This is a genomic window from Pseudomonas sp. GL_103 (genome assembly GCF_057835175.1).
The window spans coordinates 2,504,208-2,618,026 of sequence record NZ_CM174420.1 but is presented as its reverse complement, the minus strand read 5'-3'; the positions used below and the strand labels follow the sequence as shown (position 1 = coordinate 2,618,026).

The window sequence follows — 113,819 nt, the reverse complement described above, 5'->3', positions numbered from 1 at the left end:
CGAGCGCGCCGAAGCCATCGCCCGCCACACCGGGCAGATCGACGCCGTCCTCACCCGTGGCCCGTTGGGGCTGTATGCCGATGAAATCGCCGCCCTGCCCAACCTCAAGATCATCTGCGTGATCGGTGCCGGCTATGAACACGTCGACCTGCAGGCCGCAGCGAACCGGGGCATCACCGTCACCAATGGCGCCGGGGTCAACGCCTCGTCCGTCGCCGACCATGCCATGGCGCTGCTGCTGTCGCTGGTGCGCGACATACCCCGCTGTGATGCCGCTGTACGGCGCGGCGAGTGGCCGAAGATCATGCGCCCGTCCCTGGCCGGCAAACGCCTGGGCATCCTCGGCCTCGGCGCGGTCGGCATGGCCATCGCCAAACGCGCCAGCGCCGGTTTCGACATGAACATTTGCTACCACAATCGCCAGCATCGCAGCGATGTGTCCTACACTTTCTGCTCGACCCCGACCGACCTGGCGCGCGCCTCGGACTTCTTGATCGTCGCCACGCCCGGCGGCATGGACACCCGGCAACTGATCAATCGCCAGGTGCTCGACGCGTTAGGCCCCAACGGGTTTATCGTCAACATCGCCCGGGCCAGCGTGATTGCCACCGCCGACCTGATCGCCGCCCTGGAGCAACGCCGGATCGCCGGTGCCGCGCTGGATGTGTTCGACGCCGAACCGAAGGTGCCGGATGCACTCAAGACCCTGAACAACGTGATCCTCACCCCCCATGTCGCCGGGCTGTCCCCGGAAGCCACCCAGGGCACCGTCGAACTGGTGGGCAAGAACCTCGTGGCATTTTTCTCCGGCCAACCGGTGCTTACGCCGATTGCCTTGCCCGAGCCGATCACGCCGTACCCGGTCACCGACTAAAGGACGCCCAACAGCGTCCACAGACGACGGGATTCGGCATCGGCCGAGATCAGTTCACCCAACAGTTCACTCAGCGGTTTGTTGCCCCACTCCACCCCCCTGCGAATCAAGTAAGGGACGGGGCTGTGGGGTTCGGTGCGTGTCAGGTACTCGGCAATCAACAGTAATTGCCGATAGGCCTCGTCGCGACTCGCCGGCTCGCGAAACACCTGAGGCGTGGAAGGCACCGGCGCCAGCCCGGCCGATTCTGGCGCCGCCTGGGTTGGCGGCTCGACCGGCACCTCGGTCAACGGTCGTGGCTGCATGTCGATGAACTCCTGTACCAGTGTCAACAACGCTTCGATCACATCCTGCAAACCCCTGAAGCCCGGTGCCTGGGCGCCGAGGTAAGCATCGCTCCAGGCTTGCAGCCGTTGCAGATGCTGCAGGCTCGCCAGCAGGTTGTCCTGGTGACGTAGCCATTGGGACAGAGGTGTGGAGCGGATCAGCTCGGTGAGTTTTTGCTGTTCGCCCCGTGCTGTTTCCGCCGCTGTTTTTGCCGCCTTGCTGTCATTGACCAGTACCTGTTGCAGCTGTAATCGCCGCCACGCGTCCAGACAGTAACCTTCGAATTCACCGTGACGCGGATCGATCAGCGCCACCCGTGTCAGCAACACTTCGCTGTAGCGCCGCACCAGCCACTCCAGGGGAATGACTCGCCAGGACTGGTCGCCGTCTTCAGCCCGGGGATGAAGCTGCTCGGGGTAGCGCTCGCACAGGCCCGCGACCAGTGCGAGGCTGCCTGGCAACCCGTCCAGGCCGTCCCGATGCAACCAGGCCTCACCGAGCCAGGCGCACACCATCAAATCCTTGCTCCGTTCGAGCAGCAAGGTGGTGGTCAGCTTTTCCAGTTCGGGCCATTGCGCCCGTTTGATCGACGACTGCCAGACCCCCGTTGGCAGGCTGGTGTCGTCCTCTCGACGCAGCTCACGGGCCTGGTCGAACTCACGCTCGTAACGCAAATCCTCGCCGCAGGGTGCCTGTTCGCTGATCGGTTCGAGCAGCCGGGCAATCAGCTCCGGCAACGGTGGTGAAGTCAGGTTCACAAGCCCTCCTCCTCAGTCATGACCGTCGCAGACACAGTCGCCCTGGTTTGCATGAACGGTGAACGCGGGGCCCGGGTGGGCAACGGTGGAATGGACAGCGGCAATTTCGAGCCCTGGCTCATTAACGACACACGCACAAACATCAGCGTCTGCTCGGCCGTGCTGGTCTGTGCGGTGACCGGCAGGCGCAATGTCAGCGGAAAATCGGTGAAGTCCATGTTCGGCTGGCGCTGCACCGACTGGTGCGAACGCATCAAGCGCAGCAACGACCACGGGCCGCCGTACTCCCAACCGGCTTCGAAATCACGCACCATCAGGTTGGGCTGCAACGGATCATTGGCCGGGCGTTGCGAACCGTTCCTGGCCCAGCGCAAGGTCAACCGGACCGGCTGGCCGACCATCCAGCGCAGGTTCGGCTGAGGCTCGCCGGGGTAACTGATTTGTTGATTGCCGGCATTCAAGCCCCAGGCAATCACCTGATCGGCGCCACGCTCCTCCTCGCGATCGGTGCGCCAGCGCACGTCCATTTCAACGCCGAGGATGCCGCTCTTGTCCCGCACGAACAGCGGACCCAGCCAGGTGCTGGCCAGCTTCAAGCGGTTGAGGAAATCCTCGGCAGCCAGACGCTCAGGCGTCTGGCTCAGCTGCAACCCGGCCTGCGCCACGGGCAGTCGTTTGTCGATCAAGTCGAGGAAGTGCTGAACCCGGGCCGGGTCGGCGTCGGTGGCCTGCACGCCATTGGCGAACGGGAAGCGCTCGGCCAGGTATTGATTGAAATAGTTGGCCAGGTCGTTCCAGGCCGCCGCTGCTTGTTGCTGCTGCAAGAACTGACAGCGTTGCATCGCGCTCTGTTGCAGATCCAGGGCCCGCAGGGCCAGGGTCCCGCGCCCGCCGGACAAGCTGGCTGTCTGCAGAATTTGGGCACAGGACGTGGCGTCCATTTCAATGAAGTCGCGGCTCACCAACTGCTCGATCTGGGCCGGCGAACTGGCGGGGTTCTGGTCCTTGTACTTGAGCAGTTCATCGTTGAGCGCGCTGAATTGCATGACGCGCTCGTAATCCAGCGCCGAGAGATTCTGTTGCTGGGTCTTCAGCCACTCCAGCGCCGAGGTGCGCCGTTCGGTGATGCCGAGCATGGTATTGAATTGCTGCTTGAGGCTCAGCTTCAAATCCTGCACATCAAGGGCGCCGTACAGTTGCAGGCCGAGGTTTTTCGAGCCGTCCCACTGGCTGATCTCACTGCGCCCGCTGAACAACGGCTGCGCGGTAATCTCCTCCAGACCGCTGACCACCTGGGCCATGGCGCGACGGTTCAGCGCGTTTTGCACACGCATGGCCAGATCGTTGCGATGGACCTCGGCGAAGGCTTTTTGCAAGGCCACGGCCTGTGGCGCCAGCACGTTGAAGACATCGTCGCCACGGGGTCGGTCATTCTGGTCCTTGAGACTCAACCACATGGCCTTGGCCGCCGCCCCCTCTGCCGCCTGAAGCACCGCATCGCGATACGCCGGGGGAATGCGTGGCAGTTCTTCGGCGGCATAACTCTTGTAGCTGGCAAAATAATTCAGCGCCGTACCGAGATCGTCACCATCGACGTTCTGCCCCTGAACGGCAGCGGCGGCCTGATCCGCGCGCAAGGCGATCGCCACGAAATCCCGTTTGAACAGGGCCTGTACCGCGTTGTTCAACTGGTTGACGTGCACTTGCAAGCTCAGTTGCCCGCTGCCTTGCTGAACCAGCAAGTTGCCCCGGGCCCCGGCCTGGGCGATCCACTGATCACGAAAGCTTTGCTGCAACCTGGACGCTTGCTGATCCAGCTGTTGCTCGACCTGCGGGCCGAGCAGGCTGCTCTGGCGCACCTTGTCCATCATCTCGCGGTAACCCGGCACCAGGTCCTGGCCCTTGCCGCGACTCCAGGCCGAATTGGTCAGCCCGATCAGCGCTTGCAGGTCGTCGATCAGCGCGCGCAAGTCTTCGAGTTCCGCCAGGGAGTTGCCGCTGCCGGCCTCCAGCCGCTCAAGATGCAACTTGAGATAGCCGGCCTGACGGACGAAGTTGTCGGCCAGAAAATACTGGTCAAGCCAACGCTCCATGAGCCCGGAAAAGTTCTCCTCGATGACCGCACGTTCCATGGCCAGGTCCAGGGGCTTCAATTCACCGCCATTGGCATCGAGCAACACCCGGTTGTAAAAACCCGCACGGTGCAACGTACCGGCATTGAGGTTCAGGGACAGCGCGTTGTTGCTCAGCAACGCCAGGTCTTCGAGGGGCGCCTTGGGGTTGTTCAGCGCCTGGTTGAACCATTGATTCTGTTGCTCAAGACGTACCGCGCGCTCCACCAGGTCCTTGGCCTTGACGTAATTCTGCCATTGGGCCGGGTCTTCGCTTTCGACGTTGCCACGTCGCTCGGTGTTGCGAATGGCCTTGAGTTGCACCAGTTCGGCCTTCAGCAAGTCATGCAGCGGTTCCAGCATATGGCTCTGGGCCGTCAGGCGCAGTTGATCCTCCAGTTGCCTGTCCAGCGACGAGAACCAGGAGGTGGGAAACACCACCGAGGTGAAGCTCCAGCGCGGAGCCTTTTCCAGGACTCGCCAGAACCCCTGGACGTTGCGCCGGGTCGACTCCAGCCGATGGGACTCATCGGTGACTGCAACGTAATTCTTCTGTGCGCCTTGCAGCAGACGCGACAGTTCATGCGCATCCTTGACCGAGTCCTGCCAGACCCAGAGCATGCTGGCGGCCCAGACCACGCCGACCGCCAGCGCCACCACAGCGGTCAGTCGCTGCCAGCGCTGACGCAGGCGCAGCAAGCGGGGCACCACCTGAGCCAGACCGCGTTCGGCAACCACCCGGCTTTGCCACAATTGCCGGGCAAACGCACTCTGCTGCAACCCGTTGTCATAGGCCGAGAGCCCGTCGCAAGCGTCTTGCGAAGGCTGGTTGGCGGTGAAGTACACCCCACGAAAACGTGGCGCCTCGCCTTGAGCATTGCCCTGAAATACCGGTTCGAGCACGGTTTGCAGGTGGTGCCTCAAGGCCTCGAATTGTTCCGGCAACCCAAACAGCTCACCCTTGAGATGGCCGGACAACGCACCGATTTCAATGATCGATTCCGACAGGGCCCGATTCACCTGGTCCAGCGCCTGATCGCTCCATTGCGCCTGCCAGGCTGCTTCGGGGCCAAAGGGTGAAGACCAGCCCAACGTGCGTTCGCGGGCTTCGGCGGGGAGCGCCGAGATCAGCTCCTGAAAACCCGGCAAATCTTCCATGCCGGTAATCACCACGTACACCGGCAGGCTCAGGCCAAACCGCTGCAACAGATCGATGAAGCGCCGGCGCGCCACCAGGCCGAGGTTCGCGGCTTGCTCGGCATTGCCCAGGCGGCTGACCGGCACGGTCCAGATCACCCCGTCCAGTGGCCGTTTGCTGCGCAGGCGCAGGATCAATCCCAACAAGCGCCACCAGCCGCCGCGCTGAAGACTCATGCCCTCATCAGGCAAAAACAGCGCCTGTGGCACCACCAACACCGCGCCTTCGGGGTCCGACCACCAGCGTCCGAACCAGGCCGGTTTATCCGTCGGTTGCAAGCGCCACTGGCTGCACAACTGGGTGCCCTGGGTTTCGTCGCCGAGCATCAGCAGCCATGGAATCTGGTAACGGTCCTGAGCGCCCTGCTCCTGTTCCATATGGCGCACCGCGTTATAAAAACTGCGGATCGCCGCCCCGCTCTGGGTGCGCAACCACCAGACCGCCACCGCGATGACCACCAGCAGCACCAACAGGACGAAGACCAGCCCCACGATCCCCAGTGTGCTCATGCGTCTTGCTCCGAGGTGGCCACCGGGTCGGTGCTCTGTAAAACCGGGTCGAGCTCCTGGCGAATGTCACGCCAGAAGAACTGCCCCAGCCCGGTCAGAATCATGACCATGGCGAGAATGACCAGGCCAAGGCGAAAACCATCGGGCAACGACTGCCGCACCGGCAACTGCACCGGGGGCACTGCCGAAGGCTGCGCGAGCCGGGCGCTGACATCGGCATACTCCGCGTCGTGCTGCCAGGCAAACGTGAACAGCGCCAGGCGCAGTTTTTCATGCTGGACCTGACTCTGTTCGCCGCGCAGCCGTCCTTCAAACCCCAACACCAGGCATTGCAGATAGACATTGGCCAAATCGCGGGTGGCGGGAATCTGCTCGTCCAGCAATGTCTTGATCGCCGCCGGTAGTTTTTCACCGGCCTGACGGCTGGCGTACATCCGCGACTCCAGCGGTTTTTCTTGCCAGGCGGTCTGCCCCGGCCACGGCGTGAACAACAGCGTTTCATCGATCAAGGCGACAAAGGCATAGACCAGCGCCTTGACCTGATCGGTCGCCGCTTCGCCAACCCGGGCGAAAGCCGTGCGCCACAGACGCTGGGAAATTTGCGTCGACAGGTCGACCACCGCCTCCACCAGTGCATCGTCATCGCTGTCCCCGGGCAGCTGATTCCACTCCCGGGACCATTGCAACCAGGCTTCGCGAAATGCGCTGCTCAACGGTGCTTCGCGCAAGCCCCGTGTACCCGCCCCGGCATGCCCCTCGAACATACGACGCCCCTTCCGTGATCAGGCACTTTCACCGGCCTGTGCCACAAACAACACCACTTGCCATGGGCTGCTCGCCGGCTTGGCGGCCGGCGCGACAATCAGCAACGGCAATTGCCCGTCGAACCATTGACCCTCGGCCGTCACCACAAACAACCGCGTGTCGTCGCCAACGCTGTAGGCCACTTGCTCGTTTCGGCTCATCGCCTCATGGGGCAAACCGCTCATGCGCTGGCGACTGAGCAAGGGCACATGCGGCGCCGAGGCGATGATCGCGCCGCTCAGCCATTCGCCGGCCGCCTGTTCGCTGCTGCCGTTGGGCATGCGCAAACCGATGACCAGGCGCTGGCTCGGCTGATCGTCCGGCAGTTGAATCGAGAAGCTCTGTTTGCTGCGTTCGAACGGCAGGCTGCGATAGCCGGCGCGGATCAACTCGAGGGTTCTTTCGAGCCAGTCCAGGACCGGTTCATAGCCACGCTGCAGTTCCAGAAAATCCAGTGGGGCGAACGGTGGAACCCCGGCCAAAGGGTCCAGCGCGGACCAGGCACCAGTCAGCCCGAGCAACAAACCGTGCAATGCCTGCGGGGTGGCCAGTCGACTGTTCAGCGTACCCTCGACCTCCGGCAGGCGCGCCCAGAGCGCCGTCAGTTGTCGACGGATTTCCAGCGCATCGTCTTGATTGCCGGCCTGTTGCGCCTGGCGCAGGCGGCCGGCCAGGAACATGCATTTCTCCCGCGTCCTGGCACACAGCCCGGCCACCCGCCGACCCAACGGCGACTCGGGCAGCAGGCAAGGCGTGGGCGGTGTGTAGGGCAACGAAAGGAAACCACCGCCCTCCTTGCGGACTTTCAGCAGTGGCAAACAGATGGAGTCGGCCTTGTTCAGTTGCGTGCACAACCGCGGATTCGGACGCCACACCGTGATCGACTCGGGGTACTCACCGCTGGTCAAATCCGGCAGCGCATCGCCGATCACCGATTGCAGCCGGCCCTTGAGCGGCAGCAATTGCCCGGCTCGCCATAAGGGGCTGACGGCCAGGTACACCGTGACCGTGGCGTTTTCCGAAGTGTTGACCGCTTCGCTGACATCGAGCTCCAGCGCCGGTCCGACGCCCACTTGCAGATTGATCGGCAAACCGTCCGGCAGCGTCGCTTGCAGATCGAGCAACCGCACCAGCCCGGCACTCAATGCGCCAGGGTCGAACTCGACCCGGCTCACGCCCCAGAACCATGGATTGCAGGCCTGGGCAAAATGCGCCACCAACGCCTCGGCTCGCAGCCCTTGCAACTGAAAATGCTGGGGCAGCAATTGCATGCCCTCGTGCCAGCAAACCGCGTCAGGTAACAGGCTCATACGACTCCCTTCGACGTCTACGTCGCCGCGCAAACCAGCGGCCTGGCAATGTCTTCACTGCGGAGTATTGCTGACCAGCGTCATCTCGCGACTGTCGAACTTGAGCCAGGCATCGCTCTGGTCATCGAGCCGTAACCGGTGTGCTCCGGGAGTGTTATAGCTGGCGAAGACCAAAAGTCCAGTTGCCCGCTTGCCCCCCAGCGGGAAGGGTTGTTTGTCGATGAACTGGCCGGGGACCAGCTCCAGCCCCCAAACGGTCATCAGTTGCCGGTAGTCGCGCTGGTATTGATCGCGCTCGGCGAACCACTGCCGCGCCGTGATGCCCGACAACTGCTTGAGCAGATCCGGATCATTGACGGCGATGAAATCCACGGCAATCGGAGTGTCGTCGTTGGCCTTCGGCGCGACGTCCAGGGTCAGGTTATCGAGGTCCACCCGAGGCCCGAAAAACGAGCACCCGGCGAGGGTCAGGAACAGGGCGAATGCAAAAAAACGTGCACACAAAATGAATTTTCCTTTTCTCGGGTCGGTCCAAAATTGTTTTCGCTTGCATTTTTATAGACCTGTTCTAGCGTCTTGGATAGTTCGGTACCCCATGCCGAATGTGCAAGGTTTGTCAAAGGAACGACAGGTCCATCTGCCACCCTTTCTAACCTACGGTCCAGCAAGGGAAAGCGATGAGCGGGCCTCCCGATGCATTGCGCCCGCTCATGCATCGGAGTCAGCCAACATGGCCGAAAGTACTCAGCACAAGCTCGACAGGGTCCGCCCACCCCGGGTGCAAATCACCTACGATGTCGAAATCGGCAACGCCATCGAGAAAAAAGAACTGCCGTTGGTCGTCGGTATTCTGGCCGACCTTTCCGGCAAGCCGCTCAACCCCCTTCCCAAGCTCAATGAACGACGCTTCACCGAGATCGACCGCGACAACTTCAACGAAGTGCTCGCCTCGATTGCCCCCCGCGCCACCTTGCAAGTCACCAACACCCTCACTGGCGACGACAGCAAGCTCAACATCGAACTCAACTTCAAACACATCGACGACTTCGACCCGGTGAAGGTCGTCGAACAAGTGACCCCGCTGCGGCGCCTGTTCGAAGCGCGTCAGCGTCTGCGCGACCTGCTGACCAAGCTCGACGGTAACGATGACCTGGACAAACTGCTGCGCGACGTCATCGCCAATACCGAAGGCCTGCAAGAGATCAAGTCTGCCCGTCCGGATACCGCCGCCCCCGCAGGCGACAGCGAAGCACCGGCCGAACCGCAAGCCTGATCACTCATTCACTTAGGGAGACGTCGCCATGCCCGCTTCAGCCAGCGCCAACACCAGTGAAAGCACCACGCAAAGCCTGTCCTTGCTTGACCGCATCATCGCCGAAGGCCGCATGGCCCACGACGATAGCCAGCAGGACTATGCCCGCGACATGCTCGCGGAGTTCGCCACCCAGGTTCTCGACGAAGGCATGGCCATCGACAAGGACACCGTGGCGATGATCAACGATCGCATCAGTCAGATCGACCAGTTGATCAGCGCACAACTCAACGAGGTGCTGCACCACCCCGAGCTACAGAAAATCGAAGCCTCCTGGCGCGGCCTGCACCTGTTGGTGCAAAACACCGAAACCAGTTCCCGGTTGAAATTGCGCCTGCTCAACGTCACCCAGAAAGAACTGCAGAACGATCTGGAAAAAGCCGTCGAGTTCGACCAGAGCGCGCTGTTCAAGAAGATCTACGAAGAGGAATACGGCACTTTCGGTGGCCACCCGTTCAGCCTGCTCGTCGGCGACTACACCTTCGGCCGGCACCCGCAGGACATCGGCCTGCTGGAAAAACTGTCGAACGTCGCCGCCGCCGCCCATGCCCCGTTCATTGCCGCCGCCAGCCCCCGGTTGTTCGACATGAACAGCTTCACCGAACTGGCCGTGCCCCGTGACCTGTCGAAAGTGTTCGAGAGCCAGGAACTGATCAAGTGGCGCTCCTTCCGCGAAAGCGAAGACTCGCGCTACGTATCGCTGGTGCTGCCGCATTTCCTGCTGCGCTTGCCATACGGCCCGGACACCTCGCCGGTGGAAGGCATCAACTACGTCGAAGACGTCAACGGCAGCGACCACGGCAAATACCTGTGGGGCAACGCCGCCTGGGCCTTGTCGCAACGCATCACCGAAGCCTTCGCCAAATACGGCTGGTGCGCGGCGATTCGCGGGGCGGAAGGCGGCGGGGCGGTCGAAGGCTTGCCGGCCCACACCTTCCGCACCACCTCCGGCGACCTGTCGCTCAAGTGCCCGACCGAAGTGGCCATCACCGACCGCCGGGAAAAAGAGCTCAACGACCTGGGGTTCATCGCCCTGTGTCACAAGAAAAACAGCGACGTGGCAGTGTTCTTCGGCGGCCAGACCACCAACAAGTCCAAGCTCTATAACACCAACGAGGCCAACGCCAACGCGCGGATTTCGGCGATGTTGCCGTACGTACTCGCGGCCTCGCGTTTCGCGCATTACCTGAAAGTGATCATGCGCGACAAGGTCGGCAGTTTCATGACCCGCGACAACGTGCAGACCTACCTCAACAACTGGATCGCCGACTATGTGCTGATCAACGACAACGCGCCGCAGGAGATCAAGGCGCAGTACCCGTTGCGTGAAGCCCGGGTCGATGTGACGGAAGTCGCGGGCAAGCCGGGCGCCTACAAGGCCACGGTATTCCTGCGGCCACACTTCCAGCTTGAAGAGCTGACCGCCTCGATCCGCCTGGTGGCCACACTGCCGCCACCGGTCGCCGCCTGACCTGCCCCCGCTCCCGTCGGCCAGCCCGGCGGGAGTTCCCTGCTTATCTAGCGCGATAACCTTCAGGAGTTTCATGCGATGGATGCAATTATTCTCGACCTCGGCGGCGACATCAAAGGCGACAGTCTGCTCGAGGGCTACAAGGACAAGATCGAAGTCATGTCCTACAGCCACAACGTGGCCATGCAGGTGACCAACGACGTCAGCAACTCGGAACGGACCTCCGGCAAGCCGCACATCGGCGAATTCACGCTGACCAAATTCGTCGACAGCTCCACACCCTCCCTCAACGAATACTGCTGTGCCGGCAAGCCGATCCCGGAAGCCAAAGTCATCATCGGCCGCAACGCCGCTGAAGGCAGTGGTCAACTGATGCCGTTCATCATCTACACCCTGACCAACGTGGTGCTGTCCAACGTCAGCGTCAGCGGCGGTACGGGTGGCAAGCCCGTGGAAACCCTGTCGCTGAACTTCACCAAAATCAAATGGGAGCTGACCGCGCAGAAAGACGACGGCACCAAGGAAGGCACGGCCGCTTCGACCTGGGACATGGCCGCCAACAAGCTCGTCAAGTAACCGGGCGCATCGGCCATGGCAGGCTCCCTCCTCCCGCCGCTGTTCGAGCGACTGGCCGCAAGCGAGATCGACACGCAACACGTGTTCGACCTCCAGGACCTGCTCGACTCGGTCCGCACGGAATTGCTGCGCCTGTTCAACACCCGGCGCGGCCCTCGTGCCCTGACCTCGCCACCGAGCATTCTCGACTACGGCCTCGCTGACTGGACCGCTCTGCAACAGCAGCGTAGCGATGACCGACGGCAGTTGGCGCGGGAAGTGCGCGAGGCCATCAACCATTTCGAACCACGCCTGAAACTGGGCGAGGTTCAGGTCAATCCAGTCCCCGACCATCCGCAGCAACTGAGCATCCGTCTGCTCGGCGAACTGCGCAGCGGCCAACAGCACTGGCCCGTGGCATTTGTCATCGAGAAGGCAAGCGATGGCCTTGAGGTGCGTCATGAGCGACTCGATTGACCCGCAACTGCTTGACTACTACCAGCGGGAACTGACCTGGCTGCGCCATGCCGGCGGCATTTTCGCCGAGCGCTACCCCAAGGTGGCCAGGCGGCTGGAGTTGTCCCCCGACGAATGCCCCGACCCCCACGTCGAACGGCTGCTTGAGGGGTTCGCACTGCTGGCCGCCCGCCTGCAACGCCGGCTCGATGACGACTACGCCGAGTTCAGCGATGCCCTGCTCGAACAACTCTATCCATTGGCCATGCGCCCGCTGCCGTCCTGCGCCATCGTGCAGTTCCAGCCGGACCCGAGCAAAGGCAATCTCGACGGCGGCTACCCATTGCCTCGCGACACGCCGCTGTTCGTCACCACCGACAAAGGCGAAAGCATCCACTTTCGCACCAGTGCCCCCGTGCGTCTGTGGCCAGTGGAAATCACTGAGGCGTTGCTGCTGGGCAGCGATGAAGCCCAGGCCCTGACCGGCGTTGTCCAGGCGCGTTCGGCGTTGCGCCTGGGCTTGCGCTGCCTTGGTGACAGCCAGTGGTCAACGCTGGGCATCGAACAGTTGCGCGTCCACCTGTGTGCGTCCCCGGTGGTCAACGCCTGCCTCTACGACCTGCTCGGCGCCCATGCCGTGAAGGTCCTGGCCGGCCCCGTCGGCAGCGTGCCGAAAGCCCTTGCCGGACTGCCGCAAATCGTCGGTTTTGCCGACGATGAAGGTTTGCTGCCGGACGAGGACGGCGTGCACCCCGGCATGCGCCTGCTCGCCGAGTACTTTGCCTTCGCGGACAAATTCAACTTCTTCGACCTGCCCCTGGCGGGCGCCACCAGTGACAGTCAGGCGCTGTATCTGTACATCGTCTTCGACCGCGCCCCAAGCAACCGCCTGCATCTTCAGGCCAGCGATCTTGCACTGGGCTGCGCGCCGGTGATCAACCTGTTTCCGCGAACCTCGGAGCCACTGCGCCCGGACGGAACACGCAGCGAATACCGCCTGGTCGCCGACAGCCACCGGGAAAACAGCGTCGAGATCCATAGCATCCGGGCGATGCGTGCCACTTCCAGTCGCGGGGTTCAGCGAGTGCCGGCCTATTACGGCAGCCAACATGGCGGTGCCGATAAACAGTGCTACTGGCATGCCCGCCGTGTCAGCGGCATGACCCCCAACCGCCTTGGCACCGACCTGCTGGTGAGCCTGGTCGACACCCGATTCGACCCTTTGTCCGAGGCCGTCGACTACAGCCTCACCGCGGAACTGCTGTGCACCAATCGGCACCTGGCGCAAAGCCTGCCGGCCGGCACACCCTTAGGCTTTGAGCGTCCGGGCCCGGTGGCCTGGGCACGCCTGCGCAACCCGCCCAGCCCGCAAAGTGTGCCTCGACTGGACGGCGAGTCGCGCTGGCGGCTGGTATCGCAACTGACCCTCAATCATTTGTCGCTGGTCGAAGGGCCACAGGCGCTGGATGCACTCAAGGAAATCCTCCAGTTGCACAACCTGCGTGACGAGGCCAGCGCCTGGCGGCAAATCGAAGGTTTGCTCAGCCTCGCTTGTGAACGCGTCATCGCCCATGTCGGCGAAGACGCCTGGCGTGGCTGGCGCAATGGGCTGGAGGTGCGCCTGCAACTCGACCCGCAGCATTTCGTCGGCAGCAGCGCGGTGTTGTTTTCAGCGGTGCTTGCGCAGTTCTTTTCGCTCTATGCCACCGCTAACCGTTTCGTGCGCACGGCGCTGGTTCAATCAGACAGGGAGGTGAAGACATGGCAACCCCAAGCCGGCATGCCACTGTCCCTCTGAGCCTGAGCCAACGACTGCGTCGGGATCCCCAGGGCTTCCAGCTGTTGCAGGCGCTGTTGCTGCTCGAGCGCGAACATCCGCAAGCCGAATCCCTGGGCAGTGGCACCGCCCCGCAAGCGGAAGCACTGCGCCTGCGCGGCCCGTTGACGCCGCTGTTTGCCGCCAGCGAAATCGAAAGCCTGACCCAGGAGCCCGGCCAGCAACCGGTCCTCAGTACCCCGGTGTTTGGTCTCGGCGGTCCTGACGGCCCGCTGCCCTACGCCTATCAGGAATGGTTGCAGCAACGCGCGCGGGCCAAGGATTACGCGCCCGCTGAGTTTCTCGACCTGTTCCAGCACCGGCTGCTGAGCCTGCTGTACAAAGTGATGCGCAAGCACCGGATTGCCGTGGGGTTCACCGTACCCGGTGCGTCTGCGGTGCAGTCGCAGTTGCGGGCCCTGACCGGGTTACTGCCCAAAGCCTTGCGGGAGCGTCAGGCCGTACCCGATTGTGCCGTGCTGGCGTGCAGCGCGCTATTCGCCGACGGGCGCCGCTCCCTCGCCGGCTTTGCAGCCATCGTGCGCGAGCAATTCGAACTGCCGGTAGAACTCGGTGCCTATGAAGGTGCCTGGCGCGAGATCCCGCCCGCCAGTCGCAGCCGCATGATCCCCGGCGGCCGCAATCTGCAACTGGGGCGTACGGCAGTGGCCGGTACCCGGGTCTGGGATGAACATGCCGGCATCCGCTTGACCCTTGGCCCGCTGACCTCTGCCCAAGCGGCGCGGTTCCTGCCCGATGGCGAGTCCCACCCGGCACTGGCCAGCCTCAGCGCACTGTATTTTGGCCCGGACCTGGATTGTACCCTGGTGCTGTTGGTACGCGGCGCCGGCCCAATCAAACTCGGTCGCCAGGCACCACCACTGCTCAGCTGGAACGGCGGCCTGCAACGCCAGACCAGCCTGGCGGTGCAACGCATCGAAACCCGTCTTCGTCAGCTGGAGATCACCTGAACATGGAACTGGCCAGCCTGATCGGACGCCTCAATCCGGACAACCGCCGCGCCCTGGAGCGGGCCGCGCAACGCTGTCTGCAGCGAGGTCACCACTACGTTGAAATCGAACACCTGCTGCTGGAATTGCTGGACATCGAGGGCGGAGACTTCGCCTATCTGCTGCCGCGCTTCGGCCTGGAACGCGACGCCTTGACGGCAGAAATCAACAAAGCGCTGGAGCTCTTCAAGTCCGGCAGCACGCGCACCCCGGCATTGTCGTCGCACACCACCGGGTTGCTCGAAGACGCGGTGGTACAGGCCAGTGTGCTGGGGCTGGAGAGCATTCGCTCAGGGTTACTGCTACTTGCCTTGATCGACCGCGACGAGCGCCGCAGCCTGTTGCTCAATAGTGCTTCATCACTGTTGAAGATCCCCCGGGAGGCTTTGCGCAGCAATCTGCTGGAATGGACCGAAAACTCTCGCGAGCACGTCGGCGGTAAACGTGCGGTGAGTGCCGGCAACCCGGTGCCGAAACAGGACTCAGTGCTGGACCAATTCACCCAGGACCTGACCGCCGACGCCCACGCCGGACGCATCGACCCCATCGTCGGCCGCGACGGCGAGATTCGCCAATGCATCGACATCCTGCTGCGCCGTCGGCAGAACAATCCGATCCTGGTCGGTGCGCCGGGCGTGGGCAAAACCGCGGTGGTCGAGGGCCTGGCCCTGCGCATCGCTGCCGGCGATGTGCCGCCGTCCTTGCAGGAAGTCAGCTTGCGTGTGCTCGATCTCGGCCTGTTGCAGGCCGGCGCCGGGGTCAAGGGCGAGTTCGAACAACGCCTCAAAGGGGTGATCGACGCCGTGCGCAGCGCGGAAAAACCGATCATCTTGTTCATCGACGAAGCCCATACCCTGATCGGTGCCGGTGGCGCGGAAGGCGGCAGCGATGCGGCCAACCTTTTGAAACCGGCACTGGCCCGTGGCGAGTTACGAACCCTGGCGGCCACTACGTGGCTGGAGTACAAAAAATACTTCGAGAAAGACCCCGCTTTGGCGAGGCGTTTCCAATTGGTGCAAGTCGAGGAACCGGACGAAACCACCGCGGTGGAAATGCTCCGTGGGGTTGCCGCCAAACTCGAGCAACACCACGGCGTGCAAGTGCTCGACGCGGCGATTCACGAAGCGGTGAAACTGTCCCATCGCTACATCTCCGGACGCCAGTTGCCGGATAAAGCCATAAGCGTGCTCGACACTGCCTGCGCCCGGGTCGCCCTCGGCCAGCACGACGTGCCGCCACCGCTCGAAAGCCTGCGTCACCGCCAGAACAGCCTCAGGGATGAGGTCGAACGACTGCGCCGCGAACAGGCCACCGGGCTCGATCACCGCGAGCGCATCACCCTGCTTGAAACCGAATCCGTGGCGAATGTGCAGGCGATTCGCGAACTGGAAGTGCGCTGGAATGAAGAACGGGTTGCGGTACGCGAACTGCTGGAAACCCGCAGCGAATTGCTGACCTTGAGCGAGCGCGCCGACAGCGACAAACCGGACGAAGCCATCGACAGCCGCATCGACCATCTGGCCGCCGAACTGGTGCGCCTGGAAGCCGGGCTCGACGCCATTCGCCAGGACGATCCGCTGGTGCCGGAACAGGTCGATGCAAAAACCGTGGCAGCCGTGATCGCTGGCTGGACCGGCATCCCGGTCGGCAAAATGCTCGCCGACGAAGCCCACGCCGTGCGCACCCTCGGCCAGCGCATGGGGTTGCGCGTCATGGGCCAGAGCATCGCGCTGGGCACCATCGCCCAACGCCTGCAAGCCTACCGCGCCGGCCTCACCGACCCGCAAAAACCGGTCGGCGTGTTCCTGCTGGTCGGCCCAACCGGGGTGGGCAAAACCGAAACCGCTTACGCATTGGCCGACGCGCTATACGGCGGCGAGCGTAACCTGATCAGCATCAACCTTTCCGAATACCAGGAAGCCCACACCGTCAGCCAACTCAAAGGCGCCCCGCCCGGTTACGTCGGTTATGGCAGCGGCGGCGTACTGACTGAAGCGGTACGGCGCAAACCCTATTCGGTGGTGTTGCTCGATGAAATCGAAAAGGCGCACCCGGATGTGCTCGAAGCCTTCTACAACGTGTTCGATAAAGGCGTGATGGAAGACGGCACCGGGTTGGTGGTGGATTTCAAGAACACCGTGATGCTCGCCACCAGCAACGTGGGCGCCGAACTGTTGCTCGACACACCGGCGGCACAACTTGGAACCGATACCTTTAACGAAGCCTTGCACAAGGTACTACTGCAAGCCTTTCGCCCGGCGTTTCTCGCGCGCATGACGGTGGTGGCGTATCGACCGCTGGATGAGGCGACGCTGGAGGGGATTGTGTTGGCGAAGCTGGAGAAATTGCGCGGGCGCTACAAGGCGGCGACTGGAAAACAGTTCGAGTTCGATGCCGGGATTGTGCAGGCGGTGTTGGCTAAGTGCAGTGCTGCCGGGGCCCGGGATATCGAGAATGTTTTGATGACGCAGGTGACGGGGAAGTTGGCGGAGTGGGTGTTGGAGTGAGACATCGGCAGTGCCGCGCTTGGCCTCATTCGGTGAAAGTAGATAGTCAGGAGAAAAACCATGAATTGGGATGACTTGTGCGGGATCAACACTGAAGACGGAAAGGCGATCGACATGAACACCATATTGCACGTCGATCACAACAAGCGAGGTAAAACCGGCATGCCCGTCGGTGATGTTCTGGTCGACATGATGACCAAAGCCGACAACCTTGGCCTGGAAGCCACGCCCAAAACGACACGCTACGGGTTGGCCGATGGTATTGCGTTCCACATCGCGCAATACGTACCGGGCGGCAAGGCGCTGACCATCAAGAGCAAGTTCGTCGGCGAGAAGCGCGGCTCGGCGGTGTGTTTTGAAAACGCGCTGTACGACGACACGCTGATCGCGCAAATCAATGGTATCCAGGGCAACATCATCATTCATCAAGGCATGGCCCCCTGCAAACGCTGTCGGGCGGGTTACAAGAAACTCGCCCAGAACGGCATGCGGACCATCGTCATCTCCAGCGATACGGGATACGACAACGCCCCCAAAGACACGGTGTTCCTGTTTTCGCCCACCGGTTTGGTGTTTTACCGGCAGAAGAAGTAGCTCATAGGTGAACGCATGAGAATCGGAAGCTTCAACGTTGAAAAAAACGGCAAGTCCTCAACACTGGACAAGCAGACGCAAGTCGATTTCTTCATCCACAACTGCTGTTCCAGCAACTATTGGAACGCAGACATTGTTTTCTTGTGCGAAATACATTCAGCGCAAATCGACAACTACCGTTCGAACCTCGCGGCCATCTATCAGAACTACAGCGTGTACTCCTTCACCGGTGGCTATTCGAACGCCTACATTGTCATGGTCAAAAGTTTTGAGGCCCTTCAAGTGTGCAGCCAGGGCAGCCTGCTTGGCTTGAACAGGGATCTGATTGCCGTGGAGGCCCACGGCGTGGGAGGTTACACCGGTTATGTTTTCCTCGCGCATTTCAAGTCCGGACAGAATGGACTGACCAGAAGCCAGCTCAAGTCTTGCACAGCCCTGGGTGGAAGATGGGTCGCGACGGGCGATCTGAACCTGGACTATCAGAACGTCGGACAACTCGACACAGCGGGGCTTGCCTATGAATGCTGGGGAGGCCAACAAACTCAAAGTAAAGGAGGCATTCTCGACTGGGTCCTGGCGTCGGTGGATGTGACAGTTACTGTCGTTGACCTCACTGGGCTTGGGCATGTGTTTGATATGTCCGGCCCCGATCATCGGCCTATTCTTTTCGATGTCACCGGTTGATGGCCAACGGCGGAAGTTTCAATTGCCGCTGTCACGCTGATCCCTAGTTCCACCGAGGCTACTTCATGCCCCGCACCACCGACAGCAACACCAGCCTCTCCCTGACCGCCGCCTCGCTGTCGGCGCTTTACCCTGAGTCGCTGTCCGGCGAAGAAGCGCTCAACGCGCTCGGCTCGCAAACCCTCAATGGCCTCAACGACGGTGCCGCACTCATCCTGTCCACCGCCGTCGCCACCCACGTCACGACCACCCTGCACAACGACGCGAAAACCCGGCCCTTCGACGCGCTGGTCGCCGAAATCCGCCAGCTCCCCGCCGACGCCACTGCCGAACGCTATCAACTCGTTTTACGGCCGTGGCTGTGGTGGCTGACCCTGGCCAGCAACAACCGGGTGTTCCAGAACCTCTCCACCTCAGACATCGTCACCACGATTTTCAAGGCCCACGGCTTCACGGATTTCACGCTGAAACTCACCGGCAGCTACACCCCGCGCGAGTACTGCGTGCAGTACAGCGAAACCGACTTCGCATTCGTGTCTCGGTTGCTGGAGGAAGAAGGGATTTTCTGGTTTTTCACCCACGAGGACGGCAAACACACGCTAGTGCTGGGTGACAGTAATGATGCGTTTGTGCAGATTCCCAACGGGCCGAAAGTCAGCTATCTCGGCCAGCAGTTAGGCGAACGTGAGTTGCACGGCATTCGCTCCGGCCAAGTGTGCATGCAAGCCGTAGCCGGCGTTTATCGGGCAACAGATTACGAATTCACCACGCCGACCACTTCGCTCTACAGTCAGGCCGAAGCAGTCGCGGGGCCTCGCTCGATCTACGAGCATCCGGGCAGCTACAACGCCAAGGCCCGCGGCGATGCGTTGACCAAGCAGCGGGTTGAAGGCTTGCGCAGTCAGGAGAAGCGTTTTGTCGGCGAAAGCGACTGCCGCTGGCTGGTGCCGGGGCACTGGTTCACCCTCGCCGGCCATGATGATACGAGCCTGAATATCGATTGGGTAGTGACGGCGGTGACTCACGAAGCCAGCCACGATAACTACCGCAACCGCTTCGAAGCGATCCCCAAAGCCACGCCTTTTCGCCCGGCGCGAACAACGCCCAAACCACGCATGCACACACAAACAGCCATAGTCGTGGGCAAATCCGGCGAAGAGATCTGGACCGACGAATACGGCCGCATCAAATTGCAGTTTCCCTGGGACCGCGACGGCAAGAACGATGAAACCAGTTCGTGTTGGGTGCGAGTGGTGTTGCCCTGGAGCGGCAAGGGTTTCGGGATGCAGTTCGTCCCGCGCATCGGCCAGGAAGTGATCGTGACCTTTATCGACGGCGACCCCGATCGGCCACTGGTGACCGGTTGCGTCTACAACGGTGACAACGCCCTGCCCTATGCACTTCCGGCCAATCAGACCCAGTCCGGGATCAAGACCCAGTCGTCCAAGGGCGGCGGCGGTTTCAACGAGTTGCGTTTTGAGGACAAGAAGGACGCCGAAGAGGTGTTCCTGCAGGCGCAGAAGGATCTGAAGATCAACGTACTCAACGACACCACTGCCACCGTTGGCCATGACGAAACCCTGACGGTGCAGAACGCGCGCACGCGCACGGTGAAGGAAGGCGACGAGACCGTGACCCTGGAGAAAGGTAAACGCAGCGTGACCATCCAGACCGGCAGCGACAGCCTTGACGTGAAGGACAGCCGCACAGTGAAAGTCGGTGCCGACCAGACCCACAGCACTGGCGGCAACTACGACCACACGGTCACCGGCAACTACAGCCTGACCGTGGACGGCAACCTGACCATCAAGGTGACCGGCACCCTGACCCTGCAAAGCGGTGGCAGTTTTGCGATCAAGAGCGGTGCGGACCTCGCCGCTGAGGCCAGCACCTCGATCAGTCAGAAGGCCGGCACTTCCTTGAGCAACCAGGCCGGCACCTCGCTGGAGAACAAGGCCGGCACGACAATGATCAACGATGCCGGGATCAGCCTCACCAACAAGGGTGCCGCTTCGCAGACCGTGGATGGCGGCGGCATGCTGACCATCAAGGGCGGCCTGGTGCAGGTCAACTGACAAGGAGAACCCATGGCCATCACACCGCTGGACTTGCAGCAGAACGATAAACAGCTCAAAGGTCGCCTGCTCGATGGTCAGCTCGACGGTGCGTTGCACATCAAGGATGACGGGCGCGCACAAGCCGATTTGCACTACAGCCAGGGCGAATTGCAAGGCACTACCCTGCTCTATCACCCCAATGGCAAGGTCTCGGCGCATCTGCCGTTTGTCCGTGACAAGCTGCAGGGGATCGCCAGTTTCCATGCGCCGCAAGGCTGGCTGCAACGCAAGGCTACTTACCGCCGAGGGCTGCTGCATGGCGAGGCGTTCAATTATTTTCCCGACGGGCAACTGGCCGAGGCCGAGTTCTACCGCGATGGCGTGCGCGAGGGGCGTTATCAGCGGTTTCACCCCAACGGAAAAACCGCCGTCGAGGCGCGGTATCTCAATGGTCAGTTGCTGGAACCGGAACAGGGTTTCGCCGCCGATGGACGTCCGCTGGACGCCGAGGGTAAGCCGATCTCGAGGGCACGCTGGTGGTTCAGGCGCTGGAGTGATCCTGTCGAGGCCTGAAGCCTGAAGCCTTGTATTGGCTCAGATGACCCCATCGCGGGCAAGCCCGCTCCCACAGTGATCACTGTTGTTCACAAATACTGCATTCACAGAAGATCCCTGTGGGAGTCAGGGAATGAGCATCTGCATCTGCCCGGGCATGACAATCTTGATCACCCCGGCCCAGTTGCACATCAGGGTGCTGTTGGCATCGATGGCCGGCATGCCGCCCAGCAGCAGGGTCGGCGCCCCGCCCGGTATCCACGGCGTGGCGGTCGCCGGGATGCAGGGCATCGGTGTCAGCACACCCAACGCCGCAGCGGTGGCGGCCGCGACCGTCGGGTTGGCCAGGCTCGTGCACACACCGAAGGGCATGATGTTGACCAGCGGGATGTGATCCATGATGTTCGCCGCCGGCAGGCCAGCGGTCAGTGTGCGATTGACCGGCAGCACGTTGAGCACCGCCGGCGCCGCGCCAAAGCTGCACTGCAGGGTGGCGCTGGCACAGACTTGCGGACAGCCCATTTCAAACCTCCTTCCTGGCAACACCGTGCCCCTGAACCATAGTCCGCCGGGCGTGTTCTCGCACATCAGGAACGATGATTATCCTGCAACACGCTAACCTATAAGACCGTGCCACGCTTGTGGCACTCCTGCCTCAGCATTAGATTAGCCAATAGTTTAAGGCCTCCAGAATAAGCAGAAGGGATAAGCATGGCGCTTAACGACCAGTCCACCCGTATCCGCACCGGCGAAGAGCTCGATGCCAGCCTGATCGATCCGTACCTCAAGGCCCATATTCCGGGGCTCAGCGGTTTGCCACGGATCAGCCAGTTTCCGGGCGGTGCTTCAAACCTCACCTACTTGCTGGAATACCCCGAACAGGAATTTGTCCTGCGTCGCCCGCCCTTCGGCCACAAGGCCAAGTCGGCCCACGACATGGGCCGTGAATTCCGCATCCTCAATCAACTGCGCGACGGCTTTCCGTACTGCCCGAAAGCCTACGTGCACTGCACCGACGAATCGGTGATCGGGGCCGAGTTCTATGTCATGGAACGGGTCAACGGCATCATCCTGCGCTCGGACCTGCCGCCGGAGCTGGGCCTGGATTCGGCGAAAACCGAAGCCCTGTGCAAGAGTTTCATCGACAAGTTCGTGGAACTGCATCGCGTCGACTACAACGCCTACGGCCTGGGTGACCTGGGCAAGCCCGAAGGTTACGTGGCGCGGCAAATCAAAGGCTGGAGCGATCGCTACGAAAAGGCCCTGACCCCCGATGCGCCACAATGGGAAACGGTGAAAGCCTGGCTCAACGACAAGATGCCGGCGGACCATCCGACCTCCAGCATCGTGCACAACGACTACCGCTTCGACAACGTGATCCTCGACCCGAACAACCCGATGCAGATCATCGGCGTGCTCGACTGGGAACTGACCACCCTCGGCGACCCGCTGATGGACCTGGGCAACACCCTCGCCTACTGGATCGAAGCCGATGATCCGGCGCCGGTGCAGATGATGCGCCGCCAGCCGAGCCACGCGCCGGGCATGCTGACCCGCCGCGAGTTCGTCGACTACTACGCCGAACGCTCGGGCATCCGCATCGACAATTTCGACTTCTACTACACCTACGGCCTGTTCCGCCTGGCCGGCATCGTGCAGCAGATCTACTACCGCTTCTACCACGGCCAGACCCAGGACAAACGCTTCGCGCAGTTCATTCACATGAACAAGCTGCTGGAGCAGATGAGCTTGCAGGTCATTTCGAAATCCAGCCTCTGATCAGCGTCATCACAAGGCTTCATAACAAGGGAATCCCATGTCCAAGACTCAGTTGTTCGACCTCGACGGCAAGATCGCTTTCGTTTCCGGCGCCAGCCGTGGCATCGGTGAAGCCATTGCCAAACTGCTGGCCCAGCAAGGCGCCCACGTGATCGTGTCGAGCCGCAAGCTTGAAGGCTGCCAGCACGTCGCCGACGCCATCATCGCCGCGGGCGGCAAGGCCACCGCCGTTGCCTGCCACATCGGCGAAATGGAGCAGATCAGCCAGGTCTTCGCCGGCATCAAGGAACAGTTCGGCCGCCTGGACATCCTGGTCAACAACGCCGCGACCAACCCGCAGTTCTGCAACGTGCTGGACACCGACCTCAGCGCCTTCCAGAAAACCGTCGACGTGAACATCCGCGGCTACTTCTTCATGTCGGTCGAAGCCGGCAAGCTGATGCGCGAAAACGGCGGCGGCAGCATCATCAACGTGGCCTCGATCAACGGCGTTTCGCCGGGGATCTTCCAGGGCATCTACTCGGTGACCAAGGCGGCCGTGATCAACATGACCAAGGTGTTTGCCAAGGAATGTGCGCAGTTCGGGATTCGTTGCAATGCCTTGTTGCCGGGCCTGACCGACACCAAGTTCGCCTCGGCACTGGTGAAAAACGAAGCCATCCTGAACACCGCGTTGCAACAGATTCCGCTCAAGCGCGTGGCTGACCCAAGCGAAATGGCTGGCGCGGTGTTGTACCTGGCCAGCGATGCTTCCAGCTACACCACCGGCGTTTCGCTGAATGTGGATGGCGGGTTCCTGTCCTGATCGTCTGAACAGCACAAATCCCTGTGGGAGCGAGCTTGCTCGCGATGGCGATATCAGATTCAACATCGATGTCGACTGATACTCCGCTATCGCGAGCAAGCTCGCTCCCACAGAGTGATGCCCCCGATTTACTGCGTGACGCAACGAGTCGTGGTGGTGACTCGGGTCACCTGCCCGTCTTCAGCCCGTACATCGCCCAAAACATCGGTTTTATCCATGGCCTGGCAGGTGCGTTCAGGAGGGGGTGGAGTGACCGCTGGCGGGGGTGGCGGGCTGGCGCAGCCGCCGAGGATCGCCACGCACAATGCCAGCGACAAGGGTGAGATAACGCGTTTCCCAAGAGTTTTCATAGGTTGACCCGCGATAAGTGATAGACACATTTTTTGTGACAACAAAACTGGCGCGCAAAGTCCATGCACCTGTCAAAAAAATAAATATCTGCGAATCATTTATAGCCCAGTCCGTGACCAACACCCCTAAAAGCTGACAGTTCTTACATCACCGGATCAGGGCGTTGCAAGGAATTGCTGCCCAGTTCGTAACGCCGGTTTTCGATCAATGCGGTGATCGATAGTGCGTTTGTACCTTAACCCTGCCTCTTCGACCGGGATTCACCAAAGAACAGTCCCCGCTCCCGCGCCCAGACAATCGCCTCGCTGCGACTGTGCACATCGAGCTTGGAATACACCATCGCCACATGGTTGCGTACCGTGTTCGGCGCGACTTTCAGGCGCGCGGCGATTTCCTTGTCGGCCAGACCTTCGCAGATCAGGCCCAGCACATCGCGCTCACGGGCGGTCAGTTGCCCGGCGCTGGCCCAGTCGGTGACATCCTCCATGATCAGCACCAGCGATTCCGGCTCGCCATGGCTGTCGGCCAACACCAGACTGCGCACGCGATGGATCCAGGTACGCTCTTCGTCCGCCGTCGACGTCACTTCCACCAGCACATCGCTGAACGTCTCGCCGCGCGCCACCCGATTGATCGGGTAGCTGTCGGCCGGCACGAGGTGATTATTGCGATAACGCAGGGCAAAGCGTTTGGCATACGCCTTGGCGTTGGCGCCCAGGTCGCTGATCTGCGAGGCACCGTGCATGGCCAGCGCCGCCTCGTTGGCCCACAGGATGCTCTGGTCTGGATCGAGCAGAATCACCCCGTCGGACAAGCTGGCGATGATTTGCTGCAACTGGCGGCGATTGGTATCGGTGCTCAGGACGTCCTGGCTCATGGGCTCACCACACACGCGACGGGCCATTTTGGCCCCTGTGAAGAGTACGACCGCAGCGGTTGATGATCGTGCAGTCTGGCCAGACAACCGACGTAGGAGCTGCCGCAGGCTGCGATCTTTTCTGCATCGCCGAAACAAAACGAAAAAGCTCAGACCAACGCAACGAAAACCCTCCGCTACCGTTCAATGCTCCGCACTTTTCAAGGAGGAAAAAGGAATGCCCGTTGCCGCAAAAGGATCTCGTCTGCGCAAGGCTCGATACTCTGAATCCGGACGTATCTACCTGCTCACCGCAGTCACTCATCAACGCCAACCTGTTTTCTCGGATTTTCGTTTTGGACGCCTGCTTGTCAATCAGCTGCGCGGTGCACAGGAAAGCTCGACAGTTGCTTCCATGGCCTGGGTGGTGATGCCGGATCACCTGCATTGGTTAGTCGAGCTGAAACAAGGCACATTGGCCGAGCTGATGTGTCGCATCAAATCCAGAAGCAGCCGCTCGATCAATCTTGTGCGTGGTGATATGGGCCGTCTGTGGCAGCGTGGTTACTACGACCGTGCTTTGCGCCGGGAAGAAGACATAAAGGACGCTACCCGCTACATCGTCATGAATCCGTTGCGTGCGGGGTTGGTGAAGCGCATTGGCGATTACTCGCTGTGGGATGCCATTTGGGTTTGAAGATCGAAGATCGCAGCCTTCGGCAGCTCCTACGGGGTACACAACTCTCTGTAGGAGCTGCCGAAGGCTGCGATCTTTTTAGGCTCAGACCGCCAACTCGCCCTTCGCCACCGCCGCCGAAGCCGCCAGCATCGCCCGCAACAGCACCGCACAGCCGGCCGCCAGGTCATCCGGCGCGGCGTTTTCGATTTCGTTGTGGCTGATGCCGCCTTCGCAGGGCACGAAGATCATCCCGGCCGGGCCGAGCTCGGCGAGGAAGATCGCGTCGTGGCCTGCGCCGCTCACGATGTCCATGTGCGACAGGCCCAGGCTTTGGGCGGCGCCGCGCACTGCTTCGACGCAGCCTTTGTCGAAGTACAGCGGCGGGAAGTCGGCCGTTGGCGTGAGCTCGAAGGTCAGGCCGTGTTCGTCGCAGGTGGTTTCGATGACTTCGCGCACTTCGGCGATCATCGAGTCCAGGCGCGCCGGTTCCAGGTGCCGGAAGTCCAGGGTCATGCGCACTTCGCCGGGGATGACGTTGCGCGAGCCGGGATAGGCTTGCAGGCAACCGACGGTGCCGCAGGCATGGGGTTGATGGCTGAGGGCCGCGCGGTTGAGCGCACCGACGATCACCGCGGCACCGACCAGGGCGTCCTTGCGCAAGTGCATCGGGGTCGGGCCGGCGTGGGCTTCGACGCCGCGCAGTTTGAGGTCAAACCATTTCTGCCCGAGGGCGCCCATGACCACGCCTATGGTCTTGCGTTCGTCTTCCAGGATCGGGCCTTGCTCGATGTGAGCTTCAAAGTAGGCACCGACTTTGTGGCCGCTGACTTTGCGGGGGCCAGCGTAGCCAATTGCATTCAGTGCTTCACCCACAGTCACGCCATCGGCATCGACCTTGGCCAGGGTTTCCTCGAGGGTGAATTTTTCCGCGAACACGCCGGAACCCATCATGCACGGGGCGAAGCGCGAGCCTTCTTCGTTGGTCCAGACCACCACTTCCAGTGGCGCTTCGGTTTCGATGTTGAGGTCATTGAGGGTGCGCAACACTTCGACGCCGGCCAGCACACCGAAGCAGCCATCGAACTTGCCGCCGGTGGGCTGGGTGTCGATGTGGCTGCCGGTCATCACCGGTGGCAGGTCGGGATTTTGCCCGGGGCGACGGGCGAAGATGTTGCCGACAGCGTCGATGCTGACGGTGCAGCCGGCATCGATACACCACTTGACGAAGATGTCCCGGGCCTGGCGGTCGAGATCGGTCAGGGCCAGGCGACACACGCCGCCCTTGACCGTGGCGCCGAGCCTGGCCAGTTCCATGAGCGATTGCCACAGGCGGTCGCGGTTGATGTGCTGATGGCTGGACTGCAGAACGTCTACGGCCGCGTTCATGATGATCTCCTCAGGCTGTTCTTGTGTGTTTCTTCAGGTGTTTCGTTGGTGGATTCAAAGCCCTCATCGCGAGCAAGCTCGCTCCCACAGGTTTTGTGAACACCCGAGAACCCTGTGGGAGCGAGCCTGCTCGCGAAGAGGCCAGTCGTCACACCGGAGATTTCGCTACCGACGGATCGACTCGCATCACACTCAACCCGTAATAAATAACCCCACCCAGCGCCGAGCCGGTGAACCAGCCATAGCTGTAGAACCAGCTGAACGCATCGCTGCCCAGGGACAGTAGGGTCAACACCACCGGCACACCAAACGCGATGAACCCGCTCCAGTTCCACGCCGGATACACGTCGTCCCTGTACAAACCCGCGAGGTCCAGTTGCTGTTTCTTGATCAGGAAATAGTCCACCACCATGATCCCGGCAATTGGCCCCAGCAGGCTGGAATAGCCAAGCAACCAGTTGGAATAGACGGTTTCGAGACTGACGTCCGAGACAATCAGGCCCAGTTTTTTTAGCAGTTCATGGGCCATCAATGCCAACCCGACAAACCCGGTGAGCAATACTGCCTTGGTACGGTTGATCGCCTTGGGCGCGATGTTCTGGAAGTCATTGGTCGGCGACACGATGTTGGCTGCCGTATTGGTCGACAGGGTGGCAATGATGATCAGCGCCATGGCCAATGCGACCCACACCGGGCTCTGGATATGGCCAATCAGGGTCACCGGATCAGACACCGTCACCCCCACCAGTTTCACCGACGCGGCAGTCATTACCACACCGAGGGACGCGAACAGGAACATGGTCAGCGGCAGGCCGATGATCTGCCCGACAATCTGGTCCTTCTGGCTTTTTGCGTAGCGACTGAAGTCCGGAATGTTCAGTGACAACGTGGCCCAAAAGCCGACCATCGCCGTCAGCCCGGCGGCGAAGTAGCTGGCCACGCCGGCGCCTTCGGGACGCTTGGCCGGGATTGCCAGCAATTCGCTCATCGACACGTTGGGCATGGCCCAGACCAGCAGGCCTACGCCCACCAGCACCAGCAGCGGGGCCGACAGGGTTTCCAGCCATTTGATCGACTCGGCGCCGCGAATCACCACCCACAGGTTCAGTGCCCAGAACACCATGAAGCCGATGACCTCGCCGGTGCCGCCCAGGGATTTCCAGCCCTCGAACACCGAGCCGAGGAACAGGTGTATCGCCAGCCCGCCGAACATGGTCTGGATGCCGAACCAGCCACACGCCACCAGGGCGCGGATCAGGCACGGAATGTTGGAACCGAGCACGCCGAAGGACGAGCGCAGCAACACCGGAAAGGGAATGCCGTACTTGGTGCCGGGAAAGGCGTTAAGCGTCAGGGGAATCAGCACGATGATGTTGGCGAACAGAATCGCCAGCAGCGCTTCACCGACGCTCAGGCCGAAGTACGCGGTCAGCACGCCACCGAGGGTGTAGGTCGGCACGCAGATCGCCATGCCCACCCACAGCGCGGTGATGTGCCATTTGTTCCAGGTGCGTTCGCGCACCTTGGTCGGTGCAATGTCGTGGTTGTAACGGGGACTGTCGAGGACATCGCTGCCGGCTTCGAGCTCGAACAAGCCGTCGCGCTCGGTCACTTGCGATCTGATCTGTTGCATGGCCGCTCCACTGTTCTTTTGATTATTGTTGCTCATCAGGGGCTGGCGACATCAATAAACGTGCCGTTTACCCCGATTACGCATCGGGCAGTTCCATAAACACATTGCAACCAACTGATGTTTATCAGTTTTATTCGCTGACTCGACTATTTGTCAGGCCACTCAGGCCGAATGCCAGGCAAGTTGTCCGGACAGTCAGGACTCAAACTGGTGCGTTGATCTTTTTTCAATGGCTGCGCATCAACCATAGACCATACTCAAACAGCTGATTTCACATAGGAAATCTTGACTATTTTTCGATCCTGTCAAGTGCGTCAAAATGGTGAGCAACCTCACCATTTTGGTGATTCTTGTATTTAATCGTTAAATATCAATTAGTTAATATCAGCATAAGCTTATAAAAAATATTCTTGCCGATTCGGATAACTGCAGCTAGCGTTTAATCCTGACAGCACTGACAGGAATCAATCTGTCCGGGCTGTTTTTAAATAGAACATCTAGAACCGGCATAAACCGGTCATTGCCTGCGAGGAACTCGGAATGTCTCTGTTGATCCGTGGCGCCACCGTTGTTACCCATGATGAAAGTTATCGCGCCGATGTGTATTGCACAGACGGCGTGATCAAGGCCATCGGCGAAAATCTCGATGTACCTGCAGGCGCCGAAGTGCTCGACGGCAGCGGCCAATACCTGATGCCCGGCGGCATCGATCCGCACACCCACATGCAACTGCCCTTCATGGGCACGGTGGCCAGCGAAGATTTCTACAGCGGCACGGCGGCGGGACTGGCCGGCGGTACCACCTCGATCATCGACTTCGTGATTCCCAACCCGCAGCAATCCTTGCTCGAAGCCTTCCATCAGTGGCGCGGCTGGGCCGAGAAGTCGGCGTCGGACTACGGTTTTCATGTCGCCATCACCTGGTGGAGCGAACAGGTCCGCGAGGAAATGGCCGAGCTGGTCAGTCAGCACGGCGTCAACAGCTTCAAGCATTTCATGGCCTACAAGAACGCGATCATGGCCGCCGACGACACCCTGGTGGCGAGTTTCGAACGCTGCCTGGAACTGGGCGCGGTGCCGACCGTTCACGCGGAAAATGGTGAACTGGTGTATCACCTGCAACGCAAGCTGATGGCCCAGGGTATCACCGGGCCGGAGGCGCATCCCCTGTCGCGCCCTTCACAGGTTGAAGGCGAAGCCGCGAGCCGGGCGATCCGCATCGCCGAAACCCTCGGCACGCCGCTGTACCTGGTCCACGTCTCGACCAAGGAAGCGCTGGACGAAATCACCTACGCCCGGGGCAAGGGCCAGCCGGTCTACGGCGAAGTGCTGGCCGGGCACCTGCTGCTGGACGACAGCGTCTACCGCGATCCGGACTGGCAGACCGCCGCCGGTTACGTGATGAGCCCGCCGTTCCGCCCCCGCGGCCATCAAGAGGCACTCTGGCATGGCCTGCAATCGGGCAACCTGCACACCACCGCCACTGACCACTGCTGTTTCTGCGCCGAGCAAAAAGCCGCTGGCCGCGACGACTTCAGCAAAATCCCCAACGGCACCGCCGGCATTGAAGACCGCATGGCCGTGTTGTGGGATGAAGGGGTGAACAGCGGACGCTTTTCGATGCAGCAATTCGTCGCCCTGACGTCCACCAACACGGCGAAGATCTTCAACCTCTACCCTCGCAAAGGCGCGATTCGTGTGGGTGCCGATGCCGACCTGGTGCTGTGGGACCCGCAAGGCACACGGACCATTTCCGCCAAGACCCACCATCAGCAGGTGGACTTCAACATCTTCGAAGGCAAGACCGTGCGCGGCGTGCCCAGCCACACCATCAGCCAGGGCCGCGTGGTCTGGGCCGACGGCGACCTGCGGGCCGAGCGTGGGGCCGGGCGCTACATCGAACGGCCGGCGTATCCGGCGGTGTTTGATTTGCTGAGCAAGCGGGCTGAGTTGCACAAGCCGGTTGCTGTGAAACGCTGAAAGCGGCCTTCGGCCTATCGCGAGCAAGCTCGCTCCCACAGGTTTAATGAACACCCGAGTTCCCTGTGGGAGCGAGCTTGCTCGCGATGACGTCAGCACAGACAACACAAAAACAATGCCCATTCAGAGGCAGCACCTCAAATAACCGTGAGGCCAAAACCGTGATCAAGACCCTGGACCACCTCCCGCATCCCCAAGAGAATGCGGCCGCCCTCGCCGGCCATTTCACCGATCTGGCGCCGCCGCTCAACGAGCGCCAGGCGCACCTGGAAGCCTCGCGCTGCCTGTATTGCTACGACGCGCCCTGCGTGAATGCCTGTCCGAGCGAGATCGACATTCCCTCGTTCATCCGCAACATTGCGCAGGACAACGTGCAAGGCGCGGCGCAGAAAATCCTCTCGGCCAACATCCTCGGCGGCAGTTGCGCCCGGGTGTGCCCGACGGAAATTCTTTGCCAGCAAGCCTGCGTGCGCAACAACGCTCACGAATGCGCGCCGGTCATGATCGGCCTGTTGCAACGCTATGCCGTGGACAACGCCCACTTCAGCACGCACCCCTTCCAGCGTACTGCCGCCACCGGCAAACGCATCGCCGTGGTGGGTGCCGGTCCGGCCGGTTTGTCCTGCGCCCACCGCAGTGCCATGCACGGGCATGACGTGGTGATCTTCGAGGCGCGGGAAAAAGCTGGCGGCCTCAACGAATACGGGATCGCCAAATACAAACTGGTGGATGACTACGCGCAAAAGGAACTTGAGTTCCTCTTGGAAATCGGCGGCATCGAAATCCGCCACGGACAGAAGCTCGGGGAGAACCTGACCCTCAGCGAACTGCACCAGCAGTTCGATGCGGTGTTCCTCGGCCTCGGGCTCAATGCCAGCAAACAGCTGGGCCTGGTCCACGAAGACGCGCCCGGCCTGCTCGCCGCCACCGACTACATCCGCGAACTGCGCCAGGCCGATGACCTGAGCCAGTTGCCCCTGGCCGACCACTGCATTGTCCTCGGCGCAGGCAACACCGCCATCGACATGGCGGTGCAAATGGCCCGCCTCGGCGCCCACGATGTGAATCTGGTGTACCGCCGTGGCATCGAGGACATGGGTGCCACCCATCACGAACAGGACATTGCCAAGGCCAATCAGGTGCGGCTGATGACCTGGGCACAACCCGAAGAAGTGCTGCTCGATGACCACGGCCGGGTGCGCGGCATGCGTTTCGCCCGCACCTGCCTGGTGGAAGGTCGCCTGCAAACCACCGGTGAAACCTTCGAACTGGCCGCCGATGCGATCTTCAAGGCCATCGGCCAGGCCTTCGACGGCAGCGCCCTCAGCGATCCGCTGGCCCGCGAGCTCAAGCGTCAGGGCGAGCGTATCGAAGTCGATGAAAACCTGCGCACCAGCATCCCCGGCGTGTATGCCGGCGGTGACTGCACCAGCCTCGATCAAGACCTCACCGTGCAAGCCGTGCAGCATGGCAAGCGCGCCGCCGAGGCGATCAACGCTCAACTGATGCTCAACGTGGAGGCTGCGTAAATGGCCGATCTGTCGATTGTCTTCGCCGGCATCAAAGCACCCAATCCATTCTGGCTGGCCTCCGCGCCGCCGACCGACAAGGCCTACAACGTGGTCCGCGCCTTCGAGGCTGGCTGGGGCGGCGTGGTCTGGAAAACCCTGGGGGAAGACCCGGCGGCGGTGAATGTGTCGTCGCGCTATTCAGCGCACTTCGGGGCTAACCGGGAGGTACTGGGTTTTAACAACATCGAGTTGATCACCGACCGCTCGCTGGAGATCAACCTGCGGGAAATCACCCAGGTCAAAAAGGACTGGCCGGACCGCGCGCTGATCGTGTCCTTGATGGTGCCCTGCGTCGAAGAATCCTGGAAACACATCCTGCCGCTGGTGGAAGCCACCGGCGCTGACGGCATCGAACTGAACTTCGGCTGCCCCCACGGCATGCCGGAACGGGGCATGGGCGCGGCGGTCGGCCAGGTGCCGGAGTACGTGGAACAGGTCACCCGCTGGTGCAAGACGTATTGCTCGTTGCCGGTAATCGTCAAGCTCACGCCGAACATCACCGACATCCGCGTCGCCGCCCGCGCCGCCCACCGTGGTGGTGCCGATGCGGTGTCGTTGATCAACACCATCAACTCGATCACCAGCGTCAACCTCGAGCGCATGGTCGCCAACCCCATGGTCGGCAGCCAAAGCACCCACGGCGGTTACTGCGGCTCGGCGGTCAAGCCGATTGCCTTGAACATGGTCGCCGAAATCGCCCGCGACCCGCAGACCCAGGGCCTGCCGATCAGCGGCATCGGCGGCATCGGCAACTGGCGCGACGCCGCGGAATTCATCGCCCTGGGCAGCGGCTCGGTGCAGGTATGCACGGCGGCGATGCTGCACGGCTTCCGGATTGTCGAAGACATGAAGGACGGCTTGTCACGCTGGATGGACAGTCAGGGCTACGCCAGCATTTCGGAGTTTTCCGGGCGCGCGGTGGGCAACACCACGGACTGGAAGTACCTGGACATCAATTACCAGGTGATTGCGAAGATTGATCAGGAGGCGTGTATCGGTTGCGGTCGTTGCCATATCGCTTGTGAGGACACCTCGCACCAGGCCGTGGCCAGCCTCAAGCAAGCGGACGGCACGCATAAGTACGAAGTGATCGATGAGGAGTGCGTGGGCTGCAACCTGTGCCAGATCACCTGCCCGGTGCAGGACTGCATCGAGATGGTGCCGGTGGAAACTGGCAAGCCGTTCCTGGACTGGAATCATGATCCGAGGAATCCGTATCACGTTGCGGTTTGAGTTATAAGATCAAAAGATCGCAGCCTTCGGCAGCTCCTACAGGGGACGCATTTCTCTGTAGGAGCTGCCGAAGGCTGCGATCTTTTCTGCTTGTAAGAACTCAAGGCTCCAACCCAATCCCCCGCAAAATCACACTGGTCACCGTCTGCACCGCTCTCTCGAACTGCATGTCCGACAGCGGCTGATGATCATTGAGAATATTCACCTGATGATCGAAGTCGGCATAGTGCTGGGTCGAGGCCCAGATCATGTACAGCAGGCTCGAGGGCTCCACCGGCAGGATGCGTTTGTCATCCACCCACTGGCGGATTTTCGCTTCCTTCATCTTGGCCCAATCGTACAGGCTCGCATCCAGCGCTTCGCCGAGGGTCGGCGCGCCATGGATGATTTCGTTGGCCCAGACTTTCGAGCCATACGGCCGGCTGCGGGAATGGTTCATCTTGGCGCGGATGTAACTGCTGAGCACCACACGCGGGTCATCGAACATCTCGAAGCACAGCGCGTCCTGCTTCCAGACTTCCAGCAAGTCGAAGAGCACGGCGCTGTACAATTCGGTCTTGGTGCTGAAGTAGTAGTGCAGGTTGGAGCGCGGCAGTTGCACTTCAGCGGCGATGTCGGCCATGGCAGTGCTGCCGAAGCCCTTTTCAGCGAAGACCTTTTCTGCCCCCAGCAGGATTTTTTCGACGTTACTGCGACGAATCTCGATCTTGTGATTGCCCATGCGGATCCCCGACCACAACGTTGAGCAAGACTAGCATCCGCTCTGGACCGCGGCGACAGGGGAAATCGAAACTTCGTACAGCCGCTGTCGTAAAGCTAAACTCTGCGCACCTGGAAACTGCCTGAGGTCCCCACGATGCTGCTCAAGAAAACCCTGACCGTCGCTGCCCTGCTCGGCTCGCTGCTCGCCGCTTCTACGGTGTTTGCCCACGCCCACCTGAAAAGCCAGACACCGGCCGCCGACAGCACCGTGGCCGCGCCGGCGCAATTGCGCCTGGAGTTCTCAGAGGGTATCGAGGCCAGTTTCACCAAAGTCACCGTGACCCGGGATGGCGCACCGGTGGCGGTCAAAGCGCTGACCACCGAAGGCAGCGACAAAAAGACCCTGATCGTCACCCCGACCGCGCCGTTGACCGCCGGCGCCTACAAAGTCGAATGGCACGTCGTGTCCGTCGACACCCACAAAAGCGAAGGTGCCTATGCCTTCAAGGTTGGCCAGTAATTCATGGCGAGCGCACTGGTGCTGTGCCGCTTCCTGCATTTCATCGTGGTGCTGATGCTGTTCGGGGGCTGGTTGTTCAGGCCCTTGCTGGCAAATGGCGAAACCGCACTGGATCAGCGTCTGGCACGGACCTGCCGTTGGCTGGCCGTGGTGGCGCTGGTCAGCGGGGCCTGCTGGTTGCTGCTGATTACCGCGAGCATGGCCGGGGCCTGGGATGCGGCCTTCGATCCGTCGACCCTGCGCCTGGTGCTGAGCAATACCTTTTTCGGTCAGGTCTGGCGCTGGCATTTGCTGATCAACCTGCTGTTGCTGGTGGTGGTGTTGACACCTCTAAGCGCCAGCCTTGCGCTGCGCCTGATCCTCAGCGGCCTGCTGCTGGCCACCCTGGCCCCGGTCGGCCACGGCGCCATGCTCGATGGCACCGCAGGCCAGTTGCTGATCCTCAATCAACTCATCCACTTGATCTGCGTAGGTGCCTGGCTCGGCGGCCTGATGCTGCTGGTGATGATCTTGCGTCAACCCGATGGGCATTCGATCCGCGGGATGTTGCAGCGCTTCAGCGGCGTCGGTTACGGCCTGGTCGCCGGGCTGCTGATCACTGGACTGATCAATGTGCGGGTGCTCACCGGGGCGTTCTGGCCGACGCCGTTGTTCAGCGGGTTCGCCTTGATCCTGTTGATCAAGGCTACGTTGGTAGCGACCATGCTGGGCCTGGCGTTGTTCAATCGCTTGCGGATCGATGACTGTGAGCAGCGCCCGACAGCATTGCGTTCAAGCGTGATGCTGGAATGGCTGCTGGGACTTGGCGCGGTGGCGGCTGTTTCATTGCTGGGTACCCTGCCGCCGATGATTTCCAGCTGACAACCTAATCCCGGAACTTGGCGCCAGCATCGTCAAACCTGCCCGGTCGGCCAGGGTTGCGCTCGCTGGAACAGGGTCAATCCACCGAACTGGGCTTCACCCTGCAGTACCGGCCGCTTCAGGCAGATGCCCCCAACAATTGACTCAACACCGCTCGCAACTTGCCGGGCTTCACCGGTTTGTTCAGCAAGGGTGCATTGAGCCGCTGCAACGCGCGCCGACAATGGTCGGTGCGGTCGGCGGTAATGATCACCGCGGGAATGTCCTGGTGGAAATGCTCGCGCAAATGTCGCACCACATCACAGCCGACCACCCCGTGATCGAGGTGATAGTCCGCGAGAATCAGTTCCGGCGCCTGCCCGCGTAGCGCCGCCAGCGCAGCCTCTTCATCGGTGGCGACCAGAACCTCGCAGCCCCACTGCCCGAGCAACGCGCCCATGCTTTCGAGAATGCTCACTTCGTTGTCGATCACCAGTAAACGGCGGCCCGGCAGCGGGTTGCCGGTGCCCGGTTGTGGCGCCGCCTGGCTCACGGGCAGCGGAACCTCGTCGGATATCGGCACCTCGATGCTGAACATCGAACCCCGCCCCGGCATGGAATACACGCCGATCCTGTAGCCAAGGATCTTGGCAATGCGCTCGACAATCGCCAGCCCCAGGCCCACGCCCTTGCGGTCGGCGGCGCGGCCGACGTCCAGCTGGTTGAACTCGAGGAAGATCGAGTCGAGCCGGTCCGCGGCGATGCCACGCCCGGTGTCCCAGACCTCCAGGCGCAACATCTCGCCCCGACGCCTTGCTGCCAGCAGGATGCTGCCTTCATCGGTGTAGCGGCAGGCATTGCTGAGGAAATTGCGCAGGATCCGCGTCATCAGGCGCAAGTCGGTGTTGATGGCGTAATCGGCCATGCGCACCCGCAGGTTCAAGCCGGCCGCCTGGGTGACGGACTGGAACTCCGACACCAGCGGCCCGAGCAGTTCGTCGAGGCGGTACGACGCAACGTCCGGCTTGACTGCGGCCTGATCGAGCCGGGAAATGTCGAGCAGGTCCGTCAGCAGGTCTTCGGCCCCTTCCAGGGCCTGGTGAGTGCGTTCCACCAGCACCTGTTCGGCTTCCGGCAATTTGCGTTCGCGCAAGGTCGAAATCAGCAACCGCGCGGCGTTCAGCGGTTGCAGCAGGTCGTGGCTGGCGGCGGCGAGGTATTTGTCCTTGCTGTGATTCGCGGCCTCGGCGGCATCGCGGGCATCGCGCAAGGCCTTGGCGATCTGTTTACGCTGGGTGATCTGCTGCTGAAGGTTACGGTTGGCCTCGAGCAATTCATCGGTGCGCGCGACGACGCGCTGCTCCAGTTCGTCATTGAGTTGCTGCAGGCGTCGCTGGGCCAGCTTGCGCTCGGTGATATCGGAGACGAATCCTTCCACCAGGCCTTCCTGGCCGGGCTTGAGCAGCAGGTTCATCAATACATCCAGGTAGCTGCCATCCTTGCGCCGCAAGCGGGTTTCATAGCCGTGCAGGCTGCGCTGGTGCCGGAGGATTTCGCCGATGGTTTCCAGCTCCTGCGCGCCGTCGACGAACAGGGTGCTGCCCAGGTCAGTCAGGGAGAACAGCACCTCCTGCGGGTCCTGGTAGCCAAGCATGCGAGCCAGCGCCGGGTTGGCGGCGCGCATGCCATCGTGCAGGCTGGCCTGGAAGATCCCGTGCACCGCGTTTTCGAACAGCCACTTGTAGCGGTTACGCTCGGCTTCCAGATCGTCCAGGCGCGCGGCCAGTTCCGGGTAATGACTCTTGCGCGCCGAATGGCTGCCCAGCCCCAGCAGCCCGGCCAGGGCCCGTTGTTGCTCGTCAGAGGGCTTCGCCATAGACGACCTCGACATCACGCTGGCTGGATTCGCGCGGGTTGGTCAGGATGCATGGATCGTGCATCGCATGCTGCGACAGGAACGGAATGTCCGAGGTCCTGACGCCATGCAAACCGAGGGTTTCGTGAAAGCCGATGGCATGCTTGAGGGCGATCAGGTGTTCGACCAGGCGCCCGCAGATCTGCCGGTGATTCAGGCCTCGGCAGTCGATGCCGAAAGTCTCGGCGATCACCTTGAAACGGTCCGGCGCCGAGTTGTAATTGAAGGCCACCACGTGCTCGACCAGCACCGCGTTGCACAAGCCATGGGGCAGATCGAGAAAGCCGCCGAGGCTGTGGGACATGGCATGCACGGCACCGAGGATCGCGTTGGAGAACGCCAGCCCGGCCTGCATGCTGCCGAGCATGATTTTCTCGCGCAGGGCGATGTCGGTCGGGTTGGCGATCATTTGCACCAGGTTGCCATTGATCAGGCGCATCGCCTCCAGCGCATGGGGATCGGTCAGCGGCCCGTGGCCGGTGGACACGAAGGCTTCGATGGCATGCACCAAGGCGTCGATGCCGGTACAGGCCGACAGGAACGGGTCCATGCTCAGGGTGGTTTCCGGGTCGATCAGCGAAACGTCCGGCACCACGGCCTTGCTGACGATGGAGAACTTCATGCGTTCCTGCTGGTTGGAAATGATCACGAATTGCGAGACGTCGGCCGAGGTGCCGGCAGTGGTCGGAATCAGGATCAGCGGCGGGCTGGGCACGCGGATGGTGTCCACGCCCTCGAAATCGAGAATGCTGCGGCCATGGGCAACGACGATGCCGATGCCTTTGCCGCAGTCCATCGGGCTGCCGCCACCGACGGCGACGATCACGTCGCAGTGGTTTTCCCGGTACATTTCGGCGCCGAGCATCACCTCTTCGACCCTTGGGTTCGGCGAGACATCGGAGTACAGGCAATACTGGATGCCCAGCGCTTGCAGGCTGGCTTCGACATCGGCGACCCAACCGGCGGCAATCACACCGGGGTCACTGACCACCAGCACCTTGCGCGCGCCAAAGGTCTTGGCGTAATTGCCGACACTGTGCCGGCTACCGGCACCGAAGATGATTTCAGGGGAAACGAATTTGCGCAGCTGGTTGAGACTCTGGCTCATTGGAAAGCCTGTTTTTATTGTTTTGGAAGGTAGAAACCACACTAAACCATCCAGCTGTGAATGCAATCAGACCAATGGGTAGCACTGCCTGGGGTGTACTCGCATTCGAGTTCACCACAGATCCCCTGTGGGAGCGGGCTTGCTCGCGAAGAGGCCTTAACATTCAACATTTATGTTGCCTGGCACACCGCTTTCGCGAGCAAGCCCGCTCCCACAGGGGGGTTGTGTCGCTAAAATTATCCGCGATAGATCAGCTGCGAAGCCTTCGCGTTACGCAACGTCAGATGCTCCATCCCCATCCCCAACCCCGGCGCCTCCGCTTCTTCGCGGGCCTTGAGGATCACGCCATGGTGGAGCGACTTGCTGCACACCGGGTCGGCATTGCTGGCATCGCCAGTCAGCATGAAAGCCTGGCAGCGGCAGCCGCCCAGGTCCTTGTGCTTTTCGTCGCAGGAGCGGCACGGTTCCTTCATCCAGTCATCGCCGCGAAAGCGATTGAAGCCGAACGAGTCGTTCCAGATGTGCGAGAGGCTGTGCTCGCGCACGTTGGGAAACTCTACCGGCAACTGCCGGGCGCTGTGGCAAGGCAAGGCCGTGCCGTCGGGGGTGATGTCGAGAAACAGGTTGGCCCAGCCGTTCATGCAGGTCTTGGGGCGTTCCTCGTAGTAGTCCGGGGTGACGAAGATCAGCTTGCATGGGTGGCCCTGGGCTTCAAGGCGTTCGCGGTACTCGTTGGTGATGCGCTCGGCACGCTGCAATTGCTCGCGGGTGGGCAACAGGCCGACGCGGTTGAGTTCAGCCCAGCCATAGAACTGGCAGGTGGCCAATTCGACGAAATCCGCTTCCAGCTCCAGACACAGCTCGATGATCTGCGCGATCCGGTCGATGTTGTGCCGATGGGTGACGAAGTTCAGCACCATCGGATAGCCCTGGACTTTCACCGCCCTGGCCATCGCGAGTTTCTGGGCGAAGGCCTTGCGCGAGCCGGCGAGCATGTTGTTCACCGCTTCGTCGGCGGCCTGGAAGCTGATCTGGATATGGTCCAGCCCGGCCACCTTGAAGTCCCGCACCTTCTGTTCGGTCAGGCCGATGCCGGAGGTGATCAGGTTGGTGTAGTAGCCCATGTCCCGGGCGGCCTTGATCAGTTCGGCGAGGTCCTGACGAACCAATGGCTCGCCGCCGGAAAACCCCAATTGCGCGGCGCCCATGTCCCGCGCTTCGCGGAATACGCGAATCCATTCTTGCGTGCTCAGTTCCTCGCCGTGCCGGGCAAAATCCAGTGGATTGGAGCAATAGGGGCATTGCAGCGGACAGCGGTAGGTCAACTCGGCGAGCAACCACAACGGCGGTCCGGGCAGCGTCTCACTCGATCCAGAATTGCGCATGGGCCACCTCCAGAAACGCCAGCACGTCTTCATCGATCCCAGGTACTCCGGGGAAACTGGCGCTCAATCGCTCAATGATCGCCGCCACGCTGCGCTGGCCATCTACCAGGTCGAGAATCTGTCCGGCACTGGCGTTGAGCTTGATCATGCCTTCGGGGTACAGCAGCACATGGCAGTCCTGACAGGGCTCCCATTGCAGACGAAATCCGCGACGCAAGGCCGGTGACTGCTGGCGATCGATCAGGCTCACAGGGCGATCCCCCGGTGCCAGACATTGTCGTCGGTGACCGTGTGATACGGCGGGCGCGCAAGCTCGTAGGCCATGCTCATGGCATCGAGCATGCTCCACAGCACGTCGAGTTTGAATTGCAGGATCTCCAGCATGCGTTGTTGCCCCTCGGCCGTCACGTAGTGCGCCAGGGTGATGCGCAAGCCATGCTCGACATCGCGCCGAGCCTGGCTCAGGCGCGTGCGGAAGTAGTCGTAGCCGGCGACGTCGATCCACGGGTAATGGGTCGGCCAGGCGTCGAGTCGCGACTGATGGATCTGTGGGGCAAAGAGTTCGGTCAGCGAACTACTGGCCGCTTCCTGCCAGCAGGCGCGACGGGCGAAATTGACGTAGGCGTCCACCGCGAAACGCACCCCGGGCAGCACCAGTTCCTGGGACAGAATCTGCTCGCGATCCAGCCCCACGGCCTCGCCCAGGCGCAGCCAGGCTTCGATACCGCCCTCGCTGCCGGGGACGCCGTCGTGGTCGAGAATCCGTTGCAGCCACTCCCGGCGCACGTCACGGTCCGGGCAGTTGGCGAGAATCGCGGCGTCCTTCAGGGGGATGTTGACCTGATAATAGAAGCGATTGGCGACCCAGCCCTGGATCTGCTCGCGGCTGGCGCGGCCGGCGTACATGGCTTGGTGGTAGGGATGGTGGATATGGTAATAGGCGCCCTTGGCGCGCAGGGCGGCTTCGAATTCTGTGGGGGACATGGGGCTGTCAGTCATTTTGTTCTCCGGGAACTTCTGCGGTGCCTGTACTGGCCTCATCGCGAGCAAGCTCGCTCCCACAGGGTTTGGTGTTTGCCGCGGGTCCATTGTGGGAGCGGGCTTGCTCGCGAAGGGGCCAGCCGCTACAGCTCAATACTCATGCCGTCATAAGCCACTTCAATCCCCCGCCGCTCCAGCAGCGCCCGCTCGGCCGAGTCTTCATCGAGGATCGGATTGGTGTTGTTGATGTGGATCAGCACCTTGCGCTGGCGGTTGAAACCCTCCAGCACTTCAAGCATCCCGCCGGGGCCGCTTTGTGGGAGGTGCCCCATTTCGCTGCCCAGGCTCTGGCCGACTTCGCAGATACGCATCTCGTCGTCGCGCCACAGGGTGCCGTCCAGCAACAGGCAATCGGCACGCTGCATCCAGCCCAGCACTTCATCGTCGATTCGGCCAAGGCCCGGGGCATAGAACAGCGAGGCGCCGTTGCGCAGGTCTTCAATGAACAGGCCAATGGTGTCGCCCGGTTGCGGGTTGCCGCGATTGGGCGAATACGGCGGCGCGTTGCTCACCAGGGGAATCGCGCGAAACTGCAAATGGCCGCAAGCCGGGATACTGAAAGGCTGGCGATCGAGGCCGACCGGTTGCCAGTGCAATCCGCCGTTCCAGTGCTCAAGCATGTTGAACAACGGGAAACCGCTGCTCAGGTCCTGATGCACTCGCTCGGTGCACCACACCGCATGCGGACAGCCTTCGCGCAGGCTGAGCAAACCGGTGCAATGGTCGATCTGGCTGTCGAGCAGCACGATGCCGGCGATGGCGCTGTCACGCAGGCGCCGCGCCGGTTGCATGGGCGCAAAACTCTCGAGTTGCGCGCGAATGTCCGGTGACGCGTTGCACAGCACCCACTCCACACCGTCGTCACTCAGGGCAATCGACGACTGCGTACGACGCTGTGCCCGCAGGCTGCCATTGCGCACACCGGCGCACTGGCGGCAGTTGCAGTTCCACTGCGGGAAACCACCGCCAGCGGCGGAACCGAGAACGCGGATGTGCATGGCGGATGCTCCAGAAGGCAGGCCCGGCCAACGCATCGGCTGGCCGGGTGATCAATCAACGGTTGGCGAAATACATCGTCACTTCGAAGCCAATGCGCAGATCGGTAAACGCGGGTTTAGTCCACATGGGTCATTCCTCTTCTTGTGCCCGGGTGATTCCGGTAGAGCCATTAATGCACGGGGCATCGAGTGCCCGAATGCTACTTTCGAAGGAGTTGGCGGGGTGATTTGGTAGGGGGTGTTGCAAGACTTTCAAAACACACATAACCAAAATGTGGGAGCGGGCTTGCTCGCGAAAGCGGACTGTCAGTCAACGTATTTGTTGAATGTGAAGCCGCCTTCGCGAGCAAGCCCGCTCCCATAGGTTATGCATCGTGTTTAAGGAATCAGAAGAACCCCAGCGGATTGATGTCGTAGCTCACCAGCAGGTTTTTGGTCTGCTGATAGTGATCGAGCATCATCTTGTGGTTCTCCCGACCGACGCCGGACTTCTTGTAGCCACCGAACGCGGCGTGCGCCGGGTACAGGTGGTAGCAGTTGGTCCACACACGACCGGCCTTGATCGCCCGGCCCATGCGGTAGGCGCGGTTGATGTCGCGGGTCCACAGGCCGGCGCCGAGGCCGAACTCGCTGTCGTTGGCGATGGCCAGGGCTTCGGCTTCGTCCTTGAAGGTGGTGATACCCACCACCGGGCCGAAGATTTCTTCCTGGAACACACGCATCTTGTTGTGGCCCTTGAGCAGGGTCGGCTGGATGTAGTAACCGCTGGACAGGTCGCCCTCCAGACGTTCGGCCGCGCCGCCGGTGAGCAGCTCGGCGCCCTCCTCCTGGGCAATGGTCAGGTACGAGAGGATCTTGTCGTATTGCTGCTCGGACGCCTGGGCGCCGACCATGGTCTCGGTGTCCAGCGGGTTGCCGCGCTTGATCTTGACGATCTTCTTCATCACCTCGGCCATGAACGGCTCGTAGATCGACTCCTGCACCAGCGCCCGGGACGGGCAGGTGCAGACTTCGCCCTGGTTGAAGAACGCCAGCACCAGGCCTTCGGCGGCTTTTTCGATGAATGCCGGTTCCGCGTTCATGATGTCTTCGAAGAAGATGTTTGGCGACTTGCCGCCCAGTTCGACGGTGCTCGGAATGATGTTCTCGGCGGCGCAATGCATGATGTGCGCGCCCACCGGGGTCGAGCCGGTGAAGGCGATCTTGGCGATGCGCTTGCTGGTGGCCAGGGCCTCGCCGGCTTCGCGCCCGAAACCCTGGACGATGTTCAGCACGCCTGCCGGCAGCAGGTCGGCGATGAGCTCGGCGAAGACCATGATCGACAGCGGCGTTTGCTCGGCCGGCTTGAGCACGATGCAGTTACCGGCGGCCAGGGCCGGGGCGAGTTTCCAGGCGGCCATCAGCAGCGGGAAGTTCCACGGAATGATCTGCCCGACCACGCCCAGGGGTTCGTGGAAGTGATAGGCCGTGGTCAGCTCGTTGATCTCGGCAGCCCCGCCTTCCTGGGCGCGGATGCAGCCGGCGAAGTAACGGAAGTGGTCGGCCGCCAGCGGCACGTCGGCGTTCAGGGTTTCGCGCACGGCCTTGCCGTTGTCCCAGGTTTCGGTGACCGCCAGGACCTCAAGGTTCTGCTCGATGCGATCGGCGATTTTCAGCAGCACCAGGGAGCGGTCCTGGGCCGAGGTCTTGCCCCAGGCGTCGGCAGCGGCATGCGCGGCGTCGAGGGCCTTGTCGATGTCGGCGGCGCTGGAGCGCGGGAATTCGGCGATCACTTCACCGTTGACCGGCGAGGTGTTAGTGAAGTACTCGCCATTGATCGGAGCGACAAACTCGCCACCGATGAAGTTGCCGTAGCGCGGTTTGAAGGTAATGACGGCGCCTGGGGTTCCGGGTTGTGCGTAGATCATGGTGGGCCTCTGTCTGGGTCGATGCCTGTCGCACTGACAGGCGATGAGCCGATACTAGAGAGCCCCGCGTGCCAGACAAATGCATCGTTGGCAGGAGGGGCTCTCGTTATTTGGTAGTAGGAGCTGCACAAGTCCCTGTGTGGGAGCGGGCTTGCTCGCGAAGGCGTCGTATCAGCTACAAACTTGCTGAATGACACTCCGCTTTCGCGAGCAAGCCCGCTCCCACAGGGTTATGCGGTGGAGTCAGATTAATCAGTGCTTGGCGACAAGGTCCTTGGGCAATTTGAAGGTCCAGAGCATGCCGCCCTGGTTGAAATCCTTCACCCGTTTGGCCACTTCGCCACCCCACAGCGGCACCGCGCCGCCCCAGCCGGAGAGCACCGAGACGTACTGTTCGCCGTCCATTTCCCAGGTCACGGGTGAGCCGAGCACGCCGGAGCCGGTCTGGAATTCCCAGACCTTTTCGCCGGTCTTGGCATTGAACGCCTGCAGGAAGCCTTCCGGCGTGCCGGTGAACACCAGGTTGCCCTTGGTGGTCAGCACCCCGCCCCACAGCGGCGCGTAGTTCTTGTGGCGCCAGACTTCCTTGCCGGTTTTCGGATCGATGGCCCGCAGCACGCCGATGTAGTCTTCGTTCAACGGCTTGATGGTGAAGCCGGCGCCGAGGAACGCTGCGCCTTTCTTGTAGGCGATGCCTTCGTTCCAGATGTCCATGCCCCATTCGTTGGACGGCACATAGAACAGCCCGGTGTCTTTGTTGTAAGCCATCGGCATCCAGTTTTTCGCGCCGAGGAACGCCGGCGCTACGAAGACCGAACTGCCCTTGGCTTCGGAACCCGGGGCACCGGGACGACTGGCTTCGTTGTAGATCGGCCGACCGTTCTTATCCAGGCCGGTGGCCCAGGTGATCTTGTCCACGAACGGGAAGCCACGAATGAATTTGCCGTTGGTGCGGTCCAGCACGTAGAAGAAACCGTTACGGTCGGCCGTGGCCGCCGCCTTGATCTCCTTGCCGCCTTCGCTGTAGTTGAACGACACCAGCTCGTTCACGCCGTCGTAGTCCCAACCGTCGTGGGGCGTGCTCTGGAAGTGCCACTTGATGGTGCCGTCGTCTGGATTGAGTGCCAGGCGCGATGAGGAGTAGAGGTTGTCGCCAGGGCGCAGGTGCGAGTTCCACGGTGCCGGGTTGCCGGTGCCGAACAGCAGCAGGTTGGTTTCCGGGTCGTAGTAACCGCCAAGCCAAGGCGCTGCGCCGCCGGTCTTCCACAGATCGCCCGGCCAGGTCTTGCCCGCCTCGCCGCCGGAGATGCCGTTTTCCACCGCTTTGCCGTCCTTGTAGACGTAGCCCATATGGCCTTCGACCGTTGGCCGGGTCCACAGCAGATCACCGTTTTTCGGGTCATAGGCCTCGATCTTGCCCACCACGCCGAACTCGCCACCGGCCACGCCGGTAATCAGCTTGCCGTTGATCACCAGCGGCGCGGCGCTGATCGAGTAGCCTTCCTTATGGTCGGCGACTTTCTTGCTCCAGACCACCTTGCCGGTGTCCTTGTTCAGCGCCACGAGCTTGGCGTCGAGGGTGCCGAAAATCACCAGGTCACCATACAGCGCGACGCCACGGTTGATCACGTCACAGCAGGGGCGAATGTCATCGGGCAGGCGCGCATCGTATTGCCAGAGTTTCTTGCCGGTGCGTGCATCCACGGCGAACACCCGGGAGTAGGACCCGGTCATGTACATCACGCCGTCCTTGACCATCGGCTGCGCTTGCTGGCCGCGCTGTTTTTCACCGCCGAAGGAAAACGCCCAAGCCGGTCGCAGCTCCTTGACGTTGTCGACGTTGAGAATATCCAGCGGACTGTAGCGCTGACCCTGAACGCCGAGGCCATTGGTCACGACCTGTTCCGGGTTCTTGGGGTCCTGGAGAATGTCCTGGTCGGAAACCCCGGCCAATGCCTGGCCGGACAACAGCATGGCACTGAGCAGCAGGCTCAAGACGAAGGGCTGGCGACGTGCGGGTTGGGTCATGACGGCTTCCTCTGCGGATTTTTGTTATTTCCGGAAAATTTTCCCGGTCTGGTGCAGATTCTTGAGCGCCGCCGCCCTGGCAACAATTGCCCGCAATGAGGAGATTGCTAGTTCCTTGGTACAGGTTCGGAGGAGATGAGTAGAGGATTTTGTGCCCGACACAGCCCCCCCTGTGGGAGCGGGCTTGCTCGCGAAGACGGAGTGTCAGGCGACATCGATGTCGAATGTGCCGGCCTCTTCGCGAGCAAGCCCGCTCCCACAGGGGGTCTGTGTTTACTCACTTTTGCGCGGGAGAATCCACCCGCGTCATCCGCTCACGCTCGTAGCGCGGGTACAGATGGCTGACGCTGCGGATCAGTTCGTAGCGACTCAGGTTGATCCCGGCGAAACGTTCGGGGATGGGGCTGCGGATCATCTCGGCCATCTCGCTGCCATTGGCGGCGCCGTCGCGCATCAACTGATCGAGCCAGGCCAGGTAATCACGCATTTGCTCGAAGGGTTGTGGATCGCTCGACACCGGCCCATGGCCCGGCACGACCTGCGTCCAGGGCAAGCCTTGCAGGGTGGCGATGTCCGCCAGCCACACTGCCAGGCCCGAACTGTTGGGCGTGGTCAGCGCCCGTTGATAAAACACCAGGTCCCCGGCAAACAGCACGCCGGTTTGCTGGTCGAGAATAGCCAGATCCGCGCCCGTATGCCCACCCAGGCTCAGCAGGCGCAGATCGTGATTCCCAAAACTTTTCACGCCGGGTGTCAGCGTCTGCGTCGGCAACACCACTTCGGTGCCACGCATCCAGTCGCCGACCATCCGGTACATATTCTCGGCCATGGCATCACCTTGCTGATGCAACAACTCGGTGGTGCCGGCCAAGGCGCCGATCGGTACGTCGCTGAAGGCTTGATTGCCCAGCACATGGTCCGGGTGGTGATGGGTCAGCAAGACCTCGATCACCGGTTTATCGGTGGTGGCGGCAATGGCCTTGCGCATCGCTTCGCCATAACGCTTCGACGGGCCGGTGTCGATCACCACCACTCCGCGTTCAGTGACGATAAACGCGGTGTTGACGATGTTGCCGCCGTTGGCCTTGGCGAAATTATCGGTGCTGCCTTCCAGCAGCCAGGTGTCCTGGGCGATCTGCCGAGGCATGAGTGAATATTCGAGATCGGCCAGGGCCGGCAGACTGACGCTCAGCACCATCAACAGGATCCAGCGCATGCCACGCTCCTTGAGATCAGGGGATCGACGCATCGAACTCATTGCCGCTGTTGTCCCGTAGCAGCAGGCGCGTTTGCCCTGCCCCCTCGATGTCGAAGGCCAGGTTGGGGTTTTCGCTGACCGCCGGAAACAGCTCCAGCCGGGCCAGCACTTGCTCGTTGTGGTCGCGCAGCTCGGCATGGTTGATGAAGAATTCCGGAATACCGCTGACCATGCCGTTGTCCATGGGATGGGCCACCTGCAACCGCAAACGGCTGAACTCGCCCCGGGGATAACGACCGCCGAGCACTTCGCCGATGTGCTCTTCCCAGCCCGGTTGAGTGCGCACCACGCTCGGCGCGGTGCAGCCGCCACCCGCTGCGTCGATCAGGGTCGAACCGACATGCCACACGCCGTCGCGGGTCAACACCGCCGCGCGCAAGGGCGTGGCCTGTTCGATGCGAATGCGCAACGACAGCCAGGGCAAAACCGAATCCAGCGGCTGGAAGTCGACGATTTTCGGCAACGGGTTCAGCTCTGCCCAGGCAAGGATTTTCACCACCTCGCCCTTGAACGCCCGGGCGTCGATTTCCAGCGGCACCTGCCGGGCATCTTCGGCAAACGGCGGCGCCAGCAGCTTGACCCGCTCATCGAAAACGAACGGCGCATTGCCCAGGAACTGCTGCTGATAGAAGGCCCACATCACCGATGGCACCGGGTCTTTGCCGGGATCGATAGCGCCAGCCTGTGCCGCCAGGCTTAACCAGCAGGCCAACAGACAACTCCCTCGCCATTTCATCGCCTGCTCCTTATTGATACATCTCGGGCACGTCGTAACGCAGACCGTAATGGCCGTAGATGGTCTTCACCGAGCCCTCGCGGATCAGCGCTTCCAGTGCTTCTTCCACGGCATAGGCCAGTTGCCGGTTGCTTTCGTGCACCGCCATGCCGATTTCCCAGAGCTGCTTGCCCATGTTCGGGTAGGCGTTCTGCGCCAGTGCCACTTGCGGGTCGGCCGCTTCATGGACTTGCCAGTCGATTTCGCCGCGCATGGCCATCACCGCGTCGACCTCACCGGCCTTCATCGCGGCAAACGCCTGGGGTACGCCTGGATAGTGATGGGTCTTGCCGGCGAGCATGCCGTTGAACACCGAGGTCAGGTAGAACGACGGCACGCTGTCGACTTCGACACCAATCGGGTGTTGCTCGAACACCGCGACGCTGGCGACTTTGTCCAGCCGCCGGCGGTCATAGGCCACCTGCCATTGTTCGTTCTGGTACGGACCGAACATCACCACTTGGCCGTTGACCAGTTCGCCGAACTCGTTGCGCTTCTGCGCGTAGTCACGGTCATATGGCACGCGCATCATCAGGTCGGCCAGTTGCTGGTTGTGCAAGGCACTGGCACGCCAGATGTAATCGCGCAGGTCGTCGTCGAGCTTTTCTCCCGCCGGCGCCCAGATCAGCGTCAGGCGTACGCCGAGCGCCTTGGCCAGGGCCTCGGCGAGTTCGACATCGACGCCGCGAGGCTGGCCGGCGCTTTCAAAACTGTAGGGAGCGAAGTCCTTGTAGACCGCCACCTTCAGCTCCCCGGCGGCGATCATTTCGTCGTAGTTGCGAACCTGCGCCTGCGCCGCCTGGCAGCACAGCCACAGAGCGCTGATCAACACCGCGAGCAGGCGCATGGGTCACTCCTCGACGTGCACAGTGTCCAGATAAGTGCGCACCGCCCACAGGGCTTCCTGGCTCAGGTAGTCGGCCATCTTCGGCATGTACACCCGACCGTCGCGCACCGCGCCATGGCGCACCCGCTCGGCGAACCACTCATCGCCCGACTCACCGACATCGAGCATGCGCAAGTCGGGGGCGATACCGCCGGACTTGGCTTCCAGGCCATGGCAGGCCGCGCAGTTCTGGGTGTAGGCCGAGGCGCCGATTTCCACCGCCTTGTCGTGTTCCGGGGCAGTGCGATACGGGTTCACCGCGGCCCAGCCATCGGCATCGAGTTGCACACCGGCGTCCTTGATCGGGGTCAGGCCCTGGGTGGCGACAGCCTGTGGCACCACATTGCCGTGGGCCCAGACGGAGCCTGCACTGATCAAACTGGCCACTAGCCCGGTCACGAGCAAGGCGTTGCGTTTTGTTGTCATTGTTATGCCCTCTGGATTGCACGCAAAACCTCTTGGCAGAGGCTATGGCAGCCATCTTAGAAACGGCATCGCACTCACCCCATGCTGCTTTGGTGGTCGCCACCTAGTCCCTTGGTAGTAAGGCGCTGGATGGACACCACCGGTACTTTCTGCATATTTCCTCAGCTTCACGGGCTACCTAAGCTGGCGCTACCAGTAATGGAGTGCCCTATGCGCCAGCTCATCCCTTACGCCTTGATCTACCTGCTGGCGATTGCCTGCGCCGCCGGCCTGGCCACCCAGAGCCAGGCCGCCGATGCGCCCTTGCAGGTGCGGATCGGCTACCTGGGTTATCGCCCCGACCCCGGCCCGTTGCTGTCGAACGTCATCCCCGAGCCCACCGATGCCGGGCTGCGCGGCGCCGAACTGGCGATCACCGACAGCAACAGCACCGGGCGTTTTCTCAACCACGGCTACAGCCTGGTCAGCGCCAGTGTCGACAGCTCCGAAGCCTTGCTCGAAGCGGCAAAGGTGCAGCATGAACAGGGCCTGCGCCTGTTTGTGGTGAATGCCCCCGCGACCAGCCTGCGCCAATTGAGTGCAGCACTGCCCGACAGTCTGTTGTTCAACGCCGGTAGCCCCGATGACAACCTGCGCACCACCGATTGCCTGCCGAACGTGCTGCACACCTTGCCGAGCCGGGCGATGCTTGCCGATGCACTGGCGCAGTTTCTGGTGCTGCGCAAATGGCAGCGGGCGCTGCTGATTGTCGGCCCGACGCCGGACGATCAAGCCTATGCCGCCGCCCTGCGCCGCGGGGCCAAGCGCTTTGGCTTGCAACTGGTGGCGGAAAAACCCTGGAGCTTCGATAACGACCAACGCCGCAGCGCCCAGGCCGACATGCCGCTGTTCACCCAGACCGCCGAGTACGACGTGGTACTGGTGGCCGATGAACGCGGCGACTTCGGTGAATACGTGCCCTACCAGACCTGGTACCCGCGCCCGGTCGCCGGCACCCAGGGCCTGACCCCGGCGGGCTGGCACAAGACCGTGGAGACCTACGGCGCCGCGCAGCTGCAAAAACGCTTCGAAGCCCTGACCGGGCGCTGGATGAATGACCGCGATTTCGCCGCATGGATGGCCGTGCGCAGTATTGCCAGCGCCGTGAGCAAACTGCGCCAGGCCGAGCCGATGGCGATCCGTACGCTGGAAATCAGCGACCAGTTGCCCCTCGACGGTTTCAAGGGTCGCAAGCTCAGCTATCGGCCGTGGAACGGCCAGTTGCGCCAGCCGATCCCCATTGTCCAGCCCCGGGCGCTGGTGAGTACGTCACCCCAGGACGGCTTTCTGCACCCGTTCAACGAGATGGACAGCCTGGGCTACGACAAACCCGAGGTCAGCTGCCGTTTTCCCTGACCCGATAATCACAACAACAAGGAATCCGCCATGCGCCGCACCCTGCTCTCTTGCACCTTGCTGCTCGCCGCTGGCCATGCCGTTGCCAGCACTGCCTGGGTCTCCAACGAAAAGGACAACAGCCTGAGCCTGATCGACCTGCAGACCCTGCAAGTCACCGACACCCTGCCCGTCGGCCAGCGCCCCCGCGGCCTGCTGCTGTCCCATGACAACAAGCTGCTGTACATCTGCGCCAGTGACTCGGACCGGGTCCAGGTGATGGACGTGGCCACGCGCAAGATCATCAAGGAATTGCCCTCGGGCAAAGACCCCGAGCAATTCGCCCTGCACCCGAACAATCGCTGGTTGTACGTCTCCAACGAAGACGATGCGCTGGTCACGGTGATCGACACCGAGACTTCCAAGGTGCTCGGCCAGATCAACGTCGGCGTCGAACCTGAAGGCATGGCCGTCAGCCCTGACGGCAAGTGGGCGGTCAACACCAGCGAAACCACCAACATGCTGCACTGGATCGACACCGGCACCCAGACCCTGGCCGACAGCACCCTGGTGGACCAGCGCCCGCGTTTCGTCGAGTTCTCCCCCAATGGTGCACAGCTCTGGGCCTCGGCGGAAATCGGCGGCACCGTGACCATTCTCGATGTGGCCAGCCGCACCGTGCTCAAGACCCTGAACTTCCAGATCAAGGGCGTGCACCCGGACAAGGTCCAGCCGGTCGGCATCAAGCTCAGCACCGATGGCAAGTACGGCTTCGTCGCCCTCGGCCCGGCCAATCATGTGGCGGTGATCGATGCCAAGACCTTCGAGATTCTCGATTACCTGCTGGTGGGTCGACGGGTCTGGCAGATGGCATTCACACCGGATCAGAAGCAACTGCTGGCCACCAATGGCGTCAGCGGCGATGTCTCGGTGATCGATGTCGACAGCCTCAAGGTCAGTAAATCGGTGAAGGTCGGGCGCTACCCCTGGGGCGTGGTGGTGACGCCATGAACGCCCTTGAAGTCAGCGACCTGAGTTTCGCCTACGGTGCTCGAGAGGCCTTGCGCAAGGTGAGTTTCAGCCTGGAGCCCGGGCGTTTCGCCGCGCTGCTGGGCCCCAACGGCGCGGGCAAGTCGACCCTGATTGCCCTGCTGACCCGGCTCTATGATCTGCAGCACGGCGAGATCCGCGTCGGTGGTAATTCATTGCGCAGCGCGGCACGCCCGGCACTCAGGCAATTGGGCGTGGTGTTCCAGCAAAGCACCCTGGACCTGGACCTCAGCGTCGAACAGAACTTGCGTTATCACGCCGCGCTGCACGGTTTGTCCCGGCGCCAGACCGACCTTCGGGTCGACGCCGAACTGGCCCGCCAGGCCCTGACCGACCGTCGCCGCGAACGGGTGCGTGAACTCAATGGCGGCCATCGTCGCCGGGTGGAAATTGCCCGCGCCCTGTTGCACGAGCCGCGTCTGTTGCTGCTCGACGAAGCCAGTGTCGGCCTCGACCCGGCGAGTCGCCTGGCGCTCAACCAGCACATACGCAACCTGTGTCGCGAAGAGCGCATCAGCGTGCTCTGGACCACCCACCTGCTCGACGAAGTGCAGCCCAGCGATGACTTGCTGATCCTGCATCAAGGCCGGCTGGTGGCCAGCGGACAGGCCGATGCCCTGAGCCTGGAACACGGCGGTGACCTCGGTTCGGCCTTCACCCGCCTTACGACATCAGGAGCTGCCCAATGAACGCTTACTGGCAATGTTTTAGCGGTATCGTGCTGCGCGAATGGCTGCGCTTTGTGCTGCAACGCACGCGGTTTCTCAGCGCCCTGGTGCGGCCGCTGCTGTGGCTGCTGGTGTTCGCTGCGGGTTTTCGCGCAGCGCTGGGGATCGCGATCATCGAGCCCTACGACACCTACATCCCCTATGAGGTCTACATCATTCCCGGGCTGGCCTGCATGATCCTGCTGTTCAACGGCATGCAGGGCTCACTGTCGATGGTCTACGACCGCGAGATGGGCAGCATGCGCGTGCTGCTGACCAGCCCCCTGCCCCGCACCTTTCTGCTGTGCAGCAAACTGTTGGCCACTTCGCTGATTTCGCTGTTGCAGGTGTATGCGTTCCTGGCAATTGCCTGGGTCTACGGCGTGCGGCCACCAGCCATGGGGCTGTTGCTGGCGTTGCCGGCCCTGCTGCTGGTGGCGTTGATGCTCAGCGCATTGGGCCTGTTGCTGTCGAACGCGATCCGCCAGCTGGAGAACTTTGCCGGGGTGATGAATTTCGTGATCTTCCCGCTGTTTTTCCTGTCATCGGCGCTGTATCCGCTGTGGAAGATGCGCGAGGCCAGCGAGTGGCTGTATTGGCTGTGCGCGGTGAATCCGTTTACCCATGCAGTGGAGCTGGTGCGTTTTGCCCTGTATGAACGCTTCAATCCGTTGGCACTGGCGGTGTGCACGGGGCTGACGCTGCTGTTCGCGTTGCTCGCCGTACTGACCTTCAACCCGCAGCATGCGGCCTTGCGCAAAGCCAACTAATTACCCCACAGGGGATCTTCATTGAACAGGGTGAAATTACTACTTTAGTACTGGTTTCCCTGTCTATCGTCGCATTCCCAACGCCCCCCGACTGGCATGTAATAGGTCCATAACTATAAGGACTGAACCCATGCCACGTGCCCGACGTTGCCTGTTGCGCCCTGCTCTCGCCGCCCTGTCCCTGGGCCTGCTGCTGAGCACCGCGCAGGCCGACACCGCGCTGTTCTCCACCGAGGGCTATCGCATCGGCCTGTACCGCAGCCCGACGCCCGACCAGCTGCAAGGCGCAACCATTGTCGACACCCGCGCCCTGCAAACCCTGCTCAACCAAACCCCACGCCCGGTGCTGATCGACGTCTACCGCCGTCAGTGGCTGCAAGGGCAATTCATCGAAGACCAGCCCCATGAAAACCTGCCCGGCAGCCATTGGCTGGCCAACACCGGCGACGGTGAGCTGACACCGCAATGGCAGGACTACTTCGCCGCCAACCTGAAAAAGCTGACCGCCGGCGACTCGACGCAACCGCTGGTCTTCTACTGCCGCTCCGACTGCTGGTTGAGCTGGAACGCAGTCAAACGCGCGGCCACCATGGGCTATAAGACTCTGTATTGGTATCGCGATGGCCTGGACGCCTGGCAAGCGGCCAATCTGCCGGTTTCGCCCGCCCGGCCCGAACCCTTTCCCTGAGCTTTACGCGTGCACGCAGTTGCCACACCATAATCAAAATAATGAGGTGAAAGGCCATGTACAAAATCCTGATTGCCGACGATCACCCGCTGTTTCGCGAAGCCATCCACAACGTCATCAGCGACGGTTTTGCCGGCAGCGAAGTGATGGAAACCGCCGACCTGGACAGCGCCCTGGCACTGACCCAGGAACACGACGACCTGGACCTGATCCTGCTCGACCTGAACATGCCCGGCATGCACGGCCTCAATGGCCTGATCAACCTGCGCAACGAAGCGCCGACCATTCCGGTGGTGATTGTCTCCGCCGAGCAGGACAAACAGATCGTGCTGCAAGCCATCACCTACGGCGCGGTGGGTTTCATCACCAAGTCGTCACCCCGCACCCAGATGACCGATGCGATCCAGCAGATTCTCAATGGCAATGTCTACCTGCCCCCGGACATCATCCGCACCGCCAAAAGCAGCACCCACCGGCGGATGAACGACACCCCGAGCTTCCCGCCCGAACTGCTCCAGGCCCTGACCCGCAAGCAACTGCAGGTGCTGGAACGCATGACCAAGGGCGAATCGAACAAGCAGATCGCCTACACCCTGGAAATCGCCGAGACCACGGTCAAGGCCCACGTCTCGGCGATCCTGCGCAAGCTCAACGTGCACAACCGGGTGCAAGCGATCCTGAGTGCCGGGGATATTGATTTCGGGTCTTATCTGCGGCGTTGAGTCAGCCAGACCGCGGCGCCCCTTTCGCGAGCAAGCCCGCTCCCACAAGGACAGCGATGTACCTGTGGGAGCGGGCTTGCTCGCGAAGAGGCCCGTGAGCGCACCAGAAAACTCAAGGCCGACCGAGCAAATGACTCATCGCCGTCTTCAGCTTCATCGGCCGCACCGGCTTGTGCATCAGGGTGTGACCCAGTTCGCGGATCTGCTGCTTGAGTTCATTGCTGTAGTTGGCCGTTATCATCATCGCCGGAATCGGTGAGGCACGACGGGCATTGATTCTTGCCACCGCATCGACACCGTTCTGATCGTTATCCAGGTGGTAGTCGGCAATCAGCAGATCCGCCTCGGCGTGGTAGTTGTCCACTTGCCGCGCCAGGTCCTCCTCCGACAGCGCCGTCACCACCCGACACCCCCACCCCTCCAGCAAGGTGCGCATGCCGGCACAGATGGTCGCGTCATTATCCAGCACCCATATCCGCGCACCCCGCAGGCGCTCCAGCATCGGCTCGCTCATCTGCAACGTCGGCGGCGGTTTCGGCGCAGTGGCGCTCAACGGTACTTCGACCGAGAACATCGAACCCCGGCCCGGCCACGAGCGCACATGAATGGGATGCCCGAGGATGCCGGCAATTTTCTCGACGATCGCCAGGCCCAGGCCCAGGCCGCGATCCTGATCGGGTCGCTGCACATCACCGCGCTTGAACTCCTGGAAAATCTCCTCCAGGCGATGCTCGGCAATGCCCATGCCGCTGTCCCAGACTTCGATCGTCAGGCATTGATGATGCCGCCGGCAACCGAGCACCACGCGACCGCTGTAGGTATAACGAATCGCATTGCTCAGCAGGTTGCGCAGAATCCGTGCCAGCAACTGGATGTCGCTGCGCACCAGCGCCGAACAGCCGATGAAGTGCAGCTGAAGGCCTTCACTGCGCGCCACCTGGGTGTATTCGGCGGCCAGGTTGTCCAGCAGTTCACTGAGGGCGAACGGCGCAATGTCGGCCTTGATCACCCCCGCATCGAGCTTGGAAATATCCACCAGGGTGCCGAGCAGGTTCTCCACGTCTTCCAGGGAATTGCTCACATTGCGCACCAGAATCTCGCTGGACATCGGCTCGCGCCGTTCCAGCAAGGCACTGGTAAACAGGCGCGCGGCATTCAACGGTTGCAGCAGGTCATGGCTGACGGCGGCGAGGAACTTGGTTTTCGACAGGTTGGCCTGCTCGGCTTCCTGCTTGGCCTCGCGCAAGCGTGACTCGACCAGGCGCCGCTCATCGATCTCGCGCAGCAACTGGTCGTTGAGGGTGGTCAATTCCGCCGTGCGCTCGCGTACCCGCAGCTCCAGGTTCTGATACGCCTGATGCAGCGCCTCGGCGGTGCGCCGGCGTTCGGTGATGTCGCGGATCAGCACGAAAATCCCCACCACCTCGCCACTGGCCAGACGGTTGGGCACATAGGAACGCAGCATGTAGCGCTCCTGGTTGTTGACGTTGGTTTCGGCGAACTCGAAGGTCACGCTCTCGCCGGCCAGCGCCCTGGCCACGTAGGACTCCAGCCGCTGGTAATGCTGCTCGCTGTGCACTTCGCGCAGGCTCTGGCCGAGCATCACGCCCCGGGGCCAGCAGTACCACTCTTCGTAGACCTTGTTGGTGAATTCGTAGACCAGGTCGGCATTGAGGTAGGCAATCAATGCCGGTACGTGATCGGTGATCAGGCGAATCCAGTGTTCGCTTTCACTCAGCGCCTCGGCGTGCTGGTAGCGTTCGGTGATGTCGGTGAAGGTGTTGACGAAACCGCCGGTGGGCAACGGATGGGTGCGGATTTCCAGGACCCGGCCATCGTACAGGCGCTGCTCGCATTCCCTTACCGGTCGTCCGTTGCCATCGCGACTGGCCGGGGTCAACAGGTTCAACTCGCTGTCGGCGATCACTTCGGCAAACGGGCGATGGGCCGCCACCGGCGCCAGGCCGCTCAATTCCAGGAAGCGCCGGTTCCACAATTCCAGGATGCCCTCGGCGCTGACCATCGCCACCCCTTGGGACAGGTTGTCGACCGCCCGCTGCAACAGGTGCGATTTCTGCGCCACCGCCTGCTCACGGCGCATGGTTTCGCTGAGTTTGACGTCGGTAATGTCGGTGAACAGAATCACCCGCCCCCCTTCCTGGGTCGGCCGCTCGCTGACTTGCAGCCAACGCCCGTTCTGCAGGCGGTAAAGCAGGTTTTCGTCGGCATGCCCGCGAGGCTCTTCGGTGAACAGGGCGTTGTTCATCATCAGCCGCTTGACCTCGGTCAGGCGCATGCCGGCGTTGATCCGCACCCGGCTGTTGCTCCAGAACGCCTTGAAGCGACTGTTGAACAGCACGATGCGCTGCTCGGCGTCGAACAGCACGAAGGCGTCGGAAATGCTTTCGATAGCATCGATCAGGTGTTGATGCGCGGTTTCCGCGCGCAGGCGGGCTTCGCTGAGCAAATGATTACCGGCCTTGAGTTCGGCCATGGCCTGGTTCAGGGCATCGGTGCGTTCGCGCACTTGCTCGGCCAGCACCACCGAATGCTGGAATGCCGCGTACGGATCGTTGCCGCGGGTTCCCCCGGACTCGACCCGTTCGATCAGCGCGCCATTGATGCGCTGCAGTTTGTGGTTTTCCAGGCGCAGCCTGGCCAGTTCGGCCTGCAGCTCAGCGATGTCCTGGGGCACGGCCACGGGCAATGGCAACGCCGGTGAAGGTCTGGTTGATGTGCATGCCATTGAACTGTTCTCCGTAGGTGTTGAAACCCATCACCCGTTGCTTACGCAAAAACGTTCCGATCTGATCAAGACTGCCGTCGTCTTCGAGCTCCAGACGCCGCAGGAAACAGTCGCAACCGATGGTCAGCAGCAAATCGCCCAGGCGCTCCTGCAACCCCTCGAACAGGCTCTGCAGGTTCGGCAGCATCGGCCCCGGGGTCATGGCGGTGAGGACGATGCCGTTTTCCACGGCGCAGTAGAAACTCAGGCTCAGGTCCGGATGCACCTGCTGGATGGCCCGCACGTAGTACTGCTGGTTGATCCGCACCGCCAACGGGTGCGCGGCGAAGACCCGGTGATCGAGCTGCGCCACCGGCACGCCGATGTGCCGGGCGTACTCCTCGGCAGCCGGCTCGGCATTGAGTTCGAAGACCCGGCGCAAGGTGCTGTCGGCCCCGGTGACCACCAGCTTCTCGGCGCGGGGCAGCACGTGGTGGGTGGTGAACACTTCGAAATCCAGCCAGGTATTGACCAGTACCACCACGGCCGCGCCGCTGTGGAACTCACCATCGAAGTACACATGGGTGTGGGTCAGGTAGTTATCGTCGCCGGCCGAGCCGCCGAAATGCGGAATGTCGCCCAGTGCCGCGCTCAAGGCCGCCAGGACCATCTCTTCACGGCTGGACAGGCCATCGAGCAGGGTCAGGGCAAAGCTGTTGCCCTTGATCGGGGCCAGGGTGTTGCTGCGACAGCCACTGACCAGGCGCTCGACCATTTGCTGGGCGTCGATCAGGCTGAAGTGCTCCATCTGGTCGATCAGCTCGATCGCGATGGAAAAGTGCCGGTGATCGAAACCCACCGCCGTCACGCAATTGCGCCCGTAGCCCAGCGGGGTGATTTCCCCGGCGCTGGTGCAGCCCGCCAGGCGAATGCCGCCGAAGCTTTGCTGCAAGGCCTGGCCCAGCGCCTGCAAGTCGTACTCGGCGGAACAGAAGAACAGCACGAACCCCAGGTGCGGATGCAACAACTGTCGCGCCAGTTCCTGCGCGACCTGCCGGGCATCGGTGGCCTGGGACATTGCACTGACGACGCCTTCGCTCTGCTGCATCCTTACCTCCCGCAGGTGCATGTGTATGAGGCACGAGTGTACGAAGTCTGTGGGGTGCGACGAATGCTACTTGGGTAGCGGGTAGCCGCTTCGATGGGATGAGACGGTTGGCGACCCTCACCGCGATGCGCACGGCCAGGGCCACCTCCCGGGATTACCAGGTCAGCACCGCGCCCACGGCGAAGGTGTCGGTGTCTTCGTTCTGCTCATCGGTGTCGTGGCCGTTGATTTCGAATTGGTTGTACTCGGCCACCAGCTTGAGGTTGTCGTTCACGTCATGGAACAACGCGATGCCGCGGGTCTCGTAGTCCGCGCCGCTGCCGACCACGCCGTTGCCATCGTCATTGGTCTTGCCGTAGGACAAGGCCAGGCGGTTCTTGCCCAGTTTGTAGGAGCCCTGCATCAGGTAGCCGTCGCTGTCGACGTTGCGCAGGGTCGGCTCGCCGGCATTGTTGGTGAAAAACGGGTTGATGCCCTTGGCCTGGAAGCCGGACCCGGTGAGGGACAAGCCGCCCATCTTCGCCTGCACGCCATAACCGACACCCTTGGAGGTGACGGTCTCGACCGTGGAATCGGTGTTGTCCGAGGTCTGGTAGCTGCCGTTGACCCAGCTGTAGATCTTGGCCCCGGCCAGGTCGAACTGATAGGTGACTTCGCTCTCGGTACGCGGGTTTTCCTGATAGGCCTTGCCCGTCGGGCTGCTGTCGTTGGTGTCCACCGGGTCCATGATGCCGACCGCCACGCGCAGACCGTCCATCACCGGGGTGCGATAGGTGATCTGCGAGGTCGGGAACGGATACGGGTAACCGGTGCCAATGTTGCCGAACGACACCCCGCCGCCATCCACCAGCCCCAGCGTATCGCTGACCTGGCCGTAACCGGCGAGCATTTCGTCGAGCAGGATGTTGGAACGGGCGAACAGCCCGAAGTCCTTGCCGATCAGCACTTCGCCCCATTCCGGGTTGGCCACGGTGCCGAAGAACTGCCGCACATCGATGGCGGTGTCGGTGCCGTTGGTTTGACTGTCGTTGATGGTGACCCAGAACGAGGCGCGGGCACCGAGCTTGAGATCGTCCACCTGCTTGCCCATGTTGAAGCCCAGGTAGTTGGGCAGAAAGCCCATCTTGACCCGTGACTGCCGACGGTCGAACTGATCGCCGGCGCGGTCGACATCGCTGTTCACGTAGAAGGCGTTGATGTAGCCGTCGGTGGAGAACGTGGTCTGGTCCTTGTCGTACAGCATGATATCCGCCTCGGCCACCGGGCTCAGGCCAAGGGCAGACAGGCTGGCGATGAAGGCCGGCAGAAAACGATGCGTGACGTTCTTATTGTTGTGCATGGCGCGCTCCGAAACGGGGGACTGAGTGTCGGAGGCGATTATCGAAACCAGACCGGCGGCGCCATACGCTGCCTTGGGGGTGGTTTTCAGGTGCTTTGGATGGGCCGGCGGTGCGTGACCACTATGGCGTAAGACCGCTGGTCGGCGAGGCTCGCCACTTAGGGTGTAGGCCTGTGGACCCGAGTGGCGTCCACAGGAACCGGTAGCGGCTAGGCGTTGGCCCGAAACAGCATGTAGGCGGCGACCACGACGCAGATGCTGGCAAACCCGACCTGCAACGCCCGCGCCGGCACCCGGGCACAGAGCTTACGGCCGATGATCATGCCGACGATGCTGGAGACGATAAAAGCAATGCCCGAACCGTCGATGCGCACTCCGGCCTGGAAGGCGCCAATCACGCCGATGGCCGAAATCAGGCTGATCACCATCAGCGAGGTGGCAACGATCCCGCGCATCTGCACGTCGGTCAGTTGCTTGAAGGCCGGGACGATCAGAAAGCCGCCACCCACCCCCAGCAATCCAGAGACCACGCCGGTCACTGCCCCGAGCGCGGCGAGGGTCGCAGTGCATTTGGCGGTCCAGGAAAAGCGCCCGGTCTGTTGATCGAGCATGCAGTTCTTCTGGCCCCAGTTGGCCTGACCGTGATCGCTGGGGCCCTGGTCCTTACGCTCGCGGCGCAACATCCGCCCGGCCACCACGACCATCAGCAGGCTGAACAGGATCATCAGGATTTTTTCCGGCAATTGATGGGCAAAGTAGATGCCCATCGGCGAAAACACCGCGCCCAACGCCGCGATCAGCAGCGCCGCCCGATAACGCACCAGGCCATGGCGCAAGCCGTCGATGGCACCGACCGCTGCCGCACTGCCCACCGCAAACAACGCCACCGGAGCGGCCTGGGTCATGCTCCAGCCCAACCCCAACACCAGGGCCGGGACCGCAAGGATACCGCCGCCGGCGCCAGTCAAGCCGAGCACCAGCCCCATCACTACACCAAACAGACTTGCCAGCAACATAGGGAGTTCTCAGTCGACCCTGGACACACGTGTCAGCCACTCGCGGCCCTGGAGCATGCCGTTCCAGTAGAACCACGGCAGCAGTGTCGCCTTCAGCCACCACGCCGAGCGGCGCGGTATCGTCGGGTCAAGGGGAAAGGTCGGCAGCAACTTGCCCGCGTAACCGAACTCGGCAAGGATCACCTTGCCCTTCTCCACCGTCAGCGGACAGGAACCATAGCCGTCGTACTTCAGCGGCAGCGGCTGTTGCTTGCGCAAGGCCAGCAGGTTTTCGGCCACCACCACGATCTGCTTGCGCACCGCCGCGGCGGTTTTTGCATTGGTGGTGCCGCAGATATCACCCAGCGCGAAGACGCCGGGATAACGCGGATGCTGCAGGCTGTGGGGGTCGACCTCGCACCAGCCGGCGGTGTCGGCCAGCGAACTGCGGGCGACGAAATCCGGGGCCACCTGAGGCGGCACGACATGCAGCAGGTCAAAGGTTTTGGCCTGGAGGGTGACATTGCCATCGGCATCCCTGACGTCGAACCAGGCGGTTTTCGCCGGGCCGTCGACCTTGACCAGGTTGGAGTTGAAGGCCAACCGGGCTTTGTACTTCTCGATGTACTTCATCAGCGGCGGGACAAAGGTAGCCACACCGAACAGCGCCGCACCCGCCAGATTGAATTCGACGTCGATGTTGTCCAGCACACCGGTCTTGCGCCAGTGATCGCAGGACAGGTACAGCGCCTTTTGTGGCGCGCCAGCACATTTGATCGGCATGCCCGGCTGGGTGAACAGCACCTTGCCGCCGCGCAATTTCTGCACCTGATCCCAGGTGTAGGTCGCGTGCCGGTAGCTGTAATTGGAGGTCACGCCGTGCTGGCCGAGGGTGTCCTCCAGGCCTTCGATTTTCTCCCAGGCCAGGCGCAGGCCGGGGCAGACCACCAGGTTTTGATAGCTGACCGTGCGCGCGTCACTGAGAGTGAGCTGGCGCTTGTCGGGATCGATGCCCGTCACGGCAGCCTGTAGCCAATGGGCCCCGCGCGGCATCACCGACGCCATCGGCCGCACGGTGTGTTCCACGTTGTAGGTACCGCCGCCGACCAGCGTCCAGGCCGGTTGATAGTAGTGCCGGGAGTCGGGTTCGATCACGGTGATGTTCAGATGCGGGCTACGCTTGAGCAGGCTGGCGACAAGGCCGATGCCCGCCGTGCCGCCGCCGATGACCACGATATCTGCACTGATGGATGGGCCCCAGTGTTGATCGTTCATTGCTTGTTCCTTTTGCTGCACGCAAGGATTGTTACGAGTCAAACCACAAAACCTGTGGGAGCGGGCTTGCTCGCGAAAGCGGTGGATCAGTCAATGAGGTTGTCGACTGACACTACGTCTTCGCGAGCAAGCCCGCTCCCACATTGGATTTGTGTGCTGGCCTGCATTCAAGGTTGTACCCAGCTTTTAAGCACCGCCCCGCAATAAAGCCCGGAGAGGGTTTTCATCACCTGGATCACTTCGTGACTGGCGAGACCGTAAAAAATGTACTTGCCTTCACGACGGGTGGCGACCAGTCCTTCATCGCGCAGGATCCCCAATTGCTGGGACAGGGTCGGTTGGCGCACGCCGGTCATTTTTTCCAGCTCGCCTACGTTGCGTTCGCCCTGGGTCAGCTGGCACAGGATCAACAGGCGATCCTCATTGGCCAGGGCCTTGAGCAGCGCACACGCCTTGGAGGCCGAGGCGCGCAGTTGGGCGACTTCACATTCGGTCAGACTGGATTGCATTTGCAGGATGCCTTCAACGTCACTTAAGCTGCTAACATTATGTCTTTACATAAAGTGTTGCAACCCATGGTTGACTTTCCGTCGTCCGACTTTTCTACCCCTGCACAGGTTCGTGTCCATGCCCGCGCTGATTGAAGCTTTCCTCGACCCCGCCTCCTCGACCTACAGCTACGTGGTCTACGAGGCTGACGGCGGGCAGTGTGCGATTGTCGACCCTGTACTCGATTACGACGGTGCCGCCGGGCGTACCGCGACCACCCAGGCCGACAGGATCATCGCCTTCGTCCGCGCCCGTCACTTGCAAGTGCAATGGTTGCTGGAAACCCACGCCCATGCCGATCACCTGTCCGCCGCGCCGTATCTGCGCGGGGTGCTTGGCGGCAAAATCGCCATTGGCGAGTCGATCAGCAAGGTCCAGGACGTGTTCAAGGCGCTGTTCAATCTGGAGCCTTCCTTTCGCGTCGACGGTTCCCAGTTCGATCACCTGTTCGCCCCCGACGAATCGTTCATGATCGGCAACCTCAAGGCGACCGCCCTGCACGTGCCCGGCCATACCCCGGCGGACATGGCCTACCTGATCGACGCAGATGTGATTCTGGTGGGCGATACGATGTTCATGCCCGATGTCGGCTCTGCCCGTTGTGACTTCCCCGGTGGCAATGCCAACCAGATGTTTGCCTCGATCCAGAAACTGCTGGCCTTCCCCGCCAGCGTGCGCCTGTACGTCTGCCACGACTACCCGCCCGAGGGACGCGCGTCCGAATGCATGACCACCGTCGGTGAACAGCGCAAACACAACATTCACGTACGCGACGGTATCGACGAAAACGCCTTCGTGGAAATGCGCACCCGGCGCGATGCAGGGTTGGGGATGCCGACACTGTTGCTGCCGGCGATCCAGGTGAATGTGCGGGCGGGGAATTTGCCGCCGGCCGAGAACAACGGCGTGACCTACCTGAAAATCCCGATCAACAAGCTCTAAAGCAAAGATCGCAGCCTTCGGCAGCTCCTACAGGTACACGTAGAACCCGTAGGAGCTGCCGAAGGCTGCGATCTTTTGACCTTCAATTACCCAGGGTCAACCCATTGGCCGGCAACGGCAGCGCGGTCTTGTATCGCACCTGCTTGAGCGCAAAGCTCGAACGGATGTTCGCCACCCCCGGCACCTTGGTCAGAAAGTCCATCATGAAGCGCTCCAGCGACTGGATGGTCGGCACCAGCACCCGGATCAGATAGTCCGGGTCGCCGGCCATCAGGTAGCACTCCATCACTTCGGGGCGATCGGAAATCGCCTCTTCGAAATGCTGCAACGCCTCCTCCACCTGCTTCTCCAGGCTGACGTGAATGAACACGTTCACATGCAGCCCCAGCAGGTCGGCATCGAGCAGCGTCACTTGCTCGCGAATCACCCCCAGTTCTTCCATGGCCTTGACCCGGTTGAAACACGGCGTCGGCGACAGGTTCACCGAACGCGCCAGGTCAGCGTTGGTGATGCGCGCATTCTCCTGAAGGCTGTTGAGAATGCCGATGTCGGTACGGTCCAGTTTGCGCATGAGACAAAACCACCTGTTTTTTATGTTTATGCAGGTTTTTTATCTGCAAATGATCTTCAGCGCAACGAAACAGAGAGAAATATTCTTCTTGGGCGGGCCTATGATTGTTGTAGGACAAGATTTCTTCTACCGAACGAAATCTGTCAGCTCACTACAAGAAATTCACAAGATCGAGCGTAGAAGCCATGACCCAAGCGTATGAACCGCTGCGCCTGCACGTCCCCGAACCCTCGGGCCGTCCCGGCTGTAAAACCGACTTCTCCTACCTGCATCTGACCGATGCCGGCACGGTGCGCAAACCCCAAATCGACGTTGAACCGGCTGACACGGCTGACCTGGCCCGTGGCCTGATTCGCGTGCTCGACGACCAGGGTAATGCCCTCGGTCCATGGGCCGAAGGCGTCTCTAGCGAGATCCTGCGCAAGGGCATGCGCGCCATGCTCAAGACCCGCATCTACGACAACCGCATGGTGGTCGCCCAGCGTCAGAAAAAGATGTCGTTCTATATGCAGAGCCTTGGCGAAGAAGCCATTGGCAGCGCCCAGGCCCTGGCCCTGAACATCGACGACATGTGTTTCCCGACCTACCGTCAGCAAAGCATCCTGATGGCCCGCGACGTGCCGCTGGTCGGCCTGATCTGCCAGCTGCTGTCCAACGAGCGCGATCCGCTCAAGGGACGTCAGTTGCCAATCATGTACTCGGTCAAGGAGTCCGGTTTCTTCACCATCTCCGGCAACCTCGCCACCCAGTTCGTGCAAGCCGTGGGCTGGGGCATGGCCTCGGCGATCAAGGGCGACACCAAAATCGCCTCGGCCTGGATCGGCGACGGCGCCACCGCCGAGTCGGACTTCCACACCGCCCTGACCTTCGCCCACGTGTACCGCGCGCCGGTGATCCTCAACGTGGTCAACAACCAGTGGGCGATCTCCACCTTCCAGGCGATTGCCGGTGGTGAAGCCACCACCTTCGCCGGTCGTGGCGTCGGTTGCGGCATTGCCTCCCTGCGGGTCGATGGCAACGATTTCTACGCGGTCTACGCCGCCTCTGCCTGGGCCGCCGAACGCGCCCGCCGCGGCCTCGGCCCAACCATGATCGAATGGGTCACCTACCGCGCCGGCCCGCACTCGACCTCCGATGACCCGTCCAAATACCGTCCCGCCGATGACTGGAGCCACTTCCCGCTGGGTGATCCGATTGCGCGCCTCAAACAGCACCTGATCAAGACCGGTCACTGGTCCGAAGAGGAGCACGCCGCCGTCAGCGCCGAGCTCGAAGCCGAAGTGATCGCAGCACAGAAAGAAGCCGAACAGTACGGCACCCTCGCCGGCGGCCAGATTCCGAGCGCCGCGACCATGTTCGAAGACGTCTACAAAGAGATGCCGGAGCACTTGAAGCGCCAGCGCCAAGAGTTGGGGATCTGACATGAACGATCACAACAACAATATCGAGCTGGAAACCGCCATGACCACGACCACCATGACCATGATCCAGGCCCTGCGCTCGGCCATGGATGTGATGCTTGAGCGTGATGACAACGTCGTGGTCTTCGGCCAGGACGTGGGCTACTTCGGCGGCGTGTTCCGCTGCACCGAAGGCCTGCAGAACAAGTACGGCACCTCCCGGGTGTTCGACGCGCCGATCTCCGAAAGCGGCATCGTAGGTGTCGCCGTCGGCATGGGCGCCTACGGTCTGCGTCCGGTAGCTGAAATCCAGTTCGCCGACTACGTGTACCCGGCCTCGGACCAGATCATTTCCGAAGCCGCCCGCCTGCGCTACCGCTCGGCTGGCGAGTTCACCGCACCGATGACTCTGCGCATGCCATGTGGCGGCGGCATCTACGGCGGCCAGACCCACAGCCAGAGCATCGAGGCGATGTTCACTCAGGTCTGCGGTTTGCGCACGGTGATGCCGTCCAACCCGTACGACGCCAAAGGCCTGTTGATTGCCTCCATCGAAAACGATGACCCGGTGATCTTCCTCGAGCCAAAACGCCTGTACAACGGCCCGTTCGACGGCCACCACGACCGCCCGGTAACCCCGTGGTCGAAGCACCCCGCCGCGCAAGTGCCAGACGGTTACTACACCGTGCCGCTGGATGTCGCCGCCATCACCCGTCCGGGCAAGGACGTCACCGTGCTGACCTACGGCACCACCGTGTACGTGTCGCAAGTCGCTGCTGAAGAAAGCGGCGTCGACGCCGAAGTCATCGACCTGCGCAGCCTGTGGCCGCTGGACCTGGAAACCATCGTCAAATCGGTGAAAAAGACCGGCCGTTGCGTGGTGGTGCACGAAGCCACCCGCACCTGCGGTTTCGGTGCCGAACTGGTGTCGCTGGTGCAAGAGCATTGCTTCCACCACCTGGAAGCGCCGATCGAACGCGTCACCGGTTGGGACACCCCTTACCCGCACGCGCAAGAGTGGGCGTATTTCCCAGGCCCGTCCCGAGTGGGCGCGGCGTTGAAACGGGTCATGGAGGTCTGAATGGGCACGCACGTCATTAAAATGCCGGACATTGGTGAAGGCATTGCAGAAGTTGAATTGTCGGTATGGCACGTCAAGGTCGGCGACATGGTCGTCGAAGATCAGGTACTGGCCGATGTCATGACCGACAAGGCGATGGTCGATATTCCGTCGCCGGTGCATGGCAAGGTCATTGCCCTCGGTGGCCAGCCGGGCGAAGTCATGGCGGTTGGCAGTGTGCTGATCAGCATTGAAGTCGAAGGCGCGGGCAACGTTAAGGAGTCGGCACAACCGGCTCCCGTTAAAGAAGCCCCGGTGGCCGCACCTAAAGTTGAAGCTGTGGTTGAAAGCAAACCGGTCGCTACCCCGGCGCCAAAAGTTGCCGTATGCCAGGGCCCGATGGTTGCTCGCCAGGCCGATGAGCGTCCGTTGGCCTCTCCGGCCGTGCGCAAGCATGCACTGGACCTCGGCATTCAATTGCGCCTCGTGCGTGGCACCGGCCCCGCCGGTCGCGTACTGCATGAAGACCTCGACGCCTACCTGGCCCAGGGTCAGTCGAACGCTTCGGCACCGGTGGCGGCTGCTTACGCCCAACGTACCGATGAACAGCAGATCCCGGTCATCGGCATGCGCCGCAAGATCGCCCAGCGCATGCAGGACGCCACCCAGCGTGCTGCCCACTTCAGTTATGTCGAAGAAATCGACGTCACCGCCGTGGAAGAACTGCGCGCGCATCTTAACGAAAAACACGGCGCGACCCGCGGCAAGCTGACTTTGCTGCCGTTCCTGGTCCGCGCCATGGTCGTCGCCCTGCGCGACTTCCCGCAAATGAACGCCCGCTACGACGACGAAGCCCAGGTCATCACCCGCCTCGGCGCGGTGCATGTGGGCGTCGCGACCCAGAGCGACGTTGGCCTGATGGTGCCGGTGGTGCGTCACGCCGAAGCCCGTAGCCTGTGGGACAGCGCAACGGAAATCGCTCGTCTGGCCAACGCCGCGCGCAATGGCAAGGCCAGCCGCGACGAGTTGTCCGGCTCGAGCATCACCCTGACCAGCCTCGGCGCGTTGGGCGGCATCGTCAGCACGCCGGTGCTGAACCTGCCGGAAGTGGCGATTGTCGGCGTGAACAAGATCGTCGAACGGCCAATGGTGATCAAAGGCCAGATCGTGATCCGCAAGATGATGAACCTCTCCAGCTCCTTCGATCACCGCGTGGTCGACGGCATGGATGCGGCGCTATTCATCCAGGCCATCCGTGGCTTGCTCGAACAACCCGCTACCTTGTTTGTGGACTGATTTTTGTTGGAGAGCACCATGCAAACTTTGAACACCACTCTGCTGATCATCGGCGGCGGCCCCGGCGGCTATGTGACGGCGATCCGTGCCGGCCAGCTGGGCATCCCGACCATCCTGGTGGAAGGCCAATCGTTGGGCGGCACCTGCCTGAACATCGGCTGCATTCCGTCCAAGGCACTGATTCACGTCGCCGAGCAGTTTCATCAGACACAGCACCACCATCAGCTTTCGGCCCTGGGCATCAGCGTTTCGGCGCCGACCCTCGACATCACCAAGAGCGTCGAATGGAAAGACGGCATCGTCGATCGCCTGACCACCGGCGTTGCGGCACTGCTGAAAAAGAACAAGGTCCAGGTCGTTCAAGGCTGGGCCAACGTGGTTGACGGAAAAACCGTGGATGTCGGTGACACACGCATCCAGTGCGAGCACCTGGTGCTGGCCACCGGTTCGAAAAGCGTGAACCTGCCGATGTTGCCGATTGGCGGGCCGATCATCTCGTCCACCGAAGCCCTGGCGCCGACATCCGTGCCCAAGCGCTTGATCGTGGTCGGCGGTGGTTACATCGGTCTGGAGCTGGGCATTGCCTATCGCAAGCTCGGCGCCGAGGTCAGCGTGGTGGAAGCGCAGGAACGCATCCTGCCGGCCTACGACGCCGAACTGACCCAGCCTGTGCACGACGAACTGAGAAAACTCGGCGTGAAGCTTTACTTGAAACACAGCGTGCAAGGCTTTGATTCAAAAGAAAATACTCTGCAAGTGTTGGCCCCGAACGGCGCGACCCTGAACCTGGAAACCGATCAGGTGCTGGTGGCCGTCGGTCGCAAGCCGAACACCCAGGGCTGGAACCTCGAAGCGCTGAACCTGGACATGAACGGTTCGTCGATCAAGATCGACCACCGCTGCCAGACCAGCATGCGCAACGTGTATGCCATCGGTGACCTGAGCGGCGAACCGATGCTGGCGCACCGGGCCATGGCCCAGGGCGAAATGGTCGCCGAACTGATCAGCGGTAAATCCCGCGAGTTCAACCCGACCGCCATCGCCGCCGTGTGCTTCACCGACCCGGAACTGGTGGTGGTCGGCAAGACCCCGGACGAGGCCAACGCCGCAGGTCTGGACTGCATCGTGTCGAGCTTCCCGTTCGCCGCCAATGGCCGGGCGATGACCCTGGAGTCAAAAAGCGGCTTCGTGCGGGTGGTCGCCCGTCGGGACAATCATGTGATTGTCGGCTGGCAGGCGGTGGGCGTTGGGGTGTCGGAGTTGTCGACCGCGTTCGCGCAAAGCCTGGAAATGGGCGCGCGGCTGGAAGACATCGGCGGCACCATCCATGCGCACCCGACCCTGGGTGAGGCGGTGCAGGAAGCCGCCTTGCGCGCGCTGGGGCATGCGTTGCATCTGTAAAGATCAAAAGATCGCAGCCTGCGGCAGCTCCTACAGGTGGCCGCCGATCCCGTAGGAGCTGCCGCAGGCTGCGATCTTTTCGACGAAGAACCGGGATGTTTAATAAGCAGGCTAATAAATCTGCTTCTCCCCCTATCGTCTGGGCTGCGATTTAGCCCAAGAATGAAGTATTGTTGTCCCCATCCAAAAAACGTCAGAAGCCTTGAACCGTTTCGACGGTTGTTCAGTGATAGAGGGTGTCATGGGTAACGAAAGCATCAATTGGGACAAGCTGGGTTTTGACTACATCAAGACCGACAAGCGCTATCTGTCGTACTTTCGCAACGGCGAGTGGGACAAAGGCACCCTGACCGAAGATAACGTGCTGCACATCAGCGAAGGCTCCACTGCCCTTCACTATGGCCAGCAATGCTTCGAAGGCATGAAGGCCTATCGTTGCAAGGACGGCTCGATCAACCTGTTCCGCCCGGACCAGAACGCCCTGCGCATGCAGCGCAGCTGCGCCCGCCTGCTGATGCCGCAGGTGGAAACCGAGCAGTTCATCGAAGCCTGCAAGGAAGTGGTCCGTGCCAACGAGCGTTTCATTCCGCCGTACGGCACCGGCGGCGCGCTGTACCTGCGTCCGTTCGTGATCGGCGTGGGTGACAACATCGGCGTGCGTACTGCCCCCGAGTTCATCTTCTCGATCTTCTGCATCCCGGTTGGCGCCTACTTCAAGGGCGGCCTGACCCCGCACAACTTCCTGATCTCCAGCTACGACCGCGCCGCGCCACAAGGTACCGGTGCCGCCAAGGTCGGTGGCAACTACGCCGCCAGCCTGATGCCGGGCTCCCAGGCCAAGAAGGCGCATTTCGCCGACTGCATCTACCTGGATCCGCTGACCCACACCAAGATCGAGGAAGTCGGTTCGGCCAACTTCTTCGGGATCACCCACGACAACAAGTTCGTGACCCCGAACTCGCCATCGGTCCTGCCGGGTATCACCCGTCTGTCGCTGATCGAGCTGGCCAGGTCCCGCCTGGGTCTGGATGTGGTCGAAGGCGACGTGTTCATCGACAAGCTCTCCGACTTCAAGGAAGCCGGTGCTTGCGGTACCGCTGCAGTGATCACGCCGATTGGCGGCATCAACTACAACGACCACCTGCACGTGTTCCACAGCGAAACCGAAGTCGGCCCGATCACCCAGAAGCTCTACAAAGAGCTGACCGGCGTGCAAACCGGCGACATCGAAGCGCCAGCGGGCTGGATCGTCAAGGTTTGACCTGACGCCAGACGTACAAAAGCCCCCCATCGGGTAACCGATAGGGGGCTTTTTCATGGCCGAATGAAAAGATCGCAGCCTGCGGCGGCGCCTACAATGGCTGCCCCCCAACCCTCGTAGGAGCTGCCGAAGGCTGCGATCTTTTGCCATCACGCTCAATGGGCAACTCAACCCCAAACCGCCCCGCTATCTCCTTGCGCCCCAACCCCGTCAACGCCAACGCCCGACTGTCCAGATTCTGGGTCACCCACTTGCGCTTGAGCGCCGTTTGCAGCAACGCCGCGCCCAGCGACCCGCCCAGATGTGGCCGGCGCATGCTCCAGTCCAGGCACGGGCAGGCAAAACGGCGGCGCAAGGTGCTCAAGTCCTTTACCTCGATCCCGAGCCCTTGAAACATTGCCGTACCACTGTCGCTCAAGCGATAGGCCTGTTCGTCGGTTTCCTCAAGCCAGCCCGCTTCAAGCATCCGGTCATGCAACAGCACGGCCAGGGTTCCCGCCATGTGGTCATAGCAGGTTCGGGCAAATTGCAGGCGATCCGGGGTCCGCGCCTGGAAGCCCGGCGCGGTGTTCTGGCCGATCACCATCAGTGCCTCCAGGGCCTGGGCCACGCGTTTGTCCGCCAGGCTGTAATAGCGGTGACGTCCCTGGACGTGCAGCCGCACCAGCGCCAACTCCTTGAGTTTGGCCAGGTGGGCGCTGGCGGTCGACGCGCTGACTTCGGCCACCGCCGCCAGTTCGGTGCTGGTGCGGGCGTGGCCGTCCATCAGCGAACAGAGGATTTTCGTCCGCGCAGGCTCGGCGATGGCTGCCGCCACCTGCGAGACGCCGATGTCGTGTTGTTCTGCGCTCATATTTCGCTCCCGGACGAATCAATGCCCTTTCGGACTGGAGATAGTAGCAACACTTTCCAACAACAAAAGGCTGTGACCCATGGACCCGATCATCGCTGCGACCCATGCCGATCCCTATCCCTACTACGCACAACTACGTGCCAAAGGTGGACTGGCTTTCCATCCGGAGCTCAACATGTGGGTGGCCAGCAGCGCCCGGGCGGTGGCCGCCGTGCTGGCGCATCCCGATTGCCACGTGCGCCCCGCGCAGGAGCCAGTCCCCAAGGCGATCGCCGACGGCATGGCCGGCCAGGTGTTCGGCCAATTGATGCGCATGAATGAAGGTGAACGCCAGCGTTGCCCACGGTCGGCGATTGCACCGGGGCTGGAGTTGATCGATGCGTGGGAAATCGAAGCCCTGGTCAGCGCCCGATTGATCACCGCGGATGCCGCTGGCCTGTACAACGCCATGTTTCGTGGGCCGGTGTGCGTGGTGGCGGCGTTGCTGGGGTTCACCCCGGCCCAGGGCCGCGCCATCAGCGAGCTGACGGCGGACTTCGTCGCCTGCCTGTCGCCCTTGAGTGACGCGGCACAATTGACCGCCGCCCACGCTGCCGCCGAACACTTGAGCGGTTACTCCATCGAATTGCTCGACGATCCGCACAACCACAGCCCTTTGCTGGCAGGCATCCGCCAACGTTTCGCATCCGGCGCGCCGCAAACCCTGATCGCCAACCTGATCGGCCTGTTCTCCCAGACCTTCGAGGCCACTGCCGGGCTGATCGGCAACGCCGTGCTGGCTTTGATTCAACACCCGTCGTTGCGCAGCGAATCAACCCCTGTCGAAGACCTGCTGGCCGAAGTGCAGCGCTTCGACCCACCGGTACAAAACACCCGTCGCTTCGTCGCCGCCCCCTGCGAGATTGACGGCGTGAGGCTGAACGCCACCGACATGATCCTGGTGCTGCTGGCCTCAGCCAGTCGCGACCCGCAGCTCAACGACAACCCCGATGCATTCCTGCTCGACCGCCCGAACCGGCGCAGCTTCACCTTCGGTGCAGGGCGCCATCAATGTCCGGGGCAACGCCTGGCGTTGAGCATTGCAGGCGCTACGCTAAAGCAGTATCTGGCGATGAAGCCGGCACTGGAGCAGTTGGAATGGCAATACCGCCCATCCACGAATGGACGGATTCCGCTGTTCCGAAACTGAGCGAAAACCGCTCAAGCCGTACGGTATTCGACGGTCAGGTGAGACAACTCATGGACCGGCGCCAGTCGTTCGCGAATGGCGTCGGCACTGACATTGGCCGCCGCCACCACACTGACAATCGCGGCCCGCGCCTGGGGGCCGACCTGCCAGACATGCAGATCGCTGATGCGCACATCGTCCGATGACTCCAGCAGTTCACGAATTTCATCGGCAACCTGTGTATCCGTGACATCGAGCAACACCGCAGCGCTGTCACGCATCAATCCAACGGCCCATTTCGCGATCACGATGGCGCCCACGATGCCCATCACCGGGTCCAGCCACACCCACCCCAAATAGCGCCCGGCCAGCAATGCGGCAATCGCCAGCACCGAGGTCAAGGCGTCGGCCAGCACATGGACATAGGCCGAGCGCAGGTTGTTGTCGTGATGGTGATGATGATGGCCGTGGTCATGGCTATGTCCGTGATCGTGACCATGATGACCGTGGTCGCCCGCCAGCAAAAAGGCACTGGCGATGTTCACCGCTAGCCCCACCACCGCAATCACCGTCGCTTCGGTGAATGCCACGGTCGTGGGCTGAAACAGGCGAAAGACGGATTCAGCGGCAATGCCGATCGCCACCAGCCCCAGCACCATGGCCGAGGCAAAACCCGCGAGATCCCCGACCTTGCCGGTGCCGAAGCTGTAACGTGCGTTGTTGGCATTGCGCCGGGCGAATCCATAGGCCGCCGCCGCGATGCCCAAGGCCCCGGCATGGGTGGCCATGTGAAAACCATCGGCCAGCAGCGCCATGGAACCGGTGATGTAACCGGCGGCAATTTCGCCAATCATCATCACAAACGTCAGCGCCACCACCCATAAGGTGCGTCGGGCGTTTTCATCATGGGATGCGCCGAGAAACACATGGTCGTGGGCAAAACGCGAAGCCTGGGGTGTCTGTTTCATGGGATTCAGGCCTCTACTTGGCATAACGACGGATGGCCAGCAACAAGTCTTCCACGCCCTGGGCGCGATCCTCATCGCTCAAGTCCGGATGGGCCACGTGCTCGCGGGCATGGGCGTCGATGAACTGCTCCAGCAGACCATTGACCGCGCCCCGGATGGCGGCGACCAGATGCAGGGTCTTGGCACAATCGGCGTCGGACTCAAGCGCTCGCTCTACCGCTTCCACCTGTCCGGCAATCCGTCTGACCCGCTTGATCAAGTCATCCTTGTGTTCGTGAATGTGCGACATACCTATACCCCCTACCCCTATATAGTGCGTATGTTCGCCGATAGAGCGGAGCCTGGCAAGGCACACCCCGATGACAGGTCAGCCTGACATCGGTTTTCGTCAGCCAGTCGACCGCTAAAGGTCTGGGCTCAACTCCCCAACTGCCCGACCCGCTCTGCATCCGGCCAGAACAACGCCGCCTGCCCCACCCGCACACCGTGTTGATCGATGAGCGTCCACACCTTGCCTTCATGAATCATGAAGGCATTACTCTGCCGATCCACCCGATAGCCACTGTAACCGTGAGCAATGCCATGGGCCGTGACCTGCTCCAGCAGGGTCTGGCGCACGGCGCGATCCAGTGGCGAGGCGCTGAACCGTGACGGCATGCCCAGAAACTCCGGGCGCGGGTACTTGAAGCAGGCCAGCGCCTGTTCATTGGCGTAGAAGAACAGAGGGTCGTCTTCAGTGCCGTGGGCCAGCAGACTGTAAGGCGCGTGGGCGTGCAGCCAGTGCAGGCGTTCAAGCCCGGTCAGCGACCTCGGTGCTGGCAGGTGTTCACCGGTCCAGTGCCGATAAGACTCGTCCAGTAGTTCGATGGCCGTGGCGTATTCGTTGATTGGCGACATGGGTCTCCCGGGCAATCGCGGTCAATCATCCCGCGTCAGCACTTCCAGCAATTCAATTTCGAAGATCAGGTTCGAATTCGGCGTGATCTTGCCCATGGTGCGTTCGCCATAGGCCAGGTGCGCCGGCACCAACAACTTGCGCTTGCCACCGACCTGCATGCCGATGATGCCCTGGTCCCAGCCCTTGATGACCCGCCCGGTGCCGATCACGCACTGGAAGGGTTTGCCTCGGCTGTAGGAAGAGTCGAATTCGCTGCCGTCCTCCAGCCAGCCACGGTACTGGGTGGTGATCAGTGCGCCTTTTACGGCGGCTTTTCCGTCACCCGGCTGAAGATCGATTACTTGAAGCTCGTCATTCATTGATTTCACTCGTATGCTCACTCGCCCTCAAGGGCCTGACGGGCGCCGTTTTCCCAGATTTGCCCTCGATTGGCAACCATTGCCACCTCCCGCGCGACGTTTAAAGCTGTTTGCTGAACTAAAATAATCAACAATTACCCGTACGGTTCACCGCCCTGATGGCCATCCCCGAATGATCCTGCTCTGGACCAGCCTCATCCTTGGTTCAACGACGCTCAGCCTGATCGTCGCGCTGGCCTGGCGCGAACGCTCGCTGCAAAAGCGACTGGCGGAATATCGCGCGGTCATCAACAACCTGTCCGAAAGCCAGAGCATCCACCAGGATGGCGACGCCGAGCGTTTCAAACGCAGCCAGTATTTCGCTCGTATCGGCACCTGGGATTGGGATGTCGACACCGACCGGTTGTACTGGTCAGATGCCATTTTCGGCATGTTCGGCTTCAAGATCGGCGAAGTGACGCCCTCTTACGCCCTGTTCTGCTCCTGCGTGCATCCGGATGATCGGCCCAGGGTTCGGGCCGGCGAACTGCGTTGCCTGGAAACCGGTGAAAACCATGACGAGGAATACCGCGTGGTCTGGCCCGACGGAACGATCCGCTGGCTGCGGGAAACCGGCAACGTGGTCAAGAATGACCACGACGAAACGGTCAAGATGATGGGCGTGGTTCGCGACATCACCGAAGAAAAGGCCTCGGCCAACTACCTCAAGCATCTGGCCCATTACGACCCGTTGACCGGCCTGCCCAATCGCCTCGTGCTCGAAGAGCGCCTGTCCGAAGCGCTGGAGCAGGCGCGCACCGGCGCCACGCGGGTGGCGCTGGTGTTTGTCGATCTCAATGGCTTCAAGGCCATCAACGACCGCTATGGTCATGCGGCCGGCGACCGTGTGCTGGTCACGACCGCCACACGGCTCAAGCGTATTCTGCGCGGCACCGACACCGTCGCCCGGATCGGCGGCGACGAATTCGTGGTCATCCTCCAGGACCTGCCCCAAGGCAAAAGCCTGCAAGACGAAGCGCGCACCATCTGCCAGAAAATCTTCGTCGAACTCTCCCCGCCCGTCACCATCGGCAACGACCAGCGCCACATCGGCACCAGCCTCGGCGTCGCCGTGTTCCCCGATCATGCGCCGAGCATCGACCGCTTGCTGCACATTGCCGACCTGGCGATGTATGAGGCCAAGCGCAGCGGCAACAATCAGTATCGTCTGGGCACCGAGAGCGTGGTGCGGGCACATAGCCAGTAGCACTTCGTCAGAGCCTGCTCGCGAAGGCGGCGGCCCAACTGTAAAGATCTAACTGACAGCCCACGGTAGATCTTCGGCGAGCCCAGCCTTTATCCTTGACGCCCCCGCTGTGTCGAGTTCTGGAGTTTCACCCATGCCCCATGAAGGCAACCTGCTACAAGCCGCTGTCGTATTTCTGATGGCGGCCGTGCTCATCGTTCCCTTGGCCAAGCGCCTGCAACTGGGGGCGGTGCTGGGCTACCTGTTTGCCGGGGTGATCATCGGCCCGTCGGTGCTGGGCCTGATCGACAATCCGCAAAGCGTCGCGAACATTTCCGAACTCGGCGTGGTGTTGCTGTTGTTCATCATCGGCCTGGAGCTGTCACCGCGACGCCTGTGGGTGATGCGCAAGTCCGTGTTCGGCGTGGGTCTGGCGCAAGTGTTGCTCACTGGCACGGTGATTGGCGTGGTGGCGTTGTGGCTGTTTGGCCAGCCATTGAACACCGCGATCGTCCTCGGCCTGGGCCTGGCGCTGTCGTCCACGGCGTTCGGCCTGCAGAGCCTGGCTGAACGCAAGGAACTGACCAGCCCCCACGGGCGGCTGGCGTTCGCGATCCTGTTGTTTCAGGACATCGCCGCGATCCCCTTGATCGCCATGGTGCCGTTGCTTGCCGGTGGCGATCACAGCACCACCGCCAGCGAAAACCTGAACCACGGCCTGCAAGTGCTGGCCAGCATCGCCGTGGTGGTGATCGGCGGGCGTTATCTGCTGCGACCGGTGTTTCGCGTGGTGACCAAAACCGCGCTGCCAGAAGTCTCCACCGCCACGGCGTTGCTGGTGGTGATCGGCACGGCATGGCTGATGGAGCTGGTCGGAATTTCCATGGCCCTGGGCGCCTTCCTCGCCGGCCTGCTGCTGGCGGACTCCGAGTATCGCCATGAACTGGAAGCCCAGATCGAACCGTTCAAGGGCCTGTTGCTCGGGCTGTTTTTCATCAGCGTCGGCATGGGCGCGAACCTGAGCCTGTTGCTGAGCATGCCGGTGGCGGTGCTGGGCCTGACCCTGCTGCTGATCGCGATCAAACTGCCGCTGCTGTTCCTGGTCGGTCGTCTGGCCGGGGGCTTGAAAAAGGTCAGTGCGATCCGCCTGGGCATCGTGTTGGCAGCTGGTGGTGAATTTGCCTTTGTGGTGTTCAAGATCGGGCGCGACCACGGGCTGTTCGCCACCGAACTGTATGACTTGCTGGTGCTGACCATCACCCTGTCCATGGCCGTGACGCCGCTGTTGCTGCTGCTTTGCGCACGCCTGGTCAGCCCAAAGGTGCAACCGGTGGAAGTGCCGGAGAAGTTCCGCGAAATCGATGCCGACGCGCCACGGGTGGTGATCGCCGGCATGGGTCGCATGGGCCAGATCGTTGCGCGGATTCTGCGCGCACAGAACATCAAGTTCGTGGCCCTCGACACCTCGGTGGAAACCATCGAACTGTCCCGCAGTTTTGGTGGCGTGCCGGTGTTCTACGGCGACCCGATGCGCCCGGAAATCCTCAGCGCGGCCAAGGTCGGGGAAGCCGAGTATTTCGTGATCGCCACCGACGACCCGGACACCAACATCAAGACCGCCGAACTGGTGCGCAAGCTCTACCCGCACATGAAAATCATCGCCCGCGCCCGTAACCGCCAGCATGTGCACCGGCTGATGGACGTCGGCGCCCACGCCGTGCGCGAAACCTTCCATTCGAGCCTGGAAATGAGCCGGCAAACCCTGATCGGCCTGGGATTGACCCAAGCCCAGGCGGATGCGCGGATCAAACGCTTCAAGCAGCACGACGAAGAGGTGCTTGAAGCCCAGCATGCGGTGTATGACGACGCGGTGAAAGTGATGCAGACGGCGCAGGAAGCGCGTGTCGAACTGGCCAGGTTGTTCGAGTCGGATCAACTGCAGGAGCAGGCGGGAACAAAATGAGATGAACTTGAGGGCCCCTTCGCGAGCAAGCCCGCTCCCACACTGGATCTCAGGTGCCCACAAATATTGAGCCTGGCAGAGACCCCTTGTGGGAGCGGGCTTGCTCGCGAAGAACGATAACGCGGTGTGATGGAATAACCACAAGCTCAAAGGAACCACCATGACTGACCAACCTGCCCCCGCCCTCAAGGAAATCTTCAACACCGAGCGCCTCCAGCACATCGCCAGCGAAATGACCGCGGTCTATCCTCCATTCGAGGCCAGGCGCTTCCTGAAACTGGCCCAATCCGGCCTGGCAGACCTCAGCGTCATGCAGCGCATGGCCCGAGTCAGCGAATGCCTGCACGCCGTGCTGCCCCTGGACTACGAGGCGTCACTGCAGGTGCTGCGCGCCCTCGCCCCGCGCCTGAACAGCGGCTTCGTCAGCATGTGCCTGCCGCACTACGTCGCCAGCTACGGCGCCCATGCATTCGATCAGTCGACGGACGCGCTGAAGTACTTCACCGCCTTTGGCTCTTCGGAGTTCGCAATCCGTCACTTTCTGCGCAGCGACCTCGAGCGTTCGCTCAAGCTGATGCATGCCTGGTCGCTGGATGACAACGAGCATGTGCGGCGCCTGGCCAGCGAAGGATGCCGGCCACGCCTGCCCTGGTCATTCCGGCTGGAACCCATTCAGGCCGATCCGACACTGGCCGCGAACATCCTCGACAACCTCAAGGCCGACACCAGTCTGTATGTGCGCAAGTCCGTGGCCAACCACCTCAACGACATCACCAAGGATCATCCCGACTGGGTACTGGACCTGATCGAAGGCTGGTCGCTGGACAACAGGCACACCGCATGGATCGCCAAACACGCCCTGCGCAGCCTGATCAAACAGGGCAACCAGCGGGCACTGGCGATCATCGGCGCGGGCGGCAAACCCGAAGTCGAGATCGTTGATGTGAAAGTCGAACCGCCGGTGATTGGCCTGGGAGAAAAGATCACCCTGTCGTTTGCCGTCAGATCCACGGTAAAAAGCAGCCAGCGCCTGGTGATCGACTACGCCATCGATTACGTCAAGGCCAACGGCAGCACCTCGGCGAAGGTGTTCAAACTCAAGGCGCTGACGCTGCCGGGCAACGCCGTCGAAGCCGTCAGCCGTGGCCAGCAGATCAAGGAACTCACCACCCGCCGGCATTATGCGGGGCGCCATGCGGTACATATCATGGTCAATGGTGAACGGCTGGCCAGTACGGCGTTCGAGATTCTCGTTTAAACCATTAGATCAATTGTGAATCTACCGACGCCTTCGCGAGCAAGCCCGCTCCCACATTGGAATGCGTTCCCCCCTGTGGGAGCGGGCTTGCTCGCGAAGGCGTCAGCTCAGGCACCGAGGGAAACAGCCCCCTGCAACAACCCCTGCTCCCGCTCACACAACTCCACCACATAATCCCACAACACCCGCAACCGCACCGATTTGTGCAGCTCCCGGCGGGTGCTGATCCAGTAGCTGCGCTGGATGCTTTCGTCCGGCAGCAATGGCACCAGACCGGGATCGGCACTGGCCATGTAACACGGCAGCACCGCGATCCCCAGGCCTGAGCGGGCCGCCTGTTGCTGGGCGATCACGCTGGTGCTGTGAAACACCACCTGCGGATTGCGGCAGAAGCTGTTGAGGAACATCAGTTCCTGACTGAACAGCAGGTCGTCGACATAGCCGATCCACGCATGGCGCCCAAGGTCCTCGCGACTGCGCAACGGCGGTGAGCGATCGAGATAGTCCTGGCTGGCATAGAGCGCCAGGCGATAGTCGGTGAGTTTGCGGGTGACCAGCATATCGGCGGCCGGGCGCTCGAGGTGGATGCTGATTTCCGCCTCGCGGTTGAGGATGCTGACAAAACGCGGCACCGCCACCAGTTCCACCTCCAGCCCCGGATAGCGCTCGAACAAACCGTTCATGCGACTGGCGAGGAACATGATGCCCAGTCCTTCCGTCACCCCGACGCGGATCTTGCCCAGCGGCGCGGTGGACTGGGTGATTTCCTCCTGGGCCAGCAGCGCCACGTTCTCCATCGCCTCGGCGTGTTTAAGCAGCGCCTCGCCTGCCGGGGTCATCTCGTAACCCTGGGCATGCTGGACGAACAACGCCGTGCCGAGGCTCTTTTCGATGGCCTCGATGTGCCGTGCCACGGTGGCGTGGGTGGTGTTCAGGCGACGGGCAGCCGTGAGCAAACGCCCGCTGCGCTGCAATTCGAGAAAAAACCGCAGGTCATTCCAGTCGAACATGAAGCGTCCTTGTTCGTTGCCGTTCGGGATGCTGTTTAAAAACGCACAGCGGCTGCGCAAAAACTAACATTCTTTTGACGAAAGCTAACAACTAGGATGACAGACAACAAGAACAACAACACGAGGTCAGGGATGCAGGCTTCCCTAGATGAATACGATTACATCGTGGTCGGGGCCGGGCCCGCCGGATGTCTGCTGGCCAATCGACTGTCGGCCAATGCGCAGCATCGCGTGTTGCTGCTCGAAGCCGGCGGCCGCGACAACTATGCGTGGATTCACATCCCTGTGGGCTACCTGTTCTGCATCGGCAACCCGCGCACCGACTGGTGCTTCAAGACCGAAGCGCAACCGGGTCTGCAAGGCCGCGCCCTGAGCTATCCGCGCGGCAAGGTGCTGGGCGGCTGCTCCTCGATCAACGGCATGATCTACATGCGCGGCCAGGCCGGCGACTACGACCGCTGGGCCGCCGACGGCAACCCTGGCTGGAGCTGGCAAGACGTGTTGCCGCTGTTCAAGCAGAGTGAAAACCACTTTGCCGGCGCCGCCGAATTCCACGGCGCCGCGGGCGAATGGCGGGTCGAACGCCAGCGCCTGTCATGGCCGATTCTCGATGCGTTCCGCAGTGCCGCCGAACAAAGCGGCATCGCCAGCATCGATGACTTCAACCAAGGCGACAACGAAGGTTGCGGCTATTTCCAGGTCAATCAGAAGGCCGGCATCCGCTGGAACGCGTCCAAGGCCTTTCTCAAACCGGTGCGCCAGCGTCCCAATCTCACCGTGCTGACCGGTGTCGAAGTCGACCGCGTGCTGCTGGACAATGGCCGCGCCTCAGCGGTCAGTGCCCGCTGGCAAGGCCAGGCGAAAACCTTCAAGGCACGCAAAGAGATCGTCCTGTGCGCCGGCTCGGTCGGTTCGCCCAGCATCCTGCAACGCTCCGGTATCGGCCCGCGTCCGCTGCTGGAGCGGCTGGGCATTGGCGTCGCCCATGAGCTACCCGGCGTCGGTGGCAACCTGCAGGATCATCTGCAACTGCGGCTGATCTACAAGCTGGAAAATGCCCGCACCCTGAACCAGATTGCCGGCAGCCTGTGGGGCAAGATGGGCATGGGCCTGCGCTACCTGTATGACCGCAGCGGCCCGCTGTCCATGGCGCCGAGCCAGTTGGGCGCCTTTGCCCGCTCGGGGCCGGAGCAGACGTCAGCCAACCTCGAATACCATGTGCAGCCGCTGTCGCTGGAGCGCTTTGGCGAACCACTGCATGCGTTCCCGGCGTTCACCGCATCAGTCTGCGATCTGCGTCCGCAAAGCCGTGGCCGGGTGGAAATTCGCTCGGCCGATCCGCAAGAAGCCCCGCTGATCCAACCCAATTACCTGAGCCATCCGGAGGACCTGCGGGTCGCCGCCGACGCCATTCGCCTGACCCGCCGCATCGTGGCCGCCCCGGCCCTGCGCGCCTTCAATCCGGTGGAATACCTGCCCGGCGACAGCCTGCAAAGCGAAGAACAACTGCACGAAGCCGCCGCGCGGATCGGCACCACGATTTTCCATCCGGTGGGCACCTGCCGCATGGGCAATGACGCCGACGCCGTGGTCGATGCACAACTCAAGGTCCATGGCATCCCCGGCCTGCGCATTGCCGACGCCTCGATCATGCCGCGCATCACTTCGGGCAACACCTGCTCGCCGACGTTGATGATTGCCGAGAAGGCTGCGCAGATGATCCTGGCCCCATCTGTAAACACCAACCCTGTGGGAGCGGGCTTGCTCGCGAAGACGTCGTGTCATTCAACATCAATGTGAATGATCCACCGCTTTCGCGAGCAAGCCCGCTCCCACAGGAACTTCATTAGATTCACGGACACTGAGCATTACCCCTGAAATGGAACACGCAGCACCAGTGGAACAACAAAAACAATCACTGTGAGGGATACCGGTATGTCAGAGAACGTTCAAACCCTGGAAGCCGTGCGCAGCGCGGGCACCAGCCAGGAAACCCAGAAAGTCATCTTCGCCTCGTCCCTCGGGACGGTCTTCGAGTGGTATGACTTTTTCCTCTATGGCGCCCTCGCGGCGGTGATCAGCAAGCAGTTCTTCGCCGGGGTCAACGACACCACGGCGTTTATCTTTGCGCTGATGGCCTTCGCCGCCGGCTTCATCGTCCGGCCGTTCGGCGCGCTGGTGTTCGGGCGGCTGGGGGACATGATCGGGCGCAAGTACACCTTCCTCGCCACCATCGTCCTCATGGGCCTGGCGACGTTCTGCGTCGGGTTGCTGCCGACCTACGCCAGCATCGGCATCGCCGCGCCGATCATCCTCGTGGTGCTGCGCATGCTCCAGGGCCTGGCCCTGGGCGGTGAATACGGCGGCGCCGCGACCTATGTCGCCGAGCACGCGCCCATCGGCAAGCGTGGCTTCCACACCAGCTGGATTCAATCCACCGCGACCCTGGGCCTGCTGCTGTCGCTGCTGGTGGTGCTGGGCTGCCGCTACTTCACCGGCGATCAGTTCGAAGTCTGGGGCTGGCGTATTCCGTTCCTGTTTTCCATCGTGCTGCTGGGCATCTCGACCTGGATTCGTATGAGCCTGCACGAGTCGCCGGCTTTCGTGAAAATGAAAGAAGAAGGCAAGCTGTGCAAACAGCCAATTCGCGACTCCTTCGGCAAATGGGAAAACCTCAAGGTGGTGTTGATCGCGCTGTTCAGCATCAATGCCGGACAAGCGGTGACCTTCTACGCCGCGCAATTCTATGTGCTGTTCTTCCTCACCCAGTTCCTGAAAATGGACCCGGCGGTGGCCAACGGTCTGCTGATTGTCAGCGTGACCATCGGTGCGCCGTTCTTCATTTTCTTCGGCTGGCTGTCGGACAAGGTCGGGCGTAAACCGGTGCTGATGATCGGCCTGCTGCTGGCCACCGCGCTGTACTTCCCGATCTTCAAGACCCTGGCCCACTACGCCAACCCGGCCATCGACCAGGCCAGCCGCCAGGCACCGATCACCGTGATGGCCGACCCGGCCACCTGCACCTTCCAGTTCGACCCGGTGGGCAAGGCGAAATTCGACAGCCCGTGCGACAAGGTCAAGACCTTCCTGGTCAAGCAGGGCCTGCCCTACCAGAGCGCAGCGGCCCCGGCCGGCAGTGACGTGCAGGTCAGCGTCGGTGACGTGAAGATCGATGGTTTCGACGAAGCCGCCCTGCGCGGTGCCGTGACCCTCGCCGGTTACCCGCAACAGGCGGACATGCAGCAGATCAACAAGCCGATGATCGTGGCGCTGATCGTCGCGCTGATCATCATCTCCGCGATGTGCTACGGCCCGCTGGCGGCGTTGATGGTCGAACTGTTCCCGACCCGCATCCGCTACACCTCGATGTCCCTGCCCTACCACATCGGCAACGGCTGGTTCGGCGGTTTCCTGCCGACCGTGTCGTTCGCGTTGGTGGTGTACACCGGGGACATCTTCTACGGGCTGTGGTACCCGGTGGTGATCACCGGGGTGAGCCTGGTGGTGGGGATGATTTGCCTGCGTGAGACGCGCAACGTGGATCTCGACAAGAACTGAGGTAATGCATGGCGACGAGGGAGTTGGCTCCCTCGTCGCGGCGATCAATTCCGATCAAACCTCGGCATCAAGCAACTCGAACTTCACCTGATCCGGGTAGAACGCCAGGTATCCACGGATTTGCTCCACCGACACCTTGGGATCTTCGTAACTCCACACCGCGTTGGCGCTTTCATGCCCCGGCACCTGCAGGCTGAAATAGCTGGCATCGCCCTTGTACGGGCAATAGCTGGTGTGGTCGGTGCGGGCGAAATACTTCTCGTCGATGTCCTCTCGCGGCACGTAGTACACCGGCGGGTAGTTGGCCTCCAGCAACACCAGGGCTCGCGCCGAGGCGGCCACTTGAATACCGTGAAATTTCACCAGCAGACAGCCAGGCTGCTCGGCGATGGTGATGACAGGGCTAGGACCGGAGCTTTTCATGGAAAACGTTCCTCATGACGGTGATGGACCTGCAAATCGATGTGGGAGCGTGGCTTGCCCGCGATGGGCTGCGCAGCAGCCCCAAAAAAGCTGAAACCACGATTTATCAGGTATAACCCAAGTTTTACCCTCGCGACTGCTTCGCAGCCGAACGGGAGCGACACACCAAGCTGTACATCCATACAGATAAAGATTGCTCCATCGTCCATCAAGCGCCATTCTGTGCACCCTTGGCATATTGATCGACGATGGTGGTTATGCGGCTGTACCTCTGTGAAAAACCTTCCCAGGCCAAAGACATTGCGGCAGTCCTCGGCGCCCGGCGCCGGGGCGATGGCTGCTGGCTGGGAACGGACGTCACGGTGACCTGGTGCATCGGCCACCTGCTGGAAACCGCACCGCCGGATGCCTACGACGCGCGCTACAAGCGTTGGGTGCTGGCGGACCTGCCGATCATTCCCGAAAAATGGAAAATGACCGTCAAGCCGCGTACCGCCAGCCAGTACAAGGCAGTCAAGCGCCTGCTCGGTGAAGCGTCCGAACTGATCATTGCCACGGACGCCGACCGCGAGGGCGAAATGATTGCCCGGGAACTGGTGGAGCATTGCCGCTATCGCGGGCCGATCCGCCGCCTCTGGCTGTCGGCGCTGGACGATGCGTCCATCCGCAAGGCCCTCGCGGCCCTAAAACCGGGGAACGAGACCTTCAGCCTCTATCACTCGGCCCTGGGGCGTTCCCGGGCCGACTGGCTGATCGGCATGAACATGAGTCGGCTGTTCACCTTGCTGGGGCGCCAGTCTGGCTATCAAGGCGTGTTACCGGTCGGCCGGGTGCAAACGCCGACCTTGCGCCTGGTGGTGGATCGCGATCGCAGCATCGCCGACTTTGTGCCCGTCCCCTATTGGGCCATCGACGTGCAACTGCTGCACAACGGCACCGCGTTCACCGCGCAATGGCGCGCAGCATCGGAGCTTTGCGACGATCAGGACCGCTGTCTGAATCAGGCGCTGGCGCAACAAGCGGCGGCCGCCATGAGCGGCGCGGCCAGTGCGCGGGTGATCAAGCTGCGCACCGAACGGATGCGCGAAGTGGCCCCGCTGCCGTTCGACCTGGGCACCCTGCAGGAGGTCTGCTCGAAGAAGCTCGGCCTCGGCGCCCAGGAAACCCTCGACATCGCCCAGGCGCTGTACGAAACCCACAAAGTCATCACCTATCCACGCAGTGATTGCGGCTACTTGCCCCTCAGCCAGCACAGCGAGGCACCGGCCATTCTGGCGGCGTTGCGCCAGGCCGATCCGGCGTTGAACACCTTGCACGATCACCTTGATCCGCAACGGCGCTCACGGGCCTGGAACGATGCCAAGGTCAGCGCGCACCACGGCATCATCCCCACGGCGGCGGCGAAGAACCTCGAACGCCTGGCGGGCAAACAGCGTGCGGTCTACACCCTGATCCGCGCCCGATATCTGGCGCAGTTCCTGCCCAATCACGAATACGATCGCACCCAGGCCGACTTCGACTGTGCTGGCGAGGCCCTGCGCGCTGTCGGCAAGCAGATCATCGAGTCGGGCTGGAAACGCGCCCTGCCCGAAGCACTGGCTCCGGCCAAGGGGCGCGAAGCCCCGGCACCGCAGACACTGCCCAAACTGGCCGAAGGCATCGACTGCGCAGTGGCCGGCGTGCACTTCAAGGACCTCTGGACGCAACCGCCAAAGCCGTTCACGGAAGGCGACCTGATCAAGGCCATGAAGAATGTCGCCAAACTGGTGGAAGACCCGCTGCTCAAGCAAAAACTCAAGGACACCACCGGCATCGGCACCGAAGCGACCCGTGCGTCGATCATCCAGGGCCTGCTCGACCGTGGGTACCTGGTCAAGACCGGCAAGGCCCTGGCCGCGACGCCGGCCGCGTTCAGCCTGATCGACGCCGTGCCGCGAGCCATCGCCGATCCGGGCACCACAGCGATCTGGGAACAGGCCCTGGACATGGTGCAAAGCGGGGAAATGAGCCTGGAAGAGTTCGTCACCAAACAGGCCGCCTGGATGAGCAAGCAGGTCAGTCGCTGTGCCGGGCTGAGCCTGACCATCAGCGGCCCACCGCCCGGTGGCTCCGCCGCAGCCCCCTGGAAGAAAAAACGTAAAGCCGCCCCGCGCAAAGCAGCGAGCGGCACCAAGCGCAGGGCAAAACCGGCAAGCAAAACCTGAACCCGACACCGAACCTTGTGGCCAACCATAATGAAGGGTGTACCTGCCCCGGCGTAACTGGAGCCAACCCGTATGCCTTCGATAGAACTGCACGCCGCCCAACGCGATGAACTGGAAACCATCGAGAACCTGATGCAGTTCTACACCTACGACTTCAGTGAATGGTTGCCGCTGAAACTGGGTGAATACGGTGTGTTCAACATCCTTCCCATGCCCGACTACTGGCGAAACCCGGCCACCCGACCATTCCTGATCAAGGTCGACGGTGAACTGGCCGGCTTCGTGACCGTGGATAACCAGGTCCATCTACCCGGTGCCGACTACAACATCGGCTATCTGTTTGTCAGTCGACGCTTCCGTGGCCGGGGTGTCGCGCGATTTGTCGTTTCCACCCTCTTGAGTCAATTCCCCGGTCAATGGCAGATTTTCCACATAGAGGCGAACCAGTCAGCACGCTTGTTCTGGGCCGCCGTGATGCCGGGGCTCGGCGTTGACGGGTTCACCTTGCATCAACAGCTGGTAGACGGTCATTCCTGCACTTTTTACCGCTTTGAGTGTCCGCCTTTGTCGTCCTGACCGACACGACCTCGCCCCCCGCGCTAATTCCCAACAGCTTTGTCCGACAATATGTAGTGACTGAAAATATTCACTACAAAACCGTTGACGCCTCCGATTTGCCCTTGCATGATGCAGACGTCTCCCCGATCGGGAGTACAGGCAACACGTTTGAGCAAGCTCGTCTGACCGCCGAGCTGTTTTTCCCGGATACACGCTGCCCACAAGGCAGATTGAAGAAGCTGACCTGGCCTGAACGTCCAGTACAAGGGCGAGAAGACTTGGCGAGCAATCCTCATGAAGCTTGTGGCCGACCCTGAAAACGTCGGCAGTGGCCTTAAGGTTTTCGCCGCTTCTCTTCGTTGTGACGCTATTGCGTAGCAGTTATTCAACACAACTACATGCAACAGACGCAGGACCCCGCCCGATAAGGCGGTCGAACGCTGACGTCCTGGTTTCGGTGCCAGGGATCAACTAACCGATGGGCTACCTGTATTAGCGAACCAACTTTGAAAGATCACCAATTGGTCAAGGGGCTTTATGATGAATCTGAACAATCAACCAACTATCGATGAACTGGCTCGTATCTTCGCTGCAAAGAAAGACAGCCACGACAACCATATTCTCTGGATCAGCAAGTGTGGCCAGGTTCATATCGACTGCCTGTCGCCGCACGCCCATGAAGCAGAGTTCGACCAGAACAACCAGAACCTGCTGGCCCGACTGAAGATGTACCGTCGCGGCCAGGGCTATGTCGGCAAGAAAGCCGCCGCCGACAAGGACTTCATCGGTAATGTTCTGCAAACCCTGAAGCAGGCTTGGGCCTCGATGCAGAACCAGAACGAAGTTCGGGTGATTGACCGGTTCTACTAATTGAATGAGTCATTACTGACTTATTGATAAACAAGGCCTGCTCCCGATAAGGAGCAGGCCTTTTTTATGCTGGAACGAAAACCAGATGTGGGAGCGAGCCTGCTCCCACAAGGTTCAGCGCTTGACGCCCAGATCAACCTGGGTCATGCGGCTACGAATGGTGAACACGCCATCGCCGGAGAGAATCGCACTGCGAGCAAACAGGCGCCCGCTCTCCCAGTTCGAAAGCCCCAGCTCCGGCTTGTTCAGCGCGTACTGGCCGTCGACCCAACGGGTGATGCCATTACCGACAAAAGGCGCGTTGACCGCGCTGTAGAAACGCTCCTGAGCCTCGGCACTTTCACTGATCAGCGACACCGTGAATTGCGGGCTGTAGCGATTGAACAAGGCAATGGCATCGTCCAGGTCGTCGACGATCTTCAGGCTGACTTCCGGGGTTTCTTCCCACTCCCACTCACGGCCCAATTGGTCTTCCGGCAACGGCTCGGCCTGCGCCTCGCTCTGATAGCCTTCGGCGCGGTACACCTGGACCGTTGCAGCCAGCCAGTCTTGCGGCAGGTGCGACTCGCTGCCTTCGACGATGTGCAGCTTGCAGCCCTGCCCCCGTGCGGTGCCGGCCTGCTTGAGTGCGTCGAGGAACAGCGGCACCAGTTCAGCGGCGCGGTCGCGGTGAATCAGGCAGACGTTCAGGGTGTTGCAGACCTTGCGGTCCAGGGAGTTGCGCACCACGGCGGCAAAGCGTGGGGCGTCGGCATCGGCGTTGGCGATCAGCCACGCGCCACCGGTACCGTGCAGGCTGACCGCCGTGCCGGCCTGCTGCGCGATGCTGCCCAACTGGCTGACGGCGCGACCCGAACCACGGGCCACCGCCAATGACAGGCGCCGGTCAGCGAACATCGCCCAACCGGCGGCGTGGTTGACACTTTCCACCAGCGACACCGCACCGGCCGGCAAGCCGGCATCGCTCAATGCAGGGTTCAGTGCATGGGTGACGATCGCCTGGGCGGTGCCCAACGCATCACTGCCGATGCGCAGCACGGCGGTGTTGCCGGTGCGCAATACACCGGCCGCGTCGGCAAACACATTCGGCCGGCCTTCGAAGACGAACGCGACGATGCCCAGCGGCGAGACCACTTGCTCGACCTTCCAGCCATCGTGCTCGACGCTACTGATCACCTTGCCACGGCTGGCCGCCGCATCACGCCAGGCGCGCAGGCCGGCGATCATGTCGCGACGCATGCGCTCATCGGCCAGCAACCGGGTGGTCGAGCGACCGCGCGCCTTGGCCCGTTCGATGTCGGCGAGGTTGGCGGCTTCGATCAAGGCCCAGCATTCCGCGGTTTCCAGGCGCTGGGCAAACAGGTCGAAGAAGGCGCTGACCGCCTGGTCAGACACCGCCGACAGCGCGGTAAACGCCGCCTGGGCGCGCTCGATCGCAACGTTGGCCGCTTGCTGGTCCGCCACGGGGATCAGCAGCAACTCGCCACTGACCTGCTCCACCAGCAGGTGGTCACCGGGCTGGAAGCGTTGCGCCAGTTCGGGGCTGACGACAGTGACACGATTACCGGCGAAAGGGATTGGCGTGCCAGCGACTAGACGTTCGAGCGCGAGAGACATGAAGCAGTATCACCATGCTGTGGGCGGCCGGAAAATGTATAGCAATTTCCCTGGAGCGTCACGCTTCGCACCGGTGATCCCCTGTGGGAGCGGGCTTGCTCGCGAATACGGTACTTCAGCCACGTTGATGGTGCCTGACACACCGTATTCGTCGGAACGCCGCCCGGAGCAAGCCCGCTCCCACCCTGGTTGTGCATTGGATGAAAAAAACCATGGTTACGTATCTCAATGTATACAGCCCCGCCCCAGACACACCCCGCACTCAAAACCCCGCCACAACGACACACCGCAGATACACCCCGTTGATGAAATACGCCTGTCGATTGGCCACGCCGATCAAAGCGCTCAACTCACGGGGCATGCCGTTGCCCCGCCGCCCTGACCTGAAAGAGAGCAACGTCCATGAGCACCTCCATTTCTTCGGCCGTCAAAGGCCTGCACCTGAACCTCGACCGTGCCGGCGGCTGGGTTGCCCCCTTGGCGCTGCGGGTGTTCCTCGCCTGGGAATTCCTCGAGTCCGGCCTGGAAAAATTCAACGGCGAGAATTGGTTCGCCGATATCCAGGCACGCTTCCCGTTTCCGTTCGACCGCCTTCCAGCGACGCTGAACTGGGAACTGTCGATGTGGGCCGAACTGATCTTCGCCTTGGCCTTGCTGGTGGGCCTGGGCACACGTTTTTCGGCGCTGAGCCTGATGGTGGTGACCCTCGTCGCAACCGCCGCCGTCCATTGGCCCGCCGACTGGCACAGTCTCAGCGAACTCGCCCAAGGCTATGCCATCAGCAACAAGGGTTACGGCAACTTCAAGCTGCCCTTGATCTACCTTGTGGCCCTCACCCCGCTGCTGCTGTCGGGAGCCGGCAAGTTCAGCATCGATGCGCTGCTGGCTCGTTTCATCTGGCGTCGCTGAAACGAAAGCTGCAAGGCGGACAAACAAAAAGGGGACTTCCATGAAGTCCCCTTTTTGTTTGCCCGGAACTAACCCATCACTTCTTCCAGCCCGGTCTGTTCGGCCAGCTTCGGATGCGCGCTGCGTTCATGCACATGGGATTGCGGGGTGCGGTCGATCAGCAGGCTCAGCAGTTCCGGGCGGCTGTAGTGGCCGCGGGAATCCATCATGCGTTTGCGCTTGTCGATCAGGCTCATGTCGAGATCAACAATCACCTCGCCCTCACCTTCCTGCAACGAACCCAGGACCGTGCCATCCGGGCTGATGATCGCGGTATAGCAACCGCCGGAAATCGGGCCGATGGCGCAACCGGTGTCGGCCATGATCTGCGCCTGTTGTTCGGGGTACAGCCACGCCGTCGAGTTGACCACAAAACACGCGGCCTCCAGGGCATGCTGGCGAATGCTGACTTCCATTTGCGCGGCGAACAGGGGACCGGCAAACGACCCCGGGTACATCGCCGCATGGATCTGTTCGCCATCGGCCATCAAGGCATAACGGGCCAGCGGGTTGAAGTGCTCCCAGCAGGCCAGTTGCCCGATGCGCCCTACCGCGCTGTCGATGGCCCGCAGACCGGAGCCGTCGCCCATGCCCCAGATCATGCGCTCGTGGTAGGTCGGGGAAATCTTGCGGCGATACTGGATCAGCGAGCCGTCGGCATCGAACAGCAACTGCGTGTTGTACAGCGTGCCGCCATCGCGCTCGTTGACGCCGATGGACACGACCATCCCCGTTTGCCTGGCCGCAGCGCCGATGGCATCGGTGGCGTCCGAAGGCACGGTGACCGCCTGATCCAGCAGCTTGAGGTGTTCGGCGGCCATTTCGAACGGCGACTGTACGTAGGAAAAGTACGGGTAGTACGGCACCAGGGTTTCCGGGAACACGGCGAATTGCACACCCTGTTCACCGAGTTCGAGAATCTTCTGCACCACTTTGTCGACGGTGCCTTCACGGCTGTAAAGAACAGGACTGATTTGTACGGCGGCGGCTTTGACGAGGGTCATGGCGGTGATCTCATTGAGGGATACGTTTCAACGAGATCCAGATTACGACAATAATATAAAGTCCTGAATGTCATATACACCACCTTTAAAGACATCATGATTCAGCCCCGACTGGCACGCTGAATCACCTGTGGCGGCTGCCCGAACGCCCGAATAAACGCACGGCGCATACGCTCCCGATCACCAAAGCCGGTGTCCGTCGCCACCACATCGATGGAGTGCCGTCCGGTTTCCATCATCAACCGGGCCGACTCGACCCGCAGGCTTTCGATGGCCTTGGCCGGAGACTGGCCGGTTTCGGCATGAAACACCCGGCTGAATTGCCGAGGGCTGAGATTGGCCGCGCTGGCCAGTTCCTCGACCGACAACGCCGACTTGAGATTCTGCTTGGCGTAGTTCAGCGCGGCCTGTATGCGATCGGTCTTGGGGGCCAGTTCCAGCATCACCGAAAACTGCGACTGCCCGCCGGAACGCCGGTGGTACACCACCAATTGCCGCGCTACCTTGCGTGCAATGTCGACGCCCAGATCGTTCTCCACCAGCGCCAAAGCCAGGTCCACGCACGCGCTCATGCCGGCAGCCGTCCACAGGTGGCCATCGTTGATGAAGATCCGGTCTTCCTCGACCTTCACGTTCGGGTACGCCTTGCGAAAGGCCGGCACATGCGCCCAATGGGTGGTCGCCCGCCGACCGTCGAGCAAACCGGCCTCCGCCAACGCATTCGCCCCCGTGCAAATCGAGCCCAGACGCCGGGTGCCGAGACTGGCGCGGCGCAGAAACTCCAGCATGCCCGGCGTGGTCGGGCGGATCAGGTTGTCGCCCATCACCAGCAGCGTATCGAACCCGCGCTGGTCGAACGCTTCGGTCTGCACAGCAAAACCGGCGGACGTTTGCACCAGGCCACCCGGCTCGGACAGCAAGGCGATGCGGTACAACGGCTCGTCACCGGCGCTGTTGGCAAACTCGAAGGCGGCACACATGGCCAGGCCCAGAACCTGGAAACCGGGGTAAACAATGAGTCCGATCTGGTGCATGGCGATTTGACCCTAAACGTGGCATACCTGAAGTTCAGGCCAGAGACTTGTACTCTAACCCGAACAGCAGGCGCCGGACATCAGGCTGGAGCACCTCGCGCATTGGCGGATGGCGACGGATAATCAACTGGTTTTCATCTCACCGAGGAATTGAAGGATGCCGCTGACTCTTTATTTCCATCCGCTCTCGTCGTTCTGCCACAAAGCGCTGATCGCGTTCTATGAACTGGAAATCGAGTTTGAAAAAAGGATCATAGACCTGGGCAACGAGGCTGACCGGGCCGAGCTTCAGGCGCTGTGGCCAATCGGCAAGTTTCCGGTGCTGCGCGATCACGCCCGGCAAAAGGATGTGCCGGAGTCGAGTGTGATCATTGAGTACCTGGACCGGCTTCATCCCCGCCAGGCACGCCTGATTCCGGACGATTGGGAAAACGCGCTGGAGGTGCGCCTGTGGGATCGCTTTTTCGACCTGCACGTCCAGGTGCCGATGCAGAAGATCGTCGCTGACCGAATCAATGCCGCAAAAGGCGACCTGACCCGCGAACGCGCCGCACTGATGACGGCGTACGGCATGCTTGAACGTCAGCTGGCCGCAAACACCTGGGCAGCCAGCCCCGCCTTCAGCATGGCCGATTGCGCCGCCGCGCCGGCGCTGTTCTACGCGAGCACCCTCGTACCCTTTCCCGACGATCATCGCCACTTGAGTGCTTATTTCGACAGGCTGACCCAAAGACCCTCGGTCAAACGGGTGATCGACGAGGCAAGGCCGTATTTTTCCTTGTATCCGTTTGCCGAGGCCATCCCGGAGCGCTTTCGGTAGCGGTACCAGTGCGACGGGGGGGAACGGAAGGCAAAAAAACAACGAATCGACGAATAATTACCGTCGGTCGAGTGTTATCTGATTAGGCAGGAATAAAAAATGGCAGGGGCGGCTGGATTCGAACCAACGCATGGCAGGATCAAAACCTGCTGCCTTACCGCTTGGCGACGCCCCTGTATCTGTTGCGATGAGTGCCTGGCACTCGCTTTCTTGAGTGGCAACAGGACCTGTTGCCTGCTTGCGTGACGGGCTCCCTGAGGGCCGCTGCAAGAGTGGGCGCAAATTTACCAACTTTTTCCTCGCCTGGGAAGCCCCAACAAAAAAAATTGTTCGTTAAAACAGGCGCTTAGTGTTGAGCCGGATCTCGGGGAGTTATCGGCGCACATTCAGCCCGAACAGCTCTGCTACGCTTTTCTTTACTCGAATTGAATCGGGAATCGTTTATGCAACACCCTTCCCTTGCCATTTGAGGGCGCCAAAAGTGAAAGGCAAATTAATGGGGGCCGCTGCAACCCTTCTGGTACTCGGGACCGCGATTTATGGGTTGAACACCTGGGAACACATCCAGAACCAGCGACAGGAAGCGGTCTGCAAGGCCGCCCGGGAACGCCTGAATGGCTTGGAAACCCAGGCGCGAGCCCTGGCCTCCGGGTTGACGGTCGAAGCCTATGCCGAAGCCGAAAAAGCCGAGGCCGGCCAGTTGGTTTTAGCGCTCGATACGGCCAAAAATGAAGCCGAGGTCGATGCCGTCATCGACAAGCACGCCGCTGCCATCGAAGCGCAGATAACCGCCGAGGACGCAGAGGTCCAGTCCCGAGGCGAACAACCCTTCCTCGGTCAGGAACTGAAAAAGCAACGCATCCCCACTGACGTCAAACAGGAATTCAAACGCGCTGAAAAGGCCGTCGCCGACACCTGCGGATAGTGTCGACCGCCGGCTCCAGGTTTATCGCCAGCGTCCAGACTTCAGCAAAAGCAGGTTTCAAGCTGGAACAGGTGAGCGCGCCGTTGCGGCGCACTCACCGGTCACTCAGTGCGGCGCGCGCGGGATGGTCTTGAGCAGGTCTTCGGGGCTGATGTGACCGACCACGCTGCCCGGTTGCGGCAGGTTGAGGATGTGGCCCTTCATCTTGCCGATGATGTGCATTTCACAAGGCTTGCAGTCGAACTTCAGCGTCAGCACTTCATCGCCGTGGATCAATTGCATCGGTGCGACCTTGGTGCGCACGCCAGTCACGCCCTTGGCCTGTTTCGGGCACAGGTTGAAGGAGAAACGCAGGCAGTGCTTGGTGATCATCACCGGCACCTCGCCGGTTTCCTCGTGGGCCTCGTAGGCCGCGTCGATCAGCTTGACGCCATGGCGATGATAAAAGTCCCGGGCCTTCTGGTTGTAGACGTTGGCCAGGAACGACAGGTGCGAGTCCGGGTACACCGGCGGCGGCGTGGTCTCGGCCTTGCGGCTGCCACGCGGGTGGGCGGCGATCCGCGCTTCGGTCAAGGCTTCAATCACTTCACGGCGCAAGGCCTTGAGCTGCGAGTTCGGGATGAAGTACGCCTGCGGCGCGTCCAGCTTGATGTCGATGGCGTGGTACTGCGTGGTACCCAGTTGGCCGAGCAGATCCTGCAATTGCTCCAGCGCCTGCTCCGGCTTGTTGGCGGCACCGAAGGGGCCAGCCAGGGTGACGCTGGCGCTGATGCCTTCTTCGCTGGTAGCGGTCAGTTCCAGCTGCTCTTCACGCAGGCGAGCGACCCAGTTCAGGGCGATGCGACGCTCGGCGGAGGTCTTTTGCAGCGCCTGTTGCCAGTTGTGATCGAGATTGCGATTCAGCGGATGGTTGGGGCGTAGCTTGTACATCCCCTCCGGCATCTCGTTGGGCTCGACGCGATAGCGATAACGCTTCTCGCCGTCCTCCTCGAACTCGCCTTTGGGTTCGGCGATGTTGGCGCGGAAACCCACCACTTCACGCTTGACCAGCACGTTGAGGCCGTCGCCGTTTGACAGCGGTTCGTGCGTCACGACCTGCATGTCACGCTTGGCGACTTTCTCGACCACACCCACCGGCAGACCGGTGAAGGTCGGCGAGTCAAAGGCGCCGATATCGATCTTGCGGTCAGTGACGAAGTAATCGGTGCTGCCACGGTGGAAGGTTTTTTCCGGGTCGGGCAGGAAGAAGTGCGCGGTACGGCCGCTGGAGGCGCGGGCCAGGTCCGGGCGGTCTTCGAGCACGGCGTCGAGGCGCTGGCGGTAGTAGGCGGTGATGTTTTTCACATAGCCCATGTCCTTGTAGCGGCCCTCGATCTTGAACGAACGCACGCCGGCCTCGACCAGGGCGCGGATGTTGGCGCTCTGGTTGTTGTCCTTCATCGACAGCAGGTGCTTTTCGTAGGCGATTACCCCACCCTTTTCGTCCTTGAGGGTGTACGGCAGACGGCAGGCCTGGGAGCAGTCGCCACGGTTGGCGCTGCGCCCGGTTTGCGCGTGGGAAATGTTGCACTGACCGGAAAACGCCACGCACAACGCGCCATGGATAAAGAACTCGATGGCCGCGTCGGTTTCGTCGGCGATGGCGCGGATCTCCTGGAGATTCAGCTCGCGGGCCAGCACCAATTGCGAGAAACCGGCCTGATCGAGGAACTTCGCCCGCTCCAGGGTGCGGATGTCGGTCTGGGTACTGGCGTGCAGTTCGATCGGCGGAATGTCCAGCTCCATCACCCCCAGGTCCTGGACGATCAGCGCATCGACGCCGGCGTCGTACAACTGGTGGATCAGCTTGCGGGCCGGCTCCAGTTCGTTGTCGTGCAGGATGGTATTGATGGTGGTGAACACCCGGGCGTGGTAGCGACGGGCGAATTCCACCAGTTCGGCGATATCGCTCACTTCGTTGCAGGCGTTGTGGCGGGCGCCGAAGCTCGGGCCGCCGATGTAGATGGCATCGGCGCCATGCAGGATGGCCTCGCGGGCGATGGCGACATCGCGGGCAGGGCTGAGCAATTCCAGGTGATGTTTGGGCAGGGACATAATATTTTTTTAGTCAGGCTGTCACGGTCGAGGCGTGCATTGTAGCGGCGAAACGCCTGACCGGCACCCGAATGCTGCCGGGTGGCGTTTCGGGCAGGCCCGGCCTGCCTCGCTCCCACAGGGTTTTGTGTGTCGCTCCAGTCAGGCCTTGGCCGCCATCGCGGTCACTTCCACGCGCATGCCTTCCACCGCCAACGAGGCAACCCCGACAGCGGCACGCACCGGCCATGGCTTGGCGAAGTAGCGCTTGTAGACTTCGTTGAACGCGGCGCGGTCGGCCATGTCGGTGAGGTAGATGGTCAGGTGCATCACGCGGTCCATGGAACTGCCGGCGCGCTCCAGCGCGACCTTCAGCGCTTGCAGGGTGCATTCGCTTTGCAGGGTGATGTCGCCCAGCTCCAGGCTGCCGTCGGCGCGGGTGGGGATCTGGGTGGAGACCAGCACGCCGCCGAAACCGACGACGTCGGAGGAAATCGAATCCGCATCGGGATCGGGGGTAAAGGTCAGGTCGTGGTTTGCCATGAGGACTCTCTTGCTTGAAGGGGTGAGGCTGGCGCCTTTGCGCGGACAGTTTACAGGGCCATTGGCGGTCCGTCGCTAATCCAGGCCGGACGGCTGCTCGTGACCGGTGGCCTGGCGGTACTGACGCGGAGTGAAACCGGTCGATGCCTTGAACTGCCAGCGACGGCCTCGTACCGGCTGGATCGTTTCTGAGGCCCCCGATCGAGCCACACCCGGGTCATTGCAAGGGCGAGAACGTCGCGGGCAGGTAGATCGTCGAGCGCATGTCGCGCAGTTGCGGGCCGGAGTTTTCCGGCGGCCAGACGCCGTCGGCGACCGTCTGGGTGCGCACTTGCAGGCGCTGCTCCAGGGTGGTCCACGGCCAGATGTGCAGATAGCGTGGCAGTGCGCCGTCGGTGGCGTAGAACGCCGCGTAAACCGGCGAATACGATTCAGCGGTTCGCGCTTCGATGGCTTTGCTCCAGCCGTCGAGGGTGGGCTGCAACCCGCTGCTGACCAGGTCGTAGACGCGCAGTTCGTAGAATGGACCGTGCGGCCCCGCGCTCAAGGGTTCGAGGAAGGGAAACAGCGTGTAGTTTTCGATGCGCAGATCGGTGATCAACTCGTTGATGCCAAACGCCCCACCCCCCAACAGGAAACGCTCGCGCTCCGCTTGCCTCAGGTGTTCGTCGGCGTAGCCGCGCAGCACGGCGATCTGGTTCAACTGACCGATTTCCGAGGCCCAGCAGCCCATCAACACCCCGCCGACTTCCGGCTTCGCCAACTCTGCCTCGATGCGTACCAGCGCATCAGTCACTGTGCGCACCCGCACGGTAAAAGTGATCAGTTCAAATAAACGCATAGCGACTCCGCCCACCGGTTTGCCAAAAGCACACAGCCTAGGGCAGCCCCCGCCAGCGGGATATTGAGACGAACCCCATCGGCAACGGCATTTGCCGCAGTGTTCTAGGTAGTTTCTTTATTGGGATTGAAAAAGCGAAGCATCAGCTACCGGCCATTATCGGCCCAGCCGATTCAAACCTGCGAATTATCGATTTGTGCAGTGGTCCGTGGACCGCGAGCATGGCGTCACTTCCAACAACAAAAACCAAGGACCCGCCATGACCGCCCGATTTCACAATCCAGTGGATACCCGCTTCGGCTGGGGCAGCCTGCAAGAGCTTGCCGCCATCACCGAACACCAGAACGTTGCCGTCGTGACCTTTCCCGAAGCCCGTGGCCTGGGGCTGGTGGATCGCCTTCAAGCGCTGCTGGGCGACCGCCTGGTCTACGTGATCGAAGATGTCCAGCCCAATCCCGATGTCGCGCAACTTCGCGCGACCTATGAACGTTTCTGGCAAGAGGCCGGCGAATGCCATGCGGTGATTGCCGTCGGTGGCGGCAGTGCGATCGACACGGCAAAGGCGCTGATTGTCGGCACCGAGTCAGGCCGCTTCGATGAACTGCTGGCCTTGCTGGCAAGCGGTAAACCCTTCGTTCCGGTTCGCAGTAAACAGCTGATCGCGGCCCCGACCACGGCAGGCACCGGCAGTGAGGTCACGCCCTGGGCGACGATCTGGGATGCTGCCAACCACAAGAAGTACTCGCTGCATCTGGACTGCACCTGGCCGCGCGTCGCGATCATCGATCCGCAATTGATGCTCACGGTGCCGGCCAGCGTCACCGTTTCCACCGGGCTGGATGCACTGTCCCACGCACTGGAGTCGATCTGGAACATCAACGCCAATCCGCTTTCCGACACCTTCGCCATCTCTGCCATCGAGGACATCCTCGAATGCCTGCCCATGCTGCGGCGTGACCTGTCCAGCCAGGAACTGCGCTCACGAATGGCCCTCGCCGCACTCAAGGCCGGCATGGCGTTCTCCAACACCAAGACCGCACTGGCCCACTCCATTTCCTATGAGATGACCTTGCGCTACGGCCTGCCCCACGGCATTGCCTGCTCCTTCACCCTGCCACTGGTTCTGGGCCTTGCCTGGGGCCACGACGCAACGCGGGACAAGACCCTGCAACGGGTTTTCGGGCCAGACCTGGATAAAGCCCAGGCCCGTTTGCGTGCCTTCCTGCACAGCCTGGAGGTGAAAACCGAGTTCGCCGACTACGGCGTGACGGCCGAAGAGGCCCAAACCATGATCGATTTCGCCCTGCAGGGCGCACGCGGCAAGAACTTCATCGGCTCACGAGCGGCCTAGGGCTCGCCAGCCCCCAAAGACACTACACTGCCAGCGGCGTAACGAGCCGCGACGATTTCCTGCTGCACCTGAAAAAGAGTGCACCCTGCGATGCAACTCGCAGGGAACGAACAAGAATAAGGAAAAGATCATGAATCGTGCCCAAACCATGCCAGGTCTCGCCGTACACACCGCATCGTTTCGCGTCGCCCAGTGGCGCATGCTGCTGGCAGCCATGTTTTGCTATCTGTTTTTCTACACCGGACGGCAGACCTTCGGTTTCGCCATCCCGGGTATCCAGGCCGAATTCGGCTTTACCAAAGAGCACCTTGGCTGGGTATCGGCCGCCATGCTCTGGGCCTACGCCATTGGCCAGGCCATCAACGGCAACCTCGCCGACAAATTCGGTGGCCGACGCATCATGACCATGGGCGCGGTACTGTCGTGCGGCGCCAACTGGGTGACGAGCTTCGCCAGTAACTTTGCCGCGTTGATTTTGCCTTGGGGCATCAATGGCTACTTCCAGGCACTGGGCTGGGCACCGGGCAGTCGGCTGATCTCCAACTGGTGGAGCGCGGGCGAACGCGGCAAGGTCTACGGCTTCTATGTGTTCGCGGCCGGCTGCGCCTCTGTCCTGTCTTACGTGACCTCGATCGTCGTGCTGGAAGTGATGCATCTGGAGTGGCGCTGGATCTTCCGCTTGCCCGTGTTGCTCATGCTGGCGGGCGGCATCATCTTCTACCTGGTGGCCCGCGAGCGTCCGCAAGACCTGGGTTTCGAACCGCCTGCCGACACCGGTGTGGCCAACGCCGAGGACAAAAGTCATGAAGTGGCCCAGGGCGAAGTCGAAACTTCCGCGCAGCGTTACAAGGCTGTTCTGAAAAACTTTCGCCTGATCATCGCCGCCGTGTCCCTGGGTTTCCAGAACGCCGCCCGCTACGGTTTGATCGTCTGGGTGCCGGTGCACTTCCTGGGTGCCAACTGGAAGACCGGCGACAGCATGATCGATCCGAAATGGATCACCGTGGCCCTTCCCGTCGGCATGGCCATCGGTGCGCTGAGCAACGGCTGGATCTCGGACAAGCTGTTCGGCTCCAAACGGTACCTGGCGATCATGCTCTACATGTTCCTCGGCGCGGCGACCAGTATGTGGATGTGGACCCTCGCCCCCCACAGCGCAACCGGCCTTGTGGCCTTGTTCCTCTGCGGTTTCTTCGTGTACGGCCCCGCTTCCAGCTTCTGGGCGTTGTGCCCGGACCTGGTGGGCGCCAAGCGCGCCGGCACCGCGACCGGGGTGATGAACTTCTCGTCCTACCTGTTCGCCGGCCTGGCGGAACCGCTGATCGGCAGTATGCTCGACAGTACCGGCAACACCTCGCTGATCTTCATCGTGGTCACCGCTGCCTGTCTCTGCAGCGCGTCAGTGGCGCTGTTCATCAGGCGTTGATGGCCCGGCTGGACAGATTGAATCAATGGCAGCGGCTCGGGAACAGGATCGTCTATGTACCAGTACCACAAGTGGCTACGTTCATTTCATGCGGTGGCCAAGACCGGCAGCTTCACCCTCGCCGCCGAGTATTTGAGCGTCGGCCAGCCCACGGTCAGTGAGCAGGTCAATGCCCTGGAGAAGAAGTTTTCCGTGGAACTGTTCCACCGCCGCGGCCGCTTTATCGAAATGAGTGCCGCTGGGCACCAGCTCTACGCGATCACCCAGGGCCTGTTCGGCCAGGAGGATGAAGCCGTGCAATTGCTGCAAAGTTTCAAGCAACGCAAGACCGGCATGCTGCGCCTCGGCGCGGTGTCGCCGCCGATTGCCATGAACCTGACCTACGAACTGATGCAACGGCACCCGGACATCGAACTGGAAACCTCGTTCTCCCCGGAAAAAGAGACTCTGGATCGCCTGTTCAACTTCGATATCGATGTGGCGATCCTGGCCCTGTCCGAATTCGACCAGCGTTTTGACACGCAGCTTTACCGGCGCTACCCGATCATTGCCGTGGTGCGTGACGACCATCCATGGGCCCGGCAGAAAGAAGTACACGTCGAGCAGATCAGCGAAGAGAAATGGGTGCTGCGGGAAAAAAGCTCCCGTACTCGTCAACTGGTGGAGGAAAGCTGCAAGCACCTGGGCGTCGCGCTGAACTGCGTCATGCAGTTGAACAGCCGCGAGGCCATCGTGCATGCCATCGCCAAGGGTATCGGCATCGGTTTCGTCTCGGCGGTCGAGTACGCAGAAACCCCCGGCACCAAACCGATCACCTTCGTCAATCACCCGTTTTCCATCGACTACCACCTGTGCTGCCTGGGCATTCGCCGAAACCGGCCAATGATCGCGGAGCTGTTCGACTCGAGCCCGACACCGGCCACCTGATTTCGTCTCACCCTTGAGCAATCCATAGGCCTACTTCCTGGCAACAGGAGGGACGGCCTGCCCACAACAAAAAATGGAGAAATACCATGAACTACCAACAACCGACCCAACTGCAAGCCGTGGTCCTGGACTGGGCCGGCACCGTTGTCGATTTCGGCTCCTTCGCCCCCACGCAGATTTTCGTCGAAGCCTTCGCCGAATTCGGCGTCGCCGTTTCGCTGGAAGAAGCGCGGGGCCCGATGGGCATGGGCAAGTGGGATCACATCCGCACCCTGTGCAATCAACCACAGATCGCCGAACGCTACCGTGCGGTGTTTGACCGCCTGCCGAGCGATGACGATGTCACCGCACTGTACGAGCGGTTCATGCCGCTGCAGATCGAGAAAATCGCCCTGCACTCGGCCCTGATTCCCGGCGCGCTGAACACCATCGATGCCTTGCGCGACAAGGGCCTGAAAATCGGTTCCTGCTCCGGTTACCCGGCCGTGGTCATGGAAAAAGTGGTCGAGCTGGCGCGACACAATGGCTACGTGGCCGACCATGTGGTGGCCACCGACGAGGTGCCGAACGGCCGCCCCTACCCGGCCCAGGCCTTGGCCAACGTGATTGCCCTGGGGATCAGCGACGTCGCCGCTTGCGTCAAGGTCGACGACACCTGGCCCGGCATCCTCGAAGGCCGGGCCGCCGGGATGTGGACGGTGGCGCTGACCTGCTCCGGTAATGCCCTGGGCTTGACCTACGAACAATACAAGGCCCTGCCCTCCGACAGGCTGGACAGTGAGCGGGCCCGCATCGTCAAGATGTTCGAAGGCTCGCGCCCGCACTACCTGATCGACACCATCGTCGATCTGCCGGCGGTCATCGAAGACATCAATGCCCGACTGGCGCGAGGTGAAACACCGCAAGGGTCCTGAACTGATTCATGCGTCAAGCGGCCGTCCCACGGGCGGCCGCCTCACTTGAAAAAATCACTCGGCGTCTTGCCGAACTGTTTCTTGAACATGGTCGTGAACGCGCTGGGGCTGTCGTATCCCAGCTCCCCGGCGATGTCGATGATCTTCTCCCCGACGGCTATGCGTTCCAGCGCCAACAGCAGTCGCGCTTGTTGGCGCCATTGGCCGAAGGTCATGCCGGTTTCCTTGCGAAACCTGCGCTGGATGGTTTTGGCGTCGAGGCTCAAGCGGGCGCTCCAGTCCGACAAGGTCGAGCCATCCCCGGGATCAAGCTGCAACGCGCTACAAATCAGGTTGATACGCTGATCGGCGGGCTGCGGCAGGTTCAACGGCAAGGTCGGCAGGATCGTCAGTTCATCCAGGATCAGTCGCAGCACCCGGGCTTCCCGTGAGTCCGGCTCACAGGCAAAGTCGAAATCGACCGAGACCTTGATCAGCTCGCTCAACAACGCGGAAACACTCACCGCCCGGGTTTCGGCGGGCAGATCCAGGCTCGGGTCAGGGCGCACGAAAACGCTGCGCATCTTGATCGCCCCCACACAGCGAATCGAGTGCACCTCACCGCTGGGCATCCAGATGCCACGGCTCGGCGGCACCGTCCATTGGCTCTGCGCCGAGTGCACCACCATCACGCCTTCGATGGCATAGATCAGTTGGTGCTTTTCATGGGAGTGCGGTGGGATGAACCAGTTTTCCGGGTAGTCGGTCGCACTGCTGCGCACGCTCCAGCCGCCCTGGTCGATCTCCGCAAGAAATGTCTTTAATGGTTTGATCATTACGCCCTTTTTGCGATGGTACATGCCCGAGTTGCGCGAGACGGGCGCCCTTGAGGCCCCTAGGATAACGCCGAACCCTGAAATTGGCTGCGCCTTGCGTTCGCAGTTCGCGTTATTTATCCGGAAGATCGCCCATGTCGACCACCACCCTCAGTTCACCCTCACCCACCGCTTCGGTGGCCAGCCAGGCTAGCCCATTGGTCATGCGCGTCATCGGCGCCTGTGCGCTGGCGCACCTGATCAATGACCTGATCCAGGCCGTGCTGCCGTCGATCTACCCGATGCTCAAGGCCACCTATGGTCTGACCTTCACCCAGGTCGGCCTGATCACCCTGACCTTCCAGCTCACCGCTTCACTGCTGCAACCGTGGATCGGTTTCTACACCGACCGTCATCCCAAGCCCTGGCTGTTACCGGCGGGCATGGTCTGCACCCTGATCGGTATTCTGATGCTGTCGATGGTCGGCAGCTTCCCGGCGATTCTCGTGGCCTCGGCGCTGGTGGGGGTTGGCTCGTCGACCTTTCACCCGGAGACCTCGCGCGTGGCGCGCCTGGCCTCGGGCGGTCGCTATGGCCTGGCACAGTCGACCTTTCAGGTCGGTGGCAACGCCGGTAGCGCCTTCGGCCCATTGCTAGCCGCCGCGATCATCATTCCCTACGGCCAGGGCAACGTCGCCTGGTTCGGCCTGTTCGCGGTGTTCGCCATCCTCGTGCAATACGGCCTGAGCCGCTGGTACCGCAATCACCTGAACCTGTTCAAGCTCAAGCAAGGCAGCAAGGCCACCCACGGCCTGTCCAAACGACGGGTGACCTTCGCCCTGGTGGTGCTGGCGTTGCTGGTGTTCTCCAAATACTTCTACATGGCCAGCTTCACCAGTTACTTCACCTTCTACCTGATCGAGAAATTCGACCTGTCGGTGGCCAGTTCGCAGCTGTACCTGTTCCTGTTTCTTGGCGCCGTCGCGGCCGGCACATTCTTTGGTGGCCCGATCGGCGACCGGATCGGCCGCAAGCAGGTGATCTGGTTCTCGATCCTCGGCGCCGCGCCCTTCACCCTCGCCCTGCCCTACGTCGACCTGTTCTGGACAGGCGTGCTGAGCATGATCATCGGCTTCATCCTCGCCTCGGCGTTCTCGGCCATCGTGGTCTTCGCCCAGGAACTGGTGCCCGGCAACGTCGGCATGATCGCCGGGGTGTTCTTCGGCCTGATGTTCGGTTTCGGCGGGATCGGAGCCGCGCTGCTGGGGCACCTGGCGGACATCCATGGCATCGAATATGTCTACACCTTGTGTTCGTTCCTGCCGTTGCTGGGAATTCTCACCATACTGTTGCCGTCTACTGGACAACGCTCGTCGGGAGCGTGAATAGCCATCAGGAGGAACCCCCCATGAAAATCGTAATCACCAGCGTGCTCGTCGATGATCAGGCCAAGGCGCTTGCCTTCTACCGGGATGTGCTCGGTTTTGAACTCAAGCACGATATCCCCATGGGCGAACATCGCTGGCTGACGCTGACCTCTCCCGGCGATCCCGAGGGCGTCGAGCTGCTGCTGGAGCCCAATGCCCACGGCGCGGCTAAGACGTTCCAGAGCGCGATCAAGCAGGACGGCATTCCCTGCACCTTTTTCGGCGTCGAAGACGTGCAAGCCGAATATGCCCGGCTCAGCGCCGCCGGCGTGCAATTCACCCGCCCGCCGACGGTGATGGGTCCGGTCACCCTCGCGGTACTGGACGACACCTGCGGCAATCTCCTCCAGATCGTCCAGCACAACTCAACCGCCTGATCATTTCTGCTACCAACCCTGTAGCACTCGGTAACACCCGGCCCCAATGCGGTGCGTCTTTTAAACGCCTTGTCGTGCGCCACCCCGCTCTACACGGGGCCGCCCGCCATGGCGTACTTTGTGCATCCAAAGGCCATCCTCTTCTGCCTGTAGCCGCCATGCGCCCCAAGGAACTGAAACTCTGGACCACCGGTGTCGCCCACCTGCTCGACCTGCCTGCCGGGCATGGGCGGCTGGCGGGGTTGAGCCATTGGCTTCGGCAAATCTGCCTGGTCGATCATTTCGTGTTGTTTGTCTACGAAGGCAATCACCGGCCACTGGCGTTGTTCGATACGTTCTCGGCGGACAAGCGGGCGGTGTATGTCGACGACTATCAGTGCGGGCCTTACCTGCTCGATCCGTTCTACCTGGCTTGCACACGCGGGCAGGCACCGGGGCTGTGGCGTTTGCGCCAGTTCGCCCCCGACCACTTCTACCTCGGCGAGTACTTCCTGACCTATTATCAGCAAACCGGACTGGCCGAGGAAGTGGCGTTTTTCGTCGACCTCGGCGGTGGTGCCACGGCGGTATTGTCGTTGATGCGATCCAGCGCCAGCTGTGCATTCAGCCGGGACGAAATGCAATTGGTCGAGTGTGCGCAAGCGGTGGTCGAACAAGTCATCAATGAAGCCTGGCGCTTGCGTCAGGCCCAGCAACCGCGTCCGGCACAGGACCTGGACTTCAAGATCCGCGAAGCCTTCGACCACTTCGGCGCGCACATCCTCACCGGCCGCGAGCAGGAAATCGTTCAACTGTTGCTGCGCGGCCACTCCAGCGCCTCGGTCGCCGAACAACTGAACATCAGCCCCGGCACGGTGAAGATTCATCGCAAGAACATCTACGCCAAGCTGGGCATTGGCAGCCAGTCGGAGTTGCTGGGGTTGTTTATCCGGGAGTTGACGGAGGATCCGTTGCAGGCGCCCGGCCTCAAGCTGCAAGCCTGATACCTGTCGGTTAACAGAAACCCCCTGTGGGAGCGGGCTTGCTCGCGAAAGCGATATTTCAGCCGACACATAAGTTGCCTGACACACCGCCTTCGCGAGCAAGCCCGCTCCCACAGGTCTGTCGGTGATCTGGAGATTGTGGTCAGGGCGGATCAAGCTGATCCAGCGCCCGGTTCACCGCCAACTCCCCCAGCATGATCACCTGTGCAATCCCGAGCAGCGCATTGCGGCTCGTTCCTTCCAGATGATCCACCAGATCGTTGGCCATGACATTGGCCGACGCCAGCGATTCACAGGCGTGCACCAGCAAGGTTTCGGCACTGAGTTCGGGATTGACGATGAACATCGTGCTGGGTGTGCGCGGGGTGGCCATGATTGCAGGGCCGGGGTTGAGGTAGTGATCGAGGGCGCGCTCGGCGGCTTCGTGGAGTTTTTTGGAGTCGAGGCTTTCGTATGGGGATGCCGGATCGGTGTCCGGCGGGTTGGGTGTGACCTTGAACATAGTGAAACTCCTTACATCGTAAAAGGAGCCATCACTCTCACGCTACCAAACGAATGTATGGTCAGCCCACCTCCTGCAACCACGAGCGATGAGCGGTAAAGCATGCTTGCGCTAATGTATCCGGGCTCATGGTTGGCAGTTTTGCCGCCTGGCCCTTGATGAGTAGTCGCTCCTGCCTGTCCTTAAAAGGGTGCCAGCTTCGAGAGCTGCCTCGTTTACCAGGTTTTCATGCAGGGGTTGAGCTGTTTATCGTCATCATCTTGTCGTCGCAAAAGCCGGTAGGGAATTTCGATCAAGCCATGGGTTGTGCGTTGTAGCTGACTCCGCGAGCTAAAACAGCCCATACGATCCTTGCCAATTTATTGGCCAAAGCGCAGGCGACTTTATTCGGGTGCTTTCGTATCAGCAGGTCTCTGCACCAAGTCCCCAAAGCATCCGTACGTTTATCTATGTGCACAAGAACTGCACGCGAGCCTTGAATCATAAGCTTTCGAAGGTATTTATCACCGCGCTTGCTGATGTTCAAAAGGACGGTTTGGTCGCCTGTTGAATACTGCCTCGGCACCAGTCCCAGCGAAGCGGCGAAGTCTCGCGACGAGTGAAAATTGGAAGCGTCGCCGACGTCGGCCAGCAGCGCGCTAGCGATGATAGGGCCGATGCCGGGGATGCTCATCAGGCGTGTTCCCGCATCATCAGCGTCCACTTGCTCTTTGATACTCCGGTCAATCGCCTTAATCTCGTCGTTGAGCCGTTTCATCTCTTCCAGTAGATGTTCAATAAAGGACTTCAGCTGTTGCGGTAACTCTGCGGCCGGGTCGTCCAGAATTTGGTGAACCTGATTCATAGCCGCTTTTGTTGCAGGCAATGCGATCCCGAACTCAAGCAAGAACCCGTGAATGCGATTTATCGTTTGAGTCCGATGGCCTACCAACGCCTCCCGAAGACGGTGCTGGGTCGATAGCACTTGCTGTTCCACGGTTTTGATGGCGACGTAACGTGTTTTAGGACGGGATGCGGCTTCGCAGATTGCCTCAGCGTCGATGTAGTCGTTTTTGTTGCCGGTGACGTAGGGTTTTACATGCTGCGGCGCGATCAATTTCACTTGATGACCGAAGGACAAGAGCTTCCTGGCAAGCCAGTGTGAACCGCCACAAGACTCCATCGCTATGGTGCAGGGCTTCAGCCTTGCGGCAAACTCAAGCAAGCGGCTGCGATTGAATTTCTTGCGCAGTACTTCCTTGCCTTTGGCGTCGTGCCCTATGAGATGAAAAGTGCTTTTTCCAATATCCAGGCCAAGCAAGTCCAAGATGTCCATGAGAGGTCTCCGCAAGTCAGTGAGAACCCCGGTAAGTTTAGATTTACCGATGCTCCCGTACTGGGCTGACCATCTCATTAGGGTGGCGGCTGTACGCAGGTTAGCAGACCGGGGAAAAGAAGAAAGCCGGCGCGCCCAAGGGCGCCCTACGCACAACCACCATCAAATGCAGGTATGGAATACCTGCCTGACGGACACTCGTACGATCTTCAAATACCACGGGCTGCTAAACCCGATCACTGGGAAACAGTGACGCGGACCAAGTTACCGATGGCCTCCAGGGCGCACAAGCCGGCGGATTCTGGCGTACCTGTAGGCAATGACGCAAGGCGCTGTAGCTTGCAGGAAGTGACGCCTACAGCCGTTAAACATGCATTCCAGATTGATACCGCTTTCGCGAGCAAGCCCGCTCCCACAGGGGGCTTCGTCGTACACAGTATTTGTGTTCGCCGAAGATCCCTGTGGGAGCGGGCTTGCTCGCGAAGAACGATAACGCGGTCTCAATCAAGCCGCGCTGGCATGCTCAACGCGATGAAACAAGCGGTTGAAATACACCAGGCTGTCACGCGGCTCGCGCACGCCCACCTTCGTCAGCTCCACGAACATCACCGAATGCGAGCCCACTTCCTTGCACTCGCTGATGCGCCCTTCGAGCTGCACCAGGGCATCGCGCAGCACCGGCACATCGGCCGCGCCGTCGTCCCACAGGTCCCAGGCGAAGCGTTCGTCCATCGGCACCTTGGTCATGCCGGCGAAATGCCGGGCCAGTTCTTCCTGCTCGCCACACAGCACGTTGACGCACAGGTGGCCGTTGGTACGGAACACGTCGTGGGTGGCGCTGTTGCGGTTGACGCACACCAGCACGGTGGGCGGCGAGTCGGTCACCGAGCACACGGCGCTGGCGGTGATGCCGCAACGACCGCCGGGGCCGTTGGTGGTGATGATGTTCACCGCGGCAGGCAGCTGCGCCATGGCGTTGCGAAAGTCGATTTGCTGCTGGCTCAGGTCGGCCATGTCGATGCCCCTTCCTTCAGGAGGGCCACTGTCTTGCGGCCCGTAGGTGATGGAACAAGACTAAGGCTGCGGGCGCGGCACAACCATTCTGACGATCCCCATGGCGGGGTTGGCTTTCCGCTAGTCGACTAGGTGGTTTCTTTATCGCAAGGGCCGGCCACAGTGGGTATTCTGCATACTGGTTCCAGAAAGATGAGCCAATGCGTGCCGCACGTTCCCGTGCGAAAACAATAATTAGAAAACTTTCGTGGCAGCCCCGATGGAAATCCGTAAACCGATTGTTTATATCGTTGACGACGACAAGGACCTGCGAACCTCACTGGCCTGGTTGCTGGAATCGGTGAGCGTGCAGGCGCAGTGCTTTGCCGGCGCCGAAGAGTTCCTCAGCCAATACGATCCCAAGCAGCCCGCCTGCCTGGTGCTCGACGTGCGCATGCCGGAGACCAGCGGCTTCCAGTTGCAGGAAATCCTTAACCAGCGCGGCAGCACCTTGCCGACCATTTTCGTCTCGGCCCATGGCGACATTCCGATGTCGGTCACGGCGATGAAGAACGGCGCGCTGGATTTCGTCGAGAAGCCCTACAACCCGCAGCAGATGATCGACCGCATCCAGGCCGCGCTGAAGACCGCCGTGCACGCCCAGGCCGACCAGCAGCAGCGTCAGAACCTGCAAGGCAAGCTGGCACTGCTGACCAGCCGTGAGCGGGAAGTGTTGATGCTGGTGATCGATGGCAAGGCGAGCAAGGTGATTGCCCGGGACCTGAACATCAGCGTGAAGACCGTTGATGTGCACCGCACCAAGATCAAGGAAAAGATGGGCGTGAGCAGCATCGCCATGCTGGTGCGCGAGGTGCTGCATTTGCCGGTGGATGAGCCGGTGCGGCACTGAGGGACCTGCGGCGGTCATGAGGCCGCCATCGCGAGCAGGCTCGCTCCTACAGTGGTTTTGTGTTCGCTGAAGATCCCTGTAGGAGCTGCCGAAGGCTGCGATCTTTTGATTTTGCTTTAACAACAAGATCAAAAGATCGCAGCCTTCGGCAGCTCCTACGGGGGATGTGCGGTGTCAGGTCTGGCTATAGCGCTTGCGATAAGCACCCGGTGACACGCCAAAGCGCGATTTGAACGCCGACGAGAAGTAGCTCGAATCCGAGAAACCCCACGCATAACACAACGCCGAGAGCTTCTGCTCGACATCGGCGCGACGCAGGTTTTCAGCGCAGAAGTCCAGGCGGCGGTGCTTGATGTATTGCGCCACCACCAGCCCGCGTTTGGAGAACATCCGGTACAAGCCGCGCACGGAAATCCCGACTTCTCGGGCAATCAGCTCGGGGCACAGTTCTTCGTCGCTCAGGTGCGCGTCGATGAAGGCGATGATCTTGCGGAACTGCCGCTCGTGCGCGTCTGCACCGCAGTCGCGGGCGCTGATGCCCGGCAGCAGCAGGCTGGCCAGGGCATCCAGCACGGCTTCGCTTTCCTGCATGTCCAACCCGTCCTGCTGGCGGGTGTCCAGCACCAGCTTGTTGGCCATCACCGCCAGGGGGCTGCTGGCCGCGATGCGCGTGGCACAGTTGACGGCATTGAAGTGCGAACCGCGCTCGACCACCTGGCGCGGCAAAATCAGCGACAGTTGTCGGCAATCGTCGTTGTAGATCATGTCGCTCGGACGGCTGGCGTCGATCAGCGCGATGTCGCCACAGCCGAGCTGCGCGCGGTTGTCGCCCTGCTCCAGTTGTGAGCTGCCACGCATCTGGAACACCGCGTAGTAGTGGCCGTCGCTGCTGGTGCTGACGTCCTTGCTGGTGCGGTACAAATGCACGTGCGCCATGTCGACCACACTCAGGTTGATCGCACCGCTGCGAAATTCCGTCAGTTCGCCGTAGAAATCGGAGTCCAGCGCCCGGGCATCGAAACGCCCACAGGCCTGGTTCACCTGGCTCAACCAACTTTCGAACGCCTCGTTGCGCACCGTCGATGCTGTAATCATGTCCGCAAAGCCTCACGTTTTTGTTGTTATTTTTCGACCGCTTCATCGAGCGGTTCGTCAAAACGGTTGTTTCTGTAGCCATCGCCTCCCTCGACGGCCGCCGGGCGCCCATTCAACAGGCTCCGGCCCAAGCTTTCCAGCCGACCTTCGGTTAAAGGTCCAATACCAGACGAGCGGAAAGCGCCCGTGATACACAGGCACAAATCTGCTTGCTGGAGGCCTTTTCCTTGTTCGACAGACAGTTGTCGCGGTGCTCCGGCAAACCGTCCAGCACTTCGACGATGCAGGTACCGCAGATGCCTTCGCGGCACTCGGTGTCGATGTCGCAACCATGGGCCTGCAACACGTCGACCAGGCTGGCGTTGGCCGGCACTTGCAGCACCACGCCGGAACTGGCGAGTTCCACTTCGAACGTGCCGGCCGGGGCGCTGTTGGCGGCCGGGTCTGCGGCGAAGTGTTCCAGGTGAATGGCATCGTCCGAGCGACTGCGGGACGCCACTTCCACCACTTTGTTCATGAAGGGTGCCGGGCCGCAGGTGTAGACGTGGGCCGCAGCATTGGCGCGGTTCAGGCATTCGCTCAATGCGCCGTCCAGATCCGCAGGTTCAACGCCGTAGTGAAACTCCACGTTATCAGCGAAATTCGTCGCCAACAGTTCGGTAAACGCCGCGTACTGCGCCGAACGAGCGAAGTAATGCAGGCGGTATGGCTGACCGCTTTCCGCCAGTTTGTAGGCCATGCTCAGCAGCGGCGTGACACCGATACCGGCGGCGAACAGCACGTGCTCGCTGGCCGTTTCATCGAGACGGAACAGGTTGCGCGGCGCACCCATTTCCAGCTCCATGCCCTCTTCCACTTGCTCGTGCAGCGCGAGCGAGCCACCGCGCGACTGCGCTTCTTTCTTCACCGCCACCAGATACGCACGGCGATCCTGTGGCGGGCTGCACAGCGAATACTGGCGGGTCACCCCGGTCGGCCCGGTCAGGTCGACGTGGGCACCCGGTTCATAGGTGTCGAGCGGCTGGCCGTCACTGCGCACGAGGCGAAAGGAACGGATATCCAGCGCTTCGTCGACGATCCTTTCGATCTTCACCTTCATCATTGCATCACCTGAATACTTGTTTTTTGTTTTACACATCTCTTGTAGGAGCTGCCGCAGGCTGCGATCTTTTGATCTTGACCTTAAAAGATCGCAGCCTTCGGCAGCTCCTACAGGGACATTCTCTAGCCCTGAATCAGGGCTTCAGCGCATGAACAAGCCGCCGTTGACGTCCAGGCATGCACCGGTCACAGAGGTCGCGTTATCGGCGATCAGCAGCAACACGCTGTCGGCGATGAACGCCGGGTCACCAAGAGTGCCGGCCGGGATCATTTTCAGGATCTGCTCCAGACGCTCCGGAGCCACACTTTCACGCACCACCGGCAAGTCCAGCGGACCCGGCGAGATGCTGTTGACCGTCACGCCTTGGGGCGCCAGTTCACGGGCGAAGACCTTGGTCAGGGTCGCCACGCCACCCTTGGCCGCCGCGTAGTGCGCGCCGGTGGCGGTGCCGCCGTTCTGTCCGGCCAGGGACGCAATGTTGACGATGCGACCGAAGCCGCGCTCGGCGAAGTGCGCGCCGAACACCTGGCAGGCGACAAAGGTGCCCCGCAGGTTGATCGCCATCGACTCGTCGAACTCTTCCGGCGTGATGTCCATCAGCGCCGCGACTTTCGACACACCGGCGTTGTTCACCAGAATGTCGGTGCCACCCCACTGCTCAGTGAGCAGGTCGCGGGCACGCTGGAAGTCGGCCTTGTTGCGCACATCCAGCTCGATGGCCATGGCACTGGCGCCGCTGCTATCGAGTTCCAAAGCCAGTTGCCGCACGCCATCGAGGCGCACATCGGCCAGGCCGACGCGATAACCCGCCGCGTGCAGACGGCGGGCGATGCACTCGCCCAGTCCGCGCGAGGCACCCGTTACAAGGGCTACTCGACTCATGATGTAGCCCTCACAAAAGGAAGCCGAGCGCGCTCAGGCTGTCGGTGGAGTTGATCAGCCGTACCACTTTGCGCTCCAGGGTCGGCACGCCGTCGGTGAAGCGGATACGGTGGTTCAGGTCAGCCACGAACGGCGTGTGCACGCCGCGCTTGTAGGCGTACAGCAACTGCGCCGAGTTGACTTCGACGATGTCGCCCGCCGCTTCCACCAGGCGGAAACGCGAGATCGTGCGGATGGTTTTCGCCGCGTCCACCGCCGACGGCGAGTAGCCGGCGGTCAGGCGTTCGATGCGCAGGTCACGCATGCGTGCATCGTCGTAGGCGTAGTTGAGCGTTGCTTCGAAATCTTCGGTGTCCGGGTCGATCGGCACGATGTACTTGCCGCTTTCGCTCCACAGAGTCGCCCACTCGGCGTAGTTCTTGTGGTCGAGCAGTTCGGCTTCGCGCCAGATGAGTTCGATGGCCTGGGCCAACGGGCCGGAAAAACCGTTCAGGGTGTGTTGATTGCTCATTGGCTCATCATCCTTTTCCACATGTCGTAGGCACCGCGCATGCCGCCTTCGTCGGTGGCGTGGCTGACCTTGTCGCCGTTTTCAGCGGTGATTTCGCGGTTCAGGCCGCGGTTGACCAGGATTGGCGCATCGACGCCGGCATACGAACCGCGCTGCACGCGGTCCCAGGCTTCGGCATCGTCCGGGCTGCCGAAACCGAACGGGCCCTGGAAGTGTTCGTGGATGCGCATGCGTTCGCGGTTGGCGATTTCCGGGCCGCCGTCCATGCCGAGGGCGACGTGGCGAATCTCGGTTTCGCTGACCGACACCGGGCGCAGCACGCGGAAGAACGACATCGACATCGCCACGTTGGGGAACAGGTTCAGGTTGAAACCGGCGCCGTGCAGCGAGCGCACGATGCGACGGACCTGATCGGCCGGCATGGTTTTCGACAGTTCTTCAGTCACATGGGCAAAGCGCTCCTGCAACTGTTCGGTGCCGTCGTCATGATCGAGATCGACGTGCTCCGGCACCATCACCATCACGCTGTGGCCGTTGCCCAAGGAGTGGGTCACGGCTTGTTCGTCGGTCATGAACGAGAGCATTTCCGAGGTTTCTTCATCCACCGAGGACATGAACGACTTGTGCACGATCGGGAAGTGGTAACCGTCGGTGGTGTTTTCCAACTGGATCTTCCAGTTGCCCTTGAAGCTGAACTTGTGTTCGCCCTGGGTCTTGATCGGGTAACCGGCGCCCTGCTTCATGAACAGGTCCATCCAGTGTTTGGCCCCGCCGAGGAAGTCTTCCAGCGGTTCGATCTCGTCGTTGTAGCTGGCGAACACCATGCCGGCGTAGCTCTCGACGCGCAGGCTGGTCAGCGGCAGTTCGGATTTCTCCAGGATGCCTTCGTAGCCATCCGGATACGGCAGCGCACGCAGCTTGCCGTCCAGGCCATAGGACCAGCTGTGGTACGGGCAGGTGAAACCGGTGGCGTTGCCCTTGTGCTTC

The 113,819-nt window shown here is 61.6% G+C and carries 105 protein-coding genes, 1 tRNA gene and 1 pseudogene (2 of these 107 cut by a window edge); 53 read left to right on the top strand and 54 right to left on the bottom strand.

Features of this window, described 5'->3' with window-relative positions:
* Positions 1-874, top strand: the 3' portion of a protein-coding gene (locus AC3IP0_RS12060) for a 2-hydroxyacid dehydrogenase (RefSeq protein WP_489319396.1). 98 nt of this gene lie to the left of the window's left edge; the window shows 874 of its 972 coding nt (coding positions 99-972); the start codon falls outside the window, past its left edge; it ends in the stop codon at positions 872-874.
* On the opposite strand, the gene tssA is transcribed toward AC3IP0_RS12060, so the two are convergent.
* From tssA to AC3IP0_RS12035, 5 genes are read right to left on the bottom strand one after another with little or no spacing between them, the layout of a single operon-like run.
* Positions 871-1,959, bottom strand: coding sequence for a type VI secretion system protein TssA (gene tssA, locus AC3IP0_RS12055; protein WP_489319395.1), 1,089 nt, complete (start codon positions 1,957-1,959; stop codon positions 871-873). The genes AC3IP0_RS12060 and tssA overlap by 4 nt on opposite strands.
* A complete protein-coding gene (locus tag AC3IP0_RS12050; protein ID WP_489319394.1) occupies positions 1,956-5,777 on the bottom strand; it encodes a type VI secretion system protein in 3,822 nt (1,273 codons plus the stop codon). Before AC3IP0_RS12050 ends, tssA begins: the two co-directional genes overlap by 4 nt.
* The gene (locus tag AC3IP0_RS12045) at positions 5,774-6,541 is read right to left on the bottom strand and encodes a DotU family type IV/VI secretion system protein (protein WP_489319393.1); all 768 of its coding nucleotides are present in this window, start codon (positions 6,539-6,541) and stop codon (positions 5,774-5,776) included. The genes AC3IP0_RS12050 and AC3IP0_RS12045 overlap by 4 nt, the downstream gene beginning before the upstream one ends.
* An 18-nt stretch (positions 6,542-6,559) precedes the next feature.
* On the bottom strand, positions 6,560-7,891 hold the full coding sequence (gene tssK, locus AC3IP0_RS12040; protein ID WP_489319392.1) for a type VI secretion system baseplate subunit TssK: 1,332 nt from the start codon (positions 7,889-7,891) through the stop codon (positions 6,560-6,562).
* A gap of 54 nt (positions 7,892-7,945) precedes the next feature.
* The gene (locus AC3IP0_RS12035; protein ID WP_008046672.1) at positions 7,946-8,395 is read right to left on the bottom strand and encodes a hypothetical protein; all 450 of its coding nucleotides are present in this window, start codon (positions 8,393-8,395) and stop codon (positions 7,946-7,948) included.
* Positions 8,396-8,621: 226 nt separating this feature from the next.
* On the opposite strand from AC3IP0_RS12035, the gene tssB reads away from it, so the two are divergent.
* The 11 genes from tssB (at position 8,622) to AC3IP0_RS11980 (ending at position 20,926) form a co-directional block, all read left to right on the top strand.
* On the top strand, positions 8,622-9,164 hold the full coding sequence (gene tssB, locus AC3IP0_RS12030) for a type VI secretion system contractile sheath small subunit (RefSeq protein ID WP_046037250.1): 543 nt from the start codon (positions 8,622-8,624) through the stop codon (positions 9,162-9,164).
* 28 nt (positions 9,165-9,192) lie between these two features.
* Positions 9,193-10,674 carry a type VI secretion system contractile sheath large subunit gene (gene tssC / locus AC3IP0_RS12025; RefSeq protein ID WP_046037251.1) on the top strand — a complete coding sequence of 494 codons (1,482 nt, stop codon included), beginning with the start codon at positions 9,193-9,195 and terminating at the stop codon, positions 10,672-10,674.
* A 78-nt stretch (positions 10,675-10,752) separates the two neighbouring features.
* Complete coding sequence (locus AC3IP0_RS12020) at positions 10,753-11,250, top strand: Hcp family type VI secretion system effector (RefSeq protein ID WP_008046674.1); 498 nt, start codon at positions 10,753-10,755, stop codon at positions 11,248-11,250.
* A gap of 15 nt (positions 11,251-11,265) precedes the next feature.
* On the top strand, positions 11,266-11,706 hold the full coding sequence (tssE, locus tag AC3IP0_RS12015; protein ID WP_489319391.1) for a type VI secretion system baseplate subunit TssE: 441 nt from the start codon (positions 11,266-11,268) through the stop codon (positions 11,704-11,706).
* Positions 11,690-13,483 (top strand): type VI secretion system baseplate subunit TssF, encoded by a 1,794-nt coding sequence (gene tssF / locus AC3IP0_RS12010; protein ID WP_489319390.1) that lies wholly within the window; start codon positions 11,690-11,692, stop codon positions 13,481-13,483. Before tssE ends, tssF begins: the two co-directional genes overlap by 17 nt.
* A complete protein-coding gene (tssG, locus tag AC3IP0_RS12005) occupies positions 13,447-14,472 on the top strand; it encodes a type VI secretion system baseplate subunit TssG (protein WP_489319389.1) in 1,026 nt (341 codons plus the stop codon). Before tssF ends, tssG begins: the two co-directional genes overlap by 37 nt.
* A gap of 2 nt (positions 14,473-14,474) precedes the next feature.
* The gene (gene tssH, locus AC3IP0_RS12000) at positions 14,475-17,018 is read left to right on the top strand and encodes a type VI secretion system ATPase TssH (RefSeq protein ID WP_489319388.1); all 2,544 of its coding nucleotides are present in this window, start codon (positions 14,475-14,477) and stop codon (positions 17,016-17,018) included.
* 60 nt (positions 17,019-17,078) lie between these two features.
* Positions 17,079-17,612 carry a hypothetical protein gene (locus tag AC3IP0_RS11995; protein WP_489319387.1) on the top strand — a complete coding sequence of 178 codons (534 nt, stop codon included), beginning with the start codon at positions 17,079-17,081 and terminating at the stop codon, positions 17,610-17,612.
* Between the two features lie 15 nt (positions 17,613-17,627).
* On the top strand, positions 17,628-18,296 hold the full coding sequence (locus AC3IP0_RS11990) for an endonuclease/exonuclease/phosphatase family protein (RefSeq protein ID WP_489319386.1): 669 nt from the start codon (positions 17,628-17,630) through the stop codon (positions 18,294-18,296).
* Positions 18,297-18,361: 65 nt separating this feature from the next.
* Complete coding sequence (locus tag AC3IP0_RS11985; RefSeq protein ID WP_489327501.1) at positions 18,362-20,371, top strand: type VI secretion system Vgr family protein; 2,010 nt, start codon at positions 18,362-18,364, stop codon at positions 20,369-20,371.
* 12 nt (positions 20,372-20,383) lie between these two features.
* Entirely contained in the window at positions 20,384-20,926 is a 543-nt protein-coding gene (locus AC3IP0_RS11980) for a toxin-antitoxin system YwqK family antitoxin (protein ID WP_489319384.1), read from the top strand.
* Between the two features lie 108 nt (positions 20,927-21,034).
* On the opposite strand, the gene AC3IP0_RS11975 is transcribed toward AC3IP0_RS11980, so the two are convergent.
* Positions 21,035-21,430: a DUF4280 domain-containing protein gene (locus tag AC3IP0_RS11975; RefSeq protein WP_046037262.1), complete on the bottom strand. Its 396-nt coding sequence runs from the start codon at positions 21,428-21,430 to the stop codon at positions 21,035-21,037.
* A 189-nt stretch (positions 21,431-21,619) separates the two neighbouring features.
* Between AC3IP0_RS11975 and AC3IP0_RS11970 the strand changes: the two genes are divergently transcribed.
* The gene (locus AC3IP0_RS11970; protein WP_046037263.1) at positions 21,620-22,687 is read left to right on the top strand and encodes a phosphotransferase family protein; all 1,068 of its coding nucleotides are present in this window, start codon (positions 21,620-21,622) and stop codon (positions 22,685-22,687) included.
* Positions 22,688-22,724: 37 nt separating this feature from the next.
* Entirely contained in the window at positions 22,725-23,492 is a 768-nt protein-coding gene (locus AC3IP0_RS11965) for an SDR family oxidoreductase (protein ID WP_008046696.1), read from the top strand.
* Between the two features lie 128 nt (positions 23,493-23,620).
* Here AC3IP0_RS11965 and AC3IP0_RS11960 read toward each other — a convergent pair whose 3' ends face one another.
* Both AC3IP0_RS11960 and AC3IP0_RS11955 read right to left on the bottom strand, forming a co-directional pair.
* Positions 23,621-23,842, bottom strand: coding sequence for a hypothetical protein (locus tag AC3IP0_RS11960; RefSeq protein ID WP_157222703.1), 222 nt, complete (start codon positions 23,840-23,842; stop codon positions 23,621-23,623).
* A gap of 236 nt (positions 23,843-24,078) precedes the next feature.
* Positions 24,079-24,720, bottom strand: a complete 642-nt coding sequence (locus AC3IP0_RS11955; protein ID WP_489319383.1) for a helix-turn-helix transcriptional regulator — start codon at positions 24,718-24,720, stop codon at positions 24,079-24,081.
* A gap of 217 nt (positions 24,721-24,937) precedes the next feature.
* Between AC3IP0_RS11955 and AC3IP0_RS11950 the strand changes: the two genes are divergently transcribed.
* Entirely contained in the window at positions 24,938-25,396 is a 459-nt protein-coding gene (locus tag AC3IP0_RS11950; protein WP_489327499.1) for an REP-associated tyrosine transposase, read from the top strand.
* An 84-nt stretch (positions 25,397-25,480) separates the two neighbouring features.
* Here AC3IP0_RS11950 and AC3IP0_RS11945 read toward each other — a convergent pair whose 3' ends face one another.
* Both AC3IP0_RS11945 and AC3IP0_RS11940 read right to left on the bottom strand, forming a co-directional pair.
* The gene (locus tag AC3IP0_RS11945) at positions 25,481-26,764 is read right to left on the bottom strand and encodes a Zn-dependent hydrolase (protein WP_489319381.1); all 1,284 of its coding nucleotides are present in this window, start codon (positions 26,762-26,764) and stop codon (positions 25,481-25,483) included.
* Positions 26,765-26,912: 148 nt separating this feature from the next.
* Positions 26,913-28,397 (bottom strand): NCS1 family nucleobase:cation symporter-1, encoded by a 1,485-nt coding sequence (locus AC3IP0_RS11940; RefSeq protein ID WP_489319380.1) that lies wholly within the window; start codon positions 28,395-28,397, stop codon positions 26,913-26,915.
* A 540-nt stretch (positions 28,398-28,937) separates the two neighbouring features.
* On the opposite strand from AC3IP0_RS11940, the gene hydA reads away from it, so the two are divergent.
* The 3 genes from hydA to preA all read left to right on the top strand — a co-directional run bounded on the left by hydA (position 28,938) and on the right by preA (position 33,181).
* Positions 28,938-30,377: a dihydropyrimidinase gene (gene hydA / locus AC3IP0_RS11935; protein ID WP_489327497.1), complete on the top strand. Its 1,440-nt coding sequence runs from the start codon at positions 28,938-28,940 to the stop codon at positions 30,375-30,377.
* A 161-nt stretch (positions 30,378-30,538) separates the two neighbouring features.
* Complete coding sequence (locus tag AC3IP0_RS11930; RefSeq protein WP_489327496.1) at positions 30,539-31,906, top strand: NAD(P)-dependent oxidoreductase; 1,368 nt, start codon at positions 30,539-30,541, stop codon at positions 31,904-31,906.
* Entirely contained in the window at positions 31,907-33,181 is a 1,275-nt protein-coding gene (preA, locus tag AC3IP0_RS11925) for an NAD-dependent dihydropyrimidine dehydrogenase subunit PreA (RefSeq protein WP_489327495.1), read from the top strand.
* Between the two features lie 100 nt (positions 33,182-33,281).
* On the opposite strand, the gene AC3IP0_RS11920 is transcribed toward preA, so the two are convergent.
* A complete protein-coding gene (locus AC3IP0_RS11920) occupies positions 33,282-33,902 on the bottom strand; it encodes a TetR/AcrR family transcriptional regulator (RefSeq protein WP_150770373.1) in 621 nt (206 codons plus the stop codon).
* Positions 33,903-34,037: 135 nt separating this feature from the next.
* Between AC3IP0_RS11920 and copC the strand changes: the two genes are divergently transcribed.
* The 3 genes and pseudogenes from copC to AC3IP0_RS11905 all read left to right on the top strand — a co-directional run.
* The gene (gene copC, locus AC3IP0_RS11915; RefSeq protein ID WP_489319376.1) at positions 34,038-34,403 is read left to right on the top strand and encodes a copper homeostasis periplasmic binding protein CopC; all 366 of its coding nucleotides are present in this window, start codon (positions 34,038-34,040) and stop codon (positions 34,401-34,403) included.
* Positions 34,404-34,406: 3 nt separating this feature from the next.
* Positions 34,407-35,264: a copper homeostasis membrane protein CopD gene (gene copD, locus AC3IP0_RS11910; protein ID WP_489327494.1), complete on the top strand. Its 858-nt coding sequence runs from the start codon at positions 34,407-34,409 to the stop codon at positions 35,262-35,264.
* A 35-nt stretch (positions 35,265-35,299) separates the two neighbouring features.
* A pseudogene (locus AC3IP0_RS11905) lies at positions 35,300-35,407 on the top strand (aldose 1-epimerase); the annotation flags it as partial.
* On the opposite strand, the gene AC3IP0_RS11900 reads toward AC3IP0_RS11905, so the two are convergent.
* From AC3IP0_RS11900 to pedF, 13 genes are all read right to left on the bottom strand, one after another.
* Positions 35,383-37,119 (bottom strand): PAS domain-containing hybrid sensor histidine kinase/response regulator, encoded by a 1,737-nt coding sequence (locus AC3IP0_RS11900; RefSeq protein ID WP_489327493.1) that lies wholly within the window; start codon positions 37,117-37,119, stop codon positions 35,383-35,385. The pseudogene AC3IP0_RS11905 and the gene AC3IP0_RS11900 sit on opposite strands and share 25 nt — an antisense overlap.
* Positions 37,103-38,266, bottom strand: a complete 1,164-nt coding sequence (gene ercA / locus AC3IP0_RS11895) for an alcohol dehydrogenase-like regulatory protein ErcA (RefSeq protein WP_150718397.1) — start codon at positions 38,264-38,266, stop codon at positions 37,103-37,105. Before ercA ends, AC3IP0_RS11900 begins: the two co-directional genes overlap by 17 nt.
* 236 nt (positions 38,267-38,502) lie before the next feature.
* Positions 38,503-39,651, bottom strand: a complete 1,149-nt coding sequence (gene pqqE / locus AC3IP0_RS11890; RefSeq protein ID WP_489327492.1) for a pyrroloquinoline quinone biosynthesis protein PqqE — start codon at positions 39,649-39,651, stop codon at positions 38,503-38,505.
* The gene (gene pqqD / locus AC3IP0_RS11885; RefSeq protein WP_489319372.1) at positions 39,629-39,901 is read right to left on the bottom strand and encodes a pyrroloquinoline quinone biosynthesis peptide chaperone PqqD; all 273 of its coding nucleotides are present in this window, start codon (positions 39,899-39,901) and stop codon (positions 39,629-39,631) included. The genes pqqE and pqqD overlap by 23 nt, the downstream gene beginning before the upstream one ends.
* Positions 39,898-40,650 (bottom strand): pyrroloquinoline-quinone synthase PqqC, encoded by a 753-nt coding sequence (gene pqqC / locus AC3IP0_RS11880; protein WP_489327490.1) that lies wholly within the window; start codon positions 40,648-40,650, stop codon positions 39,898-39,900. Before pqqC ends, pqqD begins: the two co-directional genes overlap by 4 nt.
* A gap of 125 nt (positions 40,651-40,775) precedes the next feature.
* Positions 40,776-41,690 (bottom strand): pyrroloquinoline quinone biosynthesis protein PqqB, encoded by a 915-nt coding sequence (pqqB, locus tag AC3IP0_RS11875; RefSeq protein WP_489319370.1) that lies wholly within the window; start codon positions 41,688-41,690, stop codon positions 40,776-40,778.
* A 55-nt stretch (positions 41,691-41,745) separates the two neighbouring features.
* On the bottom strand, positions 41,746-41,817 hold the full coding sequence (gene pqqA, locus AC3IP0_RS11870; protein WP_003253598.1) for a pyrroloquinoline quinone precursor peptide PqqA: 72 nt from the start codon (positions 41,815-41,817) through the stop codon (positions 41,746-41,748).
* Between the two features lie 259 nt (positions 41,818-42,076).
* Complete coding sequence (exaC, locus tag AC3IP0_RS11865) at positions 42,077-43,597, bottom strand: acetaldehyde dehydrogenase ExaC (protein WP_046037291.1); 1,521 nt, start codon at positions 43,595-43,597, stop codon at positions 42,077-42,079.
* Positions 43,598-43,849: 252 nt separating this feature from the next.
* On the bottom strand, positions 43,850-45,625 hold the full coding sequence (locus tag AC3IP0_RS11860; RefSeq protein ID WP_102671474.1) for a PQQ-dependent methanol/ethanol family dehydrogenase: 1,776 nt from the start codon (positions 45,623-45,625) through the stop codon (positions 43,850-43,852).
* Between the two features lie 277 nt (positions 45,626-45,902).
* Complete coding sequence (locus tag AC3IP0_RS11855; RefSeq protein ID WP_489327488.1) at positions 45,903-46,841, bottom strand: quinoprotein relay system zinc metallohydrolase 1; 939 nt, start codon at positions 46,839-46,841, stop codon at positions 45,903-45,905.
* A gap of 16 nt (positions 46,842-46,857) precedes the next feature.
* Positions 46,858-47,619 carry a quinoprotein dehydrogenase-associated SoxYZ-like carrier gene (locus tag AC3IP0_RS11850; RefSeq protein ID WP_489319367.1) on the bottom strand — a complete coding sequence of 254 codons (762 nt, stop codon included), beginning with the start codon at positions 47,617-47,619 and terminating at the stop codon, positions 46,858-46,860.
* A gap of 10 nt (positions 47,620-47,629) precedes the next feature.
* Positions 47,630-48,505 carry a substrate-binding periplasmic protein gene (locus tag AC3IP0_RS11845; RefSeq protein ID WP_489319366.1) on the bottom strand — a complete coding sequence of 292 codons (876 nt, stop codon included), beginning with the start codon at positions 48,503-48,505 and terminating at the stop codon, positions 47,630-47,632.
* Between the two features lie 3 nt (positions 48,506-48,508).
* Positions 48,509-48,970 carry a cytochrome c-550 PedF gene (pedF, locus tag AC3IP0_RS11840; RefSeq protein WP_489319365.1) on the bottom strand — a complete coding sequence of 154 codons (462 nt, stop codon included), beginning with the start codon at positions 48,968-48,970 and terminating at the stop codon, positions 48,509-48,511.
* Between the two features lie 210 nt (positions 48,971-49,180).
* Here pedF and AC3IP0_RS11835 point away from each other — a divergent pair, with 210 nt between their 5' ends.
* From AC3IP0_RS11835 to AC3IP0_RS11810, 6 genes are all read left to right on the top strand, one after another.
* A complete protein-coding gene (locus AC3IP0_RS11835) occupies positions 49,181-50,365 on the top strand; it encodes an ABC transporter substrate-binding protein (protein ID WP_489319364.1) in 1,185 nt (394 codons plus the stop codon).
* A gap of 30 nt (positions 50,366-50,395) precedes the next feature.
* A complete protein-coding gene (locus tag AC3IP0_RS11830; protein ID WP_489319363.1) occupies positions 50,396-51,355 on the top strand; it encodes a YVTN family beta-propeller repeat protein in 960 nt (319 codons plus the stop codon).
* Entirely contained in the window at positions 51,352-52,083 is a 732-nt protein-coding gene (locus tag AC3IP0_RS11825) for an ABC transporter ATP-binding protein (RefSeq protein WP_489327486.1), read from the top strand. Before AC3IP0_RS11830 ends, AC3IP0_RS11825 begins: the two co-directional genes overlap by 4 nt.
* Entirely contained in the window at positions 52,080-52,871 is a 792-nt protein-coding gene (locus AC3IP0_RS11820; protein ID WP_477774563.1) for an ABC transporter permease, read from the top strand. Before AC3IP0_RS11825 ends, AC3IP0_RS11820 begins: the two co-directional genes overlap by 4 nt.
* Before the next feature lie 130 nt (positions 52,872-53,001).
* The gene (locus AC3IP0_RS11815) at positions 53,002-53,559 is read left to right on the top strand and encodes a PQQ-dependent catabolism-associated CXXCW motif protein (protein WP_489319361.1); all 558 of its coding nucleotides are present in this window, start codon (positions 53,002-53,004) and stop codon (positions 53,557-53,559) included.
* A gap of 56 nt (positions 53,560-53,615) precedes the next feature.
* A complete protein-coding gene (locus AC3IP0_RS11810; protein WP_108215949.1) occupies positions 53,616-54,281 on the top strand; it encodes a response regulator transcription factor in 666 nt (221 codons plus the stop codon).
* A gap of 112 nt (positions 54,282-54,393) precedes the next feature.
* On the opposite strand, the gene nahK is transcribed toward AC3IP0_RS11810, so the two are convergent.
* The 6 genes from nahK to AC3IP0_RS11780 all read right to left on the bottom strand — a co-directional run bounded on the left by nahK (position 54,394) and on the right by AC3IP0_RS11780 (position 62,232).
* Positions 54,394-57,027, bottom strand: a complete 2,634-nt coding sequence (gene nahK / locus AC3IP0_RS11805) for a hybrid sensor histidine kinase/response regulator NahK/ErcS' (protein WP_489327483.1) — start codon at positions 57,025-57,027, stop codon at positions 54,394-54,396.
* Positions 56,957-58,114, bottom strand: coding sequence for a nitric oxide-sensing protein NosP (nosP, locus tag AC3IP0_RS11800; protein WP_489327481.1), 1,158 nt, complete (start codon positions 58,112-58,114; stop codon positions 56,957-56,959). The genes nahK and nosP overlap by 71 nt, the downstream gene beginning before the upstream one ends.
* Before the next feature lie 154 nt (positions 58,115-58,268).
* Positions 58,269-59,453, bottom strand: a complete 1,185-nt coding sequence (locus AC3IP0_RS11795) for a porin (protein WP_489327480.1) — start codon at positions 59,451-59,453, stop codon at positions 58,269-58,271.
* A 209-nt stretch (positions 59,454-59,662) separates the two neighbouring features.
* Positions 59,663-60,469, bottom strand: a complete 807-nt coding sequence (locus AC3IP0_RS11790; RefSeq protein ID WP_489327478.1) for a sulfite exporter TauE/SafE family protein — start codon at positions 60,467-60,469, stop codon at positions 59,663-59,665.
* A 9-nt stretch (positions 60,470-60,478) separates the two neighbouring features.
* Positions 60,479-61,723: an NAD(P)/FAD-dependent oxidoreductase gene (locus AC3IP0_RS11785; protein WP_489327477.1), complete on the bottom strand. Its 1,245-nt coding sequence runs from the start codon at positions 61,721-61,723 to the stop codon at positions 60,479-60,481.
* A 167-nt stretch (positions 61,724-61,890) separates the two neighbouring features.
* On the bottom strand, positions 61,891-62,232 hold the full coding sequence (locus AC3IP0_RS11780) for an ArsR/SmtB family transcription factor (protein WP_007976596.1): 342 nt from the start codon (positions 62,230-62,232) through the stop codon (positions 61,891-61,893).
* A gap of 118 nt (positions 62,233-62,350) precedes the next feature.
* On the opposite strand from AC3IP0_RS11780, the gene AC3IP0_RS11775 reads away from it, so the two are divergent.
* Positions 62,351-63,214, top strand: a complete 864-nt coding sequence (locus AC3IP0_RS11775; RefSeq protein WP_489319355.1) for an MBL fold metallo-hydrolase — start codon at positions 62,351-62,353, stop codon at positions 63,212-63,214.
* An 82-nt stretch (positions 63,215-63,296) separates the two neighbouring features.
* Here the strand turns inward: AC3IP0_RS11775 and bkdR are convergent, their stop codons facing one another.
* Entirely contained in the window at positions 63,297-63,785 is a 489-nt protein-coding gene (gene bkdR / locus AC3IP0_RS11770) for a Bkd operon transcriptional regulator BkdR (RefSeq protein WP_007976593.1), read from the bottom strand.
* A 185-nt stretch (positions 63,786-63,970) separates the two neighbouring features.
* On the opposite strand from bkdR, the gene AC3IP0_RS11765 reads away from it, so the two are divergent.
* The 5 genes from AC3IP0_RS11765 (at position 63,971) to AC3IP0_RS11745 (ending at position 70,203) form a co-directional block, all read left to right on the top strand.
* Entirely contained in the window at positions 63,971-65,206 is a 1,236-nt protein-coding gene (locus AC3IP0_RS11765) for a 3-methyl-2-oxobutanoate dehydrogenase (2-methylpropanoyl-transferring) subunit alpha (protein WP_489319354.1), read from the top strand.
* Position 65,207: 1 nt separating this feature from the next.
* Positions 65,208-66,266 (top strand): alpha-ketoacid dehydrogenase subunit beta, encoded by a 1,059-nt coding sequence (locus AC3IP0_RS11760; protein WP_015095444.1) that lies wholly within the window; start codon positions 65,208-65,210, stop codon positions 66,264-66,266.
* Positions 66,267-67,541 carry a dihydrolipoamide acetyltransferase family protein gene (locus AC3IP0_RS11755; protein ID WP_489327475.1) on the top strand — a complete coding sequence of 425 codons (1,275 nt, stop codon included), beginning with the start codon at positions 66,267-66,269 and terminating at the stop codon, positions 67,539-67,541.
* 18 nt (positions 67,542-67,559) lie between these two features.
* Positions 67,560-68,942, top strand: a complete 1,383-nt coding sequence (gene lpdA, locus AC3IP0_RS11750; protein ID WP_489319352.1) for a dihydrolipoyl dehydrogenase — start codon at positions 67,560-67,562, stop codon at positions 68,940-68,942.
* 241 nt (positions 68,943-69,183) lie between these two features.
* Entirely contained in the window at positions 69,184-70,203 is a 1,020-nt protein-coding gene (locus AC3IP0_RS11745) for a branched-chain amino acid aminotransferase (RefSeq protein WP_046037319.1), read from the top strand.
* 91 nt (positions 70,204-70,294) lie between these two features.
* On the opposite strand, the gene AC3IP0_RS11740 is transcribed toward AC3IP0_RS11745, so the two are convergent.
* Positions 70,295-71,056, bottom strand: coding sequence for an ArsR/SmtB family transcription factor (locus AC3IP0_RS11740; protein ID WP_489319351.1), 762 nt, complete (start codon positions 71,054-71,056; stop codon positions 70,295-70,297).
* 79 nt (positions 71,057-71,135) lie between these two features.
* On the opposite strand from AC3IP0_RS11740, the gene AC3IP0_RS11735 reads away from it, so the two are divergent.
* On the top strand, positions 71,136-72,245 hold the full coding sequence (locus AC3IP0_RS11735; RefSeq protein WP_489319350.1) for a cytochrome P450: 1,110 nt from the start codon (positions 71,136-71,138) through the stop codon (positions 72,243-72,245).
* Between the two features lie 11 nt (positions 72,246-72,256).
* On the opposite strand, the gene dmeF is transcribed toward AC3IP0_RS11735, so the two are convergent.
* From dmeF to AC3IP0_RS11715, 4 genes are all read right to left on the bottom strand, one after another.
* Entirely contained in the window at positions 72,257-73,192 is a 936-nt protein-coding gene (gene dmeF / locus AC3IP0_RS11730; protein WP_489319349.1) for a CDF family Co(II)/Ni(II) efflux transporter DmeF, read from the bottom strand.
* A 13-nt stretch (positions 73,193-73,205) separates the two neighbouring features.
* Positions 73,206-73,481: a metal/formaldehyde-sensitive transcriptional repressor gene (locus AC3IP0_RS11725; RefSeq protein ID WP_008052742.1), complete on the bottom strand. Its 276-nt coding sequence runs from the start codon at positions 73,479-73,481 to the stop codon at positions 73,206-73,208.
* Between the two features lie 128 nt (positions 73,482-73,609).
* Positions 73,610-74,089, bottom strand: a complete 480-nt coding sequence (locus AC3IP0_RS11720; protein WP_489327473.1) for an MEKHLA domain-containing protein — start codon at positions 74,087-74,089, stop codon at positions 73,610-73,612.
* A gap of 21 nt (positions 74,090-74,110) precedes the next feature.
* Positions 74,111-74,449, bottom strand: a complete 339-nt coding sequence (locus AC3IP0_RS11715) for an FKBP-type peptidyl-prolyl cis-trans isomerase (RefSeq protein ID WP_489319348.1) — start codon at positions 74,447-74,449, stop codon at positions 74,111-74,113.
* A 172-nt stretch (positions 74,450-74,621) separates the two neighbouring features.
* Here AC3IP0_RS11715 and AC3IP0_RS11710 point away from each other — a divergent pair, with 172 nt between their 5' ends.
* The 3 genes from AC3IP0_RS11710 to AC3IP0_RS11700 all read left to right on the top strand — a co-directional run bounded on the left by AC3IP0_RS11710 (position 74,622) and on the right by AC3IP0_RS11700 (position 78,895).
* Positions 74,622-75,695 carry a diguanylate cyclase domain-containing protein gene (locus AC3IP0_RS11710; RefSeq protein ID WP_489319347.1) on the top strand — a complete coding sequence of 358 codons (1,074 nt, stop codon included), beginning with the start codon at positions 74,622-74,624 and terminating at the stop codon, positions 75,693-75,695.
* Between the two features lie 133 nt (positions 75,696-75,828).
* The gene (locus AC3IP0_RS11705) at positions 75,829-77,637 is read left to right on the top strand and encodes a monovalent cation:proton antiporter-2 (CPA2) family protein (protein WP_489319346.1); all 1,809 of its coding nucleotides are present in this window, start codon (positions 75,829-75,831) and stop codon (positions 77,635-77,637) included.
* A gap of 160 nt (positions 77,638-77,797) precedes the next feature.
* Positions 77,798-78,895, top strand: a complete 1,098-nt coding sequence (locus tag AC3IP0_RS11700; RefSeq protein WP_489319345.1) for a DNA alkylation repair protein — start codon at positions 77,798-77,800, stop codon at positions 78,893-78,895.
* A gap of 107 nt (positions 78,896-79,002) precedes the next feature.
* Here the strand turns inward: AC3IP0_RS11700 and AC3IP0_RS11695 are convergent, their stop codons facing one another.
* Positions 79,003-79,905, bottom strand: a complete 903-nt coding sequence (locus AC3IP0_RS11695) for a LysR family transcriptional regulator (RefSeq protein WP_223535990.1) — start codon at positions 79,903-79,905, stop codon at positions 79,003-79,005.
* Between the two features lie 132 nt (positions 79,906-80,037).
* Between AC3IP0_RS11695 and AC3IP0_RS11690 the strand changes: the two genes are divergently transcribed.
* Complete coding sequence (locus AC3IP0_RS11690; protein WP_489327472.1) at positions 80,038-81,705, top strand: GMC family oxidoreductase; 1,668 nt, start codon at positions 80,038-80,040, stop codon at positions 81,703-81,705.
* A gap of 135 nt (positions 81,706-81,840) precedes the next feature.
* Positions 81,841-83,463 (top strand): MFS transporter, encoded by a 1,623-nt coding sequence (locus AC3IP0_RS11685; RefSeq protein WP_489319343.1) that lies wholly within the window; start codon positions 81,841-81,843, stop codon positions 83,461-83,463.
* A gap of 54 nt (positions 83,464-83,517) precedes the next feature.
* On the opposite strand, the gene AC3IP0_RS11680 is transcribed toward AC3IP0_RS11685, so the two are convergent.
* Positions 83,518-83,886, bottom strand: a complete 369-nt coding sequence (locus tag AC3IP0_RS11680) for a DUF427 domain-containing protein (RefSeq protein WP_057715236.1) — start codon at positions 83,884-83,886, stop codon at positions 83,518-83,520.
* A 257-nt stretch (positions 83,887-84,143) separates the two neighbouring features.
* Here AC3IP0_RS11680 and AC3IP0_RS11675 point away from each other — a divergent pair, with 257 nt between their 5' ends.
* The 3 genes from AC3IP0_RS11675 (at position 84,144) to AC3IP0_RS11665 (ending at position 87,518) form a co-directional block, all read left to right on the top strand.
* Entirely contained in the window at positions 84,144-86,090 is a 1,947-nt protein-coding gene (locus tag AC3IP0_RS11675; protein WP_489319342.1) for a DNA topoisomerase III, read from the top strand.
* Positions 86,091-86,162: 72 nt separating this feature from the next.
* The gene (locus AC3IP0_RS11670) at positions 86,163-86,666 is read left to right on the top strand and encodes a GNAT family N-acetyltransferase (RefSeq protein WP_489319341.1); all 504 of its coding nucleotides are present in this window, start codon (positions 86,163-86,165) and stop codon (positions 86,664-86,666) included.
* 522 nt (positions 86,667-87,188) lie between these two features.
* Entirely contained in the window at positions 87,189-87,518 is a 330-nt protein-coding gene (locus AC3IP0_RS11665) for a hypothetical protein (protein WP_032829393.1), read from the top strand.
* 114 nt (positions 87,519-87,632) lie between these two features.
* Here AC3IP0_RS11665 and AC3IP0_RS11660 read toward each other — a convergent pair whose 3' ends face one another.
* Complete coding sequence (locus AC3IP0_RS11660; protein ID WP_489327470.1) at positions 87,633-89,135, bottom strand: aldehyde dehydrogenase family protein; 1,503 nt, start codon at positions 89,133-89,135, stop codon at positions 87,633-87,635.
* A 402-nt stretch (positions 89,136-89,537) separates the two neighbouring features.
* On the opposite strand from AC3IP0_RS11660, the gene AC3IP0_RS11655 reads away from it, so the two are divergent.
* A complete protein-coding gene (locus tag AC3IP0_RS11655) occupies positions 89,538-90,044 on the top strand; it encodes an HvfX family Cu-binding RiPP maturation protein (protein ID WP_489327468.1) in 507 nt (168 codons plus the stop codon).
* Between the two features lie 68 nt (positions 90,045-90,112).
* Here the strand turns inward: AC3IP0_RS11655 and AC3IP0_RS11650 are convergent, their stop codons facing one another.
* On the bottom strand, positions 90,113-91,087 hold the full coding sequence (locus AC3IP0_RS11650) for a nitrilase-related carbon-nitrogen hydrolase (protein WP_489327467.1): 975 nt from the start codon (positions 91,085-91,087) through the stop codon (positions 90,113-90,115).
* Positions 91,088-91,188: 101 nt separating this feature from the next.
* The gene (locus tag AC3IP0_RS11645; RefSeq protein WP_489327466.1) at positions 91,189-92,121 is read right to left on the bottom strand and encodes a GlxA family transcriptional regulator; all 933 of its coding nucleotides are present in this window, start codon (positions 92,119-92,121) and stop codon (positions 91,189-91,191) included.
* A gap of 157 nt (positions 92,122-92,278) precedes the next feature.
* Between AC3IP0_RS11645 and AC3IP0_RS11640 the strand changes: the two genes are divergently transcribed.
* Positions 92,279-92,941, top strand: a complete 663-nt coding sequence (locus AC3IP0_RS11640; RefSeq protein ID WP_489319336.1) for a glutathione S-transferase family protein — start codon at positions 92,279-92,281, stop codon at positions 92,939-92,941.
* Between the two features lie 100 nt (positions 92,942-93,041).
* Here AC3IP0_RS11640 and AC3IP0_RS11635 read toward each other — a convergent pair.
* A tRNA-Gln gene (locus tag AC3IP0_RS11635) sits at positions 93,042-93,116 on the bottom strand.
* 321 nt (positions 93,117-93,437) lie between these two features.
* On the opposite strand from AC3IP0_RS11635, the gene AC3IP0_RS11630 reads away from it, so the two are divergent.
* The gene (locus tag AC3IP0_RS11630) at positions 93,438-93,866 is read left to right on the top strand and encodes a hypothetical protein (RefSeq protein ID WP_489319761.1); all 429 of its coding nucleotides are present in this window, start codon (positions 93,438-93,440) and stop codon (positions 93,864-93,866) included.
* 105 nt (positions 93,867-93,971) lie between these two features.
* Here AC3IP0_RS11630 and AC3IP0_RS11625 read toward each other — a convergent pair whose 3' ends face one another.
* From AC3IP0_RS11625 to AC3IP0_RS11615, 3 genes are all read right to left on the bottom strand, one after another.
* Positions 93,972-95,960, bottom strand: coding sequence for a peptidase U32 family protein (locus AC3IP0_RS11625; RefSeq protein ID WP_489319335.1), 1,989 nt, complete (start codon positions 95,958-95,960; stop codon positions 93,972-93,974).
* Between the two features lie 141 nt (positions 95,961-96,101).
* Complete coding sequence (locus AC3IP0_RS11620; protein WP_008021538.1) at positions 96,102-96,482, bottom strand: RidA family protein; 381 nt, start codon at positions 96,480-96,482, stop codon at positions 96,102-96,104.
* 217 nt (positions 96,483-96,699) lie between these two features.
* Positions 96,700-97,323 (bottom strand): NIPSNAP family protein, encoded by a 624-nt coding sequence (locus tag AC3IP0_RS11615; protein WP_489319334.1) that lies wholly within the window; start codon positions 97,321-97,323, stop codon positions 96,700-96,702.
* A gap of 259 nt (positions 97,324-97,582) precedes the next feature.
* On the opposite strand from AC3IP0_RS11615, the gene psrA reads away from it, so the two are divergent.
* The 4 genes from psrA (at position 97,583) to phnX (ending at position 101,941) form a co-directional block, all read left to right on the top strand.
* Positions 97,583-98,674: an iron-containing alcohol dehydrogenase PsrA gene (psrA, locus tag AC3IP0_RS11610; RefSeq protein WP_489319333.1), complete on the top strand. Its 1,092-nt coding sequence runs from the start codon at positions 97,583-97,585 to the stop codon at positions 98,672-98,674.
* A gap of 130 nt (positions 98,675-98,804) precedes the next feature.
* Positions 98,805-100,100 (top strand): MFS transporter, encoded by a 1,296-nt coding sequence (locus AC3IP0_RS11605; RefSeq protein WP_489327465.1) that lies wholly within the window; start codon positions 98,805-98,807, stop codon positions 100,098-100,100.
* Positions 100,101-100,154: 54 nt separating this feature from the next.
* Entirely contained in the window at positions 100,155-101,027 is an 873-nt protein-coding gene (locus AC3IP0_RS11600) for a LysR substrate-binding domain-containing protein (protein WP_349736190.1), read from the top strand.
* Positions 101,028-101,113: 86 nt separating this feature from the next.
* Positions 101,114-101,941, top strand: a complete 828-nt coding sequence (gene phnX, locus AC3IP0_RS11595; RefSeq protein WP_223512857.1) for a phosphonoacetaldehyde hydrolase — start codon at positions 101,114-101,116, stop codon at positions 101,939-101,941.
* A 41-nt stretch (positions 101,942-101,982) separates the two neighbouring features.
* On the opposite strand, the gene AC3IP0_RS11590 is transcribed toward phnX, so the two are convergent.
* On the bottom strand, positions 101,983-102,756 hold the full coding sequence (locus AC3IP0_RS11590; protein ID WP_489319331.1) for an AraC family transcriptional regulator: 774 nt from the start codon (positions 102,754-102,756) through the stop codon (positions 101,983-101,985).
* Positions 102,757-102,890: 134 nt separating this feature from the next.
* Between AC3IP0_RS11590 and AC3IP0_RS11585 the strand changes: the two genes are divergently transcribed.
* The 3 genes from AC3IP0_RS11585 (at position 102,891) to AC3IP0_RS11575 (ending at position 105,522) form a co-directional block, all read left to right on the top strand.
* Positions 102,891-104,120, top strand: coding sequence for an MFS transporter (locus tag AC3IP0_RS11585; RefSeq protein ID WP_489319330.1), 1,230 nt, complete (start codon positions 102,891-102,893; stop codon positions 104,118-104,120).
* Between the two features lie 23 nt (positions 104,121-104,143).
* Positions 104,144-104,539, top strand: a complete 396-nt coding sequence (locus AC3IP0_RS11580) for a VOC family protein (RefSeq protein ID WP_489327464.1) — start codon at positions 104,144-104,146, stop codon at positions 104,537-104,539.
* 158 nt (positions 104,540-104,697) lie between these two features.
* Positions 104,698-105,522 carry a response regulator transcription factor gene (locus AC3IP0_RS11575; protein WP_489319328.1) on the top strand — a complete coding sequence of 275 codons (825 nt, stop codon included), beginning with the start codon at positions 104,698-104,700 and terminating at the stop codon, positions 105,520-105,522.
* A gap of 142 nt (positions 105,523-105,664) precedes the next feature.
* Here the strand turns inward: AC3IP0_RS11575 and AC3IP0_RS11570 are convergent, their stop codons facing one another.
* From AC3IP0_RS11570 to hpaC, 3 genes are all read right to left on the bottom strand, one after another.
* Positions 105,665-106,024: a DUF6124 family protein gene (locus AC3IP0_RS11570; protein WP_489319327.1), complete on the bottom strand. Its 360-nt coding sequence runs from the start codon at positions 106,022-106,024 to the stop codon at positions 105,665-105,667.
* 292 nt (positions 106,025-106,316) lie between these two features.
* Positions 106,317-107,339 carry an IS110 family RNA-guided transposase gene (locus tag AC3IP0_RS11565; protein ID WP_489315948.1) on the bottom strand — a complete coding sequence of 341 codons (1,023 nt, stop codon included), beginning with the start codon at positions 107,337-107,339 and terminating at the stop codon, positions 106,317-106,319.
* Positions 107,340-107,843: 504 nt separating this feature from the next.
* Positions 107,844-108,353: a 4-hydroxyphenylacetate 3-monooxygenase, reductase component gene (hpaC, locus tag AC3IP0_RS11560; RefSeq protein ID WP_056723075.1), complete on the bottom strand. Its 510-nt coding sequence runs from the start codon at positions 108,351-108,353 to the stop codon at positions 107,844-107,846.
* A gap of 259 nt (positions 108,354-108,612) precedes the next feature.
* Between hpaC and AC3IP0_RS11555 the strand changes: the two genes are divergently transcribed.
* Positions 108,613-109,242 (top strand): response regulator transcription factor, encoded by a 630-nt coding sequence (locus AC3IP0_RS11555; RefSeq protein WP_489327461.1) that lies wholly within the window; start codon positions 108,613-108,615, stop codon positions 109,240-109,242.
* Between the two features lie 174 nt (positions 109,243-109,416).
* Here the strand turns inward: AC3IP0_RS11555 and feaR are convergent, their stop codons facing one another.
* The 5 genes from feaR to AC3IP0_RS11530 form a co-directional block, all read right to left on the bottom strand.
* On the bottom strand, positions 109,417-110,337 hold the full coding sequence (gene feaR, locus AC3IP0_RS11550) for a transcriptional regulator FeaR (protein WP_489327459.1): 921 nt from the start codon (positions 110,335-110,337) through the stop codon (positions 109,417-109,419).
* 151 nt (positions 110,338-110,488) lie between these two features.
* Positions 110,489-111,439, bottom strand: coding sequence for a PDR/VanB family oxidoreductase (locus tag AC3IP0_RS11545; protein ID WP_489327457.1), 951 nt, complete (start codon positions 111,437-111,439; stop codon positions 110,489-110,491).
* Positions 111,440-111,580: 141 nt separating this feature from the next.
* Complete coding sequence (locus tag AC3IP0_RS11540) at positions 111,581-112,321, bottom strand: SDR family NAD(P)-dependent oxidoreductase (protein WP_489327455.1); 741 nt, start codon at positions 112,319-112,321, stop codon at positions 111,581-111,583.
* Positions 112,322-112,331: 10 nt separating this feature from the next.
* Positions 112,332-112,832, bottom strand: coding sequence for an aromatic-ring-hydroxylating dioxygenase subunit beta (locus AC3IP0_RS11535; RefSeq protein WP_489327453.1), 501 nt, complete (start codon positions 112,830-112,832; stop codon positions 112,332-112,334).
* On the bottom strand, positions 112,829-113,819 hold the 3' portion of the coding sequence (locus AC3IP0_RS11530; protein ID WP_489327451.1) for an aromatic ring-hydroxylating oxygenase subunit alpha. 293 nt of this gene lie beyond the right edge of the window; 991 of the gene's 1,284 nt are visible here — the last part of the coding sequence; its start codon lies off the right edge, out of view; its stop codon occupies positions 112,829-112,831. The genes AC3IP0_RS11535 and AC3IP0_RS11530 overlap by 4 nt, the downstream gene beginning before the upstream one ends.

Coding starts and splice junctions, on each gene's coding strand:
- AC3IP0_RS12050 (WP_489319394.1), bottom strand. CDS start 5,777: ATGAGCACACTGGGGATCGTGGGGCTGGTCTTCGTCCTGTTGGTGCTG.
- AC3IP0_RS12045 (WP_489319393.1), bottom strand. CDS start 6,541: ATGTTCGAGGGGCATGCCGGGGCGGGTACACGGGGCTTGCGCGAAGCA.
- tssK (WP_489319392.1), bottom strand. CDS start 7,891: ATGAGCCTGTTACCTGACGCGGTTTGCTGGCACGAGGGCATGCAATTG.
- tssB (WP_046037250.1), top strand. CDS start 8,622: ATGGCCGAAAGTACTCAGCACAAGCTCGACAGGGTCCGCCCACCCCGG.
- tssC (WP_046037251.1), top strand. CDS start 9,193: ATGCCCGCTTCAGCCAGCGCCAACACCAGTGAAAGCACCACGCAAAGC.
- AC3IP0_RS12020 (WP_008046674.1), top strand. CDS start 10,753: ATGGATGCAATTATTCTCGACCTCGGCGGCGACATCAAAGGCGACAGT.
- tssE (WP_489319391.1), top strand. CDS start 11,266: ATGGCAGGCTCCCTCCTCCCGCCGCTGTTCGAGCGACTGGCCGCAAGC.
- tssF (WP_489319390.1), top strand. CDS start 11,690: ATGAGCGACTCGATTGACCCGCAACTGCTTGACTACTACCAGCGGGAA.
- tssG (WP_489319389.1), top strand. CDS start 13,447: ATGGCAACCCCAAGCCGGCATGCCACTGTCCCTCTGAGCCTGAGCCAA.
- tssH (WP_489319388.1), top strand. CDS start 14,475: ATGGAACTGGCCAGCCTGATCGGACGCCTCAATCCGGACAACCGCCGC.
- AC3IP0_RS11995 (WP_489319387.1), top strand. CDS start 17,079: ATGAATTGGGATGACTTGTGCGGGATCAACACTGAAGACGGAAAGGCG.
- AC3IP0_RS11990 (WP_489319386.1), top strand. CDS start 17,628: ATGAGAATCGGAAGCTTCAACGTTGAAAAAAACGGCAAGTCCTCAACA.
- AC3IP0_RS11985 (WP_489327501.1), top strand. CDS start 18,362: ATGCCCCGCACCACCGACAGCAACACCAGCCTCTCCCTGACCGCCGCC.
- AC3IP0_RS11980 (WP_489319384.1), top strand. CDS start 20,384: ATGGCCATCACACCGCTGGACTTGCAGCAGAACGATAAACAGCTCAAA.
- AC3IP0_RS11975 (WP_046037262.1), bottom strand. CDS start 21,430: ATGGGCTGTCCGCAAGTCTGTGCCAGCGCCACCCTGCAGTGCAGCTTT.
- AC3IP0_RS11970 (WP_046037263.1), top strand. CDS start 21,620: ATGGCGCTTAACGACCAGTCCACCCGTATCCGCACCGGCGAAGAGCTC.
- AC3IP0_RS11965 (WP_008046696.1), top strand. CDS start 22,725: ATGTCCAAGACTCAGTTGTTCGACCTCGACGGCAAGATCGCTTTCGTT.
- AC3IP0_RS11960 (WP_157222703.1), bottom strand. CDS start 23,842: ATGAAAACTCTTGGGAAACGCGTTATCTCACCCTTGTCGCTGGCATTG.
- AC3IP0_RS11955 (WP_489319383.1), bottom strand. CDS start 24,720: ATGAGCCAGGACGTCCTGAGCACCGATACCAATCGCCGCCAGTTGCAG.
- AC3IP0_RS11950 (WP_489327499.1), top strand. CDS start 24,938: ATGCCCGTTGCCGCAAAAGGATCTCGTCTGCGCAAGGCTCGATACTCT.
- AC3IP0_RS11945 (WP_489319381.1), bottom strand. CDS start 26,764: ATGAACGCGGCCGTAGACGTTCTGCAGTCCAGCCATCAGCACATCAAC.
- AC3IP0_RS11940 (WP_489319380.1), bottom strand. CDS start 28,397: ATGCAACAGATCAGATCGCAAGTGACCGAGCGCGACGGCTTGTTCGAG.
- hydA (WP_489327497.1), top strand. CDS start 28,938: ATGTCTCTGTTGATCCGTGGCGCCACCGTTGTTACCCATGATGAAAGT.
- preA (WP_489327495.1), top strand. CDS start 31,907: ATGGCCGATCTGTCGATTGTCTTCGCCGGCATCAAAGCACCCAATCCA.
- AC3IP0_RS11920 (WP_150770373.1), bottom strand. CDS start 33,902: ATGGGCAATCACAAGATCGAGATTCGTCGCAGTAACGTCGAAAAAATC.
- copC (WP_489319376.1), top strand. CDS start 34,038: ATGCTGCTCAAGAAAACCCTGACCGTCGCTGCCCTGCTCGGCTCGCTG.
- copD (WP_489327494.1), top strand. CDS start 34,407: ATGGCGAGCGCACTGGTGCTGTGCCGCTTCCTGCATTTCATCGTGGTG.
- AC3IP0_RS11900 (WP_489327493.1), bottom strand. CDS start 37,119: ATGGCGAAGCCCTCTGACGAGCAACAACGGGCCCTGGCCGGGCTGCTG.
- ercA (WP_150718397.1), bottom strand. CDS start 38,266: ATGAGCCAGAGTCTCAACCAGCTGCGCAAATTCGTTTCCCCTGAAATC.
- pqqE (WP_489327492.1), bottom strand. CDS start 39,651: ATGCGCAATTCTGGATCGAGTGAGACGCTGCCCGGACCGCCGTTGTGG.
- pqqC (WP_489327490.1), bottom strand. CDS start 40,650: ATGACTGACAGCCCCATGTCCCCCACAGAATTCGAAGCCGCCCTGCGC.
- pqqB (WP_489319370.1), bottom strand. CDS start 41,690: ATGCACATCCGCGTTCTCGGTTCCGCCGCTGGCGGTGGTTTCCCGCAG.
- exaC (WP_046037291.1), bottom strand. CDS start 43,597: ATGATCTACGCACAACCCGGAACCCCAGGCGCCGTCATTACCTTCAAA.
- AC3IP0_RS11860 (WP_102671474.1), bottom strand. CDS start 45,625: ATGACCCAACCCGCACGTCGCCAGCCCTTCGTCTTGAGCCTGCTGCTC.
- AC3IP0_RS11855 (WP_489327488.1), bottom strand. CDS start 46,841: ATGCGCTGGATCCTGTTGATGGTGCTGAGCGTCAGTCTGCCGGCCCTG.
- AC3IP0_RS11850 (WP_489319367.1), bottom strand. CDS start 47,619: ATGAAATGGCGAGGGAGTTGTCTGTTGGCCTGCTGGTTAAGCCTGGCG.
- AC3IP0_RS11845 (WP_489319366.1), bottom strand. CDS start 48,505: ATGCGCCTGCTCGCGGTGTTGATCAGCGCTCTGTGGCTGTGCTGCCAG.
- pedF (WP_489319365.1), bottom strand. CDS start 48,970: ATGACAACAAAACGCAACGCCTTGCTCGTGACCGGGCTAGTGGCCAGT.
- AC3IP0_RS11835 (WP_489319364.1), top strand. CDS start 49,181: ATGCGCCAGCTCATCCCTTACGCCTTGATCTACCTGCTGGCGATTGCC.
- AC3IP0_RS11830 (WP_489319363.1), top strand. CDS start 50,396: ATGCGCCGCACCCTGCTCTCTTGCACCTTGCTGCTCGCCGCTGGCCAT.
- AC3IP0_RS11825 (WP_489327486.1), top strand. CDS start 51,352: ATGAACGCCCTTGAAGTCAGCGACCTGAGTTTCGCCTACGGTGCTCGA.
- AC3IP0_RS11820 (WP_477774563.1), top strand. CDS start 52,080: ATGAACGCTTACTGGCAATGTTTTAGCGGTATCGTGCTGCGCGAATGG.
- AC3IP0_RS11815 (WP_489319361.1), top strand. CDS start 53,002: ATGCCACGTGCCCGACGTTGCCTGTTGCGCCCTGCTCTCGCCGCCCTG.
- AC3IP0_RS11810 (WP_108215949.1), top strand. CDS start 53,616: ATGTACAAAATCCTGATTGCCGACGATCACCCGCTGTTTCGCGAAGCC.
- nahK (WP_489327483.1), bottom strand. CDS start 57,027: ATGGCATGCACATCAACCAGACCTTCACCGGCGTTGCCATTGCCCGTG.
- nosP (WP_489327481.1), bottom strand. CDS start 58,114: ATGCAGCAGAGCGAAGGCGTCGTCAGTGCAATGTCCCAGGCCACCGAT.
- AC3IP0_RS11795 (WP_489327480.1), bottom strand. CDS start 59,453: ATGCACAACAATAAGAACGTCACGCATCGTTTTCTGCCGGCCTTCATC.
- AC3IP0_RS11790 (WP_489327478.1), bottom strand. CDS start 60,469: ATGTTGCTGGCAAGTCTGTTTGGTGTAGTGATGGGGCTGGTGCTCGGC.
- AC3IP0_RS11785 (WP_489327477.1), bottom strand. CDS start 61,723: ATGAACGATCAACACTGGGGCCCATCCATCAGTGCAGATATCGTGGTC.
- AC3IP0_RS11780 (WP_007976596.1), bottom strand. CDS start 62,232: ATGCAATCCAGTCTGACCGAATGTGAAGTCGCCCAACTGCGCGCCTCG.
- AC3IP0_RS11775 (WP_489319355.1), top strand. CDS start 62,351: ATGCCCGCGCTGATTGAAGCTTTCCTCGACCCCGCCTCCTCGACCTAC.
- bkdR (WP_007976593.1), bottom strand. CDS start 63,785: ATGCGCAAACTGGACCGTACCGACATCGGCATTCTCAACAGCCTTCAG.
- AC3IP0_RS11765 (WP_489319354.1), top strand. CDS start 63,971: ATGACCCAAGCGTATGAACCGCTGCGCCTGCACGTCCCCGAACCCTCG.
- AC3IP0_RS11760 (WP_015095444.1), top strand. CDS start 65,208: ATGAACGATCACAACAACAATATCGAGCTGGAAACCGCCATGACCACG.
- AC3IP0_RS11755 (WP_489327475.1), top strand. CDS start 66,267: ATGGGCACGCACGTCATTAAAATGCCGGACATTGGTGAAGGCATTGCA.
- lpdA (WP_489319352.1), top strand. CDS start 67,560: ATGCAAACTTTGAACACCACTCTGCTGATCATCGGCGGCGGCCCCGGC.
- AC3IP0_RS11745 (WP_046037319.1), top strand. CDS start 69,184: ATGGGTAACGAAAGCATCAATTGGGACAAGCTGGGTTTTGACTACATC.
- AC3IP0_RS11740 (WP_489319351.1), bottom strand. CDS start 71,056: ATGAGCGCAGAACAACACGACATCGGCGTCTCGCAGGTGGCGGCAGCC.
- AC3IP0_RS11735 (WP_489319350.1), top strand. CDS start 71,136: ATGGACCCGATCATCGCTGCGACCCATGCCGATCCCTATCCCTACTAC.
- dmeF (WP_489319349.1), bottom strand. CDS start 73,192: ATGAAACAGACACCCCAGGCTTCGCGTTTTGCCCACGACCATGTGTTT.
- AC3IP0_RS11725 (WP_008052742.1), bottom strand. CDS start 73,481: ATGTCGCACATTCACGAACACAAGGATGACTTGATCAAGCGGGTCAGA.
- AC3IP0_RS11720 (WP_489327473.1), bottom strand. CDS start 74,089: ATGTCGCCAATCAACGAATACGCCACGGCCATCGAACTACTGGACGAG.
- AC3IP0_RS11715 (WP_489319348.1), bottom strand. CDS start 74,449: ATGAATGACGAGCTTCAAGTAATCGATCTTCAGCCGGGTGACGGAAAA.
- AC3IP0_RS11710 (WP_489319347.1), top strand. CDS start 74,622: ATGATCCTGCTCTGGACCAGCCTCATCCTTGGTTCAACGACGCTCAGC.
- AC3IP0_RS11705 (WP_489319346.1), top strand. CDS start 75,829: ATGCCCCATGAAGGCAACCTGCTACAAGCCGCTGTCGTATTTCTGATG.
- AC3IP0_RS11700 (WP_489319345.1), top strand. CDS start 77,798: ATGACTGACCAACCTGCCCCCGCCCTCAAGGAAATCTTCAACACCGAG.
- AC3IP0_RS11695 (WP_223535990.1), bottom strand. CDS start 79,905: ATGTTCGACTGGAATGACCTGCGGTTTTTTCTCGAATTGCAGCGCAGC.
- AC3IP0_RS11690 (WP_489327472.1), top strand. CDS start 80,038: ATGCAGGCTTCCCTAGATGAATACGATTACATCGTGGTCGGGGCCGGG.
- AC3IP0_RS11685 (WP_489319343.1), top strand. CDS start 81,841: ATGTCAGAGAACGTTCAAACCCTGGAAGCCGTGCGCAGCGCGGGCACC.
- AC3IP0_RS11680 (WP_057715236.1), bottom strand. CDS start 83,886: ATGAAAAGCTCCGGTCCTAGCCCTGTCATCACCATCGCCGAGCAGCCT.
- AC3IP0_RS11675 (WP_489319342.1), top strand. CDS start 84,144: ATGCGGCTGTACCTCTGTGAAAAACCTTCCCAGGCCAAAGACATTGCG.
- AC3IP0_RS11670 (WP_489319341.1), top strand. CDS start 86,163: ATGCCTTCGATAGAACTGCACGCCGCCCAACGCGATGAACTGGAAACC.
- AC3IP0_RS11665 (WP_032829393.1), top strand. CDS start 87,189: ATGAATCTGAACAATCAACCAACTATCGATGAACTGGCTCGTATCTTC.
- AC3IP0_RS11660 (WP_489327470.1), bottom strand. CDS start 89,135: ATGTCTCTCGCGCTCGAACGTCTAGTCGCTGGCACGCCAATCCCTTTC.
- AC3IP0_RS11655 (WP_489327468.1), top strand. CDS start 89,538: ATGAGCACCTCCATTTCTTCGGCCGTCAAAGGCCTGCACCTGAACCTC.
- AC3IP0_RS11650 (WP_489327467.1), bottom strand. CDS start 91,087: ATGACCCTCGTCAAAGCCGCCGCCGTACAAATCAGTCCTGTTCTTTAC.
- AC3IP0_RS11645 (WP_489327466.1), bottom strand. CDS start 92,121: ATGCACCAGATCGGACTCATTGTTTACCCCGGTTTCCAGGTTCTGGGC.
- AC3IP0_RS11640 (WP_489319336.1), top strand. CDS start 92,279: ATGCCGCTGACTCTTTATTTCCATCCGCTCTCGTCGTTCTGCCACAAA.
- AC3IP0_RS11630 (WP_489319761.1), top strand. CDS start 93,438: ATGGGGGCCGCTGCAACCCTTCTGGTACTCGGGACCGCGATTTATGGG.
- AC3IP0_RS11625 (WP_489319335.1), bottom strand. CDS start 95,960: ATGTCCCTGCCCAAACATCACCTGGAATTGCTCAGCCCTGCCCGCGAT.
- AC3IP0_RS11620 (WP_008021538.1), bottom strand. CDS start 96,482: ATGGCAAACCACGACCTGACCTTTACCCCCGATCCCGATGCGGATTCG.
- AC3IP0_RS11615 (WP_489319334.1), bottom strand. CDS start 97,323: ATGCGTTTATTTGAACTGATCACTTTTACCGTGCGGGTGCGCACAGTG.
- psrA (WP_489319333.1), top strand. CDS start 97,583: ATGACCGCCCGATTTCACAATCCAGTGGATACCCGCTTCGGCTGGGGC.
- AC3IP0_RS11605 (WP_489327465.1), top strand. CDS start 98,805: ATGAATCGTGCCCAAACCATGCCAGGTCTCGCCGTACACACCGCATCG.
- AC3IP0_RS11600 (WP_349736190.1), top strand. CDS start 100,155: ATGTACCAGTACCACAAGTGGCTACGTTCATTTCATGCGGTGGCCAAG.
- phnX (WP_223512857.1), top strand. CDS start 101,114: ATGAACTACCAACAACCGACCCAACTGCAAGCCGTGGTCCTGGACTGG.
- AC3IP0_RS11590 (WP_489319331.1), bottom strand. CDS start 102,756: ATGATCAAACCATTAAAGACATTTCTTGCGGAGATCGACCAGGGCGGC.
- AC3IP0_RS11585 (WP_489319330.1), top strand. CDS start 102,891: ATGTCGACCACCACCCTCAGTTCACCCTCACCCACCGCTTCGGTGGCC.
- AC3IP0_RS11580 (WP_489327464.1), top strand. CDS start 104,144: ATGAAAATCGTAATCACCAGCGTGCTCGTCGATGATCAGGCCAAGGCG.
- AC3IP0_RS11575 (WP_489319328.1), top strand. CDS start 104,698: ATGCGCCCCAAGGAACTGAAACTCTGGACCACCGGTGTCGCCCACCTG.
- AC3IP0_RS11570 (WP_489319327.1), bottom strand. CDS start 106,024: ATGTTCAAGGTCACACCCAACCCGCCGGACACCGATCCGGCATCCCCA.
- AC3IP0_RS11565 (WP_489315948.1), bottom strand. CDS start 107,339: ATGGACATCTTGGACTTGCTTGGCCTGGATATTGGAAAAAGCACTTTT.
- hpaC (WP_056723075.1), bottom strand. CDS start 108,353: ATGGCCGACCTGAGCCAGCAGCAAATCGACTTTCGCAACGCCATGGCG.
- AC3IP0_RS11555 (WP_489327461.1), top strand. CDS start 108,613: ATGGAAATCCGTAAACCGATTGTTTATATCGTTGACGACGACAAGGAC.
- feaR (WP_489327459.1), bottom strand. CDS start 110,337: ATGATTACAGCATCGACGGTGCGCAACGAGGCGTTCGAAAGTTGGTTG.
- AC3IP0_RS11545 (WP_489327457.1), bottom strand. CDS start 111,439: ATGATGAAGGTGAAGATCGAAAGGATCGTCGACGAAGCGCTGGATATC.
- AC3IP0_RS11540 (WP_489327455.1), bottom strand. CDS start 112,321: ATGAGTCGAGTAGCCCTTGTAACGGGTGCCTCGCGCGGACTGGGCGAG.
- AC3IP0_RS11535 (WP_489327453.1), bottom strand. CDS start 112,832: ATGAGCAATCAACACACCCTGAACGGTTTTTCCGGCCCGTTGGCCCAG.